Source organism: Streptomyces sp. NPDC020362 (assembly GCF_040642095.1).
Classification (GTDB): Bacteria; Actinomycetota; Actinomycetes; order Streptomycetales; family Streptomycetaceae; genus Streptomyces.
Window position 1 is genome coordinate 1 of record NZ_JBFAET010000019.1, and the last position, 81,735, is coordinate 81,735.

Consider the following 81,735-nt stretch of genomic DNA (forward strand, 5'->3'; position numbering starts at 1 on the left):
GCACGGCCCTGGGCGCCACAGGGCCCGGGTGCCGACCCGGAGGGCTTCTCCTGGTTCGCGACCGGCAGCCGCGCCCCGTCGACGGGCGATGCCCGGCGCCATGCGTTCACCGTCCTCGCCCACCTGCTCGGGCCCTCCCCCGCCTCGCTGCTCTACCGCAGGCTGCGAAGCCAGGAGGGTCTGGTCTACGCCTTCTACACCTGGTCGCGCAGCTACACGGAAACGGGAGCCTGGCGCATCATGGCCGGGGTCGAGAACCGCAATCTGCGGCGCGCGCAGGAAGTCGTCCGCGAGGTGCTGCTGGAGGTCGCCGGGCGCGGTCCGGATCCGGAGGACCTCGCCGTGGCCCGGCGCCAGGCCGTGACGGACCTGGTGACCACGGCCGAGCGGCCCTGGGACCATGCGATGGCCCTGAGCCAGGAGACCGGGCTGGGCACCCGGCCGTGGTCCCTGGAGGGCGGGATCCGCGCCCTGGAGCGGGTGACGGCGGAACAGGTACGGCTGGCGGCCGTGTCCGTGGCCGAACGTCAGCTCACCGTGGTACGACCGGAGCCGGCATGATCCCGGCGGGCCCGGGCCCCCAGCACGCCGACCCCGCCTACCTGGCGGCCTGCCGAGACGCCGGCCTGCTGGTGGACACCGCTACGGGACACTGCGTGCTGGGCACGACCCGGGACCCGTTGAGCGGCCGGGACTTCTGCCTCGTCGAGTACGCCCACCCGGCTCCCGCGTCTCCCGAGGCGGCCGAGACGCTGCGCCGGCATGCCGCGGCCGTCCAACCCGGCGCGTGCGGAGTGCTGCTGCGCACCGCCCCCGACGTCCGGCTGTGCGCGCCCTGGACCCCCTACCTGACCTACCTGCGCCACGACCCGCCGGATCGCACCTCCTGCGGCGACACCGTGTCGGATGCCTCCTGTGGCGTCACGGTGGGCCCGGCGGCCCCGGAGCACCGGGGGCGGATCCGTGCCTGGCTCGCCGACGCCTTCGAGGCCGGCGCGGCCCAGCAGGGCGCGACGGTGCGACGCGAGGACGCCGAGGAACAGGCGGACGCGATCATGGCCGCACCGGGGCGGTTCAGTCTCGTCGCCGTCGCCGGGCACGAGCCCGCCGGGCACGCGACCCTGCTGCCGTTCACCGACGAGGTGACCGGCACCGCATATCTCGAACTCTTCGACACCCTGGTCGCCGCTCCCTTCGACGTCCGCGCCGTCACCGGGCTCCTGGTCGGGGCCGCGCTCGCCCGGGCCGCCCGCGCCGGCGTTCCCCTGCTGGGCAACGTGGTGCACGGCGACGCGACCGGTGCCCCGGAGCACGGCGCCCGCATCGTCGCCTCGCTGCACCGGCGGGGCTGGCGCACCGAGCACGTCTATTGGCACGCACCGAACCCGACCGATCCCGCAGGGAATTGATGTGACCGCCCGTGACCACCGCCATGAGTCCAGCCATGCGTCCCCCCGTGTTCCCCGCCCGGTGCCGGACCTGGCCTTCTTCCGCCGCCTGCTGGACCTGCACGAGGACGCCACGCCCTACGAGGTGGTGACGGGGGCGGGCCGGGTCTCGCAAGCCTTCCGGGCCCTGGTGATGACGGCGGCCGCCCGGGAGGGCGTCATCGGCACCGGCTCGGCGGACGAGTTGCGGCGCCGGGCCGAGCGCACCGCCTTCTACGCCCGTGTGCAGCACAGCTGCGAGGCGCTGGGCGCCCGCCCCCTCAAGGGGCTCTCTCTCGCCGCGTGGTACCCGGACGACCTGCCCCGGCCGATGAACGACCTCGATCTGCTCGTACCGGACACGGCCGCCCTGTGGCGGGTCGTCGCAACCCTCGTGGCCGAGCACGCCCCGCGGGAGATGGACCTGACGGTGCTCGACGGCGAGGCCCGGCACCTCCTGGTGGCCCTCTCCTGGCCGGGCGCGGACCCGCTGCTCGACTACGAGAGCCGCGTGGAGATCCTGACCTGCGCGCTGACCGGCGACCAGGGTGCGGTGCCCCCGCGGCCGAGTCTGCCCGCGGACCCTCTCGCCGCAGGGCTCCTGGCCGTCGCGGAGGAGCGTTTCCAACGGCCCTTCAACGGCAAGGACGTGGTCGACGTCATGATGGCACTGGCTCCCGGCCGCGAAGTCGATCTGCCCCTGCTCGCGCGCAGCGCCGACGAGTTCAACCTGGCACCCGAACTCATGGAGCTCCTCCAGCTGTTCGCCGGCACGGCCCCGGACGCGGCGCACCTGCCGTCCGGTTTCGGCACGCTGACGGCGGCGCTCGCCGAGGCGTCCTCGCGCGAACTGCGGCGACGCGAGGAGTGGCGGCAGGGGCAGGCGGCGGACACACCGGATCGGGGTTCGCTGCGTCACGGCATGCGGCTCACCCCGGTCGAACCCGGGCCCCGTCCGCACCGCGCCGCGAATACCGCCACACTGCATCCCTTCGACGGCGGCACCCTGCTGCTGACCCCGGTCGCCGACTTCCTGCTGGTGACCGGGGCCCTGGTCGATCCCGCGCTGCACGACGCGGCGACGAGCGCTCTGGCGGCGGTCAGTCCAACAGCCCCAGTGAGCTGAGCAGTGTCCCGAGGGCGTCCGCGTCGGCGGTGCCGAACGGCCGCTCCGGACGCTCCGTGCGTCCTTCCGAGGCGACACCGCCCTTGCGTTCCGCGAACGCCGTCAGGTCGCGGTTGAGCCGCACCGCGTACTCCCCCACGGACGGTCCCCTGAGCAGCAGCGAGACGGTTCCGGCCGCCGCGGTCGCGGAGTGCACGGCCTGCGGGGGCAGGACGTAGAGGCTGCCCGCCGACTCGGTGCGCTCCCGCAGCGGCAGCGCCGGGCCGCCGTCCTCGGCCAGCCGCCGCTCCACGTCGGCCACGTCGCCGTAGAGCCGGTGGACGTAACTGCCGTGCAGGATGGTGGAGGCGAAGGCCCAGCGGTGGTTGTGCGGCCGCCCGTGCGGGTCCTTGTCGCCGCCCGCCCAGTGCTGCAGGCGCAGCCGCGCGCCCGACGGGTCCTCGTACAGGACCATGCGGTTGCCCCAGGGCCTGACCTCCGAGAGGCCGAGCAGCCACGGGTCGGTCCGCGCGGAGCGCAGCAGTGCGGCCAGCCGGTCCGGGCGGCCGAACCGGCGCAACGCGTCCTCGAGCACCTGGGCGGTCCGCTCCGCGTCGTGCCAGTCGACCTCGGACAGGTGCGGCTCAGGCATGGGCGTGCGGGCCGGCGGGCGGCTGCTGCGGCAGGGCGTACTGCCTGGCGATGCCCCGGGCGTAGGTGTCGCCCAGCCGGCGGCCGTCCGGGACGGTGAGCCACATCCGCATCAGATGGCGCTGCTCGTCGGGCCCGGTGCCGTTCTCGAAGCCGTCCCGGGCGTGCAGGACCGTGTGGTTGTTGACGTACTGGACGTCGCCCGGGACCAGGTCCATGGACAGGGCGACCCCGGGCTCGCCGGCGATGGTGTCCATCAGTTCCAGCGCGTCCAGCTGCTGCCGGCTCGGCTCGGGGGGTGCCTGCTCACCGGTCGGCTGGAGGTAGGCGGGCTGCCCGTTGGCGGCTGCCCTCCGGCGCCAGGACGGCCGGCGGCGGAAGGACAGCCTGCCGTCCAGCCAGGAGATGTGCGAGGCCGCGTAGTAGGGGATGCGGTCGCCGTCCGCCTCGTCCTTGTTGTTCATCCAGAACGGTTCGTAGAGCCCGTCGACGAGATCCGGCCGACGGCGCAGCAGTTCGTTGTACACGGTGACCGAACTCGCCACGCGCGAGGCTCCTCCCGTGCGGGACCGGCCGACGCACAGCAGCGACACGATGTCGCACCAGTCGGTGTGGAAGGGCAGTTCCACGTTGGTCTGGTAGGCGAACCGGTCGGGGCGCGCGGGACCGTCCTCACGGACGTGGGCCAGGTACAACTCCCGCTTGTCCTGCGGTGTCGGGACCCCGATCGCGAAGGACAGCGCCCAGTACATGAGCGCGAGCCGCTCCTGCGACTGGCCGGCCACCGGCATACCGCGCACGAGCAGCACTCCGGGACCGTCCTCCAGGTGCCGTCGCCAGCCCACGGCCTTCACCGCGAGGCGGGGCAGCCGCAGTTCCCCGGCCGGGATGTGGTGCAGCGGACGGGACCCGCCGGCCAACCGGGCGGCCAGGGCGGTGAGTTCGTCCAGGTCCCGGTCGGTGAGGCGGACCTGCCAGTCGCCGGGGCGGGAGGCCATACGGTCCCCGCGCCAGGCGGCCGGGGAGTCGAGCGGGGCACGCAGGACCGGGCCTGCCGTGAGGTCGGATTTCATAAGTCGACGCTAGCCGTCACCCACGGTTTGTGACAAGCAATTGCGACTTGCATGTCACAAGACCTTGATGGCTGGCTTGATGCTCTGTCATGATGGCCGCCCCGACGCCATTCAGGAGCAAAGTGAACGCTCATATCCCTCTCGCGGATCCCCTCGTCCGCCGGTCCGGCGTGACCACCATCGAGCCACTGGAGCCCGTGGACGTCGTGGTGCGTCACGAATTCTGCGGACCCCTGCTGTGGAGCAATCGCCGCCACGCGTTCTTCCTGCCTCGCCAGAGCAGCGAGAACTCCCTGGTCACTCAGGCCATCGAGCGCAAACGGGCCGACCAGGACTGGGACGACGGGTCACTTCCCGGCAGTCTCGCGGACGACCTGCGCGAACTGGGCCTGGACGGCCGGATCAGAGAGATCCGGTCCCCCTACCAGAACCGGCTCAGCGGACCGCTGGAAATCTACTTCGATTACACCTGGCTGTGTAATCTGGCCCGGCACAAATGCGGCCAGGACTCGTTCTGCTACGCGGCCGAGTTCCTCGGGCCGACCACGATGCGGGAACAGCGCGTGCGTGAACTCATGGCCGAACTCGCCCAGTGGGGCGTCATGCGCGTCCATCTGGCGGGCGGCGAGCCGACCATCAACAAACGCGCCCTGGCGAACTACCTCGACAGCGCCGGCGAGCAGGGTCTCTACACGTCGATGGCGACCAACGGCCTCCTCATCGACGACGAGACGCTCGAGATCATCCTCCGGAACAAGCTCAAGTCCGTGAGCTTCAGCATCGACGGCGCCTCCGAGGAGACGTTCGCGGCGGTGCGCGGCCCCGGCCTCTTCGACAAGGTCGTCGCCGCACTGCGGCACACCGTGCGGCGCAAGCGCGAGACCGGCTCCGACATGCGGGTGTGCGTCAAGCCGACGTACACGCCGTCCACCCCCTACTCCGAGCTGGAGGCGCTGGTCGAGCTGGGCATCGACGCCGGCGCGGACGTGGTGAAGTTCGCCAACCCGGAGCGCTGCCTCCACCACGAGCAGGGCTTCTACTCCCAGCAGGTGGACGAGTACTACGCGGCCATCGAATTCATCGGTCAGTTGCAGAAGACCTACGGCTCGCAGATCTCCATCACCAACGTCAGCAACCCGATGGCCGGCTGCGGCGACATCGGCATCCCGGGACTGTCCGGTTGCATCGGCGGTCAGGAGCTGATCGCGCTCAACCCCGACGGCAGCGTGACGCCCTGCCTGATGCACCCGCGCAAACTCGGCAACATCGACGACGAGTTCACCGGCCTGCGGGACTTCTGGAGCGGCTCGACACAGCTCACCGACTTCTGGAAGGCCCTGGAGAAGCCCGAGGGCTGCTCCGGCTGCGACATCTACAGCTCCTGCCGCTCCGGCAGCACCACGCGCCGCATCGTCCAGATCGGCCGCTTCGACCCGGAGCGCACCACCGGCGACTTCAGCGCGGTCAAGGACCCGCTGTGCACCCGGGACTACCTCGCCCGGCATCCCGAGAAGAAGCTGCCCGAACCGCCGGAGGATCCGACGGCTCTGCGGCACTTCCGCGAGATAGCCGTGCGCCACTCGCTGTGAACTCCCCTGTCCTTCGAGGAGCCCCCATGAGAGTCGCGCTCGTCAGTTTCTTCGACTCGCAGCGCTTCGCCGAGTTCCCCATCACCCACGCGCTCAGCTCCATGCGACTCGGCGCCTACCTGCGCGGCCGGCACCCCGAGTGGGAGATCCGGCTGCGGGCGTTCGACGAGCAGGGCTGGTCGGCACAGGCGGCCGGGGCCTCGCTGCTGGCCGAGGGGTTCGACGTGGTGGGCGTCCCTGCCTACATCTGGACCCTGGAGCGGACCCGGCAGCTGACCGTGGAGTTGTCGAACGCCCCGCAGGCGCCGCTGGTGGTCTGCGGCGGGCCGGAGACCAGGGCCATGCCCTACGCCGACTGGCCCGAGGGGACGGTCTTCGCCATGGGCCAGGGCGAGGAACCGCTCACCTGGCTCTGCGAACAGCGGGCCGAGGACCCGGGCTTCGACGGCCTCGACCTGGAGAACGGGCTGGCCCAGCCGCTGTACTCGGCCCGCCGGGAGCGCCGGGACGCCTACCGCCACGCGGTGCCCGACCGGCGCGACCGGCGCCTGCCCCACGGCATCGAGCTGTTCGGCCCGGAGTTCGAGGAACTCCTGGCAGGTGATCCTGTGGAGACCGACTTCACCTGGTACGAGACCGCGCGGGGCTGCATCTACGACTGCAGCTTCTGCGGTCACAACACCCTGCCGTTCTTCGCCACCTTCGACACCGACTTCGTGCGCACCGAGATCCTCAACATGCGCGCCCGGGGGATCCGCCGCATCTTCCTGATCGACCCGATCCTCGGCGGCAAGGCCGCCCGGGGCAAGGAGATCCTGCGCATGTTCCGGGACCTCGCCCCGGACATCGCCATCAACGCCTACATGCGCCCGGAGTTCCTCGACGACGAGTTCGTCGACATCCTCGTCGACTCCAACATCGAAGAGCTGCTGATGGGGCTTCAGACGACCAACCCCAGCGTGCCCAAGCACGTGCGCGGCAACCACTTCGGGAAGATCATGAAGTACGTCCCGCACCTGACGGCCCGGGGCATCCCCTGGCGGGCCGAGCTGATCGTCGGCCTGCCCGGGGACGACATGGCCGGCCTGCGGGAGTCGCTGCGGTTCACCGTGGAGGAGCTGCGCCCCTGGTCGGTGCACTCCTACCATCTGACGGCCATTCCGGAGACCAAGCTGTTCGAACTGCTCGACCGCACCGACGACGAGATCTGGATCAAGGCCGACGAGAAGCTGCGCGTGGTCTCCGCCAGCAGCTACAACGAACGTGAGCTGCGGGACATGCTCATCTACGCCGGCGCCGTCACCTCCCTCCACGCCCACCTGCGCGAACAGGGCGTGCTCGACGCCCCGTTCGTCGAACTCGACGCCCAGGTCGGCCGGATCCTGTCCGACCCCGCCGCGCGCGCGGCCCGCTCGACCTTCCTGCGCATGGGGCAGGACGCGGGGCGGGCCGCCTGGGCCGCATACGGTGTCGGCGCCGCCACGGCCGCCGCCGGCTGAGGGGGATGCACGTGGCAGCACACACCCCGGTACGGCTGATGGTGCGCCGGCACGCCGAGTCGGAGTGGAACGCCGAGGCCCGGATCCAGGGCGCCATCGACTCGCCGCCGCTGACCGCGGCCGGAGCCGCCGAGGCCCGCCGCTGGGCGGCCGGGCTCACGGACGACGCCGGGATCCGCACCATCTGGAGCAGCTACGCGGTGCGCGCCCGGCGGACCGCGGCCTCGGCCGGACGCCGGCTGGGTCTTCCCGTGACCAGCACCGAGGTCCTCGCGGAAGCGGGTGCCGGGGTGCTGGAGGGGCTTACCCATGCCGAGGCCGCCCGGCTCTTCCCCGAACCCCACCGGGTGTGGAAGGCACGCGGTGACCTGGACGCGATCCCCGGGGCCGAGCCGGGCGACCGGCTCCAGGCCAGGGCGATCGCCTTCCTCGCGGCCTCGACGGGCCCCGGCGGAGCGGATCTGTACGGCTGCACCCAGCTGGTGGTGACGCACGCCGCGTTCCTGCGGAGCCTGGTGAACACCGCGCAGCGGCGGCCGCGGACCACTCCCGTGGCGATCGGCCACTCGGACACCCATCTGCTGACCGATCCCTGGTCGGCTCTGCGGCCGGAGCGGCTCAACCAGCCCTGGCGCCCGGCGGCCCACCGGGTCGCTCCGGGCCCCGACGGCGGTGCCGGTCCGGCCCCGCGGTTCGTGGTCAAGCTGGTACCCGGTCTCGGCGCCGAAGGAAGACTGGGCCGTTACCGCGCCGTCCAGCACGCCGTGAGCACCGCGACCGGCACGCCCCCGCTGCTGGCGGCAGCAACCCGCGGGGACGGCTCGGCCATCACGGTGCGGCGGTTCGTGCCGGGCACCACCCTCGGCCACCGTCTCGGACACCACGAGGAATGGGAACTCCTCGACTTCTACGAACGGTTCAACACACGGCTCGCAGCGGCGGTGGGCACCGAGGCGTTCACCGGGGTCCGCTCGCTCGGCGACCGCATCGACATCGCACTGCGCGGGCCGGACAACGAAGCGGTGCGGCAGCTGCGCGCCCTCACCTGCGACCGCAGGCTGCGGGAGCTGCTCCACGAGCGCTCCTGCGTCGCGGACTTCGACCTCCACCGCGACAACACCGTGCGCACCGACACAGGGCAGCTGGTGCGGATCGACCTGGACTCGCTCTGCCCGGGCCCCCGGCTGCTCGGGCAGGCCTGCGCCATGGTCGGCGCCTCCGCGCTCTACCCCTCCGGGCAGCCCGCCGCACCCCACGAAAGGCCCCACACCCGGCTGCTCGGCGGCGACTCGGACGAGGCCCGAGAGCTGCGGCTACTGGTCCGGGTCCGGCTCCTGCTGGGCCTCTGGTTCTTCCTCACCGCCCCCGGAGCACCCGGCACCGAGGGCAGCGAACGGCACGCCGCGCTCTACCGCGCGGCCCTGACCGAGCTGACGGCGCTCGGCCGGGAGAAAGGCAGCGGCACCCGATGACCCCACCCACCGAGGACTCGTTCCTGCTCCTCAAGCCCGACGCGCTGGAGAGAGGGCTGGCCGACCACGCCGTCGACGCCGTCCGGCGCGCCGGGCTCACCGTGACGGGCCGCGTGCCCATCCGGTTGACGGAGAGCCAGGTGGCGGGGATCTACCCGCAGGTCGACCCGGACCAGCGTCCGCTCACCGCCGGCATCATCCGGCGCTACCTGATCGGCAGGCCCGCCGAGTACGTACGGGTGAGCGGCCGCAATGCCTGCGCGCGCGTGGTGGAGGTCAAGACCGCGCTGCGCCGCGAACTCGGCGACGTCCTGTACGGCAACCTCGCGCACAGCCCCGACACCCCCGACCAGGCCACCGCCCAGCTGCTCGTACTCGCCGGACACTGCCCCCGCACCGTCTTCACGCCCAGGCCCGGCCCGTGGCGCGGCTGGAGCCAGGACCGTATCGAGGCGGCGCTCGACGTCTGGGCCGCGGACGCCGTCGAGGTGGGCACCCGCAGGCCCACCCGCTGGTCGCCATGGGAGGCCGCGGAGGGACCCGTGGTGCGGGTGGCCGTGCCGCGCCGCTGGGTCATCGCCTTCGACGACATCGCGGTCTTCCTCGCCCGGCTCGCCGGCCGGGACGATCCGGGCTTCGCCGTACGGGCGACGCTGGCCGCCCTCTACGACCGCGACGGCCTTCCCCTCGAGGCCCCCACCCCTGCGGGGGCTCAGGCACTCGCCGCGCAGGTGACCGACTTCGGCCTGCTGGCCACACCCGCGGTCGGGACGGACAGTTCGCAACGAGTGGCAAGGAGTGGCACACGATGACCAGCAGGATGGGCAGGACCGTCCGCAGAGCGTCGGACCTCTGTTTCCGCGCGCTCTCGGCGGCGGCCAGACGGCTCACCCCCGGAGCACGGGCATCCGCCCGGGAGCGCACGGAGTCGGACCTGGTCCGGTTCCGACGGGCGCGCAACCGCAGCGGCGACAGCTACCCCCTGTGGTGAGCGGCGTCGACCGGGCCGCGTCCGCCGTGTCGTACGCCCTGACCTGTGCCGTGTACTACGTCGTGATCACCCCGCTGGCCCTTCTCGTGCGGCTCGGCGGCGCACGCGACCCGCTCGCCCTGCGGGCCTTCGGCGCCGTTCCGGACTCGGCCCTGCGCCGGCTGGACCGGGCGTACGGCCCGGCCGACTTCCTGGCCGGGCGGGCGGGGACCTCACCCGCCGAACGCTCGTGCCACCGCCGCAGCAAGCCGAAGGGACGGGTCCTGCCATGACCGCCATCGTGGGCATCTCGGCCTTCTACCACGACAGCGCCGCGGCTCTCGTCGTCGACGGCGAACTCGTCGCCGCCGCGCAGGAGGAGCGCTTCTCGCGCCACAAGCACGACCCCGCCTTCCCCCAGCAGGCCCTCTCCTATCTGCTCGACCAGGCACCCGGCACAGTGGACGCGATCGCCTACTACGAGTCGCCCTGGCTCAAGCGCCGACGCGTCCGCTGGAGTCTGCTCGGTGCCGCGCCGGGCGGGGCCGAGGCGTTCCGGCTCGCCGTGCGCGGCGGCATCGCGCGCCCCGACGGCACGGAGCGGCTGATCCGTGCGGGGCTGCGCTCCGCAGGGCTGCCCGCGGACCTGCCCGTCCTGTGGTCGAGGCACCACCTCTCGCACGCGGCGAGCGCGTACTACCCCTCGCCGTTCGAGCGTGCCGCCGTCCTGACCGTCGACGGGGTGGGCGAGTGGGCGACCACCGGCATCTTCCTCGGCGAGGGTGCGCGGATCACCGCCCTGGCCGAGCAGGTCTTCCCGCACTCCCTCGGCCTGCTGTACTCGGCGGTGACCCATTTCTGCGGGTTCAAGGTGGACAGCGGCGAGTACAAGCTGATGGGACTGGCGGCCTACGGCGACCCCGGTTCCCCGCAGACCCACGCCTTGCGCGAACTGATCCTGGAACGGCTCGTCGACGTGCGCGAGGACGGCTCGTTCGTCCTCGACATGCGGTACTTCTCCTTCCACCGCGGCGGCACCATCATCGACGTACGGCGCTGGGAGCGGCTGTTCGGGATGGAGCGGCGCAGGCCCGAGTCCGGCGGTGCGGAGCGGTACGCGAACCTCGCGCTCGCCGTCCAGCAGGTCACCGAGGAGGTGATGGTGCGTCTCGCGCGCCACGCCCGGGAACGCACCGGCGCCGACGCGCTCTGCCTGGCCGGTGGTGTCGCGCTCAACTGCGTCGCCAATGCACGGGTGCTGCACGAGGCCGGGTTCGACCGGCTGTGGATCCAGCCCGCCGCCGGAGACGCCGGCGGCGCCGTGGGGGCCGCCCTCGCCGCCCACCATCTGGCACTGCACGGACCGCGGCCCACCGCCCCCGTCCCGGACGGGATGAAGGCCGCCCACCTGGGCCCTGACATACCCGACGGCGCCGTCGCCGAACTGGTGGGCCGGTACGGCGCGCACTGCACGTCGTACGACGACTTCGGCAAGCTGGCCGAGGAGGTGGCCGGGGAACTCGCCGAGGGGAAGGTGGTGGGCTGGGTCCAGGGGCGGATGGAGTTCGGTCCCCGGGCGCTGGGCAACCGCAGCATCCTGGCCGACCCGCGCAACGCCGCCGCCAAGTCCTGGCTGAACTCGAGGATCAAGGCGCGGGAGGACTTCCGCCCGTTCGCGCCCTCGCTGCTCGCCGAGGCGGCCGACGAGTACCTGGAGCCCGCCGTGGCCTCCCGCTACATGCTGCTGACCACCCGCGTCCGCCAGGGCGACGACGGCTCGCCCATCCCCGCCGCCACGCATGTCGACGGCACGGCTCGGCACCATACCGTCGAGGCGGCGGACAACCCCCGGTTCTGGCAGCTCATCGACGCCTTCCGCACCCGCACCGGCTGTGCCGCCCTGGTGAACACCAGCTTCAACGTCCGGGGTGAGCCGGTGGTCGCCACCGCCGACGACGCCTACCGGTGCTTCCTGCGCACGGGTATGGACCTGCTGGTCATCGGTGACCACCTGTTCCGTCAGGCCGACCAGTCCGCCGAACTGGCCCACGACAGCCTGCCGCTCGACTGACCCGACGGACCGGACGACCGGACGACCGGACGACCGAACGCCGGGTCCGCCGCAGGAGGAGAAGGAAAACTCATGACCACCGCGCTGCTGTGCACCGGCTGGCCCCGTGGGATCGAAGTGGCGCTGGAGCGGCTCGAACGCGACGGGCGACGCCCTGCGCTGCTCATCCTGCCGGACACGGTGGCCGGGGACCGGGAGCGGGCGGAGGACGCCTCCGGCCGGTTCCGGCTGCCGGTCCTGGCCCTCCCGCAGGCGGAGATGGGAGCCGGCCTGCTCTCCCCGGAGAGCAGGCGCGCGGTACGCGCTGCGGGGGTGACCGGTCTGCTGGTCTTCCGCAACGACGGCGGCACGGTCGACCGCAGGGCGGCGGTCCGGTTCGCCCTCTCGGTCCCGGTGCGCGAACTGCTGCTCATGCACGGACGCGGGGAGGTGACCCGGTACGGGCGTGCGGCCCTGCTGGCCGCTCTGTTCCGCGACCGCAGGCCGGGGCGCGGCCGCCGGGAGAACGCCCCGCCGTCGGAGCTGTTCGATCCGGTGTCCGGACGCCACCTGCCCCGGGGCGGCGACTTCACCGGTGTCGATGCTCGGGGCGGGCTGGAGGTCAGTCCGCTGGGCTTCCTGCGCGTACCCGGAATGGCGGAGCCGGCCGATCTGGAGCCGTCTCACCGCCAGCGGGTGATCATGCTGGGCGGCAGCGCGCTGTACGGGCTCGGCCTGCCGGACAACGCCGCCACCGTCCCCGCGCGCCTCCACCGGCGCCTCGGCGGCGCGGACGGCGGGCCCGAGGTGCTCAGCTTCGCCGTGCCGGGAGGGTGGTCGCGCGGCGAGTCCGCCATGCTGCTCTACCGGCTGCGGTACGCCCGGCCCGACTGCGTGGTGACCCTCTCCGGCTGGAACGACTTCAACACCCTGTTCGCCATGGACCTGGTCAACGGGCCGGGGGCACAGGTGCTGAACTGGACCTTCTCCGACTACCACCACTACCTGAGGATCCACGCCCCGCACGAGATCGACGAGACGCACGTCCCCTTCGCCCGCAGACCGTCGGTCCTGCGAAGCCTGCCGCATCTGGACTCCGCAGTCTTCCCGCGTTCGGGAGCACGGCTGCGCAGTTCCGTATGGCTGGACAACCAGGCGCTGATGGCGACCGTCTGCGAGCAGCAGGGCATCCACTTCGTGTGTGCGCTGCAGCCGCACTCGCTGCTCCAGCCGGCGCTGGGCACCGCGTTCACCAGGGACTGGGTCACCTCGCACTACGACTTCGCGTTCACCGGCAAGGCCGGGCAGCCCGGCCGCCCCGAACTCTTCGACGCCTACGCCGACTCGATCGCCTCCGTCTACCAGGTCTACCGGCAGGGCATGGCCGAGTTGTCCTCGCGATTCCCGACCGCGACCTTCCTGGACCTCTCCACAGCCTGCGCGGACGAGGAGGCCCCCTGTTTCCTCGACGGGGTCCATCCGACCGCGCACGGAGCGGACGTACTCGCGGGCGCCCTCGCGAGGGCGCTGCGGCAGCCGACCGGCCAGGCGGCGCCCCGGCCTCTCGCCGTGGATGCGGAATGAGAGGTCCGCGCCGCCCGGCGGATGCTCAGTCGGCCGGCCAGGCGCCGCCGAGCTGGCTGAGCCGGGCGGCCGCCGTGATGGTGGCGTAGATGTAGTGCTGGGGAGCCTCGGGCATCACGTCCATGGGCTTCAGGAGCAGGACCGCGCCCCAGATCGCGCCGTCCCAGATGACGGGTGCGGCGACCGAGTTCCACTTCGCCATGCACTCCTGGTACCCCAGGGCGTAACCCTGGTCGCGGATGTCGGCGAGGGAGGCAAGCAGCTCGTCGCCGTCGCGGATGACACCGGGACCGGCTTCCTCCGGGACCGGATCGGCGGCCACCCGCTGCTGGATCTGTTCGGGCAGGTAGGCGAGGATCGTCCGGCCCGAGGCGCCGGTGCGCAGCGACCGCGTGACGGAGAGGACGTCGCGCGGTGTCATTCCGAGCTCGACGAGATCGGAATCCCCCACCGCCATGTCCAGGCACTGCCGGCCCGCTATGCCGAACGGCGCCCTCATGTACAGGAAGACCAGGCCGTTGTCGGTCGCGCTGCGCAGGCCCTGCAGGACGTGTGCGGCCTCGCCGCCGGAGAGGTTGTCGTCGGCGAGTGCGTGGAGCCCGAGGTCGGCGACCGTACTGCCGAGCTGGTACAGGCCCCGGTCGATGCGGACGAAGGTGCTGTTGTAGGTTCCAGCGGTGAGCATGCGGCCGGTGGTGGAGTCGTCGAGATCGGCGGTCTTGGCGATCTCGGACAACCGGTGGGCACCGGGGCCCAGAGTGATGAACGCCTGCTGCACCCGCATGAAGCGGTCGGCGTAGCTGGTCCCGGTTCCACGCTGTCCACTCATCGGCCATACCCCCTTTGTCGCGTCCGCGCCCCTCCTGCTGGGGCGCGGCGGTACGCGGTGCTGGCACCACCGCGCACGGTATGGGACAAGATTATTACGCGGTGGTATCGAGGCTGAACTTGCCCATGCTGCTACGGCTGTTGAGTGCATGGTGCACCTTGGCCGCGTCGGCCAGCGGGTGGGTTCCGGCAGTCACGATCTTGAGCGTGCCGTTGCCGACGGCGTCGAAGAGCTGCCTCATGGACGCCGCCAGTGGAAGCGTGCGGTCGGCGTACAGGTGAGGGAGCCAGAAACCGGCGACGGTGATGGAGTTCTGGAGCAGCGTGTGCACGGGAACGTCGGCGAGCTGCCCGCCGGCGAAGCCGTATACGACGAGCCTTCCGCGCGGGCCGACCGCGGCGAGGGTCTGCTGCAGCGTCCTGCCGCCGGTCATCTCCAGCGCGGCGTGAACGGGTCCTCCCGCCGCGTCGAGGATACGGTCCGTCAGGCCCTCCTCGTCCGAGGAGTCGACGGCTGCCGTAGCCCCCAGCTCCATGGCGAGCCGGCGCTTCTCGTCCGTGCCGGCGAGGGCGATGACACGGGCGCCGGCCCGGCATGCCAGCTGAACGGCCAGCGAGCCGACGCCGCCGGCCGCGGCGGGGATGACGACGGTCTGCCCCTTGGTGATGTGGGCGACCGTGAAGAGGAGGTGGTAGGCGCTGTTCCCCTGCAGGGCCAGCGGCACCGCCTGTTCGTCGGTGATCTCGTCGGGGATCTCCCACTGCAGCCTGCGGTGAACGGCCGCCTTCTGCGCGTAGCCGCCGCCCCGGGTGAGCGCCACGACGCGCTTGCCCTCGGGGGTGGTGCCGACGACCTCGTTCCCGGGGACGTACGGCAGCTCGACCGGCGCCAGGTAGGTATTTCCCCGAACGTGGACATCTGCGTAGTTGACACCCGCCAGCCGTACGTCCAGCAGAATTTGTCCGCGCGCGGGCTCGGGGTCGGGCACGTCCTCCAGCCGCAATACCTCGGGGCCGCCGAATTCCCTCATGACAATGGCGCGCACAGTGCTCCTATCAACGCGGGCCAGATGTGTACGACGACAGGCTAGGGCATGCGCACCACGGCCCCGACCTGGGCACCTTGCCTCCTACATCTTTCTCACGAGGTGAGAAATGGCCGCCCATTTCTCACTCGACAAGAAAGTTCAACCCCGAACTTCTCGCGAGATGAGAATTGAAATCCGCGGGTTGCATTTGCCCTTTCGGAGAGACATAGTGATGCCGCCTCGCTCTGCCAGACAGTTCCCCCGCAGCCGAGACCACTACGGGGCGGCCGGCAGCACGGGAGGAGGAACGACTCATCGGCCCGGGCCAGGGCTCCGGCGAGGACCTGAGGGAACCCGACCTCGGGGTCGGGACATGAGCGCTCCAGGGGGCGTACGGGGACAGGTGGAGGACACCGAATGAACGACCAAGTGCTGCAGCGGGTGGCGAACCGAGTCCCCCATGGGACTGCCCGGCTCTTCCATGTCCCGCATGGACGGAGCATTCATCACGTGACGACCGTCCAGCGCCTCGCACCGAGAGCCGGCACGGCTTGCCGGCGCGGTGCTGGGGGCGGCGCCTGAGCGGGGTCCGAGGCACCACGTCACTGTCGGCAAACCGCAGTCGGCGGTTCCCTGTTGAAGCGGCCACCGTAGGCGACTCGGCACGAGCCGCCGCACCACCAGAGATCGAACCGAACCAAGCCATCGGGTGCTCTTGCGGCCTGCGGCGGCACGCCGCGCTCAGGAAAGGCCACCCCGTGTCCGCCCTTGCGGGCACGGGCTGTTTCGCCCTGCGCCGGAGCTCCCAGCACCTCATGCAGGAGGCTGCTGTGCCCCTTCCTTCTCACCCTCACTGCTCGCGAAGCCGGACGCGGACCGCCGGCGTCCCGGCGCACACACTCGCGATCGTCGGTGGCACGGTCACCGAAGGAGACGGTCCGGGCCGTCACAACAGCCGTGCATCTCATGGCTCCTGCCGAAGCTCCTGAGCCGGGGCCTTCCAGGCGCCACCCCGAACGGATCCGTCCCCGACACCTCTGCCCACGGCCGCCGGTATGCGCCGGACGCCGTGGTTCGGCCCCTCATCTTCCGGGAGTGCCCATGCCTGCAACTCCGCCTGCCACAGGAACACCTTCCGGTCCGACCGCATCCGGACCCGACCGGCAGGGAAACGCACGCATCTGGTCCTCGTAGCCGGTCCATGCCCGGCCACCCGGCCCACTCATCGCCCTGACACATCTTCCGTCCTGGAGCCCGTTCCCATGGCCATCAGCACCGCCGCACCCGTCATAGCCCCCCGGTCCACAGCCGCCGCCGGGACTGTGGCGATCGTCGCCCCTTGCGGCACCTCCGCCCAGGCGGAGGCCTTCGCGCGGCAGGGGTGGCGCACCGTGGCGGTCCAACCGGACGTCCGGCACCGGCCGTCGGCCTTCGCACCGACGCGCGGGGCGGGCGCCTGCGCGGACTCGGTGGAGCATCGCGGATCCCTGCGGCTGACGGTCAAAGCGCTGCGCGGGCTGGGTGTGTCGGCCGTCGTCGCCGGGAGCGCGGCGGGCATCGAGCTTGCGGAGCGGATCGCCTGGCATCTGGGCCTGCCGCAAGGCGATCCCGAGACGTCGCGGCTGCGCTACGACCGCGGCGCCCAGGCGGCCGCTCTGGCGCGCGCCGGGATCGACGCACCGCGCGGCATCCGCAGCGCACAGCTGGCCGAGGTCCTGGCCTGGGCCGAGACCTGCCCCCTGCCCGGCTACGTGCTGGCCCCGGCAGCGGCCGGGGTACCCGTCGAGCCGGTCGGCTGCGGGGGGGCGAAGCAGATCGACACCGCCTGGCCCGTCATGAAGCGAGCGGTCGCCCGGTACTCCGACGACGCGCGCCTTGTCCTCACCGAGCGGCTGTCCACCCGGCAGTTCGTCGTCAACAGCGTCAGCCGGCCCGGTGCGGACGGCCGGACGGACCATGTCGTCACCGACGTGTGGGCCGAGACGCGCTCCTGCGACCGATCGCCGGACCGCACCGACCTGCTGCACCATCACGAACCGCTGGCGCGTGTTCTGTCCGCTTACATGATGCGCGTGCTCGACGCCCTGGGCGTGATGCAGGGTCCGGTCACCGCGCGCGTCGCCCACGACGAGGGCCGGGGCCCGCTCCTCGTCTCGGCACTGGCGGTGCCCGGGATCTCGCCGGCCGACGAGGCGCTGCGCAGGGCAAACGGCTACGACCGCGTGGCGGACGTGCTGGACCCCTCGATGCCGCCCGCGTCCCTCCGGTTCGCTCCCGTCCCGGCCGGTCACCGGATCGTCCGGGTGCACCTGCGCCGGAGCAGCGGCGACGCTGCCGACCCGAGCCTCGGGCGCCTTCTGCGCCGGCTGCCGACGGTGGCCGCTGTCAGCCCGCACCTCCTGGGGCACGCACCGGTCACCGGGGCGGCCGGGTCCGCGGAGGTCGTTCTCAGCAGCGACGAGCCGGACGCCGTCGAGGCGGACTACTGCATCCTCCGGGCCCTGGAGCGCGAAAGCGTGCATGCCGGAGTGCGCGCCTGAGCCTGGGCGGCACACCCCTGGTCCGGGGCGTGCGGGGCGGAACCGACCGGGCTGCTGGACGAAGGGCGGGCACCTGCCACCCGCCCCTCCTCGTCAGCCGACGTGACCTGGGCGCCGCAAGGACACGATCCTGCTTACGGGGCAGCGGCTGCGGTGACCCGGTGCTGCGCGAGAAGCCCCGCGGCTGCGGCAACGAGGACGGCGACCCCGTATCCGAGGACGGTCCCCCCGCAGACCGAGCGCAGACCGACCACAGCGGTCAGGAGACCTGCGACGATCGCGGGCACTCCAAGGCTGAGGTAGGCGACCAGGTAGACGGATGCGAAGAGTCCCGCCCTCTGATGGGGCCGTACGAGTGGGGCGACGGTGCGGGGAGGCTCCGGTGTCGGGAAGCCCGGGGTCCGGGTCGAGCCGCTGGGTCGCCGGCTCGTTGACCATGGTCCGCGCGTCGCCCCACCGTCGGCAGATGCTCGAGTGATGGGCCCCCGCACGCTCCGCGACCACGGGGAACGAGCGGTCCTCCGCCCGGCTGCGTCGCCGACCCCGATCCGGAGACCCACCGGGCACTGACCGAAAAGGTGTTCCCGGCCCGGGCGCACATCCTCGGCACCGCCGGGCTGCGCGAGCTTCTGCGGTCCGCCCGAGGCGAACAGACCCGGCGGCCCCGACACGCCACGACCGCAGCGCGTGCCGACAGCCATCTCCCCTCCCGGCACGCTGAGCAACGCATCGCCACTCGAAGATCACGACCCGTACGCTCGTACACATGGTTGAGCATCGCATGGTTGACGTGAACGGCGTTCGGCTGCACATCGCCGAACAGGGCGAGGGCCCCTTGGTGGTACTGCTGCACGGCTTCCCCGAGTCATGGCACTCCTGGCACCACCAGTTCGGCCCCCTGGCCGACGCGGGTTTCCGCGTGGTTGCCCCCGACCAGCGCGGATACGGACTCAGCGACCATCCCGACGATGTCAACGCGTACACGATCCTCCACCTGGTCGGCGACGTCGTCGGGCTGATCCGGGCACTGGGCGAGGAGCAGGCGTACGTCGTCGGGCACGACTGGGGCGCGCCGGTCGCCTGGCACACCGCGCTGCTGCGACCCGACATGGTGCTCGGGGTGGCCGGCCTGAGTGTGCCACCCCCTTTCCGGGGGACACGGCCTCCGCTGGTGACCATGGACGAGCAGTTCGGCGGCCGCTTCTACTGGAACTACTTTAACCGCCCCGGTGTCGCCGACGCCGAGTTCGCGAAGGACACGCGCACCGCTTTGCGGAAGTTCTTCTACTGGGCTTCCGGCGACGCTCCCGACGCCGGCGAGGGCAGGCAGCCCCTGGTCGACCCCGAGCGCGGCTGGCTCGCTGCCATGCCGGACCCCGAGGTACTGCCGCAGTGGTTCACCGAGGACGATCTCGACGCGCTCACCGAGGGCTTCTCCAGGGGCTTCACGGGAGCCCTCAACTGGTACCGCAACCTCGACCGCAACTGGGAACTGACCGCTCCCTGGCACGACGCAGTCGTCAGTCGGCCCGCCCTGTACGTCTACGGCGACCGGGACCTCGTCCCCGCCTTCCCCGGGATACCCGAACTCATCGAAAAGCTCCCCGCCCTGATGCCCGCTCTGTGGCGCAGGCCCGTCAAGCTCGAGGGCTGCGGGCACTGGACTCAGCAGGAGCGCCCGAACGAGGTGAACGCGGCCCTCATCGAATTCCTCAGGGCACATTGAGCAGTTGCACTGACGCCTGCCCGATCGGCGGCCAACAGGGCGGTGCGGGAGCGGGTCGAGCCGTCGACGCCGACCGGTCCCGCCCGCCTGCGGCGAGCGGGCGGACACACAGCGCCCAGGACAGCGGCCACGGCGTCCCGCACCTGTTCCCCGTGGGGCCAGGCGACGCGGTGGGACGTGCACTCGCGGTTCAGCCCATGCACAGCTTGCCGAACCCGAGCAGCATCGCGTCGACGGCGAAGGCGAAGCGCTCCTCGTCGTCGACGCCCGCCCGTTCGCGCGCGGCCCTGGCGATGAGCGGATAGCGCTCGGCCTCCAGCTCGGCCAGCCAGCCCGTGCCGCCCGATTCGTGTGCGTCGACGACAAGCTGCGCCTCCGTCACGGCATGCCCGATCGCGAACACCGACAGCGCATTGACGGCGTGCAACGCACGACCCAGTTGAAAGCCATTGTCCGTCAGCATGCGCAGGCTCGCCTCGATGCCGTCGAGCGTCGCCTCCGTGACCGCCGGCCGGGAGGCGGCGAGCGGGAGGACGGCCGGGTGGCGCAGCAGGCCCTCGCGCAGCGCCTTCGCATACGCACGCAGGGCCTCCCGCCAGTCTGCGGACCCGTCCATCGCCGGCGCGGCGGCTGTGAAGACCTGCTCCACGAGCCCGTCCAGCAAGGCCTCTTTGTTCGGGACGTAGTGATAGAGCGTCATCGCCTCGACATCGAGCTGCTCGCCGAGTGAACGCATCGTCAGCGCCTTGAGCCCTCTGCGGTCGACCAGTTCGAGTGCCGCGTCGAGGACGCGTTGCCGGCTCAGTCCCACACGTTCGCCACGGCCGCGCCGTGCGCCCGGCTTCTCGGCCGTCATGCGTCGCCCACCTCTCCACCCGAGCGTTGACTTTCTTACAAGGTAAGGCAAGAATCGATCCCACCGAAACTTACAGAGTAAGAATCTGAGTTCGCTTCCTCGACATCCCAGGAGCCCCGAGATGCCCTCCACCACCGCCGTCGCCAACAGCAAGCAGGTCGTCCTCGACTTCATCGCCGCGCTCAACGACCCGACGGGCGAGGGATGGGTGCAGCACCTCGCACCGGACGTGGTCGACCACAACAAGATCATTTTTGGCGAGGAGGAAGCGCCGGGCGCCGCGATCGAGGGCTTTCGGCAGCAGCTCGCCGCGTTCAGCGCCGAGCACCCGGACGACGGCTTCCGTGCTGAACAGGTCATCGGCGAGGGCGACGAGGTCGTGGCGCGGCTTCGGGTGCGCGCCGTCCACACGGGATACCACCCCCGGATGCCCGGGCCGACCGGCCGACGTTGCGATGTCGAACAGATCTGGATCTTCACCGTCCGCGCCGGTCGGATCGCCGAGATCCGCGCCGTGAGCGACCGTCTCGGCATGTTCCTCCAGCTCGGCTGGGACTGGCCGAGCGCGGACTGAACGAACGCGGACTGAACGAACGCGGACTGAACGAACGCGGGCAGTATCAGGATCGGGCGCCGTGGGGTCACCCAGGTCACCCACGGGAAGGCAGGCCGGTGCCGGCTGGAATGGGAGCGCCGGTTCCGGCCGGAGTCGGAGCGCCGGTCGAACAACCAAGGCCCCGCCCGATCAGGCTCAGGTGGCGTCCGGAGTCCGGCAGTCGTCCGGACTCGCGCCGTCCCGACCCGCACCGGCCGCCCGGTCCGGCAGATAGCTCGCCAGGCCACGCAGGATGATCTCCAGGCCGATGTCGAACCTCTCGTCGGAGGAGCCGGTCACCATCAGCCCGGCCAGGGCGCGCAGATGGGGAAAGTCCTGTGCGGGCAGGGACGCGAAGTAGTTCTGCATCTCATCGGCCATCTCGGCCCAGTCGGGCTGGGCCAGGGAGGAGGAGCCGCCACCGCCACGCTCGGCGGCCCGGTCCTGCCACATGCCCTCCTCCAGCACGAACCCGTCGATGTAGGTGGAGATGAGGTCGCCGGCCTCCGCAGCGATACGGTCGGGCAGTCCGGCGGTACGGAACACCGCGAGCAACGCCTCGACATGCGGCAGCAGTTCGGCGGTGAAGGGGACGTGAGCCATGGAGATCCTGGCCATGTCCCGGTGGGACAGCAGTCGCTGCCGTCCGGAGCGGGCGAAGTCCCGCACCTGCTCCCGCCACCGTTCCGGATCCGGTTCAGGCATCGTGAAGCCGTCGAAGAGCCGCGTGTACATCAGCTCCAGGAGGTCGTCCTTGGAGCTGACGTGGGCGTAGAGGGCGGAGACCGTGACGCCCAGTTCAGCCGCCACCTGACGCATCGACAACCCGTCGAGCCCCTGGCGGTCCAGCACGGTGAAGGCCGCTTCCACGACCCGTTCGCGTGACAGCGGTGCGCGTGCGGGAGCAACATGCGCACGAGCGGGGCGCTCGCGCTCCCAGGGGGAGGGCGGAGGGGTTGCGGGGGTGTCGGCAGCCGCGTCGGTCATGAGGACATTCTAGGTGTCGCGAGAACAGTGTTCTCCTCGGGTGAGCGGCGTTCACATCTCCCGAACGCGATATATCTTGTCGAGCACGGACGTTTGCGCTATATCTTAATGAACAGCGTTCTCTCGGTGAGCACTGTTCTGTTAAGGTGAACACCGTTCTTCGATCGGCCCTGCAGTCCGTCTCCCCAGGCCGTACCACCGAGCCGGGCAGGCACATCCGTCCGTCCCACCGCGCCCGCGGATCGTCCCCGCGGCGCATCTCTGTACGAGGAGTTCCCATGTCCACCACCGGTGTCGCGTCCGCCGAGACGCTCACCGACTCGCCGGCGCCCTACAGATGGCGCTGGGCTGCGCTCTTCGTGATCCTCGCGGCCGAGGTGATGGATCTCCTCGATGCTGTGGTCACGAACATCGCCGGCCCCTCCATGCGGGCCGACCTCGGCGGCGGCGCCTCCACACTGCAGTGGCTCGCCGCCGCGTACACCCTGTCGATGGCCGTCGGGCTGGTCACCGGAGGGCGGCTCGGGGACATTCACGGGCGCCGCCGGATGTTCCTGGTCGGGGCCGTCGGCTTCACCCTGGGGTCACTGCTGTGCGCGATGTCCGTGTCGCCCGAGATGCTGATCGCCGCGCGCGTCGTACAGGGACTGTTCGGCGCGGTGATGCTGCCGCAGGGCCTCGGCATGATCAAGGAGATGTTCCCGCCGAAGGAGTCGCAGAAGGCCTTCGGCATGTTCGGCCCGGTCATGGGGCTGTCCGCGGTGTGCGGGCCGATCCTGGCGGGCTGGCTCGTGGACGCCGACTACTTCGGCACCGGATGGCGGATGATCTTCCTGATCAACCTGCCTCTGGGTGCCGCGGCCCTCGTCGGTGCCGTGCGCTTCCTGCCGAGGGGTCTGTCCGGCAGCAAGCCGCGCCTGGACATCCCGGGCATGCTCCTGGTCTCGCTGGCCGCGCTGCTCATCATCTTCCCGCTGGTGCAGGGCCGTGAGTACGACTGGCCCGTCTGGACGTTCGTGATGATGGCTGCCTCGGTGGCCGTCTTCGTCGCCTTCGGCATGTACGAGTCGCGCGTCAACAAGGCCGGCCGGGACCCGTTGGTCGTCCCCAGCCTCTTCCGCAAGCGTGGATTCAGCGGTGGCATGGTCCTCGGGCTGGTCTTCTTCTCGACCATGCAGGGCTTCATGCTGGTCTTCAATCTCTACACCCAGATCGGCCTCGGCTATTCGCCGCTGAAGGCAGGACTGGTGATGGTGCCCTGGTCGGGCGGCATGATCGTCGGCTTCGGGGCCGCCCAGGGTGTCGCACGGTTCGGACGGGCCGTGCTCCAGGCGGGCGCGCTGGTCATGGCGGTCGGTGTGTTCTGCGTGTGGCTGACCCTCGACATGGCCGGGGACGGCGTCGGCCCCTGGCAGCTCGTGCCGTCGCTGCTCGTCACCGGCATCGGGATGGGCCTGCTCATGGCACCGTTCTTCGACATCGTCCTCGCCAGTGTCGAGCAGCACGAGACGGGCTCGGCCTCCGGCACGATGACCGCGATGCAGCAGCTCGGCGGCGCCTTCGGTGTGGCCATCCTCGGCACCGTGTTCTTCGGCCTGTTGGGCGGGGGGATCGCCGGCGCCGTCGACCACCACTCGGACGGCCTGCGCAGGCAGTTGACCGCCGCGCACGTGGCGCCCGCCGATCAGAAGCGGGTCGTGGCGGATCTGCGCAGCTGCGCCTCGGACCGCGCGGTCGCCAAGGATCCTGCCGCGACCCCGGCGTCCTGCACGCATCTGGAGAAGGACACCAGGTCCGCCGTGACCGACCCTCAGGCCGGTGCCCGGATACCCACCGCGCTGCAGTCCACCGCGTCGTCCGCCTTCAAGAGCGGCTTCGGCTCCGTCATGAAGATGATGCTGTGGATCGTCGAGGGCATGCTCGTCCTGACGTTCCTGCTCGCGTTCCTCCTGCCGCGCCACGCGCGCCCCGAGGAGTCCGCCGGGCGCTGAGGGCCCGGGGCACACCGCACTCGACGAACGGGACGGCCGGACACCCCTGACACAGGGGCTGCCCGGCCGTCCCGTTGGCACCGGCACCGGCACCGGCACCGGGCGGCCCAGGTGCCCTGCAGTGTTCCGAGAACCGCCCGGAGCACGGCCGCCCGCCTCACCACGCTCGCCAAATCCTCACCCCCGAGCTGCCGGCCTCCACAGCACCAGCCGTTGCCGCACCTCCCGCGCCGTCACACCCTCGCTCAATTCGCCCTCGCCCTCGCCCTCGCCCTCGCCCTCGCCCTCGCCCTCGTCTTCGTCTTCGTCAGCGACAGCGACAGCGACAGCGACAGCGACAGCGACAGCGACAGCGAACGAGCCTGCACCGAGGGCCTCTTGGCCGCCGGCCGCCTGCTCACCGGCCGACCGTAGAGTAGGGACCCGTGACCGACACCGCCGACCTCGACCGCGCCGACATCGCCCTTCTCCTCGATGACGTGAGCGGCTCCGCCGCGCGCCTCGGCGCCGCCCTCGATGCGCTGACCGACCTGAACGCCCGCGAACCATCGGCGCTTCCGGGCTGGAGCCGCGGCCACGTCATCACTCATCTCGCCCGCAGCGCCGACGCCTACCGATGGCTGTTGACCCTGGCCCGCACAGGCACCGAGCCCGGACCGCGGGCCGACGCCGCCACCCTGGACCGGGGGCTGCGCGACGGTGCCCAGCGGGACGCCGCCGACCTCGTCACGGACCTGAGCCACAGTCTGGACCGGATGCTCGACGCGGCCACAGCCATGCCCACCGAACGCTGGCCCACCCTGGTCAGCGCCCTCGCCGGATGGCGACACCCCGCTTGGTACACCCTCCACCGCGCCCGGCGGGAACTCGAAACCCACCACGTCGACCTGAACCTCGGTTACGCCACCACCCACTGGCCTGCTGACTACGTCACCTGGGCACTCGACGAATCCATCGCCGCCCTGGCCGCACGCGGCTTCCCCCTTGCGCGCATCGAAGCCACCGACCTGGCCCGCACCTGGACCCTCGCCCCGACCGGCCCCACCGTCACCGGCGCCGGCCACGCGCTCCTCGCCTGGCTCACCGGCCGCGGTCCGGCCACGCACCGCCTGTCGGACCGTCGGCTGCCGACCCCACCGACGTGGCCACTCCCGCCAGTGCCCGGCTGGACCTGACCCTCACCGGCCGCCGGTCGGGGTACCTCCGGCTTGGCCTGAAGCGAAGGGCGCCGGCCCACAAGGCGCCGGCCTGCGACGTCAGCGCTACTGGCGAAACCCCGGCCACGTTCCGCCGGGGTGTGCGCGGCCGGTCACGGAGCCGGCCCTCAAAGCTCCCCGTGTGTGCGCCCTGCGTCTCGACACTCGCGCAGGGTGCGCGGGCTGTCGCGGCTGAGCTGATTCTTTATGGTCTGATTTCGAACGATGCCCCGAACGTGATCGCTCGTTCGAGGATCCCAGGACGTGAAAACGGCCTTCGTCTGATCCTGCGCTCCGTCACAGAGGCACTTGACCAGCACGAAGGCCGAGGGTGAATGATTTTGCCGTCAGCTGTCGGCTTCGATTTCTTGCCACACGTCGTCGGTGCCGGGCGCCAGACCAGGCGGGATGGGTTCCTGGGCGACGTAGATGCTTCCGTCGTATTGGACTCGAGCCCCCTCGTCGTATGGCTTGTTCGGGGACCAGCGTTCGGCCATGGCAGACTCCTTTCTGTGCCGTTTACTGTCTTCCACTTGATCATGTTCGGTGACGTGACGTAACTGATAGTCACTCTCGGTATCCGTAAACAAGCTAGGTGGTCGAGGGACGGAGCCACCTCAGGCGCCCCATCTCGGTCCGATCAGGTGAAAGCGGCAGTGGCCGAGGGTCTCGGGCCCCCGGATCGTCAACGACTTCACCCGCGACCTGGCTGCCACCGCCGTGCACGCAATGGCCGCCCACTGCGGTGTCGCCGTGGCGCTGGGATTCCGGCGATCTGCGCTCACGGACACGGGGCATCGGCTGCTCATCCTGCGATGAGCGAGCCGGCTCAGCGCCGCAGTTGCTGGCGGTCGGTGACCGGGACGCGGCATCGCCGGCGGGTGGCCGGTTCTCCGTCGATCCACTGGGCGGCGGATGCCTGGGGTAGTGGCAGGTCGGCCATGAAGCAGGCGATGTCGATGCCGTAGGCGTAGTCGCCGTTTGCGGTGAGTTCCCGCAGGCGGGCGATATCGGCTTGGACCTGTTCGCCGGCGTCCTGACCCGGTCACGTTCGGCGATGGCCTCGGGCCGCCTGGCCCCTTTGCCCACGTCGTAGCGGATGGCCGGTCGTCGGTTCTTCGAGCCGCGTGGCTTGCCCGGGCCGGGCCTGTTGGGTTTCGGCGCACGGGCCGGACAGGGCAGGTTCGGGCGGAGATTTCTGAACCCCCGGCGAACTCGGGCGGGGGTGAGCCGGCCGGGCTCGGCCGGCTTCTCCCAAGGACGGCGGAGATCCGCGGCCGGCGGCCGGGCGAGGCGAAGTTGGGTGTGGGCGGAGACAACCAGCCATGTCCACAGGTCTGCCGCTGCGGGCGTGCGGAACTTCGGGCAAACCCAACCCAACGTCTGCTTGATCATCCGGACGATGTGCTCAAGATCGAATCTGCGCCTGAACGCCCCCGCGCCGCGCTCTGTTCTCCAACTCCCCACCTCGATCGATGTTCCGAAGTCGTTGAAGTCGGTGAGGGCAGGGCGCCGGACGGCTCCGGTCAGCATGCGCAGGCGTTTGGGGCCCGAGCAACGGACCTGCCTTACCACTCCGGTTTGTACGATGCTGGACGAGACATTGGCCAAGGCCGTTGCAAGACTCCGAGCCGCGGCCTGACCTGACGCCCCTGGGGCGCGGCCTGCTGCAGGTTGCGGTCTGCGGCGGGTCGCGCTCTGCGTCGGATTGCGGGTGCCGTGGTCTCGTCGGCCGTTGCTCGGTCGGACTTCGGAGTCACACGCACCGTCATCGACCCCATTCCTTCCATCTGGGCGTGTTCCTGCACGAATGACAGGAATAAGCGGTATCCCAGCCGCTCTTCGCTAGGGTCGGTGCACCGGCCGCCGTCGTGCATCCCGGTATCCGGGGCGGTTGGCCGTCAGCCTTGAGGAGTTCGTGTGGACTACTACGACCTCGGCAGCCACGGCCGACGCGTGACGACGTCGTCCTCCGAGGCGCAGACATGGTTCGACCGCGGGCTGAACTGGACGTACGCCTTCAACCACGAGGAGGCCGTCCGCTGTTTCGAGGCCGCCGCCGTGGCGGATCCGGACTGTGCCATGGCCGACTGGGGCCTGGCCTACGCACTCGGCCCCAACTACAACAAGCCCTGGGAGTTCTTCGACGAGCAGGACCTGGGCCGTACGGTGGAACGCGCGCATGCCGCCGTGCAGCGCGCGCACGCGAAGGCCGCCGGCGCCACCCCGGTCGAACAGGCCCTCATCGGTGCGCTGCGTGCCCGCTATCCACAGGCCCAGGCCCCGGACGTCGCGGACTGTTCCGTATGGAGCAGCGCCTACGCCGACAGCATGCAGGCCGTCCACCGGCTGGCTGCCGACGACCTCGACGTGGCCACTCTGTACGCCGACGCCCTGATGAACCTCACCCCCTGGCAGCTGTGGGACATCCGCACGGGCAGTCCTGCCCCGGGCTCGCGCACCGTCGAGGCCAGGGCGGTACTCGATCGGGCGCTCGCCACGGAGGCGGGCACGAAGCACCCGGGCCTGCTGCACATGTACATCCACCTGATGGAGATGTCCCCGACTCCCGAGGCCGCCCTGCCGGTGGGTGACCGGCTGCGCGGCCTGGTGCCGGACGCGGGCCATCTCCAGCACATGCCGTCACACCTGGAAGTGCTCTGCGGCGACTACCGGCGGGTGGTCTCCGACAACTCCGGGGCGATCGCAGCCGACGAGAAGTTCCACGCCAGGGCCGGGGCGATGAACTTCTACACCCTGTACCGGTGCCACAACTACCACTTCAAGATCTACGGAGCGATGTTCCTCGGCCGTTTCCAGGACGCGATCGAAACCGCGGCCCGGCTCGAAGCGGCCGTGCCCGAGGACCTGTTGCGCGTGGACAGCCCGCCCATGGCGGACTGGCTGGAGGGCTTCCTCGCCATGCGGGTGCATGTGCTCATCCGCTTCGGCCGCTGGGACGAGATCCTGAGCCTTCCGATGCCCGCCGACGCGCAGCTCTACTGCGTGACCACGGCAATGCTGCGGTACGCGCGCGGAGTCGCGCTCTCGGCCACAGGCCGCATCGACCTGGCCGACAGGGAACGTGAGCTCTTCCGCGACGCGCTCGCCCGGGTCCCGCAGACGAGGATGCTGTTCAACAACACCTGCGCGGACATCCTGGCGATCGCCGCACAGATGCTGGACGGAGAGCTGGACTACCGCAGGGGGAAGTACGACGCGGCGTTCGCGGCGCTGCGTCGGTCGATCGAGCTGGACGACGGTCTCCCGTACGACGAGCCGTGGGGGTGGATGCAGCCCACCCGGCACGCATACGGCGCACTGCTCCTCGAGCAGGGCCTGGTCGCGGAGGCCGAGGCCGTCTACCGCGCCGACCTCGGACTCGACGACACGCTGCCGCGCCCGCTGCAGCACCCGGGCAACGTCTGGGCCCTGCACGGCCTTCACGAGTGCCTCGTACGGCTCGGCAAGGAGGGAGAGGCACGGATCGTGGCCCAGCAGCTGAAGATCGCCGCGGCGTTGGCGGACGTACCGATCGAGGCGTCCTGCTTCTGCCGTATGGAGACGGTCGACCCCCGGCACGGCTGCTGCAGCGAGGAGCACTGAGCATCACCGGGCGGAGGCCCGGGTGCCGGTGCGGGCGGTGGGACGGCCGCACCGGCACCGGTGCAACGCGTCGGGCATGTCCTGCCGGGCGCTTGCCGCCGGCCGCCGGTCGCCGGCCCCCCGTCCGAGGGGTACCGCACGGCGACGCGCAACCGGTGACAGGTGCCGGGTTCGGCCGGGTGGCGGGGCCGCGCCGGTCAGTCGGCGGGGTGGTTCCGGACACGTGACGGATACTCCAGCGGGGGTCTTTCACCGACCCTGGACCGCATGAGCCACGACATGGCGTCGGCCGCCTCGTCCGCTGACTGGACCCCGCCGCTCCGCCTGATGGCCGTCTGCGACAGGGCGGTCACCCGGTGTCGATGGGCGCGCGGCCCGAAGGCCCCTGGCGCGTTCGTGGCTCCGGCCCCAGACCCTTCGACGCGGACCGCCGGAGTACCTCCTGCACGCCGCCACCGCACCAGCCCAACTGATCAAGTGCCCGTTGTGTGGTCTCGCAGCATCCGGAGGCATGCCGGGCCGAGAAGGAGGTCGGTCTCATGACGATCCGTGTGACGTTCCTGTGTGCGCCCGGCGGTGACGCCACCCTGGATCGGCTCCTCGGTGACGTCCCCCTCGGTGAGCTCAGCCTGCGCAGGGCAGTCGCCGCGCGAGCGGCGCTCCCTCCCCACCAGGTGGCCGTCCGGGCGCCCTCGATCCGCTGCTCCCAGACCGCTGACGCCTTCGGCCTGGCGGCAGTGGTCGAGCCCGAGCTGCGCAACCTCGACCTCGGCACATGGTGCGGTCGCACCGTGGACGAGGTCGCCGCGACCGACCCCCACGGGTTCACCGCCTGGCTGAAAGACCCGGATGCCGCGCCGCACGAAGGTGAGTCCGTGCGCCGGCTCTGCCGCCGAACAGCGGACTGGCTGAGCAGCGCGGCACCCGACACGGGTCACACGGTGGCCGTCACCGAAGCGGCCGTCGTCCGGGCCGCACTCATTCATGCTCTGGGCGTACCGGCGAGAGCCTTCTGGCATCTCGCTGTACCACCCCTGTCCACGGTCTCCCTCACCCTCCGCGACTGCTGCTGGGACGTCCGGCTGGGCTACGTCACTTCCCAGGATGCCCGGCGATGGGTCCTCTCACGACCGGCAACGCTGGTGCACACCGGCGGTGACCAGTCCTCGGCGCCCCACCTGGGCTGCGGGAAGCGGTCGAGTTCACCCCCGGAAACGGTCTTCGTCGGCTGCGGGTAGGCCCTGACCAGCGGATTCCTTCGGCCCTCCGGTAAAGACGGGACAGCCGGATCAGCGGGTGCCGAGGAAGCGGACGAGGTGTGCGGCGACCTCGTCCGGATCCTCTACCTGGGGGTAGTGGCCGACGGCGGGCGCGCCGACGAGTTCCTTCACGGTCGCGGAGGGCATGCGCTGCCGGATGCGGGCCAGCACGTGGGCGCCGCTGATCGGGTCGGCGGGCCCCCAGAGGAACAGGGTGGGACCGCTGTAGCCCTCCAGCGCCGGGATCCAGCGCGCCTGGTACGTGCGCCGCTCGTCGATGTAGCGCAACAGCAGCGGAGCCAGCAGATGGCCCTGGTCACGGCGGATGCTCTCCCACATGGCGTGCAGGTCGTCGCCCGGCACGGACCTGCCCAGCACCTGGCGCATCGTGGTGCGGAAACCGCGTTCGGTGACGGCACGGGCGAGAAGCGGGCCGAGAGGACCGTGGAGCAGCCGCTGCACGCGGACCGGCCGGTGCAGGTCCGGGTAGAGGCCGCCGTTCAGCCAGGCCATGCGGGTGATCCGGTCGGGGCTGCGGGCGAGCAGTTCCTGGGCCACGCTGACGCCGTAGTCGTGGGCGACCAGCGCCGTGTCGCCGATGCCGAGGCTGCGCCAGACGTCCTCCACCAGGTCGGCCTGTTCCAGCACCGAGTAGGTGTGCCGTCGCGGTTTGTCGCTGTGCCCGAAGCCGAGCAGGTCGAGGGTGGTGACCCGGTGCCCTCGCGCCGCCAGCCCGGGCACGATCAGGGACCAGTCGTGGGAGGAGGTGGGGAAACCGTGCACGAGGGTCACCGGCGGGCCGGCGGTGGGACCGTCCTGGCGGACGAACAGCGTGTGCCGGCCCGTGCGCCCGTGAACGGTGATCCTGCTGCCCCCTGCGGCCCAGTGAGCACTGCTGGGCATGACGGGCCTGGCCATCAGCGGCTCTCCCGGGTTCCGGCGATGCCGTCCAGCAGGCAGCACAGACCGAAGTCGAACTCCGCATCGCCGTCGAGGCCGTTGAGCAACGCCGAGTGGGTGGTGACCAGCGGATGCGTTTGGGGCGGCAGCGAGGCGAACAGGCTGGTCATCGCCGCGCGTTCGCCCGGTGTGCGCGCTGCTCCCCCGGTGTCGAGGAGTACGGCGCCGACCACGTAGTGCGTGACCGTCAGATAGATCCGTACCGAGCTCTCTGCGGGCCAGCCCGCCTCGGTCAACAGCCTCAGGCCCTGTTCGCGGGCGCGCAGGGCGTTGGGTCCGAGCAGCTGCCCCCTGGTCAGCAGGGGCACCAGTGCGCGGTGCGCCAGCAGGACACGGCGGTACTCCCGCGCCCCGGCCTCGGTTCCGGTGCGCCAGTCCGGTCCCGGCGCGGGCAGGGAGATCTCCCCCAGCATGTGGTCGACGAGTTCCACCAGCAGTGCCTCACGGCTCGGGACGTGCCGGTACAGCGAGGTGTGCCGCAACTGCATCCGCTCGGCCACGGCTCGCATCGTCAGCGCGTCCAGGCCCTGCTCGTCGGCGATCCGGAGCGACGCATCCATGATCTGGCCGAGGGTGAGACCGCCGGGGCGGGAGCGCCGGCGGGCCCGGGCGGCATGGCGTCCGCTCCACCAGGCGGCCGAGCCGACGACGGGGCCCTGCTCGTCGGGCGGCTCGTTGCGGCTGGTGCTGCGCTGGGCCATGTGCGGGCTCACCGTTCATGAAAGGGCGGGGCGTAGGGCGTGGAGCATGGCATCGCGGTCGCCCCGTTCGCCGGGGTGGCGTCGCGCGGTGACGCGTCCACTGGACGCACTTTATGCGTCCGATGGACGCATCACAAGGATGGTTCGGCGCGACCGGCCTACGTGGTACTGCGGCGTCGGCGCTGGGCGCTGCGGCGTCGGCGGTCCCGAGGACGGTGGCCACGAGGAGGCGCGGGCCATGGTCGCAGCACCGCAGGCGTGCCCACCGCAGGGCTGCCCACCGCAGGTGGGCGCACCATCGGCAAGCGCACCGCGGGCAAGCCCACCGCGGGCAAGCGCACCACGGGCAAGCCCACCGCGGGCAAGCGCACCGCGGACAAGCGCACCGCGGGCATGGCAGCGGGCGAGCTTACGCCTTCGCCCACTGGGAAGCGCCCGGGCACGGCGCGCCGGCGGAGGTGAAACCCCGGCACCCTGAGGAGGGCTGCGCCATCTCCGCTCAGCGCCAACGGCTCTGAGCGCCGTCGGTCTCACCGGTCCCCAGGAGGTTCTTCAGGAACCGGCCCGGCGCTCCGAGGAACTCGCGTGTGAGGCGCACGGGCAGGGCGTCATCGAATGCGACCTGCTCCATTCCGCCTTCCTCGGAGATCTCCATGATGGTGGCGCCGGGCAGGGCGAGGAGTACCGGCGAGTGTGTGGCCACGAGGAATTGGCTTCCCTGCGCGGCGAGTTCGTGCATGCGGGCGAGGAGCGCGAGGCAGCTTTGGACGGAGAGGGCGGCTTCCGGCTCGTCCAGCAGGTACAGTCCACCGGGCCCGAAACGGTGGGTGACCAGATCGAGAAACGATTCTCCGTGGGAGCGCTCGTGCGGAGACACCCCGCCGTAGGCCGGCAGCAGCGGCCCTCCTCCGGCCCCATCCAACCTTTCGATCTCGCTGGCCACGTTGTAGTAGGACTCCGCCCGCAGGAAGAAGTCGGTGCGAGGCTTCCCGATCCCCCAGGCCAGGATCAGGTGGTCGCCCAGATCGGACTCGGTGGCGCGGGTGGCGAACCGGAAGTTCCGGCTACCGCCCTCGGGATTGAACCCCGCGGCCACCGCGATCGCCTCGATCAGCGTCGATTTGCCCGCGCCGTTCTCCCCCACCAGGAACGTGACGCCCGGCGGCAACGTGATTGCGCCCGAACGGGCGAGTTGCCGCACAGCGGGAAGGGTGAACGGGTACCGGCCGTCGTCGACGCCCGGGGCCAGCCGGATCTGCTGGATGAACCTGCCCTGAGCAGCGGCCATCAGACACACGCCACGCTTGCGTGCAGGGCGACGGCCCGATGCCTGGCCGGTGGAGACACTTCATCGTCGTTGGCCATGCGGTACTCCCGAACATCCTGGCCGCGAGGCGAAACACTGCTTTTCCGGTCACGCTACAGGCCCTCACCGACAGTCCGGGGAGGCCGGTCATGACGCCGGTGGCGCCTGTGGGATCGACCGCGTCGACCGGGCCCCGACAGACAACGCCCGGATCCCCTCCCAACGCCCTCCGCCTGAACGGCACTTGACGCCCAACCCACCCGGGCGAGGGCGGTCAGCTGTGCATACGGCACGACACAGGCTGATCCACGCCCTCGCCCGGTGAGGCGCGTTCCAGGACGGTGTCACACTCCCGCGGACGACGTCTCAGCGCGGAGCCCTGGCCCACACCCACGCGGACGACGTCTCAGCGCAGGCCCCTGGCCCACACCCCCGGCGACAGGTCCACGGCGGGCAGCACCGTCCGGGGCGGCGACGTCACCGCGTGGGAACCGGAGGGCGGGGCAGGCGTGGTCTCCGGGCACAGTGCGCGGACGACCTGACGGTTGAGCGCGTCATCGATCGGGCTCGGTTCAAAACCGGAGCCGTCGGGCTTGAGGCGCTCGTACTTCATGAGGTTCCAGCCCATGGCGACCTGGCGCTTGCCGTCGGGGCTGGCGTAGACGAGGGTGCCGGCGCCGAAAACTGCGCCGTCGTGACCCCAGAAGCGGCCGCAGCCAGGAATGTCGATGGCATAGATGCCCAGGCCGTAGTCCATGCCGTCGGCCGGGACGGTGCGCTGCATCTCCTGCAACGCGGCCGGGCCGATCAGCTTGCCGCCCAGCAGGGCGCGGTAGAAGCGGTTGAGGTCATCGGTGGTCGAGACGATCGCGCCCGCGGTGTAGGCCCAGGACATGTCGTAGTCGCTGTAGTCGCGCGGAGGGTTGATCAGACCGTAGAACGATTCGTACATGCGGGCGTGCGGGCCCTTGATGTACGGGGTGCGCGGGAACGAGGTGTGGTGCAGGCCGGCCCGGGCGATGACTTGGCGGGTGATGTACGTCTCGGCGTCCTGGCCGGTCACCTTCTCCAGGAGCAGCCCGGCTATGACGTAGTTGGTGTTGGAGTACGACCACTTCTCGCCGGGCTTGCCCGTGGCCGGTGCCGCCAGTCCGATGCGGACCAGTTCCTCGGGACGGATGGAGCGGAACCGGTCCTCGTCGAGGCTGGCCGTCGAGTTGTGGGCGAGGGAAGGGAAGGCGCCGATGACGTAGTCGCCGATGCCGCTCGTGTGGTTCAGGAGCATGCGGACCGTGATCTGGCGACCGCGTTCGCCCGGGACCAGGTCGGGGAGGTAGTCCCCGATGGGTGCGTCGAGGCGGACGCGGCCGCGTTCCACCTGCTGGAGGAGGGAGACGGAGGTGAAGGCTTTGCTGACGCTGCCCACCCGGTGGAGCATGCCCGGCCGGACCGGACGCCCGGTGTCCACGTCGGCGACGCCGGCTGCGCCGGTCCACCGCTGGGCGCCGTCGCGTACGGAGGAGTAGATGCCGTACATGCCCGCGTCGTGAACGGCCTGCAGGCCGTTGTCGAGCGCGGTGTCGTCTAACCTTCCCCCGTTTAAGTCCGATTCGGACGCCTTCGTGGTCGTTCTGGCGTCCGCCTGTGCGACCGGTGCCGCGGCGGTCAGCATGAGCGTCGTGCCGACAACGGTTCCGACGAGCCTGAGGCTGCGCAAGGAGTACCCCTTCCCTCGGATCCGGACCCCCTGTCCGGACCTCGCCCGGTCATCGTCATCGATCATTGATGCGCCTTACATCCTTCCTGCGGAGGATCACCACCGGCGCACAGTACGACCGAAGACCTGTACGCCGCGGTCACTCGGATGGAGACCGCCCCGCGCGCTCACCTCAGCACCCCTGCTCATGGGCCACGTTGACCGAGCACCGCGCCCTCGCGCACCCGGCGATCGATGCACCGGAGCTGCCGCACCGTACCTCTCAACCCCGACCAGCTGCGGCTCATTGACGCGCTCCTGACAAGACCTGATTTCCGTGGCACTCTGCCCCACGTACGTCTGTCCGCACCGCTCTTCGTTCCCCCACCCTGCCCGGACCCGACCAGTCCCGGCACGGCAGAAGGAGACATGCGTGAGACGCCATCGCACAACCGCGGGGATCCTGCTGGCCATTGGCGCCCTGTGCACCGGCAGCCTCGTCGGCGCCGGCACCGCCGTCGCGGCAACCCCTGGAGCGGCATCCGGGCCCGCAGTGCCGGCCCATAGCGCCTCTGCCGCCGAACAGCACACATCCCGCACCTTCTGGACCCCCGAGCGGATGCGCAGCGCAACCCCGCTCGATCTGCTGCTGTCCCCCGGCGCGGCCGAACACCTGAGGGCTCCCAGGGCCGGCGGGCAGTCGACGACCGTCGAACCCACCGCCGCCCCCGCCTCCTTCCCGCAGGCGGGTGGCCCGTGGACCGGCGCGGGCGCCGTCGTCACGACCTCAGGCCGCGTGTTCTTCACCTTCCAGGGACGCACCGCTTCCTGCACCGGAAACGCCGTGACGAGCCAGAACGCAAGTACCGTCATCACGGCCGGACACTGTGTGAAGTACCAGGGCAGCTGGCACACCAACTGGGTGTTCGTGCCCGGGTACAACAACGGCAACGCGCCGTACGGGCAGTGGTCCGCGAGCAAGACGCTCACCACGCCGCAGTGGGAGGCGAGCGAGGACATCAACTACGACGTGGGCGCCGCGGTCGTCGCACCCCTGAACGGCCAGAAGCTCACCTCGGTCGTCGGTGCACAGGGGGTCCAGTTCAACGGCGGCTACAACAAACAGATGTACGCCTTCGGCTTCCCGGCCGCCTCCCCCTACGACGGCACCAAGCTCATCTACTGCAGCGGCAACAGCTCGAAGGACTTCCTCTTCTCGCAGGACCACAGCCTCGGCTGCAACATGACAGGCGGCTCCAGCGGCGGTCCCTGGCTCACCGGCTTCAGCGAAGCCACCGGTGCCGGCCTGCAGACCTCCGTGAACAGCTTCGGCTATACGTTCCTGCCGAACCGGATGTTCGGCCCGTACTTCGGCGACGAGGCAAAGGCCCTGTACGACAGGGCCCAGACCTCCTGACGGCCGTCACGGGCACCCTGCGGGTGGGCGGGGCTCGGACCCCGTCCACCCGCCTGTGACCGTCCCGCATCGCCCACGCCGGGCACCCACCACGGAACCGTCGGGAGGGCCTGCGGCCACACGAGCCGCCTGAACGGCCACGAACCGCCCCGCACGCGCAAGGTTCACGGCAAGCATGGCCTGCGGCGGCCCGATCCCGCCGACGCCCTCCTGCCGGCAACGTCCCGCCGGCAACGTCCTGCTACGACCTCCTGTGAATGACCTCCTGTCGACGCCGAGAGAGCCTCGCCCGGAGACCGCCCCCTCGTCGCCACCAGCCGAGCCGAAGCAGGAAGTTGTCGTCAAAGAGACTTCTGGGCCATCGAGGCCGAGCAGACCGGGGCGGATGAGTTCGCCGCACCCGCCAACTGGGGCACCGTTGGCCAAAATCCCGGACGCGCACGCTGCATTTCCCCCCTATACCGGTGCAAAACGTGTCTTATTACAGCCATGCACACACCTTCGCGGCGTACTCTGCTCCGTGCCCCGCTCGCTGCTGCCGGCGTGGGACTCCTGCCATTCCGTACCGACTTCGCTCTCCGCCCGGATCACCGCCCCGAGGGGACCGCTCTCCGCGAGGCCCGCTTCGCGCCGCCGAGCGCCGGGGCCTACGTGGACCCGTCGGGTCCGGAAGTCCTTGCCGCCGAGCGGAGACGCGGTTCCGGCCCGGTGCGCAGCTTCAGGTTCACCGCCGGCGAGTCCACGCTGGACCTGGGCGGACGGACCGTCCGGAGCTGGGCCTACAACGAGAGGCTGCCCGGACCGCTGGTGCGCATCACGGCCGGTGACGTCCTGAGTGTCGCCCTCGCCAACCGTCTGCCGTCCGCCACCACCCTCCACGCGCACGGGGTGCGGTTGCGCTGCGACATGGACGGCGTCCCCGACGTGACGCAGAACGCCATCCGCCCGGGGGCAGACTTCACCTACCGCTTCGCCGTCTCCCACCCGGGCACCTATCTCCTCCACTCGCATGTCGGACTCCAGCCCGATCGCGCGCTGTACGCCCCGCTCATCGTCGACGATCCCAGGGAACCCCTCGCCTACGACACGGAGTGGGTCGTCGTCCTCGACGACTGGGTCGACGGCGTGGACGGCTCCACCCCGGAACGCGTGCTCGCCCAACTCAGGCACGGCACGGGCACCTCCATGGCGTCCGGAGGCATGGCCATGGGTTCCGGGAGAGGCAGCTTCCCCACCGGTCCCTCCCGGGTGCTGCACGACTCGCGCAGCCGCTTGCTCGAGAGCGCCGGGGGCAGTGTGGCGTACCCGTACTACCTGGCCAACGGCCGCCTGCCGATGAGTCCCCCGGTGTTCCGGTGCAGGCCGGGCGACCGCGTCCGGCTGCGCATCATCAACGCGGGCTCCGAGACCGCCTTCCGGGTTGCGCTCGGCGACCACACCATGACCGTCACGCACACCGACGGCTATCCCGTGGAGCACACCGAGACCGACGCCCTCCTCCTCGGCATGGCCGAGCGGTACGACGTCCTGGTCACCGCCAAGGACGGCGTCTTCCCCCTCGTCGCGCTCGCCGAGGGAAAGAGGGGCCAGGCCCTCGCCGTGCTGCGCACCGACAGGGGGAGAGCCATTCCCGGGCGAAACGTCCGCCCGGACGAACTGGACGGACGGGTTCTGCCCGCGCAGAACCTCGCACCGGACGAGTCCGTGGCGCTGGACGAGCAGGAGCCCGACCGTGAAATGCGCATCAGGCTCACCGGCACCATGCAGCGGTTCGACTGGGGCTTCGACCACCAGCCCTACGACCCGCGCAGGCGCCATCCGGTGCGCGCCGGTGAACGAGTACGGCTCACTCTCATCAACGCCACCGACATGTGGCACCCCCTGCACCTGCACGGCCACACGTTCTCCATGACCGGCATCGACGCCGACGGCGCCCGCAAGGACACGGCGCTGGTGCTGCCCCACCGCAAACTCGTCGTCGACTTCGACGCCGACAACCCGGGCCTGTGGATGCTCCACTGCCACAACCAGTACCACTCGGAGAGCGGCATGATGTCCATCCTCGGGTACCTCAAGTGACCGGATGATCCGATCTTGGGCACCCGGGCTGAGCAGGTGCATGCACACACCCTGACCTGCCATGCCGCCGACGAGCGGCCCCTCACCCAAGGGGCCGCTCGTCGTCGCAGGCACAGATGACCGACCCCGATCGCGCCGCGCACGGCTCGGCCGACACAGGCTGCACGCTCCTTGCTCGTGACGGCGTCCGCGCCCCCGCACGGCATCGTCGGACACCTCGCGGGTCAGCCGGCGAAAACCCTCCCCTGCTTCACGACGTAGTGCGCCGGCCCGGAACAGCCGATCGAGGGCGTGATCTGCAGGCTCACGGTGAGCGGCGCGGGCTCGGTGCTCGCCGTCGAGAACTCGCAGACGGCACCACTGCCCGTGAGCGGGTACCAGAACCACCCGTCGACCTCGCCCACGGTGACCCGGTCGGACTCCTTCCAGATTCCGTCGGTCTGCTGGTAGACCTGCAACCGCACGGACGCCGCGAGCCGGTCCTCCGTCGACCGCAGCGCTGTCAGCGTGACCTTGTAGTCGCTCCCGAGGACGGAAGAGGCGATCAGCTTTGTCCGCGGTGCCGCGGTGTCGGCGTTGGACGCTCCTGCACCGGCGGCGCCGAGGACGGCCGCCATGAGGAGAGTGCCGGCCGCGGTCGCGGCGGCGCGGGTGCGGTGGTGAACGAAGCTCATGCTTCCCCCTGTTGGACCAAGTTGTACCGGAAGGCCGGATTGGTTCCTCGAAGACGAAGACCCGTCACTTGGCTCCAGGGTTGTACTGCGATTCGTGCGCCGCTCCCGGATCGTCTCGCGGGAGGGATTCCTTTGCGCGCACGTCTTGCTGCCTCGGCCGTCGCGATCGCCCTGGCCGGCGTCTTCTTCAGTGCACCGACCGCTTCCGCGGCGACCTTGCCGTCGACCAACACGGCCCACCGCTGCATCCACCACACGACCGGTCTGTGCGGGTGGACGCACCACCAGAAGCCGAAGGACAAGTACGAGACGGCCAAGTGCAAGGACGCGTCCCTCTCGTACTCACGTCACTCCCAGGGCACCTGCTCGCACCACCACGGCGTCCGGTACTGGTTCAAGTAGGCCTCACACCACAGGTGGCCTCCTCCCCACGCCCGGAGGAGGCGACCCGTCGGGGCCGACCGTCCGCACGGCGAACAACTCCACGGCCCTTCAGCCGGACGACCGTCCCGCCGCCCCATTCCGGCTCTGCCGGGCGCAGTCTCCTGCCTGAGCCGGCGCCACTCGTCAACTGCGACCTTCCCTCTGCTCGCAAATCACCGATCTGAACGGCCATGCGTTCCGTCGGCAGCCTCGTGCCTGTCCATCTCACCCGTGCAGCCGACGATTTCGCCACCGCGGGGTCCGGGAGATCGCCACCGGATCGGTTGGCCCTCCAGAACGCGGGTCCCCCGTGCGCGGCTCTCCCTCAGTTCGTCGAACTCAGCGGCCGGCAGCCGCCGGGCGGAGCCGCGTCGGCTGTGGTCGAGCTGTGCGGACGCGGTCCGCAGCCACTGCGGGTGGGGGTCGACGCCGATGAACTCGGCCAGGCGGGTGAGCTCTTCGGCAGGACGGTCGAGAAGTCCTCGTGGGCGAGTGTGGTGCGCCGACCGACGGGCAGCCGGCCGATGAACTCCGTCCCGTCGGTGACGAGTCGGACCACAGGCTGCCGAACGTGCGCAGGGGGGAGGTCGCGGTCGCGTACGAGCGCGGGATCGAAGCGCTCCTCCAGCAGCGGCGACAGGCCCGCAGGCAGCGAGCGCACGTGCTCGTCGGTCAGGTCGGCGAGGCTGTCGATGCCGGCTCGTGCCTTGATCTCGCGCAGCAGGGAGATCGTGCGGTGTCCGGGATGACGGCTCATGGACAGGGCGCAGTCGGGTCCGTCCCTGAACATGTGCACGAACCTCGCGTGCGGGAACGTGGCCCGCAGCCCTGCTGCCCAGCCCGTCGAGTAACCGGAGCGCTCCACCACGGCGGTCCGGCCGAACCGCGCGCGGAGCAGGCCGAAAAGTGCTTGATGGTGCTCGGCCGCTGTGCGCTCGGGCCACGGGACCACCGCTGCAATTCCGGCAGCGGCAGCCCGTTGCGGATCATCCGCTCGAAGTGAGGGGCGGGCCGGAACAGCGACTGCCGGAACTCCTCGCCGGTCACCCTCCCTTCGGGGAAGGCGGCGTGGGCCCACGGAGGCCATGAACTCGTTGAGGCTCAGTACGTCCGGGTGGGCGTTGAGGATGCGTGACAGCGCGGTGGAGCCGCTACGCCCTGTTCCCATGACAAGGGTCAAGGTACGCATCGTCGCCCTCCGCCGCTTCGTGACATTCAGGATCAAGCCCCGGCTACCGCAGCCGTCCCGTAACCGCGATGCCTCCAAACGGCCCTGCCACAAGTTCGGCACGGAGCATGCAAGCGAAACCCCGCCCGGTACGCCGGGGTTCTCCGGCTTGCGGGCCGGAGCACTCGCCTGGCCGGGGAACTCTGCGACAAAGGCGCAAGGTGATCCCGTGACAGTCCGCAGAAGAACCAAGGGACATGGCCGCGCGGGGCCGACCAAGGTTCACCGCTCGACAACCCAGTGGTCCACCAGCACGTCACCGGCTGCGTGAAGACGCGGTCAGGCGGGCTGCCAGAGCTCGACCCGATTGCCCTCAGGATCGGTGACCCAGCCGAATCGACCGATACCCTCCATGTCCTGCGTTTCCTTGTCCACGTCCGCTCCCTTGGCGCGCAATTGCGCGAGCATCGCATCCAGGTCACGGACCCGGAAGTTGAGCATGGTTTGCTGGGCGCGGGACCCGAAGTAGTCGGTCCCGGACTCGAACGTCGCGAACACCGTCGGTCCGGCTCCCTGACGCCACAGGCCGTTCTCATCGGCGTCCAGGCCCAGGCAGTCGCGATACCAAGCGCTCAGGGCCGCCGGGTCGGCTGCCCGCATGAAATATCCACCGATTCCAAGCACACGTTCCATGCCGCCATCCTGCCAGGACGGCGATCGGGCGGGCCTGCACCACACCATCGCCCGCTTCGCCCCCCCCGTCTCCAGCATGTCTCATGACCCGGTGACTCCGTCGGCCTGCTCTCGGACGAAGTCGGCATGACCGTCGTGTCGCGCGTATTCCTCGATCATGCAAACGCGGCCCGGCAGCGTCATCGGCGACGGCGCGTGCAATCACCTCCTCGACCGGCCAGAAGTCGATCAACCTCGTACGGGCGGACGTACGGTCGGGTCATGAAGACGAGTGCAGACGACACCACGGTGCTCGGCGTGGCAGGGACCATCGTCTACCGGCTGGCGCGGTCCGAAGACGCTCAGGCCCTTGCGGAGCTCGACGGGTCGTTCACGACCGATGCGGTGTTCTCCGTGGCCGTGACGGACGAGGGTTTCAGGATCTGCCGGACTCCGGTGGAGCCTCCCCTCCACAAGGTCTTCCCCGATGAGGACGAGAGTGAGGACGACGGCGGCGATCCCGCCTTGAGCCGGACGGTGGTCGCCTTCGACGGGGACGAGTTGTGCGGGTTCGTGGAGACCTCCTTCTCCCCGTGGAACACACGCCTGACCATCCGCGACATCGAGGTCGCACCCGCGTGGAGGGGAAAGGGAGTCGGACGAACCCTGGTGAATCATGCCTTCGACTTCGCGAGGGAGCGTCGGGCCTCGCATGTGTGGCTCGAGGTCAGCAACATCAACGCACCCGCCATTGCCGCCTACCTCCGGATGGGCTTCGTCTTCTGCGGCCTGGACACCACGCTCTACGACGGGACGGAGTCGGCTGGTGAACAAGCACTCTTCATGAGCCGACGAGTGCCCTGACAGAGCGCCCGCGCGGTGCCCTGGACACGGTGCCACGCCCTGAACACCGCGGTGAGCAAGACCTTCACCGACCCGAGGCTCTGCGCGGCATCGTCGACCGGCTGACCTTCGACGGAGCCATCATCCAGACCGGCACCGGGTCCTACCGCCTCGCCCACGCCCAAGCACAAGCCGAACGAGCCGGAGTTGGCCGATCGCCGCTGCGGGCGCCGGCGTCGCGTATTTCGCGGGGGATTCCTCGGTACCACGCTCGTCAACGCCACCCCCTCTTGGTCGATCGGGTCGTGAGGCAAGAGGTTCAGCTCCGGTTGCTCGTTACTCGGCCGAGCCGGTAGCCGGGGGCACCTCCAGAACGAAGAACAGGAAGCACATTTTGGTCGACAGGCTCAGGAAGTCGTCAGGGTAGAGCTCGCGGGCGGCCGGATCGGGCTGTGGCTCGCTGATGACGGCCAGGCGGAAGCCGGCCGCGGTGAAGGCGTCGGTCATCGCGTGCAGCGGCCTGCGCCAGAAGGTCATCGGGGCGGCCTGCTCCACCAGGTTGGCCCAGTCGTCGGTGTAGCTGGTGGTCGCGGAATAGTCGGGCCGAGGATCCTGGATCGCGTAGTCCACGAAAGGGTGCTGCACCGACGCGATCAGGCGGCCGCCGGGCCTGAGTACCCGCCGCATCTCGGTCAGCGTCGGCCCCCAGTCCTCCAGGTAGTGCAGCACCAGCGACGCGAGGACATCGTCGAACGCACCGTCGGCGAACGGCAGCGGGTTGCTCAGGTCGGCCACGTGCAGGGCCGCGTCGGCGCCCAGCCGCCGCCGCGCCAGTTCCACCATCCCGGCGCTGGAGTCGATGCCGGTGACGAGGGCACCCCGATCGCGTAGAGCGGCGAACAGGGGGCCGGAGCCGCAGCCGGCGTCGAGGAGCCGGCGGCCGGCCACCTCCCCGGCGAGGGACAGCATCGCGGGCCGCTCGTAATAGGCGTTCAGGAGGCTGGTCTCACTCAGGGCCGAGTACGCCTCGGCGAAGCTGTCATAGTCGTTCACCCGGGCCGGAGATGCGAGCCGGGCTCGGTTTTCGGCGGTAGTCACGCTGCGGTCTCCGTCTTGTCATCTCGGCATTTCGCACTGGCGTCGTCCAGGTGATCGACGTCGATGCGGTACGCCCCGGTTCCGGCGTCGTCGTCCAGGAGCTCGCCGGCGAAAGCGTCGGCGCTTCGAGGCGGCTCGCCACCCGCTCACCTCGGGTGGGACCCGCGACCTCACCGCGGCTTTGCGGTGGCGATGCGAATCCACTCGCGGTCCGCGTGGGCAGCGGCGTCCATGGCCGCGTCAACTCCCCACTCTCACACGGTAAATGGGCGAACCGCCCAGATTTTCCTCTGCCTGAGTGGCGTCAAGAGCCACCGACATTGATCACGTCGAGACTGGCGAAACGACTCCGCCGTGCACCGCGCAACGACGTCCGCCCAGACCTTCACAGCCAGGCCGGTCCGTGAGGACAACGAGAGCATCCGCGGGGGCCCGGGAGCTGTCGGCACCAGTTCAACCGACGTGGGACTGGTCGGGGCGATCGGCGAGGTGGTCCCGCACGAGCGACAGGAAGCTCGGGTCGGGCTCCAGGCCGAGCGCGGCAGCGCGGCTGTCGTCGAAGACGGCTGGCCACGAGGCCACGATGGACTCGACGGCGGGGTCGGGCGCGATGGTCACCAGGTCGGCGACGGCGTCACCGGCCACCTGCCGCAGCGTGGCGAGCATCTCGGCGACCGAGACCGTGAGTCCGGGAAGGTTGACCGGCATCTGGCCTACGAGCAGACCGGGCCCGACGCCGCGCCCGGCCTCCGCAACGCGAAGGAGTCCCTCAACGGTGCGCCGGGGCGAGGCCAGGGCCACACGCAGGTCGGGACGCACCGGGCAGGTCGCCGGGAGTCCGGCGAGCGGCTCGCGGATGATGCCGGACAGGAAGCCGGAGGCGGCCGCGTTCGGTCGGCCCGGTCGTACCGCGACCGTCATCAGGCGTGCGACACGTCCGTCGAGGAAGCCGCGGCGGGTGTAGTCCGCGATCAGATGCTCGCAGATGAGCTTCTGCGTTCCGTAGCTGGACCGCGGCGTGGGCGGAGTCGACTCGCTGACCACCTGCGGCGGGGGCAGCGCCGGGTCGGAGCCGTAGACGGCGAGGCTGCTGGAGAACACCACCCGTGACGCCGGACGCCCGGCCGCCGTCTGGGCGCGGGCCGCGTCGAGCAGGGCGCGGGTGGTGTCCACGTTGGCGCGCATGCCGAGGTCGAAGTCTGCCTCGCACTCGGCCGACACCGCGGCGGCGAGATGGAACAGCACATCGACCGGCGTGCCGAACAGGTGGTCGAGGTGGTCGGTCAGGTCGCCGTGCACGATCTCCACGAGCGGATCGGTCGCCGCCGGGGAGCCGGGCTGCACCATACGGTCGGCGAGGACCAGCCGCTCGATCGGTGCGCCGTCGAATGTCCGGGTATGCAGCAGCGTGCCGGTCAGCCGGCGTCCCAGGAAGCCGAACGCGCCCGTGACGACGATCCTCACGTGTTCTCTCCTCGCGTCCGTGCCCGCAGGCTGTCAGCCGCCGCGGCCTACCCACCCGACATGTCCGGCAAACGCCGACCAGCCGGATCCAGCCTCTCGCCGTCTCCTGCATAGTCGACGGAGGCGGCACCAACGGCCGGAGACCACTGCGACCTCACCGCAGGACGAATTCAGCTCTACCCGTTCGGGCGGTACGTCGGACGGTCGGCGTGCCGAGTCGGCCGCCTAGGATCCAGCCCGTGGCAGACGTCCCCGAAAACCTGATCGAACTGGAACGCGTCGCGGAGCAGGAGCGCGCCCGCCTGGCCGGCCTCACCGGGGAGGAGTACGAGGCACAGTGGCGCCGCTGGCGTGCCGCGTCGGAAGCGGTCCGGGCCGCGGTCGACGCGCACGCCGCCGAGACGGGTGTAGGCCGGTGCGAGCTGGAGCAGTCGGTGAAGAAGGCCGTCCGGCATGCCGAGGAGGATCCCGCGCAGTAGCCGCCCGTGTTCCCGGCCGGACGTGCCGTGGCCGCGCCGCCGGTCATCACCCGTCGGCGGCGCGGCGGATCCGCCCGTAGTCGCCACGTCCGTCGCGGCCGTCATGTTGCGCCGTACCGTCGCACGGATGGGAGCGCCAGCACCGCCGCGACTGCGGTCAGCTGCCAGATCACACCGAATGCCAGGAGCCGTTCTGCCCCCAGGGCTCCCGCAACGGGCCCGGCCAGCGCCAGCCCGAGCGGCCCCAGTGCGAAGGCGCCCAGGCTGTCGAACGCGCTGATGCGTCCGCGGGCCTCGGCGGGGATCTCGCGCTGGGTGACGGTCGTCAGGAGGGTGTTGCACACCGCGGCACCGGCTCCCGCGGGAAGTGCAGCCGCGGCCACCCAGGCCGGCGGCAACCGCGCAGCCAGCGCAGCAGCCGGCAGTGCAAAGCACGCGGATGCGGCCACGGACCAGGCGAGTGCCCGGCCGGGGTTCCTCCCGAGCATGGCCAGGCCGCCGACGATCGAGCCGATGCCGTACAGGGCCAGCACGAGCCCCCAGGTCCTCGCGCCGCCGAGCCGCTGCTGGGCCAGAGCCGGTCCCAGCACCAGGAACGGCGCCCACAGAACAAAGTTGAACAGGCTCACGTGGAGGGTCGTGACCCACAGCCACGTGCGGGAGGTGAACTCCTTCCAGCCGCGCCCCAAGTCGCCGAACAATCCGCGACGGGTCACGTCCGGCCGCGACAGGGGCAGCCCCGCCAGAGCCAGGACGCTGACGCCGTAGCTGACCGCGTCGACGGCGACCACTGTGCCGGCGCCGGAAACAGCGACGAGTACGCCGGCCAGACCGGGGCCGACGACCGAGGCGACCGCCTGGGCGATCTGCAGCAGCGAGTTGGCGTCCGTGAGGTACTCCGCGGGAACCAGGCCGGGCACCAGGGCCGTCAGCCCCGGGCCGAACCCGCCCTCGCCGATTCCGACCACCACCGCCAGCACGATCACTTCCCAGATCGTCGCCCTGTCGGTGAACAGCAGCACGGCCAGGACACCCTGGGCACCAAACCTGAGCAGATCCGCTGTCAGCATCACCGATCGGGGCCCGAGCCGGTCGGCGAACACTCCGCCGAGCAGCAGCACGACCAGGACCGCCAGGATCCGCGCCGCCATCACCACGCCGACGACGTCGACTCCGCCGCCGGGCAGCTGCAGCGTGACGAACGTGGCGGCGATCGTGTTCAGCCCGGAGCCGAGCAGCGATGTGCTCTGGCCGACGAGAAAGCGGCGGAACCGGGAGTGCCGCAGCACGCGCAGACGGTGCGCGACCGTCCGGGGTCCCGCCGCGGAGGAAGAGCGAGTGGAAAGCGTCATGGCCCCGCAATATTGCGTCGCCGACCCATTCCACACAACCGATTCCGGGAGAGAAAGTAAGCATGGACCGAGCAATTTCACTTCGAGGGAAACGAGCCGCAGTAAATACACTCCATTTACTGCAACATGCCTGGTGGTAGGCTTCATTGCCGAAGAGTGAAGTCGAATCAAGAGAACTTATTTACTGCGGATGTGGCCAGTATGAGTCAGCAGCAGACCGACGGCACCGGCACGCTTCGCACGGCACCGGTGGAGTACAGCACCGCAGTCGACCACTACCTCGCCGCTGCCGGTCTCGGCAACGCCTCCCGCCGCGTCTACCGCATCTCGCTGCACGGGTGGGCCTGGCCCCTGGTCGACCGTCGGACCCCGGCCGGCCGCGAACGCAGGGGCGCCCAGCCGCCCGTGGTTCCGCTGTCCCAACTCGACGCCCCGCAGGCCCCGGAGCGCCTGCAACGCGGACTCGCCGACCGAGCGGCCACGGCGGAACCACGCACGCTGGCCCGCGAACTGACCTGCCTTCGAGCCGCCACCGCATGGTGGAGATCCCGAGGCTGGATCACCACGGATCCGGCTGCCCGGCTGGCACTGCCGACGCCGTCATGTGCCGGACCGGCACCGGCCCCGCCCCCTTCAGGCGCTTCCACGGCCGTGTTCTCGACCGCTGCGGGCCCGGATCGGGCCCGCGCGGCCCTGTCCCTGCGGGCCCCGCTCAGGGAATTGGCCCTGTGGCACCTCCTCCACGAGTCGGGAGCCCCCGTCGAGCGGGTACTCGCTCTCGACATCGACCACCTCGACCTACCCGGACGACGCACCAGGGCTGGCTCGGCAGCACCGCTGAGCTGGGGATCGGGAGCGGCACACCTGCTGCCCATGCTGCTGGCAGGGCGCACGGCGGGGCCGGTGTTCGTCACCGACCGACGGGCCCCCGCCACCACGCCGGCAGCCGACCGCTGCCCGGTGACCGGACGAGGACGGCTTTCCTACCGCCGGGCCGCCGAACTGTTCACCGCCGCGACCAGACCGCTCGATGCAGCCGGCCGCGGCTGGACCCTGCTCGCCCTGCGCGACCATGCACCGCGAACCAGGCCGGTCCACAGATGACGACCACCGGATGACGACCGCGGAGGACGGACGACGGACGACGACCAGCGGACGACAGGCGTGCGGATGCTGGATGTGGGGACTGGTCCGGGGACGGTCGCTGCTGCCGCGTGTGCCCGGGGTGCGACGGTCACCGCCGTGGATGCGGAGCCGACCATGGTCGAGTCGGCCGAGCAGGCCGCACGCGCGTCCACCACATCTGCCCGCGGGACTGGCTCCTGACGACGACTTCCCCCGTGACGAAGGCGGCCTGACCGCCCTGATGGATGCGGCCGGGCTGTGCGAAGCGGCGTGCGAGACCCTGCGCGGGGATCACCGCGCGACCGTTGACGAGTGGTGGAGCGGTCCTTCCGGTGGCGTCGCGTTCGGCGGACAGCTGGTGCGGAGCCGGACCCCCCGGATCCGCGCCGAGATCAAGCGTCACTTCGATCTGCTCAGCCAGGAGTTTGCCGGCGAGGACGGTGAGCTGACCTTGCCGCATGCGGCGTTGCTCGCTCGTGCGCGTCGATAACCGCTCGGTATCGGTACCCGACCGACCGGCATCCGTCTTCAGATTCCTGGATCCTCGCGCTAGCGTCCCGCCTCCTGCTGAGAGAAGGGACTTTCTGCATGCGAACGATGACACGTGCCATCAGAGCGTTCACCCTCGTCACGGCCCTCGCCGTCCCCTTGACCCCAGCCGTCGCGCACGCCGCGACAACCACTCATGGACGGACGACGCACACCTCCGGCAACTTCACCGCCCCCCACCAGCGTGTGCTGGCCGTCGCCGGGACCGTCAACGCCCGTGACACCGGCGGCTATCGCACCTACGACGGCAAAACCACCCGGTGGGGAGTGCTGTACCGGTCCGAGTCCCTGTCCGCGCTGCCACCGGACGGCGTCACCGCCCTTGGTGCACTGGGGCTCGGCAAGGTCATCGACCTGCGCACCCCCACGGAGATCCAGTACGACGGCACCGACAGACTCCCCGGCAAAGTGGCCGCGGCACCGCACCCCGTGGACGACACCGGCCTGTACTTCCTGATGCGCCAGGTCATCGGCTCCAAGGACCCCGTCCACCAACAGGCCACACTCGGTGACGGCAAGGCCGAAGAACGCATGCGCACCCTCTACCGGGGTTTCGTCACCTCCGCCGCCGACCGCGCCGCACTCGGCGCCGCCGTCAAGGACATCGCCAACTCGACCGAACCGGTGCTGTTCCACTGCTCGGCGGGCAAGGACCGCACCGGCGTCCTCGCGGACACCGTCCTGCGTGCCGTCGGTGTTCCGGCGAGCGTCTCCGAGCAGGACTACCTGCTCTCCAGCACGCTGCGGGCCGCGTCCGACAAGGCCCTGCGCGATCAGCTCAAGGCAGCCGGCTACATGCAGAATCCGGATCTGCTGATCCCCCTCCAGGAAGTGCGCAGCGACTACCTTGCCGCCTTCCGCGACCAGGCCGTACAGGACTACGGCAGCTTCGGCGGCTTTCTCACCGACGGTCTCGGCCTCGATGCGCCGACCCTGGCCCGGCTGCGAGCCCGCATCGTGGGCTGACCAGAATCGGCGAGCCTCCGGCCGGGTCCGGACCGCCCCGGGTCCGGGCAACGCTGTGACCACATGTCATCGGCGGCGGACCGACCCCGGCCGTCACCGGACCGTCCCCGGCCGCACGCCGGCGCACCGGCCCCGGATGCCTGGGTACCGGCGCCACTGCGGAGGCCGCCACCCGGCTCTACCCGGCAGCCACAACCTGGCCGGCCGTGACCTGTGGAGGGTTGGGGAGGAGTGACGCGAGGTTGTCCCGTACGAAGTCCGCCGCCCTCCTGACCGACTCCTCGGCCCCGGCCTGGTCCTCGAAGACGCCGGTGGAGACCATCACTCCGTTCCCGGCATCGACCCAGTAGTAGGCCACGAATCCGGGGACTTGACGGAGGAGAGGCACGAATCCCTCGTCCACTCGGCGTCCCGCCTCCGCAGGGTCCACCACCCCTTCGTAGCGCCGAATCACTGCGTACATGGCTGATCTCCTCACGGATCCCAAGGTCACCTCGTGCGAAACGACATTCCCCGGACCGCGCGTCTCTCGCCCGCGGGACAGCCGGAAGGCACTCGGATAGGCGCATGGGTGATCCCGACCGGGCATGTGCTGCTGACGATGTGCTGTGTGGCACCGCCGGGTCTCGCATGGTTCTCCGGGCCCCTGCCATCCGCACCCTCACACCTGCCGGCGTCATCCGCACCCTCACACGTGCTGGAGCCTTCGTCCCGACACCCCGCTGACCGTCGTCCGCCAGTACACCGGAGCGGCGCCCGCAGACTCACCGAACGAACAGCCCTGCGCACACACGTCAGCGTGCCGGCCGGGCCCCATGTGCACAGGTCGAATGAGTACGCGTACCCACTCCGTACCAGGCGCCCATGCCCATCCGCCGCACTCCCCCGCTGACATACCGTCCCCGTATGCCCAAGGAGACCGCACCGCCCCACACCACCACCGCCCCGGCCGATTCCGGATCTCGTCCTTCCCTCCCAAGGGCTCTCGGATGCGGCTGCGCCACGCTCGTCGGGGTCGTGCTCTCTGTCGTACTCGTGGTGGTCGTCCTGCTCGCGTCGAGCTCATGGGGGTCGACGGACTTTCCCCGCGCAGCGCCCGAGAACATGGCGACACGCGCCTTCCGGCAATCCCAGGAGGCGTACGACGTCTTGGGGTTCAAGCGCACGGTGCAACCGGGAGTCGAGGACGTCGGCGTCAGCACGGAGAACGGCTACGGTTCGGACTTCTGTTACGACGGAGGCCTGCTGGGGCTGGAGGACAAGACCGTCGACGGTGCTTACCGGCTGAGCCACTCGTGGGCCGTCGACCACGTGCCCGCGAGACAGGCCGTATCCGGCCTCCGCCGACTGCACCAGCATCTGCAGGACAGCGGCTGGGAGATCACGGACTACCGCGAGGGCACGAAGGCCGACGACTGGGACTTGTTCGCCAAACGGGGCGACGACGAACGGATGTCCTTCACCTGGTACCCGGACCGGGGGTACTTCACCGGCGGTGTCACCATGCCCTGCGCCTACGACCCCGCATGGAAGGACGGCGACACCGGCCCGGCCGGGGAAGACCAGTTGCCGCCCGCCCTCGGGCCGGCACAGCGTGACTAGCAGGTGGAGCCGGTCGATCCGGCATCTGCTCCGTTCGTGCAGCGGGCAGGCAACCGGTCGCTTACGGGCGTCCTACGGGCGCCAGTCCGCCTCCAGGTCATGGGAGTCGGTCTTGGTGAGCTGGGTCACCCCGGTGCCGTCGGCCCGTACCAGGTAGAGGTGTTCGGGGTCCGCGTCGTCGGTACCGCCTCTGGTGAAGACCAGGCGGCTGCCGTCCGGGGACCACGAGGGGTTCTTGTCGTTGAGGCGGGCCGTGGTGATGCGGTGCAGTCCGGTGCCGTCGGGGCGGACGAGGTAGAGGTGGGCGAAGCCCGAGGAGTCGACGCGGCTGAAGGCAATGCGGTTGCCGTGCGACCAGTCGGGCGTCCAGTCGTGGGAGCCGGCCCCGGTGACCGGCGTCTGGGCCAGGGTGGACAGCCGGATCCGCATCACCCTGCTGTGTCCGCTCGTGTCCGCGCGGTTGAACGCCAGGTACTTGCCGTCCGGGGACCACGTCGGATGGAGGTCGTCCGCCGTGGTGTGGGTGAGCCGGGTGGCGGGGGTGCCGTCGATGTCGGCCACATAGATCTCGCGCTGGGTGCCGACGGGCTTGGCATAGGCGATCCGCTTGCCGTCCGGGGACCATGCCGGGTCGGAGGCGCCCTTGGTGCCGGGGACGGCCTTCAGGTCGGTGCCCGTGGTCTTCATCGTCCAGATGCCGTCGATGGCGCCGCCGGATCCGTAGCGGACGAAGGCCACCCGCTTGCCGTCCGGGGACCAGCTGGGCATCACGTCGCTGACGGTGGAGGTGTGGGTGAGCTTGACGGGCGTGCCGCCGCCGGGTGAGATCGCGTAGAGGTCTTCGACGGGCGCTGCCATGGTGTAGCGGGCGAAGACGATCGAGTGGTCCGCCGCGGCTCCCGCGTCTCCTGCGGCGCCGAGGGTCAGTGGTACGGCCATGCCGAGCGCCGTGGCGGTCACCGCCGCCAGGCGGCGCCGCGTTGTGCCGTTTCCGTCGGTCCTGCCGAGTCTTCGAGCCCTGCCGGCGGTTCTGCCGTTGCTGGTGCGGTGCTGCTGACGCCTCAAGGTGTCCACCCCGATCCCTCCCTGCGGCCCGTTGCGGACCGCTCAGGCCGGTAAACATCCCACCGGGTGGGGCTCCGGGGGAAGCGACGGCAGCCGGCGGTACGAGCCCTGTGACATGTTCCGTACGTCGCTGTCACATGCGCTGCGGTGCGGACGCCAGGCGGCCATGCGACCCACGCGGCCGCCCTGTTCGCCCAGAGACGTCAAGGCCAGTCGAGTACGGTCAGTTCGGGCCACTGCTCCCGCCATCGCGCCGTCTTGGTCTCGTACACCTCGCGCGGCGCGAGCACCGGATTGGGCCGCACCACGAGGTTGAAGACGTCGGAGAGACCGTGCGGCGCATAGACGCGCCATGCCCCGCCCGGCTCCAGGCGCACGCCCAGGCAGCAGGTGGTGGCGGCGAAGCTGTCGATGGCCGCCTCGGTGCAGGTGCAGGGAACGCACGTGACGCCGAACTTCTGCTCGTACCAAAGGTGCACGCGGGCCTCGTTGCGGACCTCGACCTCCGCGGGGAGACCGGCGAAGGCTTCGCCGGCGACCCTGATCACCGTGTCCTCCGCCTCCCACGACAGGTCGCGGCTGTCGAAGTAGAAGACGTCGTAGTCCTTGATCCCGCTGGTGGGGTGTCTGTCCGTGACCACGTTCCACACGGTCTGGAACAGGCAACCCGCCGTCAGTACCAGCCGGGCAGTCCGAGTGTCGCTGTGCGGTTGAGGACCTCCACCAGCACCTCGTTGCGGGAGAGTACGGACTTCAGGACGGTGAGCTGCTCGTCGAGCGGAAGGCGACCGATCACCGTTCATGCCTACCACGCAGTACGCCGGGAGCGTCTGCAGAACGGCTTCGGGGCTCGGCGGGTGAAACTGATTCTGGAGCGGTCGGCCATTCCCGGGTCAGAGCGGCAACGGGGAAATCCGGCGCCCCGCTCCGGGTGTGACGGCTAACGTTGGCCGCGGAGAGGCCGGGAAGGGGCTTCCCCCCTCACCACTCCGGGTCTGGTCCCTTCGCCTTCCTCGCCACCGGCTTCGCGCCGTTCACGTGTCCCGTACCAAGGAAAGTGACCCATGACCGACCAGCAGATGGTCCGCCCGACGGCAATCAGCGGCTTCCCCGAGTGGCTCCCGGAGGTGCGGATCGTCGAGCAGCACTGGCTCGACGTGGTCCGCGCCGGATTCGAGAGCTACGGCTTCTGCTCCGTCGAGACGCCATCGGTCGAGTCCCTCGACGTACTGACGGCCAAGGGCGAGACCTCGCAGGAGGTCTACACGCTCAGGCGCCTGCAGGAGGACGTGGACGACTCCTCGGATTCCCGGCTCGGCCTGCACTTCGACCTGACCGTCCCGTTCGCCCGCTATGTGGCGCAGCACTTCAACGATCTGGTGTTCCCGCTCAAGCGGTACCAGATCCAGCGGGTGTGGCGGGGCGAGCGCGCACAGGAGGGGCGCTTCAGGGAGTTCACCCAGTGCGACATCGACGTCATCAACATGGACCATGTGCCGCTGCACTTCGACGCGGAGCTTCCGCGAGTCATCCACGACGTGATGACCGGCCTCGATCTCCCCGAGTGGACCCTCAACATCAACAACCGGAAGGTCCTGCAGGGCTTCTACCAGGGGCTCGGTATCGACGATCCGCTGGAGGTCATCCGCACGGTCGACAAGATGGACAAGATCGGTGCCGGGGGTGTCGGCGAGCTGCTCTCGGCGAAGGCGGGGCTGACGGACCGGCAGGTCGGGGCATGCCTGGAACTCGCCTCCGTGCGTGCCACGAACGCCTCCGTGGTGGATGCGGTCCGGGCGACCGGCGTGTGCTCCGAACTCCTCGCCGAGGGGTTGGACGAGCTGGCCTTCGTCATGGACGAGCTGCGCGACCTCCCCGAAGGAAGCGTGGTGGCAGACCTCTCCATCGCCCGGGGCCTCGACTACTACACGGGGACCGTCTACGAGGGGAAGTTCAAGGACTGGCCGGCCTACGGCAGCATCTGCTCGGGTGGCCGGTACGAGAACCTGGCCGGATCCTTCATCCGCCGCAAGCTGCCGGGCATCGGCATGTCGATCGGCCTGACCCGTATCTTCGCGAAGCTGCTCGCAGAAGGCCTTCTGGCCACGGGGCCGTCGTCCCCGAGCGACGTGCTGGTGGTGCTGCCGGGAGACGAACACCGCGCCGCCGCTGCCGAGGCAGCCGGCCGGCTCCGCGGGCGGGGCCTGAACGTCGAGCTGTACCACCAGGCGGACAAGGTGGCGAAGCAGATCAGGTACGCCTCCCGCAAGGGCATCCCGTTCGTCTGGTTCCCACCGTTCTCCGAAGGCCGGGCACACGAGGTCAAGGACCTTGCCACGGGCGACCAGAGGCCTGCCGACCCGGAGACCTGGCAGCGTTCCTGAGCCACACGGTCTCGATGGGCCCAACCCCGCAGGTACCGACCCCTCATGGACCAACCCTCACGGACCAACATCCTGGCGTGTTCCGCACACATGGCCGGTTCAGGCTCGATTCGTCGCACCGCGCCGGACGGGCCGTGTCCGGTCAGGGAGCACCGCCGGTTTCGGGCCGCGGTAGCCGGGCCGGGAGAGTTGTCGCGGACGGTGAAGTAGGACGGATGGCCATGGCCGTCGCCCTCACCGTCGTCGGGGCCCTCTCCGGTGTGGGCTGAGAGTGGGGCGCTGCCGGTGACACCGGAGGCCGCCTGGTCCCGCACGGGTCACAGAGCGTACTCAGGGGCGATCGGCCCGAGGCGGTATCGGGCCGACCGTCACAGGATCCCCCAGGTGCAGTTCACGCTTTGATGCCGTCGAACTGCCGTACCCAATAGGGCGCTTGACCGACGACACCGTTCCACTGCGACACGATCAGGGTCAGCGAGTTCGCGCTCGTGCTGCCGGGGTGGATGTAGCCGCCGTAGAGGTTGGGCACCGTGAGGGCGGTGATCTGCGGAACGGGGACGCTCCACACGGCGTCGGGGCGGGCGGCGGTGCGGGTGAAGATCGCACCCATGTCGACGTCGAAATAGCTCATGCAGTAGGTGCCGCCGATCCGCTTGACGGAGAACTCGCCGGTGTTGTGCCCGGTCAGGATCACCGACGGCTGCGCCGCGGTGGTCCACTGCCAGGAACCGTCGAGATAGGCCCAGTTCTGCTGGGCGCCGAAGTTGCCGTCCCGGAAGTCGCCCGGCTGGATCCGGAACAGCTGGACGGCTCCCCCGTCGGCGGTGTTCCTGTGGGTGCCGTTCCAGCGCTTGGAGAAGATGTAGAGCCAGCCGTCGGGGTCGATGCCGGCGAACGACCACATGCCGTACAGGGACTGGTTCGTACCCTGGGTGTCGCCGGGCCAGTGGTAGTCGTAGTCGGTCCAGGTCACCCCGTGGTCGTCGGAGTACGCGACACCGGACATCAGCGAGCCGTCGTAGCCGGCCGGCGGGTCCCACGTGGCCACGGAGGTGTACTGGATGTATGTGCGGCCGCTGAACTCGATGCAGTCGTTCGGGATGCGGCTCACCTCGTAGCCGTGCCCGTTGTCCCCTCGCGTCTGGTAATCGAACAGTTGGCGGGCCTGGCCGCCCGTCGGCATCGCCCAGGTGAACGAGATCGGGGTCGCGCCGGACGCGTCGAAGCTCGCCTGGTTCAGCATCACCGGGGAGCCCATGTAGTCGCCGCCCTGCTGCATCCCCGTCCACGAGTCGCCGAAGACGTAGCCCCAGCTGCCGTCGTGCTCCCGGTAGTACGGGATGCCGAGGTCGCCGGAGCCCAGACCCTGGCTGCTCGCCGAGTCACCGGGCTGGTCGCACAGCGGGGTGCCGTTCTGTGCGGCGGCTGCTGCGGGCGTGGCACCCAGCAGACCGGCTCCGGCGAGGGTGACGCCGAGGCCCATGCCCGTCTTGAGGACGGAGCGGCGGCTCGGGCCGGAGGGACGAGGGAGGCGTGAGGGGACGGACATGCGATTGGTCCTCCGAATTCGGCAGGCATTTCGAAATGTGGTCGGTGTTCTCAGGTGCGGTCGGCGTCTTCAGGTGCGGTCGGTGTCTTCGGATGGGGGGTGGTGCCTTCGGATGCGGGCGGTGCCTTCGGATGCGGGCGGTGTTTCGGGATGTGGTCGGTGTTCCGGAGCCAAACGCTAGGAGCGGCCGATGAAATCGCCGTGAAACGGAGCGTCCTGCGTCAGTCGTGGCCCTGTGGGGCTCAGTCCGGTTCCGTGCCCTTTGGCGGGCGGTCGGCCAGGTGCTCGGCGAGCGCGTGGAAGACGGAGGGATTCGGGATACCGGAGGCCGCGGATCCCCAGACCCGCCACCGCCCGGCGACACGGACGGCGACGGCACCGTTGCGGATCTCGATCCGCTCGACCTGCGACCACCGCAGGGACGCCCGTCCGCAGCCGATCCCGCCCTCGGTGATCCAGACCGGGCCGAAGGTGAGCCGTTCCCTCCTGGCCAGCGCGGCCAGGGCCCGCGGTACCTGGGCCTCGGTGACCGCGCGACGGATCTCGGGCACCCACACCTCCGGATGACCGAAGTCGCCGCCGCGCAGCACGATCCGCTCGCCGTCGACATCGGTGAGCACACAGGCCCGGGTGATGCCCCGCGCGGACAGGACTCTGCGCCGACGCACCACGGTGGTGTCGAAGCGGATGACGTGGATGCGCCCGTCGACGGCCGCCGTCACCCCGTGCTCGTAGAAGTCCAGCCGATCCCCCGCACCCGCGCCCTTCCCGCCACCGGAACGGAGCCGTCGGCGCTTGCCCGTCACCGTGGCCGGCGCCCGGTAGGTGGCGCGCCGTCTGCCCAGCCGTGCCCGGCCGGCGGCCTCGGAGACCCTCGCCAGCAGCAGCTCCTCCGCGCGGTCCTGGGGCATCCCCCCGGTCACGCCACATCCGCCCGGCCGAGACCGGGGCCCGTGGCGCTCTCGCGCAGGATCTCCCACCGTGCCCGGCGCAGCAGTTCACCCGGCGCCACCTCCAGGTCGTCGGCGAGCCGCCGACGGGTGCGGTCGAAGACGGCCAGTGCCTCGGCGCGTCGGCCGCCGCGCTCCAACGCGCGCATCAGCAGCGCGGCGACCGGTTCGTTCAGCGGCTGTTCCCCGGCCAGGGCGGACAGTTCGGCGATGGTCTCGGCGATGCGGCCGAGCCGCAACTGCCAGACGGCCTTGCGCTGCACGAGGGAGACTCGGCGCTCGACGAGACGCAGCCGCTCCAGCTCGGCCAACGGGCCCGGCAGTCCGGCGAGCGGCTCGCCCCGGAACAGTTCCAGCGCCCGGGCACACAGCCGGACCGCCTCGGACAGCTCCCCGGCACGCTCGGCCGCCCCGGCCGCGATGACGAGTTCCTCCACACACGCCACGTCCACCTCGACCACACCACGGACCAGCCGGTAGCCGTACCGGTCGTACCGGATCACCGAGTCCGGGCACTCCCCGAGCCGCAGGTTCTTGCGCAGCCGGTAGACGTAGACCGGTACGACGTTCCCGCCCGGCGACTCCATTCCCCATACGGCGTCCAGCAGTTCCTGCCGGCTGACCGACCGGTCCGGGCTGAGCGCCAGCGCCGCCAGCACGGCCTGCTGCCGGACCGGGCCGACGTCCACGTGCCGCCCGGCCCGCCAGGCCCGCACCGGGCCCAGCACGGAGATCCGCAGCCACGGGTCGGGGGCGGGGCCGGTGCGTTGCCGGGCACTGAGCCGCGACGCCGCGCCCACCACCGGCCGGCGCGGGCCCTGGCCGGGCACGACCAGACCGCAGTCGAAGGCGTGCACGATGGCGGCGGCCCGGTCACGCAGCCCCAACTTGGCAAGGACGCGCCCCAGGTGCTTGGCCACCACGTGTTCGGGCAGCCCGAGGGTGTCGGCGATCTCGGAGTCCGCGAGGCCGCAGCCCAGTGCGTAGAGCACGTCACGTTCGTGAGCGGTGAGGGCGGCGCCGCCCGGATGTCCCTGGAGTGCGGTCGTCGAAGGCATGCCCCGACGTTTGCTCGGGTGGAGGAAACGTGGACAGGCCATTGAACCGGTCATATGTGACCGGTGGCCGCGATAGAGTCCCTCACCTGCGGAAACTCGACATCTCAAAGGGAAGGGCCGTGACTTGTGGCCAGTGAGTTCGGCGCGGTCCTGCGGCGGCTGCGAGACCGGGCGGGGCTGACCCAGGAGGAGCTGGAACGGCGTTCCGGGGTGAGTGTGAGCACCATCCGCGGCCTGGAGACCGGCAAGCGCTCCAATCCCCGACTGAGCACGGTGGAGCAACTCGCCGGCGGTCTGGCGCTGCGGCCCGAGGGACGGGAGGAGCTGCTGATCGCCGCCGGCCTGCTCGATCCGTTACGGCCCGCTCCGCCGGCGTCCGAACCGGCACCCTCCGACACCTCAGCCTCCGGGCCGGCACCCTCCGCTACCTCAGCCTCCGGACCAGAACCCTCCGACGCCTCAAGGGCCGGAGCGGCACCATCCGCTCGGTCGGCGTCCGGACCGGCACCCTCCGATCCGTCGCAGACCGACTCGGCACCGCCCGTTCCGGAGCAGTCCGAGGCCGCTGACGACCCTGTCGGCACCCCTGTCGGCGACCCCGCGGCCGAGCAACTGGCCAAGCTGGTGGCCGCCCGCTGGCAGCGCGAAGAAGAGCAACGGCAGGTCCAGGATCCGTTCCCCCTGCCGGTCCGCTGGCGGACGGCCCCCGAGGCGCTGACCGACCACTGGTCCAACATCCTCCGGCTCCCTCCGAAGGCCACGGCCGACCCCCTCGACCTGGACGGCCGGCTGGACGAGATCACCGACGTCTACCGGCGCGTCCCGTCCGGGCGCCTGGTGGTCCTGGGCAGGTCCGGCTCGGGAAAGACGATCCTGGCCCTGCGCTTCGTCCTGGACCACCTGGCGACACGCAAGCCCACGGAAGCCGTTCCGGTGATCTTCAGCATCGGCGCGTGGAACCCCACCACCATCACCCTGCGCGACTGGCTGACCGCTCAGCTGACGCGCGATCACCCCGGCTACGCCGCACGCGGGCCCGGCGGGGAGAGCCGGGCGTCCCAACTGGTCGAGTCCGGCCGCATTCTCCCCGTCCTGGACGGCTTCGACGAGATCGCCGCCGGCCTGCGCCGCCCCGCGCTTGAGGCCATCAACGCCACCACGCTCCCCCTCGTGCTCACCAGCCGCCCCGCCGAGTACGTCGCCGCGGTCGCCGAAACCGACGTACTGACCTCGGCCGCCGCGATCGAACTCAGCGACCTCACCCTCGACGACCTGGCCGACTACCTGCCTCGCACCACCCGCAAGGCCGGCCGTGGGCACCCGGCCACGAACGCCTGGGACCCCGTCCTTGCCGCGCTGCGCGAGCAGTCGCCGCACGGGCCCGCGTCCCCACTCGCCACGGTCCTGGCCACGCCGCTGATGGTCGCACTCGCCCGCACCATCTACAGCGACACCCCCGAGCACGACCCGGCCTCGCTCCTGGACACGGAACGGTTCACCAGTCCCGAGGAGTTGGAGGACCATCTCCTGGACAACTTCATCCCCACCGTCTACCGCCGCCGGCTCCCGCAGCCCCAGGGCACCGCACCGAATCCCGGCATCCCCCCAGAGCGTGCCCGCCGCTGGCTCGGTCACCTCGCCCACCACCTCAGCCGTCTGGAAACCCCCGACCTGGCCTGGTGGCGACTGGGCAGCAGTCTGCGTCGCTCCACCCGCACCCTGGTGACCGTCCTCGTGACGGGACTGGCGATCGGTCTCGTCGACTGTGCCGTCAGCATCGCCTTCACCGGGCTACTGGCGGGCTCGATCCTGGACGCGACGGTCGTCGGACTCCTGGCGGGAGTCATGTTCGGGCTCGCGCACTGGCTCACGTTCACGGTCAAGGGCCTGCCCGTGACGCCGTCGGTGGTACGTCTGCGCATCCGCGGCAGGCCGGGGTCGCTCCAGTGGAGCGCCGGCCCCCGACTGGTGATCGGCACCCTGGGCGGGACGTTCTTCGGCTTCGGCTACGGCTGCGTGGTCGGCTTGGTCAGGGCGTACGCCTGGCACGCCGGACTGTCGACGGCCCTGCACATCGCGCTCGTCGACGGGCTCATCTTCGGTCTGGTCTTCGGCGGCGGCGCCGGGCTCACCTTCTGTCTCCTCGGCCTGCTCGAAACCCCCCTCGACATCAGCTCCGCGGTCAACCCGCGCAGCCTGCTGAACACCAACCGGCGTACCGTAACCACCCAACTGCTCGTCTGGGCACCCCTCTTCGGGACGGTCGTCGGGGTCGGTGCCGGAGCGGCGGTCGACCTCCTGCAGGGGCTCCTGGGCCCGCTCGTCTGGGACAGCACTTCCGGACTCGTCCTCGGTGTCATCAGCGGCCTCGGCGGCGCCCTCGGCTACACCCTCACCCTGACCGCCTGGGGTCAGTGGGCCGTACTCACCCGGATCTGGCTGCCGTTGACCGGGCGCCTGCCCTGGGCCGTCATGGCCTTCCTGGAGGACGCCTACCGGCGTGGCGTGCTGCGCCAGGCCGGCGCGGTCTACCAGTTCCGCCACGCCCGCCTGCAGCATCACCTCGCCGGTATCCACCGGACCCGGATTTCACGGCGATTTCATCGCTTCTCCCTAGCGTCGGGGGCGCGCGTCGGGCCAAAGGCGTGAGCCGGCTCCGCCGACGGCCGACGCCGTCTTGTCCGTCACACCGACCCAACAGGAGTCCGGGGGAACACCCATGCCGATCAGCAACAGGCTCACGCGCTGCGCCAAGGCCGTCGCCCTGGCAGCGGCGATCACGGCCGCCACGGCCGTCGCACCCGTCGTCGCCCAGGCCGACCCCGTCCACCACTACTACATCGAGCTCGGCGGCACCGGTTCCAACGCGGACGCGCCGACCTGTACCGCCACGTACTACTACGCGAACCAGCACCTGGACGGCGGCATCGCCGTTCCGGTCTGCTACCCCGCCAGCGCCGGGCCCTGGCTCAACGGCCACAACGTGCCCGACCTGACCGCGCCGAACTACGACACCAGCGTCGGCCAGGGTTACCAGAACCTGCTGGCCGCCGCCGAGGACACGTACCACAAGGACCCGGGCGCACGCTTCACGATCGTCGGCTACTCCCAGGGGGCGCAGGCCGCGGACCAGTTGCTCGAAACGATCGCCGGCGGCGGAACCGACATCCCGAAGGAGCAGGTCGAGGGCAAGCTGTACGCCGACCCGAAGCAGCCCGACACCGGTGTGTGGGCCAAGGTCCCCAAGGGCCTGGGCGCCCTCGGCTTCACCTCCGCCGGAGCCGGCCCGAAGGAGTTCTCCGGCATCCCCGTCGCGCGCTACTGCATCCACAAGGACATGGCGTGCGACGCCACGACCCCCGTGTCCGCCTACAACTTCTTCCTCACCGACACGCACCGTCGCTACGCGCAGGACGGTAACGTGATGACCCAGACCATCGCCCGCGACGGCGAGAACGGCGTCTTCTGGTACGACTCCTGACCTATCGGCATGAGCACGCCCAGGCCAGAGGGGCTCTGACCTGGGCTTTACCGAGGCGCGGTGGTACCGGCGTTCACACCGCGCGGCATCGTTCGCGTCCTCACCAGTCGTGCACGGTTCCGTCCTGCAGCCTGCTGATCGGCAAGTACGCCTGCTGGTAGGGGTAGTGACGTGCCGCCTCGACGTCGAGGTCGACACCCAGACCCGGTGTGTCGGACGGATGCAGCAGTCCCTCCTCGAAGCGGTAGGAGGTCCGGAACACCTCCAGGGTCCGTTCGGAGTGCCGCATGTACTCCTGGATGCCGAAGTTGTGCACGGCCAGGTCCAGATGGAGGGCGGCGGCCATGCCCACCGGGGAGATGTCGGTGGGGCCGTGCATTCCGGACCTGACGCCGTAGACGGCCGCGAGGTCGAGCAGCTTCTTCATCGCGGTGACGCCGCCGGTGTGGGTCACGGCGGAGCGCACGTAGTCGATCAGCCGCTCGCTGAGCAACGTGGTGTAGTCGTACACGGAGTTGAAGACCTCGCCGATCGCCAGCGGTGTCGTCGTGTGCTGCCGGATCAGGCGCAGGGCCGCCTGGTCCTCCGCGGGGGTGGCGTCCTCCAGCCAGAAAAGGTCGTACGGTTCCAGTTCCTTGCCCAGCCGGGCGGCCTGGATCGGTGTCATCCGGTGGTGTCCGTCGTGCAGCAGCGGCAGCTCGGGGCCGAACTCCGCCCGAACGGCCTCGAAGACACCGGGCAGGTGCCGCAGGTACGCGCGCGTGTCCCAGGTCTCCACGGTGGGCCGGGGAAGCTCGCCCGCGGTGCGGCGTGCGGGCTCGTAGTCGTAGCGGTCTCCGCCGCCGGCGCTCGACGTGGCCACGCCGTACACCGAGCCGAAGCCGGGGATCCCGGTCTGGATGCGGATGGCACGGTAGCCCTGCTCCTGGTGCGCGCGTATGGAGTCGAGCAGTTCGGGCACATCGCGGCCCGAGGCGTGGCCGTAGGCGAGGGCTCCGGTGCGGGACGCGCCTCCGAGGAGCTGGTAGAGGGGCATGCCTGCGCACTTGGCCTTGATGTCCCACAGCGCCGTGTCCACGGCCGCGACGGCCGCCATGGTCACGGGGCCGCGCCGCCAGTACGCCCCTCGGTAGAGGTGCTGCCAGGTGTCCTCGATGCGGGAGGCGTCGCTCCCGATGAGCAAGGGGACGACATGACTGTCCAGGTAGGAATGGACGGCCAGCTCACGGCCGTTGAGCGTGGCGTCGCCGAGGCCGACGACACCGTCCTCGGTGGTGATGCGCAGGGTGACGAAGTTCCGTCCCGGGCTGGTGACGATCACCTCGGCGGACACGATCTGCATGGTGGATCCCCCCTCTTTCCAGCGGTTCGGTCTGTTCGGTCGGCTCGCTCGGTTCGGTCGGTTCGGTCGTTCCTCTCGGTGAGCGCTGCCGTCACGTACGACGGCGGCGCCTGGATGAAGCCGGATCAGCGGCCCGACGTGCGCCGGGCCAACCGGGTCTGGACCTCGGCGACGATGCGTTCGACCGGCAGGGTCGCGTCGATGGTCATCCCGGCCTCGTCGCCCTCGAGCGGTTCCAGGTCCTCGAACTGCGAGGACACCAGGGAGGCGGGCATGAAGTGCGACTTCCTGCTCTCCACGCGGGAGGTCGCCTCGTCCCGGCCGATCCTCAGGTGCACGAAGAAGGCGTCGGGCCGGGCCACCCGCAGCAATTCGCGGTAGATGCGTCTGAGCGCGGAGCAGCTGATCACCAGCCCCTCCTCCGTGCCCGCCACCCGCATACGGTCGGCGATGGCTCCCAGCCACGGACTACGGGCGCGGTCGTCGAGAGGGGTGCGGTTCTCCATCGACTCCACGTTGCCCCGGGGATGGAAGCGGTCCCCCTCCTCGAACGGCGCCCTGAGCGACTCCGCCAGATACCGGCCCACGGTGCTCTTGCCGCATCCGCTGACCCCCATGACGACGACGGGTGCGCGCCGTGCGTGGAACAGGCCGGCCATGGCCTCCTGGAAGCCTGCTCGATGAGCGGGCGGCAGGCCGTTGGTGTTGAAATGGTCCAGGCCCGCCCGGAGCCGGTCGCCTACGCCGGGATCGTGCAGTCGTCCGCTTCGGATCTCGGCGAGGAGAGCCTCCGCGAAGGCCTCCGCGGCCGTGGCCAGGCCCTGGTCGATGGCGTAGGCCAGCCCCATGTGCAGCCACATGGCGATCGGTTCCGGCCGGGTGGGATATTCCTGGACGGTGTCGGCGCAGACGACGGCCGGCGTCGGTGTGACCATCGCCTCCTGGTGAGCGCCGGCCCAGCTCCTGTCGATGCGGTGGTTCAGCGCCATGACGACCGGATGGGAGAGACGCACGAACAACTCGTTGCGCGAGCCGGCGAGAAGGGTCCGGTGGAAGGCCGCGTCCACGTCCCTGAAGCGCTGCCGGATCGCCATGCCCTGCCGTGGGAGTGCGAAGTCCGGGTCCTCGCTCAGCTCGAGCAGGGTGCGGGCGCGGCTGGTGAGGTCATGGCAGATCTCGGCGGACCGGCTCAGGGCGGTCAGCCTGGCCGCGCGGGGCTCGATCACCTCCCGCAACTCGGTCAATGACCGCATCTGGCTGTCGGGAGCCACCTCCAGACGCCACTCGATCACGTCGGGGTCCAGCAGGTCCCACCGTTCCAGCGGCTGAACGGTGGCCCCGACGCGCGGCTGCAGATTCACCAGGCCTTTCTGGTGCAGGGTCTGCAGAGCCTCTCGGGCCATGGGCCGGGTGATCCCGAACTCATGCGTGAGGGCGTCCACAGTGAGGTGATGGTCGCGGGGCTTGCCGCCTTCCACGATCTGGCAGCCCAGTCGCTCCACCACCCTCGCGGTGGAACCCCGTAACGCGTCCTCGGAACCTTCGGTCAGGTCGACTTCGGGACCAGTCATGGCAGGGATGCTAAATCACAGCAGCATATTGGTCAGCCATCAGAACGTCGCCGAATGGAGCGAGGAATACCTCTGGGGCGCACGCCGGAGCATTCCGTTGGCCATGACCGCCCCTGCGCGCACCCTGAGACGGTCGATGACGCACCACATGCCGCACCAGATGCCTTTCCAGAGGTAGATCAGATGAGTACCGTGGTCACCCATTCGAAATGTTTCGATAATGCCGAGAACCGGCCAGGACCAGCGGATATGTGCCGCCTCCGGGCCGGAATCGACGCGCGGCCGCTGACGCAGGGCTGCCTTCTCCCCGTTCTGACGCAGCCGCAGGAGAGCCGTATGCCCGAACCGACCTCGCCCACGCCGCCGCCGGAGCGGTTGTCACTGCGCTGGGCGCTCATCCTCTTAGCCGCGGTCGTGGCGGGACTGCTGGCCGGCCTGCTGACGTACGCCCAGTCCCGCAACTGGCCTGCATCGCTCCTGACGGCACTCGGAGCGAGCGGCGCAGCCCTGGTGAGTCTTCCTCTGCTGCTCTGAAGCACGGGCGAAGGGGGCCCGGTGACCGGGGCGTCTCCTCTCCACGGGGCTCGCCGACAGGCCGACAGCCGCCCGCCTCGTGTTCGCCCGGCGCACCACCGAGAACCACGTCGAACGGGCCCTCACCGAACCCGGGTTCTCCGCCCGGTCCCAATGGGCGTTCCGGGCATGCACGAGGCGATGATGCACGCGCTCCTCCAGAGCTCGCTCGCCGGGCGCGCACCGGGTGGTGGAGGAACCCGCCGGCCCGGCCCGGACCGCAGACAGCTCCGGCGTGACGCTGTGGTCGCGGCGTCGTTGAACGTGCGACCCCATGATCCCGGGCCCCGGGGATGACATGGCTGATCCCCGGGGCGCGTGGCGTACCGCCCCGATCGGGACGGATCTGACCACGCGACGGCTCCGGCGTCGTTCACGGCCCGCACTCCCCTCTCGTGGGCGGTGCCGTCCTGGACGACGTGGACGCGGACCGGTCTCACGGCGGCCCCCTCGGAACCACACGGAACGGTGAGGCGCCCCGCTGAGGGCGCCTGGCCCCCGACGGAAGGACAAACCCATGCCCACGGACACGCCTCCCGGCCCGTTGCGCGTCCTGGTCTTCGGCGCGGCGCTGCGCGCCGACTCGGCCAACGCCCGCCTCGCCTCCCTGGTGGCCCGGCTCATCTCCGACACCGGTGCCAGCGTCGATCTCGCCGCCATGCGCGACTTCGACATGCCCTTGTACGACGGCGACACGGAGACCACCGAAGGGCTGCCCCAGGGCGCCCTCGCCCTGCGCGACCGGCTTGAGGAGAGCGACGCCTTCGTCATCTCCTCACCGGAGTACAACGCCTCCGTGCCCGGTGTGCTGAAGAACGCGATCGACTGGGTCTCCCGCGTCCGCCCTCAACCGTTCAAGACCAAACACGCGATGCTCGTCTCCGCCTCACCGTCCCTGGTCGGCGGCAACCGCGGGCTGTGGGCCCTGCGGATTCCCCTGGAGCACCTGGGCACCCGCGTCTACCCGGACATGTTCAGCGTGGCCAACAGCTACCAGGCCTTCGCCGAAGACGGAACGCTGGCCGACCCGGGGCTGCAGCAACGCCTCGCCGACACCGTGTCGGCCTTCCTCAGTCTGGTCGAGGCGGACGTGCGCTACGTCTGCCTGGAACGCCGCTGGTACGAGTTCCTCGGAGACCGCACCGAGGCAGCCATCACCCAACGATCCGAGGAATAGGACCAGCACGCCTGAAGCCGACGGGGTCGCCGGCCCGGGTGCAGCATGCGCTGCCACCCGAAGGCGGCCCGTGGCACCCCTCCGCACCCGCCACGCGTCCGTTTCACTCCGTGGAGTGGAGCCCCGCACCCACAAGGGATGTTTCGCACCCGTTCAGCGCTCGACTCCCTGTGGCCGCCCCAACGATGGGCGCATGTCACTTCCCAGCCTGCGCTTCGTGGCCCGCCGCATCGTTCCCGTCGTGCTGGTCGCCCAAGCCGTACTCGTACCTGCCCAACCCGTGTTCGCGGTGCAGACGGCGCACGCCTGCCGAGCGCCCGTCGGCTGCGGCTCGGTCAGTGTGGGTCCTGTCTCCCAGGAACCCCCGGACCACGGCCCGTGCGCCAGCCCGGAACCCGTCGTGTGCCAGATCCGCAGCGAGACGCCACGAGAGCGCGAAGTCGCCCGCGAACAGCGGGTGAGCTACCACCAGCTGCTGGAGGAGACGGAGCACAAGGCATGCGACATGCGCGCCGAAGGCCGCTCCGAGGAGGAGATCGCCCGCACCCTGGTCCAGATGCGCAACGACGCCAAGGAGATCGTCCGTGCCGGTATGACACGGGAGCAGGTCGCGGAGCTGGAGGCCCGCAACCGCAAGAAGTACGGCAACCCACTCGGCCCGACAGCGGACCAGCTGTACCTCAAGTACGGCTCCTGGGAGAAGGTCAGCGAGGCCGCCACGCGCTCGAACGAGGCCGTGGACCACGAACTCGGCCTGGAGTTCCACCACTGTGCCTGCGATGTCCTCTCCACGGCATGAGCAGCACCGGCCGACGGACACCCGGCCCGCCGTCACCTCATGACGCTCCCCCGTCCGCGGCCGGGTGGGCGGCCGCCCATCCCGGCAGAGACTGCTTGCGGGAACGGTAGGCACGGGCCAAGGCCTCACGTGCCTGTTCGGCGCCGTCCCGAGTGATCCGGTAGAAACGGCGGCGCGGTCGCCCGGCCTCCTCGTGCACGGCTGGGTCCTCCCAGGCGCTGTCCACCCAGCCGGCCTGTTCCAGTCGAGCGAGGATCGGATAGATCGTGCCCGATGGCAGCCCCGTCAGTTCGCACAGCTCCAGGCCGTAGCGCTGCTGGTCGGGATCCTCCAGTAGAGCCCGCAGTACCAGCTGAGTCTGCAGGGTCATACGCAGCATCGCCATGCTCGTACTCTACATAGCCCATATACATTCTGTATAGAAGACGTTCCGGCCTGCGAGCCTGCTCCCTCGGCGGTACGTTCGCTCAAGTCACCAAGTGGCACCGGCACTTGACCTGGCATCGGCATCAGTCGGCCCCGGTGGGAGCACAGAAACTCACGCGGGAGGAGGTCGAGTGCGGCTGCGCTGCAACTGCCTGACACCTCCTCCGGTGGTCCGGCACGGTCCGGGCATACAGAGACAGGACCGCTACGACAGAGACCCGGCAAGCAGACCGGCTACAGCTCCTCTCCCAACCGCGCCCGGGTGTGAGTGTCCAGGCTGTCATGGGGGCCGATGCGGGAGAGTTCGGCGCCGTTGCGCCCCAGGGCCACGATGACGGGTCGGCCTGCGAGGCTGGTGCGGGAGGACGTCCAAACAGCGATGAGCTTGCCCCGCTCGGGATTCTCGATCCGGCGGGCACCGATGAGAACGTGACCCACATCCCGCCCGGGGCGCACCTTGACGCAACTGATCCATGGGGCCGTGGTGATGGAGTGCGGAAGGTCAAAGCTGCGCGTGAGGCTCAGGACGCCGCGCGCCGCCGCCAACGTCGAGCACGTCGCCGTCGACGTCGACAGGATCGTCTCCGGGACCGCTGCCGCCCCCCACGTACCGCCACTGCTCTCCGTACCACTCCAGGAGGGCAAGATGTTCACACATCCGCGGTGACTTCGGACGCCACTCGATCCAGATCGCCCCGACACCGGAAGCAGTGTCGACATCGGCCGACACGACGGTCAGCACGCGCCGTGGCAGCCACCGGGGCTGCGGCTCGTCTCCCGCCAGCACCCGCCGCACCACGCCCTGCAGAAAGGTCTCCACCCTGGGTCCAGTCCGCACAGCCTCTCCCCCATGCCTGCATGCGCCTGCGGTACCCGGCGCGCCAGGGCATCAAGCCCCAGGCCGCCGAGGCTACGCCTCACAACCTCCGACCAAAGGATCATTACGGGACAAGGCTTGACCGCGGCAGCCCACGTCGTCCGCCGCATGCTCTCCGCCGTCCTTCGCACCCGTGCGGGTGGTGCCGAGCGTGCGCATCGAACTGCCCGGACTGAAGGGGCGTGGTGTCCGGCCGGGCAGGCTGACGCGGAGAGCCCCGACCAGACGTCCGAGATCAGCCAGGCCTGGGCCAGTGCTTCTCCAAGGGCCTGGGCCAGGCCTCGAAGACGACTGTGTCCGCCGCTGCCGGAAACCGGCGGGTGCGCTCACGGCAGGTCGTCGCGCCCCAGCCACGCAGGCTTCACCGGCACCCCGTCCGCGTACCGCTTCACCTGCTGCTCGGGCTCACCAGGTGGAGCAGCGGGCCTGGTCGACGTCTTCACCACGGGTTCCGGGTCGGAGTCCTCCAGCAGCTCCGCCACCGTGAACCGGGTGACGTACGACTGCCACGCCCCGTCGACGACGAGCAGGAACCCGTCGCCCTGCCGCAGGAGCCGACGGCGCTTGGGGCTTCTGGGGTGCTCGGGCGAGTAGCTCCGGGCCCGCCGTTCCAGTTCCGCGAGCGCCTGCTCGCGAGGTCCGGCGAGGTGCGCCAGCACGTGTGCCTCCATGTGCTTGCGCTCTCCGACCCCCACGGTCGTCTCGATGACCAGCCCCCATGTCGTCATGCTCTTGGTCCCTTCCCCCTCGTGTGGCTCCCTACGGTAGGAGGTACATCGAGAACGCCGCGCCCCTCTACCGCGCTGGTGAAGCGTCGGTGGAGCAGGTCACCGCCATCCGGTCCGCCTCACCGGGCGGCTCCGGCGTCTGACGATCTGTCACGGCGTCAGGAGTGGTTGGGCCAAGGGGTTCGTTCCGGAGTCGGTCGACGCCGGTGCGCCGCGTGGGTGCGGTGAGGGGCTGCCCCACCGCGTCGGACACGTCGGCGGCCCCGTCCGAGGCCCCGTCTGCGGGAGGCTCGGGCAGGGGCCGTCCGGACGGTCGCCGGAGTCGCGCGGTCGGGTCAGTGGCCGGGGGCGCAGCGGTAGAGCGTCTGTGCGGTGGCCCCTCCCCCGGCAGCGCCGGTGAAGTCCGTGCCGGTGGGGGTGGCGCCGGAGGAGTCCGCACCGCCGTATGCGGAGGCGGGGACCCGGGTGCAGGTGGACTGCACCCAGTTGGTGATCTGCGTGCTGCTGGTCGTCCCACCGCCGAACCGTGAACTCATACCGCGGCCGCCGCCCAGCAGCACGTACTGGAGCTTGCCGGAGTCGACCAGCTGCCGGAACCGGGTCCCGGTCGGGAAGGGCACCTTGCCGCTGAACCCACCGAGGGGTAGGACGTGAGCCCCTGCGCCGAGGATGTAGGGGGATGCGCCGTTCCAACTGGTGGTGGCGAAGACGTAGGCGGCCGAACCCTGACGCGCGGTGGTGTAGTCGAGCAGCTTCCGTTGGCTCGCGGTGAGTCTGCCGTTCTCGCCGAAGCCGCCGAAGCCGCCCATGCCTCCGTGGCTCGCGCCGATGCTCCGCGCCGTGCCGGCACCCCATGGCATCCGGCCGATCCGCGCGCCCGCCGAAGTCACCGCGCGGTGGCTGCGGTTCGTGCCGGACGGGCCGACCGCGCCCATGCCGGAGCTGCCGTACGAAGGGTTGAAGATCTGGACCGCCCATGCGCTCGGCGCAATCAGTACGGCCGCCAGGCACGCGGCCAGTCCCGCGAGAGCCAGCCGTCCGCCGGTGGCGGCGCGGCCGGGACGGGCCACAACCAGCAGGACGACGGCGGTGAGACCGAGCACGCCCACCGCGGGCGCCAGCCACGGCAGGAACGACGGGAACTCCCCGGCGAGGTACGCGCTCCACGCCGCCGTCGCCGCCACCGCGGCCGGCAGCACCCAGGCGCGGCGGCCGCCGGCCCGGTAGGCGCGCCACATCAGCGCGACGCCACCGCCGGTGAGCGCGGCGAGCGGAACCGCTATCACACCCATGTAGTACGTGTGGCCGCCGACGCTGCCCGCGCTGAAGACCATGAAGTAGGTGGTCAGCCAGGTGCCCCACAGCACGAACCCGGAACGGACCCGGTCGGTGCGCGGCTTGCGCCGGCGCCACAGCAGACCGCAGACGAGGGCGACGGCGGCGATCGGGTACAGCCAACCGGTCTGCGAGGCGAGCGAGGGGCCGAACATCTTGGACCAGCCGTCCTGGCCTCCGCCCAGGCCGCCACCGCCGCCGGCCTGCCGCATGCCGCTCACCCGGGATCCGGCGGGCCGGCCGGCAGCCTGGCCCTGGGGAGCCCGCTGGGCCTGACTGCCCCGAGCACCGGGCGCGCCGGTGTACCGGTGATGGGTGCCGCGAACGGCTCCGGTGCGGTTCTCCCGGCCAGTCCCCTGCAGGGCACCGCCGTAGCGGCCGCCGCCGTCCCCGGCGGCACCGTATCGGGAGGCACCGTATCGGGAGGCACCTGACTTCCCGTTCTGGCTGTACTGCCCTGCCGGGCCGCCCTGTCCGGACCCGCCGACACCCACGGCCCTGTTCGGTCCGCCATGGCCGCCCCCGCCGCCCTGGGTCGCGCTCACGCTGCCCGTGGAGGCGGCGCTGATGCCGAGCGAGGAGAAGCGGTTCAGGAAGTTGTAGCCGACCACCATGCTGAACGCGGAGTTGTTGGTGGTGCCGTCCACATACGGGCGGTCCTTGGCCGGGGTGAGCGTGACGGCGAGCATCCAGGACGCCGACACGGCGGTCATGACCAGTGCCGACAAGCCCAGATGCGCGAGCCTCCTCCGCAGCGCGATCGGTGCCGTCATCAGGTGGACCAGAGCCAGCGCGGGAAGCACTGCCCACGCCTCCAGCATCTTCGCCTGGAAGCCGATCCCGACCCACACACCGGCGAGCATCAGCGGGCGCAGTCGGCCGTCCCGGGCCGCGCGTTGTGTGGCCTCGGCCGCAAGCAGTACGCACAGCGTGAAGGCGGGGTCCTCCACCGCTGTCCGGAAGAGCCCCACGGCGACCGGGGTCAACAGGAACGCCGTACTGGCGATCAGCGCCGCGTTGACTCCGGCCCAGCGGCACACCAGACGGTGCAGGACCAGCAAGCTCGCCACTCCCTCGACGACCTGAGGCAGAGTCAGCGCCCACGGGTGGAATCCAAAGACGCGAGCAGAGAGTGCTTGCGGCCACAGGAATCCCGGCAATTTGTCGAGCGTGATGGAATTTCCCGGGTCGAAAGAGCCGTAGAAGAAGGCCTTCCAGCTCTCCGTCATGCTGCGAGCGGCGTTCGCGTAGAACACGTGGTATTGGCTGTGCTCGATCCCCCAGGTGTAGAGCACGGCCGCCAGTACGGTGATGACCAGCAGCACCGGGCGCGCGTACACGGGTTGGCCCACCGGCGATCTCCAGGGCGCGCGACGAGCGACGCCGGTGGAGCGGGGGGACAGGTCGAGGACAGTCGTAGCCATGCACAGCAGTCTTCGACATCGCGAGAGCCCGCCACACCAAAGAGGCCCGTTTCAAGGAAATCCTTGTGAGACTCAGGGCAATCCTTTGACCGGCCTGGGCGGGATTTCAAACTGCGCAGTGCAGTTCATTACCTGCCCCATAAATCCACCGGACACAGTAATTGCACAGTGGGGGCATAGTTTATGTGCTGCGAATGGAGGGGGCGGCCAGGTCGGGCCACGGGACGCACGTCGCGTCTCGGGCGCTGTCGGGCGGCCGGCTGCGGCTCCCGACCGGGGTGCCTCGGGGTGATGCGGACGCGCCGGCTCAGCTCTTGGCGAGAGCCTCGCGGCGGATCCACTGGAGCAGGGTGGGGTTGTCTTCGGTGGTGATGACGCTGACAGCGGTGCGGAGGTGACGGTCGTCATCCAGCAGGGCGAGCATGCTCGCGGCGAGGTCCGCACGGGCGGTGAACCTGCCGTCCGCGTGGCCCTCGGCAACGGTGTAGTCGGTGGCCGACGGCAGGTGGTACAGCCCGCTCGGGCGCACGATCGTCCAGTCCAGATCGCTGGCTCGCACCAGCTCCTCCATCCGCCGCATGTCGTCGTAGAGCGTCTTGCCCAGTACGTTCGTCACGTAGGGCAGCAGCACTCGGTTGAACAGGAAACCGCCGTCGGAGTACGGGTGCGGGTCGACCCCGCTCGAGCTGACCACGGCGAGCCGACGCACCCGATGGCGTTGCATCGCCGCGACCATGTTGGCCGTTCCGCATGAATAGGTGCTGATCGGTTCCTTGCCGGCGGGCACTCCGAGCGTCGACAACACCGCATCCCGCCCCGCCACGGCGGCGTCGACGGCCACCGGATCGAGTACGTCGGCACCGACCACCTCGAGCCGGTCATGCTGCAGCGGGAACGAAGCGGGCTGCCGGGTGACCGCGGCGACCTGGTGTCCGGCGGCGAGTGCCTGGCTCGTGAGCAGGCGGCCGGTGGGGCCGTTGGCCCCGAAGACTGTGATACGCATGATGACTGTTCCCTTCGTGGCCTCTACGCCTTCTGGTGGTCGGTCCGGGGAACGGTGCGCAGCGGGCCGAGTGCCCGCGCCCAGGCCAGCAGCTCGTCGACGAGCCCGTGCACCACCGCCGTGTGCAGCTCCCGTGGCCGGAAGTCGGTGAAGTTCACGAAGTCCTCGTGCAGCGACAGCGCCACCTGCGGCCCGATGTCGGCCATCCGCAGGACGCCCGCCTGTGCGCGAAGCTTCTGCACCGCCATGACCGCGCCGTAGATGCCGTAACCGACGTAGGCGACCGGCTTGCCGCCCCACTCCTGGTGGAGGTAGTCGATGGCGTTCGTCAGGGAGGCGGGCGGGGCGGTGTTGTACTCGGGAGTCACCATGATGTAGGCGTCATAGGTCCCGATCCGCTCGGCCCAGCGCCGGGTGTGCGGCTGCCGGCCCGGCGCCCTGGCGGCCGGGACGGCTTCGTCGAGCAGCGGCAGCGCGTACTCGGTCAGGTCCACGAGTTCAAAGTCCGCGGCGCCGCCCGCGTGTTCGGCCGCCAGGTCCCGTATCCATTGCGCCACGCGGTCGCCGTTGCGGCCGGGGCGGGTGCTGCCGATGATGATGCCGATCCTGCTCATGTCCAACTCTCTTGTCCTGGTTGTTGTGTGTAGGGCGTGCCACGGCACTGCGGGCCCCTGAGGCCTTGGCCGTGAACGGGTCCTCGACGCTGCCGGCCCTGCTCTCGGCGGGTTTCCCCGGGTACGCCCGCCGCGTCCGGCACGACAGGGCCGCAGCACAGCCGGTTCTTCGGGTCAGTCCGCGTACCGGCGAGCCTGCTGCGCTTCACGCACGACCGCCCAGGCGTCCGCGACGGGTCCCACGTGCCCGAGCTTGTCGGGGTTGCTCACCGTGCGGATCGTCTGGATCTGCCCGTCGAGGATGTCGAGCGTCCAGGTGTTGACGACCTTGCCCTCGCGGTCGCGGAGGATCGCCCCCGGCTGGCCGTTCACCGGGTGCGGTTCCACGACGCCGCCGATCCGGTAGAACGGGGGGAACAGGGCGACGAGCATCTGGGACACATGGTCGACGCCGAAGAAACCCTTGGCCCACCGCGGGGCCTTGCCGCCGCTGTCCGCGACCATCTGCACGTCGGCGGCCAGCAGCTCCCGCAGGCCGTCGAGATCTCCTTCATGCAAGGCGTCGAAGAAGCGTTCGGCGAGTTGCTCGCGCTCGCGTCGGTCGGCCTCGAACCGGGGCCTCCCCGCTTCCATGTGACGGCGCGCCCGCACCACCAGCTGACGGCACGCCGCCTCCGAGCGGCCCACCACCGACGCGATCTCCGGGTAGCCGAAGGCGAACACCTCCCGCAGCACGAACACCGCACGCTCCAGGGGGCTGAGCCGCTCCAGCAGCAGGAGCGCCGCCGTCGACACCGAGTCGGCCAGCTCCGCCGAGCGCTCCGGGTCCTGGTAGGGGTCGGTCAGCAGCGGCTCCGGGAACCACGGCCCTACGTATTCCTCGCGCCGGACGCGGGCCGAGCGCAGCACGTTGATGGAGACGCGGGTGACCACGGTGGACAGGAACGCCTTCGCCGAGGCGGGAGCGGTCGGGGATGCCTCGTAGCGCAGCCAGGTCTCCTGCACGGCGTCCTCGGCCTCGCTCACGCTGCCCAGGATCCGGTAGGCGATCGAGAACAGCAGCGGCCGCAGCTCCTGGAACTCTTCGACCCGCGTCACGCCGGCACCTCCCCGACCAGCGGGTACTGCCGCTTGCGCATCGGCTCGACCGGACCGTCGATGGTGACCGGATCATCGATGGTGACCGGCTGCTTGATGCCGCGCCTGTCGGCATGCGCCCCAAGGATCGCGGTCATCTGGTGCACCGTCACCTCCGGCCGGGCCTCGGCCGCCACCGTCTCGCCGCCCGGCGCATCGTCCGGCCTGTCCATCACCATGCCGTCGGGGCCGAGCTGCGCCGGCCTGCCCGGTTCGACCGCGCTCGTGGTCGTGGCCGTCACCTGGCGGTCACGGACCAGGAGCCGCGGCTCCACCCGCCACCGCGGCACCCCGGTCCTGTCTGCCACGAACTCCCGCATGACCATCCCCTAACCGACGTGAGCATCTGCCTTCGCCACCCGAGACAAGACAGCACGGTCTCCTGTGACACGGGCGGGAAGAAAATGTCGTCGTACGGGGCAGGGCATTGCGGCAGACGGTGCCCCGTTGGACGGAGCGGCGGAGGCTCCCGGCACACTCTCCGTATCGCAGACCCTTCACCAAGAGGATGAACCACGAATGATCACGCTCACCAAGGAAGACGGCCCAGCGGATCTGGACGGAGTGACCCACCTGTCGATCGGCGTGTCCTGGGACCCCACCGGGGGCTCCAGCGGCGGGATCATGGGCACGCTCCGCCGCAAGGCAGGCACCGACCTGGACCTCATCGCCATCGCCATGCAGGGTTCGGATCCGGTGCGTCTGGCGGGCCTGGACTCCCTGGACCCCATGGGGAACGGCTCGCTGGTGCACAGCGGGGACAATCAGACCGGCCGCGGCGACGGTGACGACGAGACGGTGACCGTTGAGTTCGCGCGCATCCCGCCCAACATCACCTCGATAGTGTTCGTCGCTGCCGCCTTCAAGAAGGGCAGCTCCTTCCAGAAGGCGCGCAACATCAGCTTCAAGGTGTACGACGCGACCGGCGGAAGCTCCCAGCAGGTCGCCGACATCTGGCCCAGCCTGCTCACCCAGGACAACGGCTGCGCCGTGGCCAAGGCCATGCGCGTGAACGGGACATGGAAGCTCGAAGTGATCAACGTGACCGGGAAGATCAAGCAGGGCGACGAGCACGCCCTGATGCGTTTCGCCATCAGTAAGTAGTGCGTCTGCGCTGTCCGTCCCCCGTGGCCGAGGGGCCCGCGGGACGGACGGGCAGGGCGGCCTGCTCGTGATGCGCGCAAGGGCACTTCGACCGTGGAGTCACGCACGGCGTGTGAGAGAGGCCAGCCGGAACGGTCCCGCCCACCGACCCTTCTACCGACCCTTCTACCGACCCGTCCACCCACCAGGACACCGCACGGTTTCCCGCCCGACCGGCAACGCGGAGGCCCGTCCTAGGATCATCAGCATGGCGAAGCGCGCGGTACACCGACGGGCCCGGAAGATCCTGGGCGAGGAGCCCGTGGCCATGGTCTGGTGCGAGATCCACAGGCCCATCCCCACACCGCCCAGGGACGTGCACCGCGCGGCAGGCCGGGGGCGGCTGAAGCCGGGTCACCACTGGCTGCTGTACGTCGGGGCCGTAGCCTTCTTCTTCGTTGTCATCCCGATGATGCTGATCAGCAAGCTGGACACTCGACTCGAACGGCTGCTCCGTTCGCGACGGAGCAGCGGACCGCAGGCCGGACAGCAGCAGGCTCCACCCGGCGCCCGACGTGCCGCCTCCACCTCCGCCTCCCCATCCTCCGCTTCCGCCTCCGCTCGCGGCCGTTCCCGCAATCGGAGGCAAGACCCGACCAACGGCGTCTTCGACGGCGACTGGACCCTGACCGCGGGCCGGCTCCTGCTGAGCTGGTACGGGCACTCACCCAATCCCAAGCGCCTGGTCGTTCTGGGCCACGGCCGCGTCTGTATCGCCACATCCCCTCGCCGTCGGCTGTCGCCCACCAAGGCCGACGACTTCGGGATCGTCGCCGAGTTCTCCCTCGATCAGGTCCGCGTCGAAGGTGAGGCGGGTCAGCCGCGTGGATTCGCCACGTTCAGGCTCTGCTTCACCGACGGCTCCTGGCTGGAGGTGGGGCGGCTGGCCGAACCCGAGGACGCCGACCACTTCCTCCGCGCGGTCGGCAGCTGATCCACCGTCATGGCACTCCACCCCGATGGCGTCGGGGCCGTCAGGGCGTCAGGGCCGTCGGGGACGGTCAGGGGCCCGGTGCGGGTGCCTGCACCAGGTTCACCGCTGCCTCGCTGAAGGCGCGAACACGGGCCGTCGCACCGTCGGCGCGCACGCGGATCGCGATCGACGGCGACACCGCCCGGCTCACTGCCCTGGTGGAAGCCCAGCACCTGTTCATCTCCGACCCCGCAGCACATGCGTTGCTGAAGAACCCCTACGACGTCCACCTGGTCCGCGACGGCGACCGCTGTGTCATCCGTCACCTTCGCATCGACAACACCTGGTACACGGGCGAACCCGCCGCGATCTTTGGCTGACAGCCGCCCGGCGGAACCGCACGAGAGCCCCTCTCCTCTGACCTCATGGCCCTCACACCCCCCATCCCCCATCCACTCATTCCCAGGAAGGGCACGACATGAAGTTCGCAGTGATCGGCGGAACCGGACGGATCGGCTCCAAGATCGTGGAGGCCTTCACGGCGTCCGGGTACGAAGCGGTGGCGCACGCACGCTCCACGGGCATGGACCTCCTCACGGGCGGGGGCCTCGCCCGGGCCCTGGCCGACGCCGATGCCGTCATCGACGCCACACAGTCCCCACCGCCGACTCGGACGTAGCGGCAGCGGCGCCCAGGGTCAGGCGGTTCGGCTGCGCGGAGCAGGGGCTGATCCCGCGGTGTCGGCGATGCCTGGCGGTGCGCCGGCAGGGGGCACGTCGTTGATGTTCCAGTGGTGGATGCCGTGGCTGCGGTGGCCGCCGTGCGGGTGGTGGCCCGAATGCGCTGATAAACGCAGCGTGGTGGCGGTTGAATGACGGGGATGAGTGACTACCGGACGCCTGCCCCTCATGCGGTTGAGCAGGAGGATGCGAAGACCTTGGCACGGCTGCCGACGGGGGCGATCCCCATGGGGTCTTCGGCGACATGGCGATGCCGACCCATGCGGTCGACACCGAGGGCGACGGCGCCTTGCGGAGCGCCCCTCGCACCACCTGTGACCAGGGAAACCCACTTGCACCACCCCGCTAACATGTTCGAACCCATGACGATCGCCCTCACTGCCTTCCTTCACCGGAAAACCATGCCGTCCAGCACAACAAATGACCCATATAGCCAATATCTAGCAAATCGGCCGAACAATTGATATCGATAGTTTCGCGGGTTTTTTCGCGACTGAACTGCAGAATTACGTTCACCTCGTGGCGTCAGCCACGGGCGATCCTGTGGACCACGGCGGCTGTGGCATCCCTCGGGTTCCTCGTCACGCTTGAGATCGCCGCACGCCACTACGGCCTGCCGGGGCCGATCTCCAATCAGGCACGAGAGCTGATATTCCCGCCCAAATCGGGCCCCCTGCTGTACGCGAGCATGGCGCTGATGATGGTGGTGCTCACCTGGCGGCAACGGCTCATCGCGATCGGTGTCGCGATCGGCATCGACGTCGCCTTCCTTCTGGTGCGGTGGGCGGTCGACGCCAGGACGACCGAGGGCCACCCCTTCGGAAACGGTGCGTTGTGGGTGGTTCTGGGATACGCGGTCATCGCCTTCACACGCCGCGTCGGCCGGGAACGCCTCCTGCTACTGAAGGGCGTCGGGCTGGCCCTGCTGCTGGTGGCAGGTCGCAAAACCGGCGATGCCTGGCTGCTCATCACGTCGAAGACACGCCCGGCCGTGCTCGACCAGTACGTGGCAACCGCCGATCACGCGCTGGGCGACCCGTCGTGGCTGGCGGGCCGGATCGTCAGGGCCAGTGGCCCGATCGGCGCCCACGTTCTCGACTTCGTCTACATTCAGCTTGCGGTGGCCGCTGTCGTCGTCACGCTGTACCAGCTGCGTCATGTGGCGGTCGAGCGCCGCTTCCCGCGCCACCATCTGGTGCGCACCTTTCTGGCGATCGGCCTCGTCGGGCCGGCCATCTACATGATCTTCCCGGTGGTCGGACCGATCTTCGCCTACGGTCCCGGCGCCTTCGGCACGGGCGGCGGTCACTGGGCGGTGGCCAACCTGTGGCCGGACACGCCGCCGGTCAATGCGCCGCACCCGATGGCGTTCGACCGGCTCACCCCCCGCAACTGCATGCCCAGCCTGCACACGGCGTGGGCCACCGCAATCTTCATTCACTCCCGTAAGGGCCCACGGATTCTGCAATTCGGAGGCGCGTTCTGGCTGGTTGCCACGCTCGGAGCGACGCTGGGCTTCGGCTATCACTACGGCGCGGACATCATTGCCGGTGTGGTGTTCACGCTCACGATCGAGGCGGCTCTGCGCACGCTCGAACGTGGCTGGGACCGGTCGGGAATCAGGCTGGTCGCATACGGTTCAGCGGTCTTCGCCGCGCTCCTGGTGTCCTATCGCTATCTGCCGACGGTGATGGCCGCACATCCCTGGATATTCGGTCCACTTCTCATTCTGGCGATGCTCTCGGTGATCTACGGCTACGTACGGACCACAAATCTGTGGGAACCGAAGGCGGCACCGGCACAGCGACCGGAACCGCAACCCGAACTGGTTTGAGTCACGTTGCGTCAGGGTGCGGGCCGAGCGCTTCCTCGGCCGGCCACTCGTGCGGTGGCGTTGACGGCTCCTCGGGCGATGTGACGCGCCGGAGGGCTCGACTCAGACTTCATAGCGAGCACCATGGCGCACACGTGCGGTGGGCCGTATGACAGCCCGCCTGTCACGGGGAGCAGTAGGCGTACGGCCAACGGCTTTGTTCATCGCCAAGCGGTCGCGACCGATCGGGCATCGTAGCCAAATGTTCTCGACCGATCAGGCATCGTAGGCGGGCGGCCGGTGCCGTCGCCGCGGTCACCCGCCTGTGCCGCTGTACGGCTCGGGACTCGTCGGCCAGCTGCGGATCACTTGCCGCAGCGGCCTCGGGGCCCCGGCCGCCGCACAGTGACGGGTGCCCTCGCTATGGTTCGGGTCCCACAATGCCCCAATCCAAGGAGATCAGCAGGTGTCCGATCTGGACTTCTACGCGCACGTCGCCACGCGCTGCGACGTCCTCGGGATCGGAATCGGATCCGGTCCCGGCGCCTGGGAAGCCGCGGTCGGGCCGGGCTACCTCGACGTTCCCTCCAAGGGGCTGCTGCGCCGGGACTACGGGCTGGTGGAACTCTCCTTCGCGGATGCCGATGGGCCCATGTCCTGTTTCGGGATCAGTGTGCAGGTCCACCGGATGGTCCACGGACCTTGCGTGCCGTTGTCCCTGGAACGCGAGTACGGAGAATTCGCGTCCCGTGTCCGGTTCGAGGGGGTGCGGTCCGCGATCCTTTCGCTGGGGTGCACGGTCGAGCCCGAGGACCTGTCGGGAGACGTCCACCGCTATCGCGTGCCCGGGTCCGGCGCCCGCCTCTTCGTCATCGACGCTCCCGACCCTTACGGGGACGGCGATCACGGTGCCGACGATCCGGAGGTCCACCAAGCGGGAGACGTATGGGCGTTGAGCGTGTCCCCGGCCTGGTGGGGGCGGCGCTAGGACGGGGCATTCTGCTGTCGGCCAAGACTGTCGCGCCTCCCGTGGCAGGGGCGCGAGGATCGTCACATGCGGCCGATCTTCGTTCTGGTACACAGTCCGTCCGTGGGTCCCTCGACCTGGCACCCTGTGGCCGAACAGCTGAACGCGCAGGGGTACCAGGTGCGGGTGCCGTCGCTGCTGAACGTGGGCGCGGGTGCTCCGCCGTTCTGGCCCCGTGCTGTGGACGCCGTACGCGACGATCTGCGGCAGGTCCCGGCCGACAGCCCCGTCGCGTTGGTGGCGCACAGCAACGCGGGCTTGTTTCTCCCGGCGATTCGCTCAGGGCTCGACCATCCCGTGACCAGCTCGATCTTCGTCGATGCCGCACTGCCGGCCCGGATCGGACCGACCCCTGTCGCCACACCCGAGTTGCTTGAGTTCATCCGGCCGATGGCGGTGAACGGCCGGCTGCCGCGCTGGACCGACTGGTGGGACGAGGCGGACGTCGCCCCCATGTTCACCGATCCGACCGTGCGGCAGGCAGTCGTCGAGGAGCAGCCCACCCTGCCGCTGTCCTACTACGAGCAGCACATCCCGGTCCCCGACGGCTGGGACGACCATCCCTGTTCGTACTTGCTGTTCGGCCCTCCGTACGACGACTTCGGCGCCGACGCGCGTGAACGCGGCTGGCGTGTGGCACACCTGCCCGGCGAGCACCTCCACCAGATCGTCGATCCCACCGGCACAGCCCGGCTCCTCGTCGGCCTCGCCGGCCTTCTGTCGCCGGGCGGGCCCATGGAACGTGGGTCGACGTCCGTGTCAGACGGAACAGCGTGAGTCTGTGGCCTTGGCGGGTCTGGTGCGAGAGAGTGCGGGCACCGCCACTGCGTTCGACGGTCGCCTCACCCGCCCCCGAGGGGAACCCGTCGAACCGGCCCGCCCCTCCGGCCCCGACCCGCCCCTCCGCCCGCCGGGATCGTGGAGTGTGGTGAAGTGGGCGCCATGACCGACATCGAGACGATCACGGTGCCCGGCCATCTGCGGGGTTACCCCGGGGTTGCGTTCGGCGGATACGTGGCGGGGGTGCTTGCCGGGCGGGCGGCAGCCAAGACCGTACGGGTGGACTTCCGACGGCCGACGCCTGTGGAGGTACCGGTGGGGCTCACGGAGACCGCCGACGGCGGCGCCGTGCTCACCGGTGCGGACGGGGTGCTCGCGGTGGCAACGCCCGGCGAGCTGGACCTGGAAGTCCCCGAACCGCCCTCCTGGGACGAGGCGTCGGCGGCGGCCGAGGCGTACCGCGCGGCTCCTCCGGCGGGGACCGTGGACTGCTTCGGGTGCGGACTTGGCCGCACGCCCGACACCGGGCTGCGCCAGCACTGCGGAGTCGTGCCGGGGCGGGATCTGGTGGCCGCCGCGTGGACGGCCGGGCCCGCGCTCGCCGACTCGGAGGGGATGCTCCCGGCGGAGCTGGTGTGGGGGGCGCTCGACTGCCCCGGGAACGCGGCGGGCCGGCTGCGAGGGAGCCTGCGGGAGGGGGCGGTGACGGCCTCGATCACGGCTCGGCTGTTCCGGCCCGTGCCGGTGTCCTCACCACTGGTGTCGTATGCGTGGGTCCTCTCGGAGGAAGGGCGCAAGCACCGGATGGGTGTTGCCCTGGCCACGGCGGGTGGCGACCTTTGCGCGCTCGCCTCGGCCCTGTGGGTGGACCCTCGATGACACGCTCGGCGCCGGCGGGCCGAAGTGCCCGCCGGGCATGAGGCTCTGCCGTCCACGCACGGGGTCCGGCTGAGCCGGCCGAACCCCGTGGACGCCGCGGATGTCGCGACCGACCCGCGTCGTCGGCCGAGTGACCTGAGGCGTTTCTGCCCTCTCACGGATGCGGCCGACGAAGCCGTGCTCAAGCACGTGTGCGCCTGAGCGCGGATCCACCGCGTGACAGTCGCCCGCCGGGGGGGGGGGGCGCGCGCAAGGTGTGGGGGGGGCGCCCCCCCCCCCCCCCCGGTACCCGCCCCCGGGGGGGGGGGGGGCCGGCGCGGGGGGGGTTGACCCCAGCCCCC

The 81,735-nt window shown here is 70.3% G+C and carries 78 protein-coding genes and 3 pseudogenes; 45 read left to right on the plus strand and 36 right to left on the minus strand.

The window, feature by feature from the left end; all coding sequences use genetic code 11:
• The 3 genes from AB0H32_RS10775 to AB0H32_RS10785 all read left to right on the plus strand — a co-directional run.
• The coding region (locus AB0H32_RS10775; RefSeq protein WP_361117522.1) for an insulinase family protein at nt 1–561 on the plus strand (561 nt) is incomplete at its 5' end.
• A complete protein-coding gene (locus AB0H32_RS10780; RefSeq protein WP_361117525.1) occupies nt 558–1,409 on the plus strand; it encodes a hypothetical protein in 852 nt (283 codons plus the stop codon). The genes AB0H32_RS10775 and AB0H32_RS10780, both read left to right, overlap by 4 nt.
• Nucleotide 1,410: 1 nt before the next feature.
• On the plus strand, nt 1,411–2,553 hold the full coding sequence (locus AB0H32_RS10785; RefSeq protein ID WP_361117528.1) for a hypothetical protein: 1,143 nt from the start codon (nt 1,411–1,413) through the stop codon (nt 2,551–2,553).
• Here the strand turns inward: AB0H32_RS10785 and AB0H32_RS10790 are convergent.
• Together AB0H32_RS10790 and AB0H32_RS10795 are read right to left on the minus strand one after the other, a co-directional pair.
• Entirely contained in the window at nt 2,528–3,184 is a 657-nt protein-coding gene (locus tag AB0H32_RS10790) for a hypothetical protein (RefSeq protein ID WP_361117531.1), read from the minus strand. The two genes, AB0H32_RS10785 and AB0H32_RS10790, sit on opposite strands and share 26 nt — an antisense overlap.
• Nucleotides 3,177–4,256: a TauD/TfdA family dioxygenase gene (locus AB0H32_RS10795; RefSeq protein WP_361117534.1), complete on the minus strand. Its 1,080-nt coding sequence runs from the start codon at nt 4,254–4,256 to the stop codon at nt 3,177–3,179. Before AB0H32_RS10795 ends, AB0H32_RS10790 begins: the two co-directional genes overlap by 8 nt.
• Nucleotides 4,257–4,378: 122 nt before the next feature.
• Between AB0H32_RS10795 and AB0H32_RS10800 the strand changes: the two genes are divergently transcribed.
• The 8 genes from AB0H32_RS10800 (at nt 4,379) to AB0H32_RS10835 (ending at nt 13,420) form a co-directional block, all read left to right on the plus strand.
• The gene (locus AB0H32_RS10800) at nt 4,379–5,845 is read left to right on the plus strand and encodes a radical SAM protein (protein WP_361117537.1); all 1,467 of its coding nucleotides are present in this window, start codon (nt 4,379–4,381) and stop codon (nt 5,843–5,845) included.
• Nucleotides 5,846–5,871: 26 nt separating this feature from the next.
• Nucleotides 5,872–7,344, plus strand: coding sequence for a radical SAM protein (locus AB0H32_RS10805; RefSeq protein WP_361117540.1), 1,473 nt, complete (start codon nt 5,872–5,874; stop codon nt 7,342–7,344).
• 11 nt (nt 7,345–7,355) lie between these two features.
• On the plus strand, nt 7,356–8,816 hold the full coding sequence (locus tag AB0H32_RS10810; protein WP_361117543.1) for a histidine phosphatase family protein: 1,461 nt from the start codon (nt 7,356–7,358) through the stop codon (nt 8,814–8,816).
• The gene (locus AB0H32_RS10815) at nt 8,813–9,628 is read left to right on the plus strand and encodes a hypothetical protein (protein ID WP_361117546.1); all 816 of its coding nucleotides are present in this window, start codon (nt 8,813–8,815) and stop codon (nt 9,626–9,628) included. Before AB0H32_RS10810 ends, AB0H32_RS10815 begins: the two co-directional genes overlap by 4 nt.
• Nucleotides 9,625–9,807, plus strand: coding sequence for a hypothetical protein (locus AB0H32_RS10820; RefSeq protein ID WP_361117549.1), 183 nt, complete (start codon nt 9,625–9,627; stop codon nt 9,805–9,807). The genes AB0H32_RS10815 and AB0H32_RS10820 overlap by 4 nt, the downstream gene beginning before the upstream one ends.
• Complete coding sequence (locus tag AB0H32_RS10825) at nt 9,804–10,079, plus strand: hypothetical protein (protein ID WP_361117552.1); 276 nt, start codon at nt 9,804–9,806, stop codon at nt 10,077–10,079. The genes AB0H32_RS10820 and AB0H32_RS10825 overlap by 4 nt, the downstream gene beginning before the upstream one ends.
• Nucleotides 10,076–11,857, plus strand: a complete 1,782-nt coding sequence (locus AB0H32_RS10830) for a carbamoyltransferase N-terminal domain-containing protein (RefSeq protein ID WP_361117555.1) — start codon at nt 10,076–10,078, stop codon at nt 11,855–11,857. Before AB0H32_RS10825 ends, AB0H32_RS10830 begins: the two co-directional genes overlap by 4 nt.
• 72 nt (nt 11,858–11,929) lie before the next feature.
• The gene (locus tag AB0H32_RS10835) at nt 11,930–13,420 is read left to right on the plus strand and encodes a hypothetical protein (protein ID WP_361117558.1); all 1,491 of its coding nucleotides are present in this window, start codon (nt 11,930–11,932) and stop codon (nt 13,418–13,420) included.
• A 25-nt stretch (nt 13,421–13,445) separates the two neighbouring features.
• On the opposite strand, the gene AB0H32_RS10840 is transcribed toward AB0H32_RS10835, so the two are convergent.
• Together AB0H32_RS10840 and AB0H32_RS10845 are read right to left on the minus strand one after the other, a co-directional pair.
• Nucleotides 13,446–14,249, minus strand: a complete 804-nt coding sequence (locus AB0H32_RS10840; RefSeq protein WP_361117560.1) for an IclR family transcriptional regulator C-terminal domain-containing protein — start codon at nt 14,247–14,249, stop codon at nt 13,446–13,448.
• A gap of 94 nt (nt 14,250–14,343) precedes the next feature.
• Nucleotides 14,344–15,294 carry a zinc-binding dehydrogenase gene (locus tag AB0H32_RS10845; RefSeq protein WP_361117563.1) on the minus strand — a complete coding sequence of 317 codons (951 nt, stop codon included), beginning with the start codon at nt 15,292–15,294 and terminating at the stop codon, nt 14,344–14,346.
• Nucleotides 15,295–16,538: 1,244 nt separating this feature from the next.
• Between AB0H32_RS10845 and AB0H32_RS10850 the strand changes: the two genes are divergently transcribed.
• Nucleotides 16,539–17,816 carry a hypothetical protein gene (locus AB0H32_RS10850; protein ID WP_361117566.1) on the plus strand — a complete coding sequence of 426 codons (1,278 nt, stop codon included), beginning with the start codon at nt 16,539–16,541 and terminating at the stop codon, nt 17,814–17,816.
• A gap of 766 nt (nt 17,817–18,582) precedes the next feature.
• The gene (locus AB0H32_RS10855) at nt 18,583–19,542 is read left to right on the plus strand and encodes an alpha/beta hydrolase (RefSeq protein WP_361117569.1); all 960 of its coding nucleotides are present in this window, start codon (nt 18,583–18,585) and stop codon (nt 19,540–19,542) included.
• 190 nt (nt 19,543–19,732) lie between these two features.
• Here AB0H32_RS10855 and AB0H32_RS10860 read toward each other — a convergent pair whose 3' ends face one another.
• Nucleotides 19,733–20,398 (minus strand): TetR/AcrR family transcriptional regulator C-terminal domain-containing protein, encoded by a 666-nt coding sequence (locus AB0H32_RS10860; RefSeq protein ID WP_361117572.1) that lies wholly within the window; start codon nt 20,396–20,398, stop codon nt 19,733–19,735.
• Nucleotides 20,399–20,519: 121 nt separating this feature from the next.
• Between AB0H32_RS10860 and AB0H32_RS10865 the strand changes: the two genes are divergently transcribed.
• Complete coding sequence (locus AB0H32_RS10865; RefSeq protein ID WP_361117575.1) at nt 20,520–20,972, plus strand: ester cyclase; 453 nt, start codon at nt 20,520–20,522, stop codon at nt 20,970–20,972.
• 177 nt (nt 20,973–21,149) lie between these two features.
• Here AB0H32_RS10865 and AB0H32_RS10870 read toward each other — a convergent pair whose 3' ends face one another.
• Nucleotides 21,150–21,980 carry a TetR/AcrR family transcriptional regulator gene (locus tag AB0H32_RS10870; protein ID WP_361117578.1) on the minus strand — a complete coding sequence of 277 codons (831 nt, stop codon included), beginning with the start codon at nt 21,978–21,980 and terminating at the stop codon, nt 21,150–21,152.
• Between the two features lie 278 nt (nt 21,981–22,258).
• Between AB0H32_RS10870 and AB0H32_RS10875 the strand changes: the two genes are divergently transcribed.
• The 3 genes from AB0H32_RS10875 to AB0H32_RS10885 all read left to right on the plus strand — a co-directional run bounded on the left by AB0H32_RS10875 (nt 22,259) and on the right by AB0H32_RS10885 (nt 25,146).
• Entirely contained in the window at nt 22,259–23,971 is a 1,713-nt protein-coding gene (locus tag AB0H32_RS10875; protein ID WP_361117581.1) for an MFS transporter, read from the plus strand.
• A gap of 213 nt (nt 23,972–24,184) precedes the next feature.
• On the plus strand, nt 24,185–24,385 hold the full coding sequence (locus AB0H32_RS10880) for a hypothetical protein (protein ID WP_361117584.1): 201 nt from the start codon (nt 24,185–24,187) through the stop codon (nt 24,383–24,385).
• 11 nt (nt 24,386–24,396) lie between these two features.
• Nucleotides 24,397–25,146: a maleylpyruvate isomerase family mycothiol-dependent enzyme gene (locus AB0H32_RS10885; protein WP_361117587.1), complete on the plus strand. Its 750-nt coding sequence runs from the start codon at nt 24,397–24,399 to the stop codon at nt 25,144–25,146.
• Nucleotides 25,147–25,514: 368 nt separating this feature from the next.
• Here AB0H32_RS10885 and AB0H32_RS10890 read toward each other — a convergent pair whose 3' ends face one another.
• Nucleotides 25,515–25,664: a hypothetical protein gene (locus AB0H32_RS10890; protein WP_361117590.1), complete on the minus strand. Its 150-nt coding sequence runs from the start codon at nt 25,662–25,664 to the stop codon at nt 25,515–25,517.
• A gap of 589 nt (nt 25,665–26,253) precedes the next feature.
• Nucleotides 26,254–26,601 (minus strand): annotated as a pseudogene (locus AB0H32_RS10895) (transposase); the annotation flags it as partial.
• A 486-nt stretch (nt 26,602–27,087) separates the two neighbouring features.
• Between AB0H32_RS10895 and AB0H32_RS10900 the strand changes: the two are divergent.
• Both AB0H32_RS10900 and AB0H32_RS10905 read left to right on the plus strand, forming a co-directional pair.
• Nucleotides 27,088–28,773, plus strand: a complete 1,686-nt coding sequence (locus tag AB0H32_RS10900; protein ID WP_361117592.1) for a hypothetical protein — start codon at nt 27,088–27,090, stop codon at nt 28,771–28,773.
• A 539-nt stretch (nt 28,774–29,312) separates the two neighbouring features.
• Nucleotides 29,313–30,011 (plus strand): histidine phosphatase family protein, encoded by a 699-nt coding sequence (locus AB0H32_RS10905; protein ID WP_361117595.1) that lies wholly within the window; start codon nt 29,313–29,315, stop codon nt 30,009–30,011.
• 51 nt (nt 30,012–30,062) lie between these two features.
• On the opposite strand, the gene AB0H32_RS10910 is transcribed toward AB0H32_RS10905, so the two are convergent.
• A complete protein-coding gene (locus AB0H32_RS10910; protein WP_361117598.1) occupies nt 30,063–30,950 on the minus strand; it encodes an alpha/beta hydrolase in 888 nt (295 codons plus the stop codon).
• Entirely contained in the window at nt 30,950–31,693 is a 744-nt protein-coding gene (locus AB0H32_RS10915; protein WP_361117601.1) for a TetR/AcrR family transcriptional regulator, read from the minus strand. Before AB0H32_RS10915 ends, AB0H32_RS10910 begins: the two co-directional genes overlap by 1 nt.
• Nucleotides 31,694–31,951: 258 nt before the next feature.
• Between AB0H32_RS10915 and AB0H32_RS10920 the strand changes: the two genes are divergently transcribed.
• Entirely contained in the window at nt 31,952–32,155 is a 204-nt protein-coding gene (locus AB0H32_RS10920) for a hypothetical protein (RefSeq protein WP_361117604.1), read from the plus strand.
• Nucleotides 32,156–32,192: 37 nt separating this feature from the next.
• Here AB0H32_RS10920 and AB0H32_RS10925 read toward each other — a convergent pair whose 3' ends face one another.
• Both AB0H32_RS10925 and AB0H32_RS10930 read right to left on the minus strand, forming a co-directional pair.
• Entirely contained in the window at nt 32,193–32,894 is a 702-nt protein-coding gene (locus tag AB0H32_RS10925) for an AAA family ATPase (protein ID WP_361117606.1), read from the minus strand.
• 511 nt (nt 32,895–33,405) lie between these two features.
• Nucleotides 33,406–34,716, minus strand: a complete 1,311-nt coding sequence (locus AB0H32_RS10930) for a serine hydrolase domain-containing protein (RefSeq protein ID WP_361117609.1) — start codon at nt 34,714–34,716, stop codon at nt 33,406–33,408.
• A 412-nt stretch (nt 34,717–35,128) separates the two neighbouring features.
• On the opposite strand from AB0H32_RS10930, the gene AB0H32_RS10935 reads away from it, so the two are divergent.
• Nucleotides 35,129–36,112: a peptidase gene (locus AB0H32_RS10935; protein WP_361117612.1), complete on the plus strand. Its 984-nt coding sequence runs from the start codon at nt 35,129–35,131 to the stop codon at nt 36,110–36,112.
• A gap of 489 nt (nt 36,113–36,601) precedes the next feature.
• Entirely contained in the window at nt 36,602–38,191 is a 1,590-nt protein-coding gene (locus AB0H32_RS10940) for a multicopper oxidase family protein (RefSeq protein ID WP_361117615.1), read from the plus strand.
• Between the two features lie 224 nt (nt 38,192–38,415).
• Here the strand turns inward: AB0H32_RS10940 and AB0H32_RS10945 are convergent, their stop codons facing one another.
• Nucleotides 38,416–38,865: a hypothetical protein gene (locus AB0H32_RS10945; protein ID WP_361117618.1), complete on the minus strand. Its 450-nt coding sequence runs from the start codon at nt 38,863–38,865 to the stop codon at nt 38,416–38,418.
• Nucleotides 38,866–38,997: 132 nt separating this feature from the next.
• Here AB0H32_RS10945 and AB0H32_RS10950 point away from each other — a divergent pair, with 132 nt between their 5' ends.
• A complete protein-coding gene (locus AB0H32_RS10950; protein WP_361117621.1) occupies nt 38,998–39,267 on the plus strand; it encodes a DUF3761 domain-containing protein in 270 nt (89 codons plus the stop codon).
• A gap of 346 nt (nt 39,268–39,613) precedes the next feature.
• Here AB0H32_RS10950 and AB0H32_RS10955 read toward each other — a convergent pair whose 3' ends face one another.
• The 3 genes from AB0H32_RS10955 to AB0H32_RS10965 form a co-directional block, all read right to left on the minus strand.
• Nucleotides 39,614–40,477 carry a sulfotransferase gene (locus AB0H32_RS10955; RefSeq protein ID WP_361117624.1) on the minus strand — a complete coding sequence of 288 codons (864 nt, stop codon included), beginning with the start codon at nt 40,475–40,477 and terminating at the stop codon, nt 39,614–39,616.
• A 318-nt stretch (nt 40,478–40,795) separates the two neighbouring features.
• Nucleotides 40,796–41,149: a VOC family protein gene (locus AB0H32_RS10960; RefSeq protein ID WP_361117627.1), complete on the minus strand. Its 354-nt coding sequence runs from the start codon at nt 41,147–41,149 to the stop codon at nt 40,796–40,798.
• Nucleotides 41,150–41,230: 81 nt separating this feature from the next.
• Complete coding sequence (locus AB0H32_RS10965) at nt 41,231–41,332, minus strand: DUF664 domain-containing protein (protein ID WP_361117746.1); 102 nt, start codon at nt 41,330–41,332, stop codon at nt 41,231–41,233.
• 78 nt (nt 41,333–41,410) lie between these two features.
• Here AB0H32_RS10965 and AB0H32_RS10970 point away from each other — a divergent pair, with 78 nt between their 5' ends.
• Nucleotides 41,411–41,992 carry a GNAT family N-acetyltransferase gene (locus AB0H32_RS10970; protein ID WP_361117630.1) on the plus strand — a complete coding sequence of 194 codons (582 nt, stop codon included), beginning with the start codon at nt 41,411–41,413 and terminating at the stop codon, nt 41,990–41,992.
• 57 nt (nt 41,993–42,049) lie between these two features.
• Nucleotides 42,050–42,174, plus strand: a pseudogene (locus AB0H32_RS10975) (AAA family ATPase); the annotation flags it as partial.
• Nucleotides 42,175–42,307: 133 nt separating this feature from the next.
• On the opposite strand, the gene AB0H32_RS10980 reads toward AB0H32_RS10975, so the two are convergent.
• Nucleotides 42,308–43,069 (minus strand): class I SAM-dependent methyltransferase, encoded by a 762-nt coding sequence (locus tag AB0H32_RS10980; RefSeq protein ID WP_361117633.1) that lies wholly within the window; start codon nt 43,067–43,069, stop codon nt 42,308–42,310.
• Nucleotides 43,070–43,522: 453 nt separating this feature from the next.
• A complete protein-coding gene (gene denD, locus AB0H32_RS10985; protein ID WP_361117636.1) occupies nt 43,523–44,533 on the minus strand; it encodes a D-erythronate dehydrogenase in 1,011 nt (336 codons plus the stop codon).
• Nucleotides 44,534–44,772: 239 nt separating this feature from the next.
• Between denD and AB0H32_RS10990 the strand changes: the two genes are divergently transcribed.
• Nucleotides 44,773–45,012: a hypothetical protein gene (locus tag AB0H32_RS10990; protein WP_361117639.1), complete on the plus strand. Its 240-nt coding sequence runs from the start codon at nt 44,773–44,775 to the stop codon at nt 45,010–45,012.
• A gap of 101 nt (nt 45,013–45,113) precedes the next feature.
• Here AB0H32_RS10990 and AB0H32_RS10995 read toward each other — a convergent pair whose 3' ends face one another.
• Entirely contained in the window at nt 45,114–46,364 is a 1,251-nt protein-coding gene (locus tag AB0H32_RS10995; RefSeq protein WP_361117642.1) for an MFS transporter, read from the minus strand.
• 201 nt (nt 46,365–46,565) lie between these two features.
• Here AB0H32_RS10995 and AB0H32_RS11000 point away from each other — a divergent pair, with 201 nt between their 5' ends.
• The 4 genes from AB0H32_RS11000 (at nt 46,566) to AB0H32_RS11015 (ending at nt 49,004) form a co-directional block, all read left to right on the plus strand.
• Nucleotides 46,566–47,468: a hypothetical protein gene (locus AB0H32_RS11000; RefSeq protein ID WP_361117645.1), complete on the plus strand. Its 903-nt coding sequence runs from the start codon at nt 46,566–46,568 to the stop codon at nt 47,466–47,468.
• Nucleotides 47,469–47,534: 66 nt separating this feature from the next.
• Nucleotides 47,535–47,690 (plus strand): class I SAM-dependent methyltransferase, encoded by a 156-nt coding sequence (locus AB0H32_RS11005; protein ID WP_361117647.1) that lies wholly within the window; start codon nt 47,535–47,537, stop codon nt 47,688–47,690.
• Between the two features lie 40 nt (nt 47,691–47,730).
• Entirely contained in the window at nt 47,731–47,979 is a 249-nt protein-coding gene (locus tag AB0H32_RS11010; protein WP_361117651.1) for a hypothetical protein, read from the plus strand.
• 98 nt (nt 47,980–48,077) lie between these two features.
• Entirely contained in the window at nt 48,078–49,004 is a 927-nt protein-coding gene (locus AB0H32_RS11015) for a tyrosine-protein phosphatase (protein ID WP_361117654.1), read from the plus strand.
• 178 nt (nt 49,005–49,182) lie between these two features.
• Here the strand turns inward: AB0H32_RS11015 and AB0H32_RS11020 are convergent, their stop codons facing one another.
• Complete coding sequence (locus AB0H32_RS11020; RefSeq protein WP_361117657.1) at nt 49,183–49,467, minus strand: hypothetical protein; 285 nt, start codon at nt 49,465–49,467, stop codon at nt 49,183–49,185.
• A gap of 554 nt (nt 49,468–50,021) precedes the next feature.
• Here AB0H32_RS11020 and AB0H32_RS11025 point away from each other — a divergent pair.
• The gene (locus tag AB0H32_RS11025) at nt 50,022–50,606 is read left to right on the plus strand and encodes a hypothetical protein (protein WP_361117659.1); all 585 of its coding nucleotides are present in this window, start codon (nt 50,022–50,024) and stop codon (nt 50,604–50,606) included.
• Between the two features lie 72 nt (nt 50,607–50,678).
• Here AB0H32_RS11025 and AB0H32_RS11030 read toward each other — a convergent pair whose 3' ends face one another.
• Nucleotides 50,679–51,680 carry a hypothetical protein gene (locus AB0H32_RS11030; protein WP_361117662.1) on the minus strand — a complete coding sequence of 334 codons (1,002 nt, stop codon included), beginning with the start codon at nt 51,678–51,680 and terminating at the stop codon, nt 50,679–50,681.
• Nucleotides 51,681–51,874: 194 nt separating this feature from the next.
• Nucleotides 51,875–52,467: pseudogene (locus AB0H32_RS11035) on the minus strand (nucleotidyltransferase family protein).
• 268 nt (nt 52,468–52,735) lie between these two features.
• On the opposite strand from AB0H32_RS11035, the gene hisS reads away from it, so the two are divergent.
• Nucleotides 52,736–54,055 carry a histidine--tRNA ligase gene (gene hisS / locus AB0H32_RS11040; protein ID WP_361117665.1) on the plus strand — a complete coding sequence of 440 codons (1,320 nt, stop codon included), beginning with the start codon at nt 52,736–52,738 and terminating at the stop codon, nt 54,053–54,055.
• Between the two features lie 391 nt (nt 54,056–54,446).
• Here the strand turns inward: hisS and AB0H32_RS11045 are convergent, their stop codons facing one another.
• The 3 genes from AB0H32_RS11045 to AB0H32_RS11055 form a co-directional block, all read right to left on the minus strand.
• On the minus strand, nt 54,447–55,604 hold the full coding sequence (locus AB0H32_RS11045) for a DUF4185 domain-containing protein (protein WP_361117668.1): 1,158 nt from the start codon (nt 55,602–55,604) through the stop codon (nt 54,447–54,449).
• 242 nt (nt 55,605–55,846) lie between these two features.
• A complete protein-coding gene (locus AB0H32_RS11050) occupies nt 55,847–56,527 on the minus strand; it encodes a DUF6585 family protein (protein ID WP_361117671.1) in 681 nt (226 codons plus the stop codon).
• Nucleotides 56,524–57,612 (minus strand): BTAD domain-containing putative transcriptional regulator, encoded by a 1,089-nt coding sequence (locus tag AB0H32_RS11055; RefSeq protein ID WP_361117674.1) that lies wholly within the window; start codon nt 57,610–57,612, stop codon nt 56,524–56,526. The genes AB0H32_RS11050 and AB0H32_RS11055 overlap by 4 nt, the downstream gene beginning before the upstream one ends.
• Nucleotides 57,613–57,738: 126 nt before the next feature.
• On the opposite strand from AB0H32_RS11055, the gene AB0H32_RS11060 reads away from it, so the two are divergent.
• Entirely contained in the window at nt 57,739–60,261 is a 2,523-nt protein-coding gene (locus tag AB0H32_RS11060) for a helix-turn-helix domain-containing protein (protein WP_361117676.1), read from the plus strand.
• Between the two features lie 70 nt (nt 60,262–60,331).
• Nucleotides 60,332–61,093, plus strand: coding sequence for a PE-PPE domain-containing protein (locus tag AB0H32_RS11065; protein ID WP_361117679.1), 762 nt, complete (start codon nt 60,332–60,334; stop codon nt 61,091–61,093).
• 100 nt (nt 61,094–61,193) lie between these two features.
• Here the strand turns inward: AB0H32_RS11065 and manD are convergent, their stop codons facing one another.
• The gene (gene manD / locus AB0H32_RS11070) at nt 61,194–62,435 is read right to left on the minus strand and encodes a D-mannonate dehydratase ManD (RefSeq protein ID WP_361117682.1); all 1,242 of its coding nucleotides are present in this window, start codon (nt 62,433–62,435) and stop codon (nt 61,194–61,196) included.
• A gap of 125 nt (nt 62,436–62,560) precedes the next feature.
• A complete protein-coding gene (locus AB0H32_RS11075; RefSeq protein ID WP_361117685.1) occupies nt 62,561–64,006 on the minus strand; it encodes a gluconokinase, GntK/IdnK-type in 1,446 nt (481 codons plus the stop codon).
• Nucleotides 64,007–64,342: 336 nt separating this feature from the next.
• On the opposite strand from AB0H32_RS11075, the gene AB0H32_RS11080 reads away from it, so the two are divergent.
• The 3 genes from AB0H32_RS11080 to AB0H32_RS11090 all read left to right on the plus strand — a co-directional run bounded on the left by AB0H32_RS11080 (nt 64,343) and on the right by AB0H32_RS11090 (nt 66,555).
• Entirely contained in the window at nt 64,343–64,540 is a 198-nt protein-coding gene (locus tag AB0H32_RS11080; RefSeq protein ID WP_361117688.1) for a hypothetical protein, read from the plus strand.
• 556 nt (nt 64,541–65,096) lie between these two features.
• Complete coding sequence (locus AB0H32_RS11085; RefSeq protein ID WP_361117691.1) at nt 65,097–65,756, plus strand: NAD(P)H-dependent oxidoreductase; 660 nt, start codon at nt 65,097–65,099, stop codon at nt 65,754–65,756.
• Between the two features lie 193 nt (nt 65,757–65,949).
• Nucleotides 65,950–66,555 carry a hypothetical protein gene (locus AB0H32_RS11090; RefSeq protein WP_361117694.1) on the plus strand — a complete coding sequence of 202 codons (606 nt, stop codon included), beginning with the start codon at nt 65,950–65,952 and terminating at the stop codon, nt 66,553–66,555.
• A gap of 37 nt (nt 66,556–66,592) precedes the next feature.
• Here AB0H32_RS11090 and AB0H32_RS11095 read toward each other — a convergent pair whose 3' ends face one another.
• The 9 genes from AB0H32_RS11095 to AB0H32_RS11135 all read right to left on the minus strand — a co-directional run bounded on the left by AB0H32_RS11095 (nt 66,593) and on the right by AB0H32_RS11135 (nt 74,407).
• The gene (locus tag AB0H32_RS11095; RefSeq protein ID WP_361117697.1) at nt 66,593–66,940 is read right to left on the minus strand and encodes a PadR family transcriptional regulator; all 348 of its coding nucleotides are present in this window, start codon (nt 66,938–66,940) and stop codon (nt 66,593–66,595) included.
• A gap of 275 nt (nt 66,941–67,215) precedes the next feature.
• Nucleotides 67,216–67,419 carry a hypothetical protein gene (locus tag AB0H32_RS11100; protein ID WP_361117700.1) on the minus strand — a complete coding sequence of 68 codons (204 nt, stop codon included), beginning with the start codon at nt 67,417–67,419 and terminating at the stop codon, nt 67,216–67,218.
• A 64-nt stretch (nt 67,420–67,483) separates the two neighbouring features.
• Nucleotides 67,484–67,801 carry a hypothetical protein gene (locus AB0H32_RS11105; RefSeq protein ID WP_361117703.1) on the minus strand — a complete coding sequence of 106 codons (318 nt, stop codon included), beginning with the start codon at nt 67,799–67,801 and terminating at the stop codon, nt 67,484–67,486.
• A gap of 383 nt (nt 67,802–68,184) precedes the next feature.
• Nucleotides 68,185–68,586: a hypothetical protein gene (locus tag AB0H32_RS11110; RefSeq protein ID WP_361117706.1), complete on the minus strand. Its 402-nt coding sequence runs from the start codon at nt 68,584–68,586 to the stop codon at nt 68,185–68,187.
• A gap of 335 nt (nt 68,587–68,921) precedes the next feature.
• Complete coding sequence (locus AB0H32_RS11115; protein ID WP_361117709.1) at nt 68,922–71,345, minus strand: glycosyltransferase family 39 protein; 2,424 nt, start codon at nt 71,343–71,345, stop codon at nt 68,922–68,924.
• A 307-nt stretch (nt 71,346–71,652) separates the two neighbouring features.
• Entirely contained in the window at nt 71,653–72,348 is a 696-nt protein-coding gene (locus tag AB0H32_RS11120; RefSeq protein WP_361117712.1) for an NAD(P)H-binding protein, read from the minus strand.
• Nucleotides 72,349–72,371: 23 nt separating this feature from the next.
• The gene (locus AB0H32_RS11125) at nt 72,372–72,962 is read right to left on the minus strand and encodes an NAD(P)H-dependent oxidoreductase (RefSeq protein ID WP_361117715.1); all 591 of its coding nucleotides are present in this window, start codon (nt 72,960–72,962) and stop codon (nt 72,372–72,374) included.
• Nucleotides 72,963–73,136: 174 nt separating this feature from the next.
• The gene (locus AB0H32_RS11130; RefSeq protein ID WP_361117717.1) at nt 73,137–74,060 is read right to left on the minus strand and encodes an RNA polymerase sigma-70 factor; all 924 of its coding nucleotides are present in this window, start codon (nt 74,058–74,060) and stop codon (nt 73,137–73,139) included.
• The gene (locus AB0H32_RS11135; protein WP_361117720.1) at nt 74,057–74,407 is read right to left on the minus strand and encodes a hypothetical protein; all 351 of its coding nucleotides are present in this window, start codon (nt 74,405–74,407) and stop codon (nt 74,057–74,059) included. Before AB0H32_RS11135 ends, AB0H32_RS11130 begins: the two co-directional genes overlap by 4 nt.
• 211 nt (nt 74,408–74,618) lie before the next feature.
• On the opposite strand from AB0H32_RS11135, the gene AB0H32_RS11140 reads away from it, so the two are divergent.
• The 8 genes from AB0H32_RS11140 (at nt 74,619) to AB0H32_RS11175 (ending at nt 81,394) form a co-directional block, all read left to right on the plus strand.
• Nucleotides 74,619–75,203, plus strand: a complete 585-nt coding sequence (locus tag AB0H32_RS11140; RefSeq protein WP_361117723.1) for a TerD family protein — start codon at nt 74,619–74,621, stop codon at nt 75,201–75,203.
• 247 nt (nt 75,204–75,450) lie between these two features.
• Nucleotides 75,451–76,176, plus strand: a complete 726-nt coding sequence (locus AB0H32_RS11145; protein WP_361117726.1) for a hypothetical protein — start codon at nt 75,451–75,453, stop codon at nt 76,174–76,176.
• A 197-nt stretch (nt 76,177–76,373) separates the two neighbouring features.
• Nucleotides 76,374–76,535 (plus strand): hypothetical protein, encoded by a 162-nt coding sequence (locus AB0H32_RS11150; protein WP_361117729.1) that lies wholly within the window; start codon nt 76,374–76,376, stop codon nt 76,533–76,535.
• Nucleotides 76,536–76,633: 98 nt separating this feature from the next.
• Nucleotides 76,634–76,834 (plus strand): hypothetical protein, encoded by a 201-nt coding sequence (locus tag AB0H32_RS11155; RefSeq protein ID WP_361117732.1) that lies wholly within the window; start codon nt 76,634–76,636, stop codon nt 76,832–76,834.
• A gap of 620 nt (nt 76,835–77,454) precedes the next feature.
• Complete coding sequence (locus AB0H32_RS11160) at nt 77,455–78,729, plus strand: phosphatase PAP2 family protein (RefSeq protein ID WP_361117735.1); 1,275 nt, start codon at nt 77,455–77,457, stop codon at nt 78,727–78,729.
• A 445-nt stretch (nt 78,730–79,174) separates the two neighbouring features.
• Entirely contained in the window at nt 79,175–79,696 is a 522-nt protein-coding gene (locus AB0H32_RS11165; protein WP_361117738.1) for a hypothetical protein, read from the plus strand.
• Between the two features lie 102 nt (nt 79,697–79,798).
• Complete coding sequence (locus AB0H32_RS11170; RefSeq protein ID WP_361117741.1) at nt 79,799–80,512, plus strand: alpha/beta hydrolase; 714 nt, start codon at nt 79,799–79,801, stop codon at nt 80,510–80,512.
• A gap of 165 nt (nt 80,513–80,677) precedes the next feature.
• The gene (locus tag AB0H32_RS11175; protein WP_361117743.1) at nt 80,678–81,394 is read left to right on the plus strand and encodes a hotdog fold domain-containing protein; all 717 of its coding nucleotides are present in this window, start codon (nt 80,678–80,680) and stop codon (nt 81,392–81,394) included.
• The last annotated feature ends 341 nt before the right edge of the window (nt 81,395–81,735 follow it).

Coding starts and splice junctions, on each gene's coding strand:
- AB0H32_RS10780 (WP_361117525.1), top strand. CDS start 558: ATGATCCCGGCGGGCCCGGGCCCCCAGCACGCCGACCCCGCCTACCTG.
- AB0H32_RS10790 (WP_361117531.1), bottom strand. CDS start 3,184: ATGCCTGAGCCGCACCTGTCCGAGGTCGACTGGCACGACGCGGAGCGG.
- AB0H32_RS10795 (WP_361117534.1), bottom strand. CDS start 4,256: ATGAAATCCGACCTCACGGCAGGCCCGGTCCTGCGTGCCCCGCTCGAC.
- AB0H32_RS10805 (WP_361117540.1), top strand. CDS start 5,872: ATGAGAGTCGCGCTCGTCAGTTTCTTCGACTCGCAGCGCTTCGCCGAG.
- AB0H32_RS10815 (WP_361117546.1), top strand. CDS start 8,813: ATGACCCCACCCACCGAGGACTCGTTCCTGCTCCTCAAGCCCGACGCG.
- AB0H32_RS10820 (WP_361117549.1), top strand. CDS start 9,625: ATGACCAGCAGGATGGGCAGGACCGTCCGCAGAGCGTCGGACCTCTGT.
- AB0H32_RS10830 (WP_361117555.1), top strand. CDS start 10,076: ATGACCGCCATCGTGGGCATCTCGGCCTTCTACCACGACAGCGCCGCG.
- AB0H32_RS10835 (WP_361117558.1), top strand. CDS start 11,930: ATGACCACCGCGCTGCTGTGCACCGGCTGGCCCCGTGGGATCGAAGTG.
- AB0H32_RS10840 (WP_361117560.1), bottom strand. CDS start 14,249: ATGAGTGGACAGCGTGGAACCGGGACCAGCTACGCCGACCGCTTCATG.
- AB0H32_RS10850 (WP_361117566.1), top strand. CDS start 16,539: ATGGCCATCAGCACCGCCGCACCCGTCATAGCCCCCCGGTCCACAGCC.
- AB0H32_RS10855 (WP_361117569.1), top strand. CDS start 18,583: ATGGTTGAGCATCGCATGGTTGACGTGAACGGCGTTCGGCTGCACATC.
- AB0H32_RS10860 (WP_361117572.1), bottom strand. CDS start 20,398: ATGACGGCCGAGAAGCCGGGCGCACGGCGCGGCCGTGGCGAACGTGTG.
- AB0H32_RS10865 (WP_361117575.1), top strand. CDS start 20,520: ATGCCCTCCACCACCGCCGTCGCCAACAGCAAGCAGGTCGTCCTCGAC.
- AB0H32_RS10870 (WP_361117578.1), bottom strand. CDS start 21,980: ATGACCGACGCGGCTGCCGACACCCCCGCAACCCCTCCGCCCTCCCCC.
- AB0H32_RS10875 (WP_361117581.1), top strand. CDS start 22,259: ATGTCCACCACCGGTGTCGCGTCCGCCGAGACGCTCACCGACTCGCCG.
- AB0H32_RS10890 (WP_361117590.1), bottom strand. CDS start 25,664: ATGGCCGAACGCTGGTCCCCGAACAAGCCATACGACGAGGGGGCTCGA.
- AB0H32_RS10905 (WP_361117595.1), top strand. CDS start 29,313: ATGACGATCCGTGTGACGTTCCTGTGTGCGCCCGGCGGTGACGCCACC.
- AB0H32_RS10910 (WP_361117598.1), bottom strand. CDS start 30,950: ATGGCCAGGCCCGTCATGCCCAGCAGTGCTCACTGGGCCGCAGGGGGC.
- AB0H32_RS10915 (WP_361117601.1), bottom strand. CDS start 31,693: ATGGCCCAGCGCAGCACCAGCCGCAACGAGCCGCCCGACGAGCAGGGC.
- AB0H32_RS10940 (WP_361117615.1), top strand. CDS start 36,602: ATGCACACACCTTCGCGGCGTACTCTGCTCCGTGCCCCGCTCGCTGCT.
- AB0H32_RS10945 (WP_361117618.1), bottom strand. CDS start 38,865: ATGAGCTTCGTTCACCACCGCACCCGCGCCGCCGCGACCGCGGCCGGC.
- AB0H32_RS10955 (WP_361117624.1), bottom strand. CDS start 40,477: ATGCGTACCTTGACCCTTGTCATGGGAACAGGGCGTAGCGGCTCCACC.
- AB0H32_RS10960 (WP_361117627.1), bottom strand. CDS start 41,149: ATGGAACGTGTGCTTGGAATCGGTGGATATTTCATGCGGGCAGCCGAC.
- AB0H32_RS10965 (WP_361117746.1), bottom strand. CDS start 41,332: ATGACGCTGCCGGGCCGCGTTTGCATGATCGAGGAATACGCGCGACAC.
- AB0H32_RS10970 (WP_361117630.1), top strand. CDS start 41,411: ATGAAGACGAGTGCAGACGACACCACGGTGCTCGGCGTGGCAGGGACC.
- AB0H32_RS10995 (WP_361117642.1), bottom strand. CDS start 46,364: ATGACGCTTTCCACTCGCTCTTCCTCCGCGGCGGGACCCCGGACGGTC.
- AB0H32_RS11000 (WP_361117645.1), top strand. CDS start 46,566: ATGAGTCAGCAGCAGACCGACGGCACCGGCACGCTTCGCACGGCACCG.
- AB0H32_RS11005 (WP_361117647.1), top strand. CDS start 47,535: ATGCTGGATGTGGGGACTGGTCCGGGGACGGTCGCTGCTGCCGCGTGT.
- AB0H32_RS11010 (WP_361117651.1), top strand. CDS start 47,731: ATGGATGCGGCCGGGCTGTGCGAAGCGGCGTGCGAGACCCTGCGCGGG.
- AB0H32_RS11015 (WP_361117654.1), top strand. CDS start 48,078: ATGCGAACGATGACACGTGCCATCAGAGCGTTCACCCTCGTCACGGCC.
- AB0H32_RS11020 (WP_361117657.1), bottom strand. CDS start 49,467: ATGTACGCAGTGATTCGGCGCTACGAAGGGGTGGTGGACCCTGCGGAG.
- hisS (WP_361117665.1), top strand. CDS start 52,736: ATGACCGACCAGCAGATGGTCCGCCCGACGGCAATCAGCGGCTTCCCC.
- AB0H32_RS11045 (WP_361117668.1), bottom strand. CDS start 55,604: ATGTCCGTCCCCTCACGCCTCCCTCGTCCCTCCGGCCCGAGCCGCCGC.
- AB0H32_RS11055 (WP_361117674.1), bottom strand. CDS start 57,612: ATGCCTTCGACGACCGCACTCCAGGGACATCCGGGCGGCGCCGCCCTC.
- AB0H32_RS11065 (WP_361117679.1), top strand. CDS start 60,332: ATGCCGATCAGCAACAGGCTCACGCGCTGCGCCAAGGCCGTCGCCCTG.
- manD (WP_361117682.1), bottom strand. CDS start 62,435: ATGCAGATCGTGTCCGCCGAGGTGATCGTCACCAGCCCGGGACGGAAC.
- AB0H32_RS11075 (WP_361117685.1), bottom strand. CDS start 64,006: ATGACTGGTCCCGAAGTCGACCTGACCGAAGGTTCCGAGGACGCGTTA.
- AB0H32_RS11080 (WP_361117688.1), top strand. CDS start 64,343: ATGCCCGAACCGACCTCGCCCACGCCGCCGCCGGAGCGGTTGTCACTG.
- AB0H32_RS11085 (WP_361117691.1), top strand. CDS start 65,097: ATGCCCACGGACACGCCTCCCGGCCCGTTGCGCGTCCTGGTCTTCGGC.
- AB0H32_RS11090 (WP_361117694.1), top strand. CDS start 65,950: ATGTCACTTCCCAGCCTGCGCTTCGTGGCCCGCCGCATCGTTCCCGTC.
- AB0H32_RS11095 (WP_361117697.1), bottom strand. CDS start 66,940: ATGGCGATGCTGCGTATGACCCTGCAGACTCAGCTGGTACTGCGGGCT.
- AB0H32_RS11110 (WP_361117706.1), bottom strand. CDS start 68,586: ATGACGACATGGGGGCTGGTCATCGAGACGACCGTGGGGGTCGGAGAG.
- AB0H32_RS11115 (WP_361117709.1), bottom strand. CDS start 71,345: ATGGCTACGACTGTCCTCGACCTGTCCCCCCGCTCCACCGGCGTCGCT.
- AB0H32_RS11120 (WP_361117712.1), bottom strand. CDS start 72,348: ATGCGTATCACAGTCTTCGGGGCCAACGGCCCCACCGGCCGCCTGCTC.
- AB0H32_RS11125 (WP_361117715.1), bottom strand. CDS start 72,962: ATGAGCAGGATCGGCATCATCATCGGCAGCACCCGCCCCGGCCGCAAC.
- AB0H32_RS11140 (WP_361117723.1), top strand. CDS start 74,619: ATGATCACGCTCACCAAGGAAGACGGCCCAGCGGATCTGGACGGAGTG.
- AB0H32_RS11145 (WP_361117726.1), top strand. CDS start 75,451: ATGGCGAAGCGCGCGGTACACCGACGGGCCCGGAAGATCCTGGGCGAG.
- AB0H32_RS11155 (WP_361117732.1), top strand. CDS start 76,634: ATGAAGTTCGCAGTGATCGGCGGAACCGGACGGATCGGCTCCAAGATC.
- AB0H32_RS11175 (WP_361117743.1), top strand. CDS start 80,678: ATGACCGACATCGAGACGATCACGGTGCCCGGCCATCTGCGGGGTTAC.